Genomic DNA, 112,509 nt, shown 5'->3' on the forward strand with positions numbered 1-112,509 from the left:
GAGTCGGACACGACCTGCTGTGGGCCAACCCCGAGCAGATCATTCCCCGCTACCTCACCTTCGTCGGCAACCACGACCAGATCCACGCCTGACCCATACCCACCCGGACTACGCGGTCCTCGCCACTCGCGTCACCTGGCAGCGCGAGAACACCGCCACTCATCGCTGCGATTCACATCTTGCCGAGCTGTCTGCCGGTGTTCATCAAACGGATGATGCCGTCGAGCGGGGACGTCGAATCGCGCGTCTGCAACGGGTCGAGGCCACGTTCGACCCTCTACCGTTCGATGCTGCCGCAGCGCGTCAGTACGGTCTGATTGCGGCGGGCGTCATCGCCATGGGGCGCGAGCCACGGCGTCGGGAAGCCGACCTGATGATCGCGGCGGTGGCAGCCGCCAACCGGCTGCCACTGTTCACAACGAACCCGGATGACTTCCAGGGGACCGATGCCGTGCTCACCGTGGTACCAGTACCCCGTCCAGAGACGTAGCTCACCCCCGATCACGGGCACTGCGCACTCAGGCGAGTTGTTCGATCTTCGCGGCCACTTCCGCTCCGGTCAGCGGCTCTCGCGCGATGACGGCGATGGTGTCGTCGCCGGCGATGGTGCCGACGATGTACGGGAGGGCGGCGCGGTCGAGGGCGCTGGCCAGGTAGTGGGCCGCGCCGGGTGGGGTGCGCAGCACGGCGATGTTGCCGCTGGCGTCGGTGGAGACCAGTAGGTCGCCGAGCAGTTTGGACAGGCGGTCGGTGCCGCCGGTGACACCGCGGACGGGGCTGCCGTCCTCGGGGACCACGTAGACGCCGGCGCCGCCGTCGGCGGCGCGCAGTTTCACCGCGCCCAGTTCGTCCAGGTCGCGCGACAGCGTCGCCTGCGTGGTCTCGATGCCCTCGGCCGCCAGGAGCGCCGCCAGTTCGGTCTGGCTGCGGACGGCGTGCGCGGACAGTAGTTCGACGATGCGCGACTGCCGCCCGGCGCGGGTGCGCGCGATGGCGGGGCCGCTTCTGACCTCGGTCACGCCCCTCCCCCGAATCGTCGCTCCAGCAGCCAGACCAGCAACGCCTTCTGCGCGTGCAGGCGGTTCTCCGCCTCGTCCCACACCACGCTGTGCGGCCCGTCGAGCACCTCGTCGGTGACCTCTTCGCCGCGGTGCGCGGGCAGGCAGTGCAGCACCACCGCGTCCGGCTTGGCGTGGGCGAGCAGTTCGGCGTTGAGCTGGAACGGGCGGAACGGGCCCACCCGGTCCAGACCGTCGTTCTCCTGCCCCATGGACGTCCAGGTGTCGGTGACCAGCGCGTCGGCGCCCCACGCGGCGGCGACCGGGTCGCCGGTCACCGTGACGGTGGCGCCGGTCTCGGCGGCGCGTTTGCGCGCGGCCTCCACCACCCACGGCTGCGGCTCGAAACCGGCGGGCGCGGCGATGGTCACGTTCAGACCCGCCGTGACGCCGCCGAGCAGCAGCGAGTGCGCCATGTTGTTGGCGCCGTCGCCGAAGTAGGCCAGTTCGCGGCCGGTCAGCTCGCCCTTGTGCTCGGCGAGGGTTTGCAGGTCGGCCAGCACCTGGCAGGGGTGGAACTCGTCGGACAGCGCGTTGACCACCGGCACCGTCGCGGTGGCGGCCATCTCGTCGAGCCGGGACTGCTCGAAGGTGCGCCACACGATCGCGTCCACGTACCGCGACAGCACCCGCCCGGTGTCGCCGAGGGTCTCCTCCCGGCCCAATTGGGTGTCGCGACCGTCTACGACCACCGCGTGCCCGCCGAGCTGGGCGATGCCCATCTCGAAGGAGAACCGGGTGCGGGTGGAGTTCTTCTCGAAGATCACGCCGACGCCGCGCGGGCCCTCCAGCGGGCGCCGCGCGAACGGCGACTTCTTCAATTCGGCCGCGAGGGCGAGGATCTCGGCCTGCTCGGCCGGGCTGACGTCGTCGTCACGCAGGAAATGCCGTACCGAAGTCATTGTGCCGCAGCCCCTTTCGCGTCCGCGAGCGCCGCGTCGAGGATGCCGGGCAGATCGGCGACGAAATTGTCGGCTTGGGTCTCGGTGAGCACCAGCGGCGGCGCCAGCCGGATCACGTCGGGCTTGGCCGGGTTGACCAGATAGCCCGCCTCCCGCGCCCGCGTCTCGACCTGGGCGGACACGTCGTCGGTGAGCACGATGCCCAGCAGCAGGCCCGCACCGCGCACCCGATCGATCAGCGGGTGCTCGAGCAGTTCGATACCGTCGCTGAGCCGCTTGCCGACCGACTCGACGTGCGAGAGCAGATCGGTCTCGTCGATAGTGCGCAGCACCGCGAGCGCCGCCGCGGCGCACACCGGATTGCCGCCGAAGGTGGTGCCGTGCATGCCGGGGGTGAGCAGATCGGCCGCCCGGCCGGTGGCGAGCACCGCGCCGATCGGCAACCCGCCGCCGAGACCCTTGGCCAGGGTGATCACGTCCGGCACGATGCCGACGGCCTGGTGGGCGTAGAACTTCCCGGTGCGGCCGATGCCGGTCTGCACTTCGTCCAGCACCAGCAGCGCACCCTTGCGCGCGGTGATCTCCCGCGCCTTGGCCAGGTAGTCGAACGGCGGCACCACCACACCGCTCTCGCCCATCATCGGTTCGAGGAAGACCGCCGCGGTGTCCTCGTCCACCGCGGCATCCAGCGCCGCGGCGTCACCGTAGGGCACGTGCACGACGCCGGGCGGCATCGGCTCGAACGGGGTCCGCTTGGACGGCTGCCCGGTGAGGGCGAGCGCGCCCATGGTGCGGCCGTGGAACGCCTCCTCGCAGGCGACGATCTTGGGCCGCCCGGTGAGGCGGGCGATCTTGAACGCCGCCTCGACGGCCTCGGTGCCTGAGTTGCAGAAGAACGCTCGGCCCTCGCCGTCGCCGAAATGCGCGAGCAACCGCTCGGCCAGCTCGATGACCGGCTCGCTGGCATACAGATTCGACACGTGCCCGAGCGTGCCGAGCTGCTGGGTGACCGCCTCCAGGATCGCCGGATGGGCGTGGCCGAGGCTGTTGACCGCGATGCCGCCGAGGAAATCGACGTAGCGCTTGCCGTCCGCGTCGTAGACCACGGCCCCCGCGCCGCGGACCAGCGCGACCTTCGGCGTTCCGTAGTTGTTCATCAGCGCGGCGGACCACCGCTGCTGCAGTTCAGCTGTGCTCATTGTTTCGTTCCGTTCGATGCGCCGGACCCGTTCGAGACGACCGGGGCGGCCGTCACCATCGTTCCGATTCCTTCTCCGGTGAACAGTTCCAGCAGGACGGCGTGCGGGACCCGGCCGTCGATGACATGCGCGGTGGGCACCCCGGCCGTCACGGCGCGCAAGCAGGCTTCCATCTTGGGCACCATGCCCGCATCGAGACGCGGGAGCAACTCGGCCAGTGCCGTCGTATCGATGCTCGAGGTGAGCGACGACCGGTCCGGCCAGTTCGTGTACAGGCCCTCGACGTCGGTGAGCATCACCAGTTTCTCGGCGCCGATGCCCTCGGCGAGCGCGGCGGCTGCGGTGTCGGCGTTGATGTTGTGCACCACGCCCTCGGCGTCGGGCGCGATGGTCGACACCACGGGGATGCGGCCCGCGCCGATCAGGTCCAGCACGGCGTCCGGATTCACCTCGGTGACGTCGCCGACCAAGCCGATGTCGGTGGGTTCGCCGTCCACCTCCACGGTGCGGCGGGTGGCGGTGAACAGCCCGGCGTCCTCGCCGGAGATGCCGACCGCGTACGGGCCGTGCGAGTTGATCAGGCCGACGAGCTCGCGGCCGACCTGGCCGAACAGCACCATCCGCACCACGTCCATCACCTCGGGCGTGGTCACCCGGAAGCCGCCGCGGAATTCCCCTTGCAGGCCCAGCTTCTTCAGCATCGCGCTGATCTGCGGGCCGCCGCCGTGCACCACCACCGGGTGCACGCCGACCGTGCGCAGGAACGCCATGTCGGCGGCGAAGGCCTGCTTGAGGTCGTCATCGATCATGGCGTTACCGCCGTACTTCACGACGACGATCTTGTCCCGGAACTTCTGCAACCACGGCAGGGCGCCGGCCAGGACGTGCGCCTTGTCCAGCGCCGAAAGCGCGTGCAGCACCTCGCTGGTCATGAGCTGTAGGCCGAGTTCTCTTCGACGTAACCGTGCGAGAGGTCGGTGGTGCGGATGGTCGCTCGCGCGGAGCCGACGTTCAGGTCGATCAGCACCTCGATGTCGGCGCCGGACAGATCGACCTCGCGCGCGCCGGGCGCGCCGACGCCATCGATGCACACCGGTTTGCCGTTGAACGACACCGAGATCCGGTTCGGGTCCAGCGTCACCGGCGCCATGCCGACCGCCGCGAGCACCCGGCCCCAGTTCGGATCGGAGCCGAACAGCGCCGTCTTGACCAGGCTGTCGCGGGCGACGGTGCGCGCCGCGGCGACGGCCTCGTCCTCGGTGGCCGCGCCGGCGACGGTGACCAGCACCCGCTTGGTGACGCCCTCGGCGTCGGCCATCAGCTGCGCGGCCAGATCGTCGCAGACCGCGAGCACGGCGGCGTCCAGTTCCTCCTGGCTCGGGCTGACCTCGCTGGCGCCGTTGGCCAGCAGCAGCACGGTGTCGTTGGTGGAGCAAGAGCCGTCCACGTCGAGCCGGTCGAAGGTGCGCGCGGTGGCGTTGCGCAGCGCGTGGTCGAGCTGATCGGCGGTCACCGCCGCGTCGGTGGTGAGCACCACCAGCATGGTCGCCAGCGACGGGGCCAGCATGCCCGCGCCCTTCGCCATGCCGCCGACGTTCCACTTGTCGCGGTGGTGGAACGCCGCCTCCTTGGGCACGGTGTCGGTGGTCATGATGGCCCACGCGGCGTCCGAGCCGCCGGACAGGCCGCCGCCCATCTCGTGCACGATCTCGGTGACGGCGGGGATCAGCTTGTCCATCGGAAGCCGGTCGCCGATCAGGCCGGTGGAGCAGACCGCGATCTCCCCCGCCCCCGTCTCGGTGCCCCAATTGCTCAGCGCGGCGGCGAGTTCTTCGGCGGTCTTGTGCGTGTCCTGGAATCCGCCCGGACCGGTGCAGGCGTTGGCGCCGCCGGAGTTGAGGATCACCGCGCGCAGCCGCTTGCCGGTCAGCACCTGCTGCGACCACAGCACCGGAGCCGCCTTCACCTTGTTCCGGGTGAACACGCCCGCGGCCGGGTATTCCGGCCCCTCGTTGAACACCAGCGCCAGGTCGGGCTTGCCGCTGGCCTTGATGCCCGCGGCGATGCCGGCCGCGCGGAACCCGAGCGGCGCGGTCACGCCCTGGGTGCGGACCAGCTTGCCGCTGGCGATGTCGGTCGATGTCACGGTGCCACTCCTACGGTGGAAAGTCCTGCGGTCTCCTCTAGACCGAGGGCCAGGTTCATCGATTGCACCGCGGCGCCCGCGGTGCCCTTGGTCAAGTTGTCGATCGCGCCGATCACCACGAGCAGGCCCGCGTCGGCGTCGACGGCCACCTGCAGGGTGACCGCGTTGGAGCCGAGCACCGTACCGGTCTGCGGCAGCGCGCCTTCCGGCAGCAGATGCACGAAAGGCTCGTCGGCGTAGGCCTTTTCGTAGACCGCGCGCGCCTGGGCCGCGTCGACGCTGGTGGGGGCGGTGCAGGTGGCGAGGATGCCGCGCGGCATGGGCGCGAGGACCGGCGTGAACGACACCGTGACGTCCGTGCCGCCTGCCGCCGTGAGGTTCTGCGCGATCTCCGGCGTGTGCCGGTGCGCGCCCGCGATGCCGTAGGCCCGCGCCGAACCCATCACCTCCGAGCCCAGCAGACCGATGTCCGGCTTGCGGCCAGCACCCGAGGTGCCGCTCACCGCGACCACGTGCACGGTGGGCTCCACGATGCCCGCGGCCACGGCGGGAGCCAGTGCGAGGCTGGCGACGGTGGGATAGCAGCCCGGAACCGCGATCCGCGTCGCCGCGCGCAGCTTCTCCCGGCCGCCGGGCAGCTCCGGCAAACCATAGGGCCAGCTGCCCGCGTGCGGGCTGCCGTAGTATTTCTCCCAGGCCTGAGGGTCGGTGAGCCGGAAGTCGGCGCCGCAGTCGATGATCACGGTGGACTCGGGCAACTCGGCGGCGATGGCCGCGGACTGACCGTGGGGCAGCCCGAGGAAGACCACGTCGTGCCCGGCCAGTTCGGCGGCCGTGGTCGGCGCGAGCACCCGATCGGCCAGCGGCAGCAGATGCGGCTGCAACTCCCCCAGCGTGGTGCCCGCGTTGGAGCCCGCGGTCAGCGCCCCGATGACGAGGCGCCCGGTTCGGTAGGCCGGATGCCCCAGCAGCAGACGCAACACTTCGCCGCCCGCGTACCCGCTGGCACCGGCTACCGCGACCCGCACGACGGGCCCGCCCGAGGAATCAACCATGTGATGATTATGCATGACTATGCAAGCTCATTCACAGCCTGGTCGCCGGGCGCGGTCACGACCAGCAGATACCCGCCGCGTCGTCACCCGAAACGGCGGACTCGCTGTATCGGTCGCGCATGCTGCGCGGCGAGGGCCCGCCGCAGGTCAGCGCAGCAGGTCGGCGTCGATGCCGAGAGCGTCGGACAGCCCGGCCTCCCCCGAAGCCGTCACCCGGACGGCGCGTCCGCTGCCGACGCGCTCCAGCCACGCCAGCTCGATCATGCGGCGGCAGAGCTGCGCGCCCGCCGCGCCGCCCAGATGGACACGGCGTTCGGTCCAGTCCAGACACGGCCGGACGATCGCCCGCCGTGTGGCCCGCAGCGCCACCGGGTCGATGCCCATCGATTCGGTGAGCCAGGCAGAACCGGACTCGGTCAGCGCGAAGCCGTCCTCGGCGCGCAACAGGCCGCGCGCGGTCATGGCATCGGTGACCGCCACACCCAACCGGCCCGCGAGATGGTCGTAGCAGGTGCGGCCACGGGCCAGCGCGGCGGCGACGGTCGCGGTGCGCAGCCCGGTGACCGGGGCAACCTGCGGGCCGAGGTGGGCGACCATGGCCTCGAGCAGGTCCGCGACCTGCGGCCCGGCCAGCCGCACATAGCGGTGCCTGCCCTGCCGGTGCTCGACCACCAGCCCGCCGTCGCGCAGTCGGTCCAGGTGCTCGGTCGCGGTGGACGGCGCGACACCGGTGTGGCGCGCGAGCTCGCCCGCGGTCCAGGCGCGTCCGTCCACCAGCGCCAGGCAGATCCCGGCGCGGGTGCGGTCGGCGAGCAAAGCGGCCAGAGCCGCCAGTTCGGCTCCTCGGTCGGACATGACCTCATCATGGTCCGCCGACGTTTCGGCGGGCGCCGAAACGTCCCGTGGCTACGGTCGCGGCCATGACTTCGTCTTCGTCGCCGGCCAAATGCCGGATCTTCCGCGACCTGCATCACCGCGACCTTCCCCTCGTGCTGCCGAACGCCTGGGATTTCGCCTCGGCGGCACTGCTCGCCAACGAGGGTTTCCCGGCGATCGGCACCACCAGCCTGGGCGTGGCCGCCGCTGCCGGGCTCGCCGACGGGGCGGGAGCCACGAAGGCGGAGACGTTCGCCGCGGCCCGTCGCCTGGCGCGGCTGCCCATCCCGGTCACCGTCGACATCGAGGGCGGGTTCGACGAGCGGTCCGAGGCGGTCGCCGATCTCGCCGCGCAACTCGCCGCCTGCGGGATCGCGGGCGTCAATCTCGAGGACAGCCGTGCCGGTTCCGCGCTGGCCGACCCGCAGCGCCAAGCCGCGCTGATCGGCGCGATCAAGGACCGCACCCCGGAGCTGTTCGTCAACGCCCGCGTCGACACTTACTGGCTCGGTCTCGAGCACGGCTCCACGCACGAGCGCGTGCGACGGTACGCCGCGGCCGGGGCCGACGGCGTCTTCGTGCCCGGCCTGACGGACCCGGCGCGCATCGAGCGGGTCGTGGCGGCCACCGAGTTGCCGGTCAACGTCCTCTACTCGGCCGGCGGCCCCGGCGTCGCGGCACTGGCCGACCTGGGTGTGCGCCGGATCAGCACCGGGTCGCTGCTCTACCGTGCGGCGCTGTCGGCCGCCGTGGACGTCGCCCGGGCCGTGCGGAACGACGCGCCCGTCGCGCCGGGCATCATCGGCTATTCCGACGTCCAACGTCTTCTGCCCGCGCCTATCCGCTCCTGACCACCCCGGAAATCACCGGAGGAATTTCCCGTGCCGCTGTCGATTCACCGCCGGCCCGTTCGTGTAGGTGGTGAGACCGGCGCCGCGCCGGTCGCGGAAGGAGCGGAGATGAGCAGGATCATCGCGGTGGAGCACCTGACCTTGGACGGCGTCATGCAGGCGCCGGGCCGGGCGGACGAGGACACCAGGGACGGATTCCCCCACGGCGGCTGGGCGCACCGGCACGCCGACCCGGAGCAGGCGCAGGTCATGGGCAGGCACATGGCGGCCAATCGGGGCGCGCTGCTGCTCGGCAGGCGCACCTATGAGGATTTCGCGGGATACTGGCCGCGGCAGACCGGCGATCCGATGGCCGAAGCGCTGGACAAGACCGAGAAGATCGTCGCATCCCGTACCGGCAGCGGGCCGCTGGCCTGGCAGAACTCGACCTGGCTCGGCGGCGACGCGGCGACGGCGGTGCCGGAATTGCGGCGACGACAGCCGGACCGGAACCTGGTGGTGCTCGGCAGCGGCGAGCTGGTGCGCTCGCTGCTGCGCCACGATCTGATCGACGAGTACCTCTTGCTGATCCACCCACTGGTGCTCGGCACCGGCCGCCGCCTGTTCGACGGGGTGGAGCCGGTCGGCCTGCGGTCGGTCGAGACCGTGGTGACCGGTACCGGTGTGGTCATCACCACCTACCGGCGCGATGGAGAAAGGACGACGCGGTGAAGCACTACCTGCTCAGCATCTACCAGCCCGACGAAGGCGTACCGGACGACCTCGACGAGATCATGCGGGATCTCGCGGCGCTGAACGACGAGATGCGCGCGGCCGGAGCCTGGGTGTTCGCCGCGGGCCTGCACGCGCCGAGCACCGCCACCGTGCTGCGCGCCGAAGGCGACGACCTGCTGATCACCGACGGCCCGTACGTCGAGGGCAAGGAGCACATCGGCGGGTTCACCGTCATCCGCGCCGCCGACCTGGACGAGGCGCTGGAGTGGGGCCGCAGGCTCGCCGCGGTGGTCACCCTGCCGATCGAGGTCCGTCCGATCCAAGACGCGTAGATGAGCGAGCCGGTGACCGGACGCGCGATCGAAGCGGTGTTCGCCGAGCACTACGGCCGTGCGGTCGCGAGCCTGGTCCGCGTCTTCGGCGACATCGGCGTCGTTGAGGACGCGGTGCAGGACGCGTTCACCGCCGCCGTCCAGCGCTGGCCCGCCGACGGTCTGCCGCCGAGCCCGCCCGGCTGGATCATCACCACCGCGCGCAACCGGGCGATCGACCGCCTGCGCCGTGAGGCCTCTCGCGCGGACCGGCACGCGCAAGCGGCGCTCCTGCACGCCCAGGACGAACCGGAGCAGCCCGTGAGCGCCGTGCGCGACGACCGTCTCCGGTTGATCTTCACCTGCTGCCACCCGGCGCTCGCACAGCAGGCGCAGGTGGCACTGACCCTCCGATTGCTCGGCGGGCTCGGCACCGCCGAAATCGCCCGCGTCTTCTTGGTCCCGGAAAAGACCATGGCGCAGCGCTTGACGCGCGCCAAAGGCAAGATCCGCGACGGCCGCATTCCCTACCGGGTGCCCGCCGACGCCGAGCTGCCCGCCCGGCTGCGCGCGGTGCTGGCCGTGGTGTACCTGATCTTCACCGAGGGGCACACGGCCTCGTCCGGCGCGCGGCTGATCCGGGCCGGCTTGTGTGCCGAGGCGATCCGGCTCGGTCGCTTACTGGCGGAACTGATGCCGGACGAACCCGAGGTGACCGGCTTGCTCGCGCTCATGTTGCTGAGCGAGTCGCGCCGGGCCGCCCGCACGGGTGCCGACGGCTCTTTCGTCCCGCTCGCGGAACAGGATCGCGGCCGGTGGGACCGCGGCCTCATCGCCGAAGGGCACGCGCTCGTCCGGCAGTGCCTGCGCCGCGACCGGCCGGGGCCGTATCAGGTGCAGGCGGCGATCAACGCGGTGCACGCCGACGCGCCCACCGCAGCGGCCACCGACTGGACCCAGATCCTGCGGCTCTACGACCAACTCGCCGCGCTGACGCCGAGTCCGGTCGTCGCACTCAACCGCGCGGTGGCGGTCGCCGAAGTGCACGGCCCGGCGACGGCGTTGGCGCTGGTGGACGCCCTGCCGCTGGCTGGCTACCACTTGTTCCACGCCATTCGCGCCGACCTGCTGGCCCGGTTGGGGCGCACCGAGGAAGCCGTCGCAGCCTACGACGCCGCCATCGCGCGCACCGAGAACGCCGCCGAACGGGATTTCCTGACCCGGCGCCGCGCCGGACTCGGCGAACGGAAGCCGTGCCGCGGCGAGTGACGACACGGCAGCGAGGAGATCGTCGCCGTGCCGCCGGAGGGGCCGGGTCAGTGCTTGCGGACCACGCGCTCGCCCTCGCCCGGCTTCCAGATGGTGATGTCGAGGTGGTCGCCCGCGACCTCCACCGTGGACGCTCCGGTCAGATCGGCGACGTAGAAGTGGTCGAACTCCCGGCCCCTGATGTCGAAGCCGGTCTCGTCGAACAGGTGCTGGGCGAAGCGGACGTGCACGTCACGGTCGGGAAGGTCGACGACGGCGCCGAAGAGTTTGGCGTCGCCGTCGGACACGTTCGTGTCCACCGTGGCGGTGTGCAGGCAGAAACGCGGATCGCGGGCCAGATCGCGGAACTTGGTCGTGCCCGGCATCCCCGCGATCACCAGCGACCCCTCGAAGACGCGCGGCTCGATCGGACTGATCCGCGGCGATCCGTCGGAACGGATGGTGCCGAGCATGCAGAGATTGCCCGCCGCGCGGTGCCTGCGCACGAAGATCTCGGCGATGTGCGGCGCTTCGTCGGTGAATCGGCTCCAAGTGGTCATGGCGAGGACGGTACGGCCCGAACCTGACATCTTCTGTCCACGTTTCCGGCTAGTGTCGCCTGCGTGCGGGCGAGTCGATTGGTGCAACTGCTGTTGCTGTTGCAGACCAGGGGCGGGCTCACCGCGCCCGAACTGGCCAGGGAACTGGAGGTGTCGGTGCGCACCGTCTATCGCGATGTCGAGGCCCTCTCGGCGGCTGGTGTCCCGGTCTACACCGAGCCGGGCCGGGCCGGCGGTGTGCGCTTGGTGGACGGCTTCCGCACCCGCCTGACCGGCCTCACCACCGACGAGGCCGACGCGGTGCTGCTGACCGGTCTGCCCGGCGCCGCCGCCGATCTCGGGCTGGGCACCGTGCTGGCCACCGCGCAGTTGAAGGTGCTCGCCGCGCTGCCGCCGGAACTGCGCGGGCGGGCGACGCGCATCGCCGAGCGGGTGCTCGTCGACGTACCGGGCTGGTTCCACCAGCCGGACGAGACGCCGATGCTCGCGACCATCGCCGACGCGCTCTGGCACGACCGCAGGCTACTGGTGCGCTACCGCCGCACCGACAAGGTGGTCGAGCGCGTACTCGACCCACTCGGTCTGGTGCTCAAGGCGGGCACCTGGTACCTGGTCGCGCGCAGCGGGAGCACACCGCGCTCCTACCGGGTCGGCCGGATCGTCGCCGCCGAACCGACCGGCGAAACCTTCACCCGCCCAGTGGGATTCGATCTAAGAGCGCATTGGTCCGAAGCCGCCGACGACTTCGCGCGCTCGATGCTGCGGGTGCGGGCGCGCTGCCGGATCGCCGCCACCCACCTGCGATTGCTGCGGCTGACGAACGATCCGGCGGCGGTCGCCGAGGCACTGGCCTCGGCCGGACCGCCCGATGCCGAGGGGTGGGTCGAGGTGGTCGTTCCGTCGGAGTCCTACGACGTGCTCGCCCACGGCCTGCTGCCGCTCGGCGAGCACGTCGAGGTGCTGGAACCACCCGAGCTGCGCGCGCGGCTCGCGGCGACCGCCGCCGCCATGCACGCGCGCTACTCCCGGAAGTAGATCACCGTAGGAGGCGGGGCGCCCGTCAGCGCAGTGTGCGGAAGAACTCGCGCACGTCCGCGATCAGCAGGTCCGGCGCCTCCATCGCCGCGAAATGCCCACCGCGGTCGAACTCGGTCCACCGGACGATGTCGTGCGCGTCTTCGGCGAGTTTGCGGACGGACATGTCGCCGGGGAAGATCGCCGCCGCGGTCGGCACATCGGACTTCCGCATCGGCGCGCCCCATACCGCGGATTCGCTGTAGAGCCGCAGCGAGGAGGCGAAGGTTCCGGTGAACCAGTACAGGCTGACGTTGGTCAGCAGCGCGTCCCGGCCCACCGCGTCGTCGGGCAACTCGATCGCCGGGTTGGTGTACTGCCGGAACAGGTCGGCGATCCAAGCCAGCAGCCCGGCGGGTGAGTCCTGGATGCCGATCGCCAGCGTCTGCGGGCGGTTCGCCTGCACGGTTGCGTAGTCGTAGCGGGCATAGCTGTCCGGACCGGTCATCGTGTCCAGCTTCGCCTGATCCGCCGCGGACCATTCCGCCTGAGCCAGGTCTTCGTCCGTGGCGCCGGAGTTTTCGGCGTCGCCGTCCCAGGATGGAATCGTGATCGGGCCGTTCACGTGCAGGCCCACCAAGTGCTCGCGGTCGATATGGCCGAGGTGAGCGGCGACGAAATACCCCGCGTCGCCGCCCTGGACGCCGTATCGGTCGTAGCCCAGACGCGCCATGAGTGCCGCGACCACCTCCGCGAACCGCTCGGTCGAGCCCGCGCCAGGCTCGGGCGAGACCCCGGAGAACGCGAAACCCGGCAGCGAGGGAACAACCAGGTGGAACGCGTCGGCCGGATCGCCGCCGTGCGCGCGGGGATCGCTCAGCGGTCCGAGCACCTTCGAGAACTCGGTGAACGACGCGGGCCAGCCGTGACCGAGCACCAGCGGCAGCGCATCCGGTTCCGGCGAGCGGACGTGCAGGAAATGCACCTGTTGTCCAGCGATGCCGGTGACGAACTGCGGCAGCTCGTTCAGCTCCGCTTCCACGGCGTGCCAGTCGAATTCGCTACGCCAGTATTCGGCCAGCGGTCGCAAGTAGGACACGCGCATGCCCTTGCTCCATCCGGCGCCGGGCAGGTCGCTCGGCCACATGGTATCGGCGAGGCGCCTGTGCAGATCATCGATCCGCTCCTGCGGGATGTCGATGCGGAAAGGACGAATGTCGTGTTCGGTTGTCATAGCGGCCACCGTAGGAAGCGCTTAGGACGGGATCGTTCCTAACTTCCGGGCATGCTGGCGGACATGCTGGAAACGTCGGCCCGCCTGCTTCAACTGCTGACTCTGCTGCAAACCCGTCCGGACCGGACGGGTGCCGAACTCGCCGAACGGCTCGGCGTCACCGGGCGCACGGTGCGCCGGGACATCGATCGGCTGCGTGAACTCGGTTATCCGATCCATGCCGTCCGCGGCGCCGCGGGGTACCGACTCGGCGCGGGAGCAGCGCTGCCGCCGCTGTTGCTCGACGACGACGAAGCGGTGGCGGTGGCGGTCGGGCTTCGTGGCGGCACCGTGACCGGGTTGGAGGAGGCGTCGCTGCGCGCGCTCACCAAATTGGAGCAGGTGCTGCCGCCGCGCCTGCGGCACCGGGTCCGCACCCTGCGCGGCGCGACCCTGCGAGTCGACGGGCCCGCCTCGGAGATCCAGCCGGACACGCTCATGGCCATCGCCGAAACGTGCCAGCGCCACGAACGGCTCCGGTTCGACTATCGCGTCCACAGCGGCGCCCTCGGCCCGCGCACCGTCGAGCCGCACACCCTCGTGCACTTCAGCAGGCATTGGTACCTGGTCGCCTGGGATGTCGACCGCGCCGACTGGCGCACGTTCCGGGTGGACCGGATGACCCCGCGGATTCCGACCGGGCCGCGCTTCACGCCCCGGGAGCCGCCGGAAGGCGATGTCCTGGCATATCTTTCGATGCGGCTGTCGGCCCACTCGTGGCCGTATCAGGCGACGGTGCTGCTGCACCGATCGGCCGACGACGCCGCCGGACGCGTCTGGCCCGGTGCGGGCGTCGTGGAAGCCGTCGACGAGCACAGCTGCCGCCTGCACGTCGGCAGCGAGACGCCCGAACAACTGGTCTGGATGATCACCTCGGTCGATCTCGACTTCACCGTGCTCGCCGGCCCACCGGAACTCCTCGACGCGCTCCGCGCCCAGGCCGCCCGCTGCGAGCGCGCGGTACGCGACTTCGCACCGTAGCGAGCTAGCAGCGCCAATCCAGGACCGGCGCGAACGACCTGAGTTGCACCGAGTCGGGGGTCGCCCGCAGCACCGCGTCCCGTACCGCGACCAAGGGCGGGAACGACAGCTGCGCCACCGTGCCGATCCGGCGCGAGCGGGACGCGATCATCCGGGTGCGCGGCCTGCGTTCGCGGTCGTATGCGCTCAGGTCACCGCCACCGCTGGTCGCCACCTCGGCCAGCACGACGGCGTCCTCCAGCGCCTGGCAGGCGCCCTGCCCGAGGTTGGGCATCATCGCGTGCGCCGCGTCGCCGACCAGCGCGATCCGGCCGGTCACGAAGGTTTTCAGCGCGGGCAGATCGTAGAGGTCGTGCCGCAGCACCTCGGTGTCCTCGGCCGCGGCGAGCAGGGCGGGGATCGGCTCGTGCCATCCCCCGAACCGCGCGCGCAGTTCGGCAGCCCCGCCCGCCGCACCCGCGGGCACGTTCGCGGTGGCGTAGCAGTAGACCCGTCCGTCCGCGAGCGGCGCGTAGCCGAAACGCTCACCGCGGCCCCAACTTTCACCCATATCGGTGACCGGATCATGGGGCGTGACGACCACACGCCAGGCGGTGTAACCGCCGTAGCGGGGCCGTATCTCACCGCACACGGCGCGACGCACCGCGCTCCGAATGCCGTCGGCGCCGACGACCACGTCCCCGCTGGATGTCCCGGCCGAGTGCACCACCGTGCCGCCGGCCTGCGCTTCGGTCACGGTCACACCGGTGCGCACTGCCTCCGCCGGGATGGCGGACCGCAGGATGTCCACCAGGTCGGCGCGGTGCAGCATGATCGGGCTGCCGTAGGTGGCGCGGAGCTTCTCGGCGTCGATCCCGGCCAGCCGGCGTCCCGCGCGGTCGCGAATGGCCGCAGCGCCCTCCTCGACGGCCCGAGCGCGCACCCGGTCGCCGAGGCCGAGCGCGTCGAGAGCGCGAAGAGCGTTGGGCCACAGGGACAATCCCGCGCCGACCGCGGCGATCTCGGCGGCCCGCTCCAGCACTTCGACGCGCCAGCCCTGCCGCAGGAAAGCCACCGCGGTCGCCAGACCACCGATGCCACCGCCCACGATGACCGCCTCGGACATCGCTTCCCCTTTCTCCGGACCGCTCGGCGAGCAGCTCACCCGAACGCTACTACCGATGTAGTGTCGTGGCGCCGTACTGTAACCCATATCACTACTGCTGTAGTATCACTGGATGTCCAGCAAGCGCGAACTCGTCTTGGACGCCGCGATCGACCTGCTCGGCTCCCGCGGCATCCGCGCCGTGACCCACCGCGCGGTCGACGAGGTCGCGGGCATGCCCGCCGGATCGGCGTCCAATTACTTCCGCACCCGTGCGGCGCTGCTGGCCGGCATCGCCGAGCGCCTCGAGGCACGCGACTACGCGGATTGGGAGGCGCTCACCCGGCAACCGGGCCCCGGCACCGTCGAAGAACTCATCGACGGCACGGCCGCTTACGTCGTCCACGCGGTGCGGACCGACCGCACGCGGACACTGGCGCGCTACGCGCTGTTCCTGGAAGCACAGACCTCGCCCGCATTGCACGAGACGGTGCGACGCGGCCACCGCAGGCTGGGCGAATGGGCCGCGAGCCTGCTGGCGAGCGTCGGCGGGGATCGGGCGACGACACAGATCTTGGTAGGCCAGCTCGAGGGCATCATTTTGCACCAATTGGTCGATCCGACACCGGATTTCGATCCGCGCCCCGTGCTGGACCGGTTGGTGCGCGCACTCATCGCTTCGAACGACTAGCGCCGTGGTCGCGCGTGCGATCAGCGTCACCCGATCCGTGGCGATGGGCGCGGCGCCGCTCGTCAGAAGAACGTGTGCAGCAGATCCACCACTCGCGGCGTGGGAGCGTCGGCGTCATCGATCACCGGGATGAGCCGCCATTTGTCGAAGGCGGTGCACGGATGGGACAGACCGAGCCGCACGACCGCGCCGATGGGCAACTCGGTGGCCGAGCCGCCCGGCAGGCGGAGGAAGGCGTGCTGGTCGTTGAGCGCCGAGACCGTCGCGTCCGCGTCGAGCACACCGCCTCCAGATCCAGCGATGCGTTGCGGAATCGGCATCCCTTCGTCGAAAGGGAGATCGCGTTTGCCCGCGTCCAGCAGAGCGAGGCCGGGTTCCGGGCGCGAGAGGGTACGGGCCCAGCCGTGCATCGCCGAACGCAGCGGCCGCGCAGACCCTGGACCCGCCAGCGGTGACGTGCTCGCGTAGAAGCCGTCGTCGTGGATGACATACGCGCCCGAGCGCAGCACGACCGTCGTCGCCACGCCCCGGCCGCCCTGCTCGTCGGACAGCGGGGCGAGGTATTCGAGCGCGAGTTCCGGGTAGGCGCTGCCGCCCGCGGTGACGACGGCCGGACCGCGATATCGCCCGGCCGCGGCGAGTTCCCGGTGCAGCCGGGCGAGTTCGCCGAGGTAGTCGCGCACCGCGCGGATGCCGGTCGCGGTGCGGTCGTGCGCGAGGGCACCCTCGTAGCCGCCCACACCGGCGAGCGTCAGCCGCGACGCCCCCTCGATCGCGCGCGCCACCGCATGCGCCTGTTCCACCGTGCGCGCGCCGGTTCTGCCGTGCGGGCCACCGAGTTCCACGAGCACCCGGATCCGCGGCGCCTCCGGTGCGCCGCGCAGATGCGCGTCCATCAGCGCGACCGTTTCGACGCTGTCGGCCCAGCAGTAGAACTCGAAAGACGAATCGCGCGCCGATTCCGCCGCGACCCACCGCAATCCGACCGGATCGACCAGCGCGTTGGCCAGCAGCACCCGCGCGACACCGAAGGACCGCGCCACTTGCGTCTGCCAGACGGTGGCCAGAGTGATGCCCCATGACCCTGCGGCCAGCTGATCCGCCCACACCTGCGGCGCCATCGTGGTCTTGCCGTGCGGCGCCAGCCGCACGCCTGCCGCGCGCACCCACTCGGCCATCACCGCGATGTTCTCGGCCAGGGCAGCGCGGTCGACGGTGAGCACCGGCGTCTCCAACTGGTCGAGCACCGGCGCGGCGGCGCGGATCTCCCGCACGGTCCGGCCCCAGAACGCGGGTGGCATGCCCTTGTGCTCGGGACCGATCCTGCGGTCCGCCAGCGCCGCCACGGCTGCTTCGTCGATCGACACGACGTTCTTCCTACCCGACCGCGCCCCTCGGGCGGCTAACCCGAGTTGCGCAGGGCGGTGGCCAGGCCGTTCATGGTGAGCAGGATGCCGCGTTTGACCAGTTCGGAATCGTCCCCGGCGCGCAGCCTGCGCAGCAGTTCCACCTGCATCTGGTTCAGCGGCTCCAGGTAGGGGAAGCGGTTGTGGATGGACTCGGCCAGCGACGGGTTGTCGGCCAGCAGGTGGTCGTTGCCGGTGATCGCGGCGTGCATGCGGACGGTTCTGGCGTGTTCGTCGCGGATCATGCCGAAGATGTGCTCCCGCAGGGCCACATCCTCCACGAGTTCGGCGTAGCGGGCGGCGATGTCCAGATCGCTCTTGGCCATCACCTGCGCCAGGTTGGACAGCACCGTGCGGAAGAACGGCCAGCGGCGGTACAGATCGGCCAAGGTCGCCAGCCGCTCCGGGTCGCCGCCGATCCACTCCTCCAGCGCGGCGCCGGTGCCGTACCAGCCCGGCAGCATCACCCGCGACTGGCTCCACGACATCACCCAGGGGATGGCGCGCAGGTCCGCGACCGAATTCGTCGGCTTGCGAGAGGCGGGTCTGCTGCCGATGTTCAGATCACCCACTTCGGCGACCGGCGTCGACTGCCGGAAGTATTCGACGAATCCGGGGGTCTCGTGCACCAGCCGCGCGTACGCGGCGCGGGCGCGGGCGGCCAGGTCGTCCATGATGCCGTAGGACGGCTCGGCGTCGGCGCCCAGGCCCTCCACGTCCAGCAGCGTCGACTCCAAGGTGCCCGCGATCAGCGACTCCAGATTGCGGTGCGCCGCACCGGGTTCGGCGTACTTCGCGGCGATCACCTCGCCCTGCTCGGTGAGCCGCAGCGAGCCGCGCACCGCCCCGGCGGGCTGGGCGAGGATCGCGTCGTAGCTGCGGCCGCCGCCGCGACCGACGGTGCCGCCGCGGCCGTGGAACAGCCGCAACCGGCTGCCGGTCTTGCGGGCGACCTCGACCAGATCCAACTCGGCCCGGTACAGCGCCCAGTTCGCCGCCAGATATCCGCCGTCCTTGTTGGAGTCGGAGTAGCCGAGCATCACTTCTTGGCGCATTCCCCGCGCGGCCACCAGATCGCGATAGACCGGCACCTCCAGCGCCGCCGACAGTGTGGCCGCGCCAGCGCCGAGGTCCTCGATGGTCTCGAACAGCGGGACGATGCCCACCGGGCAGCTCGGCGGCCCGTCCGGCTCCCCCGGGTCTAGCAGTCCGCCTTCCTTCAGCAACAGGGCGGCCTCGAGCAGATCGCTGACCGACGTGCACATGCTGATGATGTAGTTCGGCACGGCCTCCGGGCCGAGGGTGTCCACCACCTCGCGGGCGGCGCTGACGATGCCGAGTTCCTTGTCGGCCAGTTCGCTCAACCGGGCGTGCGGGCCGAGCAGCGGGCGGCGGGTGCGCAGTTCGGCGGCGAGCAGTTCCACCCGATCCGGCTCCGGCAGGCTCGCGTAGTCGGCATGCACCCCCGCCCAGGCCAGCAGTTCGGCGACGACCTGTTCGTGCACCTCGGAGTTCTGGCGCAGATCCAGGCTCTGCAAATGGAAGCCGAACGTCTCCACGGCGTGCCGCAGCGCGGCGAGCCGGTCGTCGGCGAGCAGGCCGTCGCCGCTGCGCCGCAGCGAGGCATCGATCGCGTCGAGGTCGTCCAGCACGGCCTGCGGAGCCGGGTAGGGCCGCGCCCCTTCGTCCAGTCCGTTCGGCGGCGCCTCCCCGAGCGCGGCCAGCGCGGTGGCGGTCAGCCTGGCCCGGATGTGGTGCAGCGCACGGCGATACGGCTCGTCGGCGTGCGTGGCCGGATCGGGGTAACCGCTCTCGGCGAGCGCGGCGACCTCGGGCGTCACGGCCACCAGCCGGGCCGACAACGACAGTGTCTTCTCCAGTTCCACCAGGTCGCGCAGGTAGCGCTCGAACGCGACACCCGCGGCGCGGTAGGCGGCCTGCCGCACCACCTCGGCCGTGACGAACGGGTTGCCGTCGCGGTCGCCGCCGATCCAGGAGCCGGGACGCAGCATCGGGCGCGGCAGCAGCTCGACTCCCGGCCAGCGGGAGCGCAGCGCGGCGCGCACCTCGGCGTTGATCGCCGGGATCACGTCGAACAGGGTCAGGTCGTAGTAGCGCAGACCCACCGAGATCTCGTCCTGGATACGCAGGCGGGCCAGGCGGATGAGCGCGGTACGCCACAGGCTCAGCACCTGGCGGCGGATGCGCCGCTCCAGATCGGCCCGCTCGCGCTCGTTCTCGGCGTAGCGCTGGCGCAGGCGCATCAACTCGGTGATCCGGGCCTGCGCGTCGAAGACGGTGCGGCGGCGCGTCTCGGTCGGGTGCGCGGTGATCACCGGCGACACCAGCGCGTCCGACAGCAGGTCCGCGACGCGGGTTCCGTCCAGCGCCGCGGCGTCCAGCTTGCGGTAGGTGGCCGCCAGCGACGAGTCCTGCGGCGGTTCGCCCGCCGTCTCGTGCGCGACGCGGCGGCGGTCGCGCTGGATGTCCTCGGCCAGATTGGCCAGCAGCACGAAGTAGCTGAAGGCGCGGATGAGCGGAAGGGCCACCGCGATGTCCACGCCGTCCAGCATCTGCGCGACGGCGCTGCGCCCGACCTCCTCGCGACGCACCCGGAACGCCTCGATGCGCACCCGTTCGATGAGGTCGAAGACCTCCGGCCCCTCGTGGTCGCGAATGGTGTCACCGAGCACGCCACCGAGAAACCGGATGTCGTCGCGCAGCGGCCGGATGGCGTCCTGCTGGGTCTCGCTCATCGTTTCACCCATGATCAGACAGTATTGCCCTCCGGCCCGCCGGGGAATGCGACGCGGCCCACACCGGCCGCGCCCGGCTCAGCCGGGCAGTTCGGAGAAGCGCAGGTGGTTGCCCCACGGGTCGCGGAATCCGCAGTCACGGACGCCGTACGGCTGCGTGATCGGCTCCTGCGTCACCTCGACGCCTGCGTCGCGCAGCCGGGCGAACGTGGCGTCGACGGCATCGGTGGTGAAGATCAACGTGCCCTGCGCGCCGCTGGCCAGCCGCGCCCGCGCGGCGGCACCGGCCGCCTCGTCCGGCACCATCTCGGGGGTCTCCAGGATGAACTCGATGCCGGGCTGCTTCGCCGGGCCGACGGTCAGCCAGCGGCCCCCGGCGAACGGCAGGTCCGCACGCACTTCGAGGCCGATGACGTCACGGTAGAACTCCAGGGCCTTGTCCTGGTCGGCGACCAGCACGCCGATGTGGGTGAGGGCGAGGTCCGCGCCGTTGCTCATGATGATGCTCCTTTTCTTCGTCAGGGCCGGGCGACAGTACAGACGAGGCGCGCGCGGCGAATTCATCGGCGCTCGGCGCACTGCCGCCATCCGTCGCGCGGGTCGGCGACGAACGCCGCATCCGGCGAGGTGACGCGCGCGCGCCTTCCGGCGGGTGCGCGCCAGGGCACGGCACCGGCCGACGACTCAGCCCGCGTCCAGGGCCGTGAGGTGATCCGCTCGGTGCGACAGCACCTGTTCGAGCAGCGAGACCAGTACCTCCTTGACCGAATCACGTTGCCTGGCATCGCATTCCAGCACCGGGATCCAGTCGTCGAGTTCGAGCGCCTCGCGCACCTCGGCGAGGTCGAAGCGGGTGCCGCCGTCGAAGCGGTTGACCGCGACGACGAAAGGCGTGCCGCGCCCTTCGAAGTAGTCCAGCACCGGGTAGCAGTCGTCGACGCGGCCGGTGTCCACCACGATCACCGCGCCGAGCGCACCGTCGACCAAGTCGTCCCACAGGAAGACGAAACGGTCCTGGCCCGGCGTGCCGAACAGGTACAGCTGCAGCGAGCTGTCCAGGGTGATGCGCCCGAAATCCAGGGCGACGGTGGTCTGCGTCTTGTCGACCCGATGTCCCGCGTCGTCCACGCCGACGGCCATCTCGGTCATCGCCGCCTCGGTCACCAGCGGCTCGATTTCGGAGATGGCTCCGATGAACGTCGTCTTCCCTACCCCGAAACCGCCGCTGACCACGATTTTCACCGAGGACGGCATGGTCGGGGTTCGCATGTCAGAGTGCCCGGACAAGGTCCCTGATCCTCTCGATGGCGGCGGCGGTGAGCTGGTCGGCGGAGCGCACGGAGACGTACCCGGTGGCGGCGAGATCGCTGACCACGACCTTGGCGACGCCGATCGGGACGCCGAGCGCGACGCCGATCTCGGCGATGGAATGCGGCCGCTGGCACAGCCGCACGAGAGTGCGCTGCTCGAAGCGCAGCGGCGCGGACAGCGCGGCCGGATCGGCCCACACCATCGTCTCGATGCGCAGTCCGTCCAGCAGCGGTGTGGTGCGCCCGGCGGTGACCACGAAGGGGCGCACGAAACGGTCTGCTCCGAAAGCGGGCTCGTGTCTCATCGCCGCAGCGACCCGCGCAGTTCGGCGATGAGCGCGGGGTCGAGCAGCGCGCCCGCGCGCTCGGCGAGCACCGCCATCTCGTAGCCGACCAGGCCGACGTCGCAACCGCTGTCGGCGATCACGCCCAGACAGCTGCCGTCCCCCATGGCGGAGACCAGCAGGAACCCGCGTTTCATCTCGATCATGATCAGCTTCAGGCCGTCGAAGGAGTAACTGCGCGAGGCGCTGCGGGCCAGCCCGGCCAGCCCGGACACCATCGCGGCGAGCCGGTCGGCGGAGGCGCGGTCCAAGCCGTCGGACATGGCGATGAGCAGGCCGTCGGAGGACACCGCGACCGCCTCGCGCACACCGTCGGTCGCGCGAACGAAGTTGGCCAGCATCCAATTGAACGTGTGCGGGTCGGCGCTCGATATGGGGGTGGTCACCGGATCTCCTCTGTCATGGTCGCGGGCTGGAATTCGGACGCCGCGGCGGCGGCGTGGATGCGGTCGTTCCGCGCGGGAGCGGCGTGTCGTGCGGGCGCGCCGCGCTGATGTCCCGCCCGGAAGGCGGACAGCATGCCGCGGATCTCCTCGGGCGAGCGCTCGACCACGGGCGCCTGCTCCGGCCGGGGCTCCGCGTCGGGCCGCACGCGAGCCGACGCTGCCCGGGCCTTCTTGTTTCGTTTCACCAAGCCGTTCTTGGTGTGCCGCGCCGCGGGTTGGTCCGGCGCCGGATCGGATCGTCCTCCCGCGCGGCGGGATTCGACGAGTCCTGCGCTCGCCGCCGGCCCGGATCGCGACACGACGAGCTGGGTGTAGGGCGCCGATCCGGCGATCGGCCCATCAGCCCCGGCGATCGGCCCGTCAGCCGCGGTGGTCCGCCCGTCAGCCCCGGTGGTCCGCCCATCAGCCCCGGTGGTCCGCCCATCAGCCCCGGTGGTCCGCCCGTCAGCCGCGGTGGTCCGCCCATCAGCCCCGGCGATCGGCCCGTCAGCCGCGGTGGTCCGCCCATCAGCCCCGGCGGTCCGCCCGTCAGCCGCGGCGGTCCACCCATCAGCCCCGGCGATCGACCCATCAGCCGCGGTGGCCGCAGTGGCCGACGCGGTGGCCGCGGTGGCCGTACCGGGCCGCGGCGCACTTGAACCCATCGCAGCGGAATCGCGCTCCGTGGCGGTTCGGGAGGCGGATTCGGTGGCCCGCCCGCAGGGGGCTTGTCCGATGGACTCGTCGCGGAGTTGCGGCTCGGTGTCGAGCATGCCGGGCGGCAGGGTCAGGCGCGCGACGATGCCGCTGACCGGGGAGACGCTGAGTTCCACGCCGATGCCGAGCCGCTCGGCGAGCCTGCCGACCACGTAGTGGCCGAGATGACGGGTGGGCGCGACGACGAAGTCCTGCTCGCCGCGCAACCGCGCGTTGGCCTGGGCCAAGTGCTCGGCGGGCATGCCGACGCCGTGGTCGACCACCGCGAGCAGGTACCCGTTCGGCCCGGCGCGGCCGTAGATCTCCACCTCGACATCCGGTGGCGAGAACGCGAGCCCGTTCTCGATCAACTCCGCGAGCATGTGGGCCAGCTCGCTGGCCGCCGCGCCGGTGATGAGCACCTCGTCCATCCGCCGCAGCGCCACCCTGCGGTAGTCGTCGACCTCGGACAGCCCCGCGCGGATCACGTCGCTCAGCGGGATCGGTTCGGCCCAGCGGCGCGGGCCCGCCTCGCCGACCAGCACGAGCAGGCTCTCGGCGTTGCGGCGCATCCTGGTGGCCAGATGGTCGAGCTCGAACAGGTTCGACAGCGCCTTGGGATCGAGCTCCTCGCGCTCGAATTCGCTGATCAGGCCGAGCTGGCGGCGGACGAGATTCTGATTGCGGCGAGCCAGGCTGACCATCGACTCGGTGGTGTTGCGGCGCACCAGCGCCTGCTCCGACGCGAGGTCGAAGGCGGTGGACTGCACCCGATCCAGCGCGCGGGCCACGGCCGCGATCTCGACGCTCGCACCGTGCGGCGTTCGCACCGGGGCGGGTGGGTCCGGCGGCCGGGTGTCGTCGCCGGTGCGCCAGGCCGAGATCACCTCGGGCAGCCGCCGACCGGACACGTCGTCGGCATCCGCGGCCAGCGTGGCCAGCGGCCGGACGATCGCGCGCACCGCGGCGACGACGAGAGCCACCTCCACCGCGATCGCCGCCAGCGCGGCCAGCACGAACGCGCCGAGGGTCACGGCGGCGGCGCGGAGCAACACTTCCGCGCGCTGCCGCACGTCGGCGCCGACCGACTGCTGCACCGTGCGCTGCTCGTCGATGACCGCGGTCATCCGTGCCCACCAGGCGATCGGATCGACCGGGCGCGCCAGCGGCCCGGCGCTGGAGGCGATCGCGATGTTCTCCGCCTCAGCGGCCGCGACCGCGTCGGCGCCGTCCAGCACGGCGTCCAGGCGCGCCTGCTGTGCCCCGGTCGCGTCGCGGGCGAACGCGGACAGACCGGCCAGCTTGGCCGCGCGGATGTCGAGGAACTGCACGTACTCGCCAGGACCGAAGGCGTCGGCGGCGAAGACGCCGTTCAGGAAGCCGCGCTCGCGCGCCGTCTGCTCCTTCGCCTCACCCAGCGCGTACAGCGCTTGCAGCCCGTGCCGGACCACCGGGTCTGCGGCCTGGTCGAGACCGAGGAACAGGTGGTTCAGCGCGTCGATGGCGTCGGTGTAGTACTGGAACGCCGCCTGCCGGGACGTGCGGCGCTCGTCGATCCTGGACCTCGTCGCGTCCAGGTCGGTGAGCGGCCGTGTGGCGGCTCGCACCCGCTCCGCGCCGGGCGGTCCGTCCGCCACCGCCTGCCGCAGGGCCTGCATGGCGCGGTCGACCGCGCCGCGCTGATCGTCCACCGGCTGCCGCAGGCGTTGGTCGCCGCCGAGCAGACCATTGGTCAGGCCGCGCTCGCGCTGTGTCTCGTGCACCAGATCCTGCACCGTCAGCGCCAGCGCCACCCCCGCCACCGTGTTCTCGCTCTTCCGGTAGGCGTCCAGCTCGCTCGCCACCATCCCGCCCAGCAACGCGAGTACCAGAACGAGCGACACCATGAGGATGCGGGCCAGCTGCCCGCGGATGGTTCGCGGACGCACTATCGCGCTGCCGGACACTTGGCGTTCACCGTCGAGGGTGCGGAGCGCGACAGCCGGTGTGCCGCCGGAATTCTCCGGTCGTCCAGGTGACCGCTCCACCCTTGCTCCTCCGATCAGCCGCCACGCCTGCGCCGCAGCGAGCACGCGGAAATCAAGGGGAAACTGTCACAGGCCCCACCCTTCGTCAACGCGAGAATCGGGCAAAACGGACACTGTGCGGACTTCTAAACACACTGGCAACGAGGGGTTACGAGCATGACAAAACCGGCATCCGCAGCACGCGAGCGGAAGCCCAGTTCCGTTGCCTCATACCCGCCTTCGCCCGCCGCGAAACCTCCCGGGCCGGCTCTGATACAGTCCGGCGCGACACACCCGAAGGGCAAGAGGGCTGGATGGCGCACCGAATTACGTTGGTTCCCTTGACGATCGCACTCGCGTTGGGATTGGCCGCCTGCGGCGACGAGTCCGGCGGTTCGCCCGCGGCGACCACGACGCAAGCCGCGAGCACAGCCACGCAGCTCTTCGATCCCTGCACCGGCATCCCCGACGCCGCGCTGACGAGCGCCGGACTCGACCCGGCCAGCAAACAGGTCGGCGTCGGCGGTGTGAAGCAGCCCGGCTGGGAGATCTGCGGATGGAAGGGCGCCGACTTCACCCTCGGCGTGTTCTCCAACGGCATGTCCGTGGCCGAGTTCGAGCGGAAGCCGGGCAATGTCGACTTCCAGGACGTCACCATCGCCGGACGGCCGGGACGCCAGTTCCGCGTCGACGACGCCGCCAAAGACCAGATGTGCGACGTGCTGTTCCCCGCCCGGCAGGGCCTGCTGCAACTGACCTTGGTCAACAAGACCGCGGACCAGAACCCCTGCGATCGCCTCGCCACCATCGGCCAGGCGATCGTCCCGGCCCTGCCGAAGTAGCGGTCAGCTACCAGCCAGGATGCCCAGCACCTCGTCGGAGGTGTAGAAGGGTGCGAGGCGCTCGCGGATCAGCCCGGCGAGAACGCCGTCGCGCTTCGCGCCCTCGATGACCGCCGGTCCGTACCGCAGGATCTCCTTGACGATGTCGTCGCCGGTCAGGCCGAGTTCGGGCAGCATGGCCGCCACGGTGTAATCGCCGTACTTGGTGAAGAACACCTCCACGCACTCGTCGAGCAGCAGACCGAAGTACTCCTTCTCCCTGGTGGTGACGGCGATCTCGTAGCACAGCAGCACCAGCTCGTTGAGGTCCTTCTGGCTGAGGTAGTCGCGCAGGCCGCTGACCGGTTCGTCGGCGTGCAGATCCCAGAACTCCATCGCGGCGGCGTGCACCGGAGCGTCGCGCAGCATCTCGCGGATGGCGTTGTTGGTGCGCTTGAGCGCGAACAGCGCGCCCTTGCCCGCAAGGTCGCCGACGAACGTGCCGTCGGCGGCCTTCTTCGCTCGATTGGCCGCGGACTGGCCCAGCGACATCAGCGAGGACACACCGGGGATCTTCTCCGCGCGCTCCCGGTTGGCCTGCATGAAATCGTTGATCAGCTTGTCCACGAACTTCGAGGCGACGGTGGCCACCAGCGGGCTCTCGGTGAGCCGGTCCAGGATGCGCTCCTGGGCCTGGTGCATGCCGAAGATCTTCTCCAGCAGCGCCTCCACCGGCTCGCGCTCGACCACCTCGCCGAGCGTGTAGTCGTTGTTGGCGGCGATGTGGTCGTAGATCGAGTCGGCGAACACCCCGACCATGTCGGCGAAAACCGGACTGTCGCCGATCAACTCGACTACGGTGCGGACGGTCTGCTTGGCCTGCCCGAGCTCCACGACGTCGCGGAGGACGAGCGTGTCGGCGACACCGAGCACCGCCTCGGTGTCGCGCGCGACCACCTCCGCGAAACGCTCGCCGGTCACCTCGGCGAGCAAGAACGCCACCTGGGCGTCCAGTAACCGTTCGGCGATCTCACGCGGCTCGCTCATCGAATTCCACCCATCGTCCGGCGCGCCCGGCGCGGATCACGACTGGTGCGGGTCGGGGTCGTTGCCGTGCAACGACTTCCGGATCCGGTCCAGGCGCTCACGCGCGGCCTGCTCACGTGCCTGCCATTGTTCGTCAACGCTGCGGCCCGCCGGAGTCTGCCGGTCGAGTTCGCCCATCCCCTGCGCGGCCCCGTAGCGATGCTCGACCTTATCGCGAACTGACTCGAAAGTAGGAACACCGGAGGCCGAATATCCGCCGCCGCCGGCGGACTCCGGCATACCCGGCGGCGGTACCGGTACCGCCGGTACCGTGGAACTGCCGCCCACCTGGCCCGACGCATCCGGCGTCGGCGGTGCGAGCACGGGCTCGCCGGGTGGGGTGGTAGGAGTCACATCGCCGCCCCCTGCCGCATCGCCGGTTTCCAGCAGGCCGACCAGCGCCGCGTGGACCGCCGCGAACCCGGAACGCCCCGCGGTGGCGGCCAGCAGCACACCGGCCAGCTCCGCGTCGGACAGTCCGGCCAGCCGGCTCGCGATATCGCTGTTGTCGCTCATACCGCCAGGCTACGCACGCTCGACCGCCAACGGCCGTTCACGACCGCACGCGCGCGCCCGCCCACTCGCGCACCAGGTCGTACCAGGCCGAGCCGCCGACGACGATCAGATCGTTGTGCCCGGCACCAGGGAAGACGACCAGCCGTTTCGGCTCGCGCGCCGCGGCGTAGAGCCGCCGCGCGTGCCGCAGCGGCAGCAATTCGTCCTGATCGCCGTGCATGATCAGCACCGGGGAGCGCAGCGCGCGAATGCGGCGTTCGTTCGGATAGGCGTTCGGCACCAGCGGCGCGGGCAGGAACGGATACACCGAGCGCGCCGCGTCCCGCAGGCCGCTGAACGTGGACATCAGCATCACTCCGGCAGGCGGATGGTGCTGCGCCAGTTCGAGCACGACACCGCCGCCGAGGGACTTGCCCAGGTACAGCACGCGATTCGGATCGACACCGGGTTGCGCCAGCAACGCGCTGCGCGCCGCCCGCGCGTCCAGGTAGGTACCGTGCTCGGTCGGTTTCCCGGTGCTGCGCCCGTATCCGCGGTAGTCGAAGGCCAGCACGTCGAAACCGGCCTCGGTGAGCAGCGCGAAGATCGGCACCCGGTCGCCGAGATTGCCCGCGTTGCCGTGCGCGAACAGGATGTGCCCGACCGGATCGCGGGCAGGCATCCACCACGCGTGCACCGTCTCACCGTCCGAGGTGGGCAGCGACAGGTCGGTGTACTCCATGCCGAGTACCGCCGGAGTCTGCAGCACTGTCCGCTCCGGCAGATAGGTCAGCGCGTTGAGGATCGGACGGGCCGGGTGTCGCACGTCAGCCCCGCAGCACCGCGCCTACCGCGTCAGCCGCCGCCGCGACCGCCGCGTCGCGCGCGGCACTGGCCTCGTCCTCGGTGAGCGTCCGGTCGGTGGCCCGGAAACGCAGGGCGTAGGTGAGCGACTTGCGCCCCTCACCCGCCTGAGCGCCCTCGTACACGTCGAACAGCGCGATGTCCTCCAGCAGTTCGCCACCGCCGGTGCGCAGCGCGGACTCGACGGAGGCCGCCGGGATCGCCTTCTCGACGCTCACCGAGACGTCTTGGAGCACCGCGGGGAACGGCGACACGATCGGGACCGGCCGGGATTCTCGCAGCGGCAGCGCGTCCAAGTCGAGTTCGACGGCACAGGTGCGCGGCGGCAGACCGGAGCGTTCCAGCACGGCGGGATGCAGCTCACCCGCGTGGCCGACGACCGTTCCGTCCACCACCAGCTCGGCGCAGCGACCGGGATGCCAGGGCAGATGAGCCGCCGGACGGCGCTCGATGGTCACGCCGGCCGCGTCACCGACGGCGTCGGCGAGGGCGAACGTGTCGGCGGCTTCGGCCGGACGACCCGGCCCCCACGGCCCGCGCGGCTCGCGGCGGCCGGTCAGGACGGCGGCCACGTGCACCGGCTGCTCGGGCAGCGATTCCAGCAGCTCGGCGATCTCCTCGTCGGTGGGACGCCGGTCCACCGGCAGCGGATCGACCGGCCTGGTGTTCGCCCCCGGCAGCACGACTTGCGCGATGCCGTAGATCGCCAGGTCACGCGCGCCGCGCGAGATGTTGCGGACGGCCACCTCCAGCAGGCCGGGCAGCAGGGTGGTGGCCAGCTCGGCACGTTCCACGTCGAGCGGGTTCAGCACCTTCGTGGTGGCGCGGCGCGGGTCGTCGGCGTCCAGACCCCAGGTGTCGAACACTCCGGCGGGCAGGAACACCGGCGGCGGGACCTCCACGGCCCCGGCGAACGCCAGCGCGCGGCTGACGGCGCGGCGACGGCGCTGGGTCGGCGTGAGCCCGCGCCCGGCCGGTGCGGTGGGCAGCACGGACGGGATCTGCTCGAGACCCTCCAGCCGCAGCACCTCCTCCACCAGGTCGGCGGGCTGGGCCAGGTCGGGACGCCAGCTCGGCGGGGTCACCACCAGCTGACCGTGCCCGGCTTCGCTGACGCCCACCTCGACCGTGCAGCCGATCTGGGCCAGGCGGCGCGCCGATGTCCCGGTCGGGTAGGTGACGCCCGCGACGCGGTCGGCCAGATCGATGTCCATCCGGATGGGCTCGGGAGCCGGGACCGGGACGCGGATGTCGGTCAACACGGGTTCGATCGTGCCGCCGGCGATCTCGGCGAGCAGCGTGGCCGCCCGATCGAGCGCGGCCACGTTGATCTCCGGATCGACGACCCGCTCGTACCGCTTACCCGCCTCCGACACCAGCTTGTGCCTGCGCGCGGTGCGGTAGATCAGCAACGGGTTCCAGGTGGCCGCCTCGAGCAGGATGTCGGTGCTCTCCGCGCCGACCTCGGTGCTCGCGCCGCCCATCACCCCGGCCAGCGAGATGACGCCGGAATCGTCGGCGATCACCACGTCCTCGGCGTCGAGCGTGCGCTCCACGTCGTCCAGGGTGCGCAGCGTCTCGCCTCGGTGCGCGGAGCGGACCACCAGACCACCGGAGACCTTGCTCGCGTCGAAGGCGTGCAGCGGCTGCCCCAGCTCCAGCATCACGTAGTTGGTGACGTCCACCGCGGGCGAGATCGGGCGCACGCCCGACAGCAACAGCCTGCGCTGCAACCACCAGGGACTCACCGCGTTCGGGTCTACGCCGGTGACCCGCCGTGCCGCGAAACGGGTGCACCGGGAGTCCGGCTCGACCCGGATCGACCAGGCTTGCTGCTCGTGGTCGGGCAGGGTGCGCACCGCCGGATCGGCGTACTCGAGATCGAAGCCGCAGGCCAGCTCGCGCGCCAGGCCGCGAACCGAGAAGCAGTAGCCGCGATCGGGCGTGATGTTCAGCTCGACGACCGTGTCGTCCAGACCGAGCAGCGCGTTGGCGTCCGCGCCCGGCTCCGCGGTGCCCGGTTCCAGCACCAGGATGCCGGAATGGTCCTTGCCGATGCCCAGTTCGGCGACCGAGCAGATCATCCCGTTGGAGACGTGGCCGTAGGTCTTGCGCGAGGTGATCCGGAATCCGCCGGGCAGCACGCCGCCGGGCAACACCACCACCACCAGGTCACCGACCCGGAAATTCCGCGCGCCGCAGATGATCTCCTGCAACTCGGGCTTGCCGATGTCCACCTTGCAGAAGCGGATCGGCTTCTTGAACTCGGTCAGTTCGGTGATCTCGGCGACGCGGCCGACCACCAGCGGCGCGCCGCCCTCCTCCGTGCCCGTGATCCGCTCCAGCTTGTCGAGCTCTTCGACTTCCAGCCCGACCCGGACGAATCCCGCGTCGAGCTCCTCCGGCGTCACCGACCACTCCGGGTTGGTGCGCTGGATGATGTCGGTCAGCCAGGACTGCGCTACTCGCACTTGACGTTTCGCTCTCTCGATCGAAGGGTGGGGTCAGGACCGGATGCCGAAGGGCAGCGTGAAACGCACGTCGCCCTCGACGATGTCGCGCATGTCCGGGATGCCGTTGCGGAACTGCAGCGTGCGCTCCAGGCCCATGCCGAACGCGAACCCGCTGTACACCTCGGGATCGATCCCGCTGGCGATCAGCACCTTCGGGTTCACCATGCCGCAGCCGCCCCATTCGACCCAGCCCGCACCGCCCTTCTTGTCCGGGAACCACACGTCGACCTCGGCGGAGGGCTCGGTGAACGGAAAGTAGTTGGGACGCATGCGCGTACGGGTCTGCGGCCCGAACAGCGCGCGGGCGAACGCGTCCAGCGTGCCGCGCAGATGCGCCATGGTCAGGCCCTTGTCCACCGCCAGACCCTCGACCTGGGAGAACACCGGGGTGTGCGTGGCGTCCAGTTCGTCGGTGCGGAAGGTGCGTCCGGGGCAGACCACATAGATCGGCAGCTCGCGTTCCAGCATCGAGCGCACCTGCACCGGCGAGGTGTGCGTGCGCAGCACCTGGCGCGAGCCCTCCGGCGCGATGTGGAAGGTGTCCTGCATGGTGCGGGCCGGATGGTCGGGCAGGAAGTTGAGCGCGTCGAAGTTGAAGTGCTCGGTCTCCACCTCGGGACCTTCGGCGACCTCCCAGCCCATGGCGACGAACACGTCGGCGATCTGCTCGGAGATGACGGTGATCGGATGCCGCGCGCCGACGGCCGCCCTGCGCGCGGGCAGCGTCACGTCGATGGTCTCGGCGACCAGCACGGCGGCGTCGCGCTCGGCCAGCAACGCGGCGCGGCGGGACTCGAACGCCTCCGACACCCTGGACCTGGCGACGTTGACCCGTTTGCCCGCGTCGGCCTTCTCCGATTTGGGCAGGCTGCCCAGCGCGCGTTGCGCCAGCGCCAGCGGCGCCTTGCCGCCGAGGTGCTCGGTTTTCGCGACCGCGAGCGCATCCAGGTCGGCGGCAGCGGCGAACGCCTTCTCGGCGGCCGCCGCTGCCGCGGCCAGTGCCTCCTCGGTCAGCGCTGCGTTCTGCTCGCCTGCGTCGATGTCGTCGGCCACGATGCTCCGTCTCTCCCCTGGGGATCAATTCGCGGGCGCCGCTGCTCGCCTGCCCGCATTGCTGCTGGTCGCAATCGTATTCGATGGGCATTGACGGATTCACGCGGATTACCCACCGCGCCGCGCGAGCCGTGTGGTAGCTCGGCTGTCACACACCCGGACGTGCCAGGCCCCGGCGGGGAACGATGTCCCGCACCGTCACCCGTCCCGAACGGCACAGACCGCCACCACCTCGCAGGCGGCGGGTCGAGAGCGAGCAGTTCCGGCGGCTGCCCCGGAACGCCCGGCCAGGGCGGTAGCCTGCGGCCGGGCGTCGCGCGACAGTTCGGCGGTCAGCGCGCGGCGGTGACGTGGGCTGGCAGCAACCGCGACACCAGTGCGCCGACCGCGACGATCGCGGCGCCGACCCACACCGCGGGCACCAGTCCGTCGACATAGCTCTGCGGGTCCAGGTAGGAGCCCCGCGCCGCGAACACCGACGCCAGCACCGCGACGCCCATGGCGACACCGATTTCCCGCAGGGTGTTGTTGGTTCCCGAGGCGATCGCGCGGTCCTGCTCCGCGGCCGCGGCCATCACCACGGTGGCGCTCGGCGCGAAGGTCAGGCCCATGCCGATGCCGCCGAGCACGAACGGACCCACGAACGACAGATAACTCGCGTCGACGGAGGTGACCGCGGCCATCCAGGCCAGCGCGACGGCGAGCGCCATCTGCCCGGTGGTGAGCAAGGCACGGGCGCCGACCTTGTCGACGATCAGACCCGCCAGCGGAGCGACGACCATCGGCGCCATCGTCCACGGCATGGTCCGGATACCGGATTGCAGCGGACCGTAGCCCTGCACGATCTGGAAGTACTGGGCGAGCAGGAAGATCGAGCCGAAGACGCCCATCGAGAAGGTGAAGCCGGTCACGTTGCTCACCCGGAACGCGCGGGAGCGGAACAAACGCAGCGGCAGCATCGGCTCCGGCGCGCGCAGCTCCCAGACGATCAGGCAGCCGAGCAGCACCGCGCCGCCGACCAGCGCGGACAGCACGCCAGGAGACGTCCAGCCGTCCTCGGCGCCGTGGATCACGCCCCACACCACGGCGAGCACGCCGCCCGCCGACAGCAGCAGCCCCAGCAGGTCGACCCGCCTGCTGCCGCCCCACGACTCCGTCAGCACCCTCAGCGCGAACGGCAGCACGACCAGGCCGATCGGCACGTTGACCCAGAAGATCCACTGCCAGCTCAGTCCCTCGACGACGGCGCCGCCGATGAGCGGGCCCAGCGCGACGCCGAGGCCGGCGATCCCGCCCCAGATGCCGATGGCGGCGCTGCGCATCTTCTCCGGCACCGCGGCCGACAACAGCGTCAGCGACAGCGGCATGACGCCGGCGGCCCCGAAGCCCTGTACCGCCCGCGCCGCGATGAGCATGCCCGGTCCGGTCGCCAGCGCGCAGACCGCGGAAGCCAGCGTGAACACCGCGATGCCGAGCAGGAAGATCCGCCGCCTGCCGAGCCGGTCACCGAGGGCGGAGGCGGTGAGCAGCAAAGAGGCGAACGACAGCGTGTAGGCGTTGACGAACCATTGCAGGTCGGCCAGCGAAGCGCCCAGCTCGGTGCGGATCACCGGCAGCGCGTTGGTCACGACCAGGTTGTCCAGCGTGACCATGAACATCGGGATACCGACCGCCGCGAGCACGGCGGCGAGCCTGCCCGCGCCGAGGGATTCCGGCACGGCGGCAGGCGCGGTGGAGGGGAGTGTCTCGGTCATTTCCAGCCTTAGTTGTAATCGACTGATAACTAATATTCCGAACAGTATGCATCGACTGATAACATGTCAAGGCAAGCGTGGACCAGCGAAAACGGAGCACCATGGCGACAACGAACAGGATGACGGCCGCCGAGCGGGGCGAGCAGGTGCTGGGCGCGGCGGTCTCCGCGTTCGCCGAAGCCGGTTACGCCGCCACCCGCACCGACGAGATCGCCCGCCGATCGGGCGTGTCACAGCCCTACGTGATCCGGCTTTTCGGCACCAAGCAGAACCTGTTCCGCGCCGCGTTGCATCGCGTGTGCGACCGGATCGAGGAGATCTTCCGTGCCGCGCGCGCCGAGGCGGCTCCCGACGCGCCGCCGGAGGAAGCCCTCGCCGCCCTCGCCAACGGCTATTCGGTGTTCCTCGCCGAACGCGAACTGCTCCAACTGCTGCTGCACGGCTTCGCGGCCAGCGCGGACCCGGAGATCGGCGACCAGGTCAGGTCTCGTTTCGGCGATATCTACCGCCTCATCCGCGACCTGACCGGAGCGCCGGAAACCGAGACGCGCCGCTTCCTCGCCACCGGAATGCTGCTCACCGTGATGAGCGCGATGCGAGTGGCGGGCCCGGACGCGGTGCCCGCGACATGGGCAACGGAAATCCTCGCGGACCTCGCCACCGAGGGCGATTGACGACCCCCGGCTACTCCGCGGCGCGACACGGCCCGATAGCGAGACCGTGATACCTGGCCGCCCGCGCCCGGCCTCGACGAACCGCACAACAGAAGCCGAGCCCCAAAACCGACGCGCCCAGCCCACCACAACCACCGGTTTCGAGCGAAGCGAGACCGAGCCTGTGCCGTTCGCGCCGCGCCGAAGGCGCGGCAAATCAATACAGCACCCGCGAGTTGGCGTAGAGGCAGATCGCGGCGGCCGTCGCGAGATTCAGGCTCTCGGCGCGGCCGCGGATGGGGATGCGGATGCGGTGGTCGGCGCGGCGCGCGACGGCCGGGTCCAGGCCGTGCGCCTCGTTGCCGAACAGCCAGGCCACCGGTCGGGTGAACAGTTCGTCGGCGTCGTCGAGGTCGACTTCGCCGTTCGCCGCGGTCGCCAGGATCGTGATGCCCGCCGCGGCGATCGAATCCAGCGTCTCGGCGACATCGCGGTGCCGGGCGATCGGCACGTGGAAGATGCTGCCCGCGCTGGCTCGCACGCACTTGCCGTTGTGCGGGTCGACCGTGTCGCCCGCCAGCACCACACCGTCGGCCCCGACGGCGTCGGCGACCCGGATGACCGTGCCCGCGTTCCCCGGCTCGGCCATCTCCACCGGAACGGCGAGCATTCGGGGTCCGGCGTCGAGAATCCGGGTCAGTGGCACGTCGAGCAGATCGCAGACCGCCACCAAGCCCGGCGCCGTGACCGTCTCGGCGAGATGCTGCGCCGCCCGATCACTGACCAGCGTGGTGCGCACCCCCGCCGCGGCGGCCCCCGCGATCAGCGCGTGATCGCGTTCGGCGGCCGCCTGCGAATAGAACAGCTCGTGGACGCGCGCGGTCTCCAAGGCCGCGGCGACGGCGTTGGCCCCTTCGGCGAGGAATCGTCCCGCCTTCCGGCGCTGCGCTCCGCGCTGGAGCTTGACAGCGGAAACGACCCGCGGATTGCGCTCACTGAGCGCTTCCACGGGTCGTTCCGGAAGTCTTTCGGTCGTCAACGAACGCGACTCAGGCGGCCGGCGCGTTGACATCCTGCGGCAGGGCGGCCTTGGCGACCGCGACGAGACCGGCGAACGCCTCGGCGTCCGATACCGCGAGCTCGGCGAGGATCTTGCGGTCCACCTCCACACCGGCGGCCTTCAGGCCCTGGATGAAGCGGTTGTAAGTGATGTCGTTGATCCGCGCGGCGGCGTTGATGCGCGCGATCCACAGCTTGCGGAAGTCACCCTTGCGCGCCCGGCGGTCCCGGTAGGCGTAGGTGAGCGAGTGCAGCTGCTGTTCCTTGGCCTTGCGGTACAGCCGCGAGCGCTGGCCGCGGTAGCCCTTGGAGGCCTCGAGGATGGAACGGCGCTTCTTCTGAGCGTTGACGGCCCTTTTGACGCGTGCCACTGGTCAGTCCTGTTCGATCTGGGGGCGCGGGGCGGCGCCCGGAAATGGGTCGGGGGGTGGCGACGGAGATGCTCCGGTCGCGGGTGCGTGCCGGTCTGCGCGAAGGCGCGATCAGAGACCGAGCAGCTTCTTCACGCGACGGACGTCGGCGGCGGCGACGACCTCCACGCCGTCCAGACGACGAGTGCGGCGGGAGGGCTTGTGCTCGAACAGGTGGCGACGGTTCGCCTGCTGGCGCAGCAGCTTGCCTTTACCGGACACCTTGAATCGCTTCGAGGCGCCGCTGTGCGTCTTCATCTTCGGCATGGATTCCTCATATCTGTCGTCCCGGCGGTCGGGGCGGACCGCCGGTGTTCTGATCGGTGTTACTGCGGGCCGGCCGTCTCGGCCTGCTCCGCGACGGGCTGACCGGCCGGGGCGGCGCTGGGGGCCGGGCGCGGGGCCGACTCCTGCTGCGCCTTCACCCGGGTCTTCGCGCCCTTGTGGGGGGCGAGGACCATGGTCATGTTGCGACCGTCCTGCTTGGCCGAGGTTTCCACGAAACCGAGGTCGGCGACGTCGGACGCCAGCCGCTGCAGCAGCCGGAAACCGAGTTCGGGGCGGGACTGCTCGCGTCCCCGGAACATGATCGTCACCTTGACCTTGGACCCGGCCTCGAGGAAGCGCACGACGTTGCGCTTCTTGGTCTCGTAGTCGTGGTCGTCGATCTTCGGGCGGAGCTTCTGCTCCTTGATCACCGTCTGCTGCTGGTTCTTCCGAGACTCGCGCGCCTTCTGCGCCGTCTCGTACTTGAACTTGCCGTAGTCCATGATCTTGCAGACCGGCGGACGGGCATCCGGTGCCACCTCGACCAGATCGAGGTCGGCTTCGAGGGCGACGCGTAGTGCATCTTCAACACGCACGATCCCAACCTGCTCACCTCCAGGTCCGATGAGCCGGACCTCGGGAACACGGATGCGATCGTTGATGCGGGTCTCAGTGCTGATGGGGCCTCCTAGGTCAAGCGGTGTCGTCAGACGACCGCGCGCAATAACTGCAACCCCTGTTCAACACGAAGGCCCCGGTGCGGTATTCCGCGACGGGGCCCGATGTCGACCGGTCTCCGACCACGAGCGAACTCGCGTCGACTCTCGCGCGAAAGGTTCTCGATGAGAACCCCGGCACGAGAAACCCGCCCTCACGGGCGGGCGACCGGACCGTTGGGCCGTACGATGACTCGTCGGCAACGGTGGGAGTCGGGCTCCACTTATCAGCCCCGGGGCAAGCCCGGGGCGGTCGTCAGCGGAGAGTCTAACATTCCGTTCGGCTATCGCCGAATCGGGTCGAAAATCCCTTGCCCGGTCATCTTCGGCGTGCCACGCTCCCCCGGTGCTCACACCACGCCGCGACCTGCTGCGATGGCAGTTCGACCTGACCTGGTCACTCGCCGGGATCCACCTCGACACGCTCACACCGGAGGATTTCCTCTGGGAACCCGCCCAGCCCACCTGGACGGTACGCCCAGACGCCGACGGCGTATGGCGGCCGGACTGGGCCGACGTTGAGCCCCACCCGATCCCTGTACCGACGATCGGGTGGCTGACCTGGCACATCGGCTGGTGGTGGGGCACGGCCATCGACCACGTCGAGGGTGTCACCCCGCCCGCACGAGAGGACGTGCACTGGCCCGGTGACGGCTCCGCGGCCGTCGCCTGCCTGCGGGAGCTGCACATCGAATGGGAGCGGGTCCTCGACGGGCTCGACGAGGCCGATCTGGATCGGCCCTCCGCCTATCCGTGGCCCGCCGACGCTGGGTTGACCATCGCCCATCTGGCGGGCTGGGTGAACACGGAGCTGACGAAGAACATCGCGGAGATCGGCCACCTCCGGATGCTCCGGGCGGCGTCGCTAGCCTGAAGGCATGACTGACGAGCTCGACGCCTCCGTACGCGAACTGGCCGACATCCCCGCGGTCGAGGTGATCAGCCGCGCCGCCGTGATGCTGATGAGTTCGGCGGCGGAGAAACTCGGGCTCGCCGACGAGGACCCCGACACCAGCCCGCGCCGCGATCTGGACGAGGCGCGCCGGGTGATCACCGCACTGGCCGGACTCGTGACCGCCTCGGTGGAGTACCTGGGTCCGCACGCCGGACCGATCCGCGAGGGCTTGCAGTCGCTGCAACGCGCCTTCCGTGAGTCCTCCGCGCATCCCGACGAGCCGGGCAAGGGACCGGGCGAGAAGTACACCGGTCCGGTCTACTGATTCGCCGCCGCACGCGGTCGGCCGTGGCACGCGGAACAGCGCGCCGCGCCGGACTGCTGAGCGGCTCGCTCGGGCAGCTCGCGGCGACCCACGCGACCAGCGCTTCAGAAAATTCCGAAGCGCGTCCGGAATTGTGAGCGAAACACCTTCGGAGACAGCGAAGTTTAGGAAATTTCCCAACGGGTAGGGCACAGTGAGCCCATGGCTACTCGGATTCTTCTCGCTCCCGGATTCTGGCTCGGTGCGTGGGCGTGGGACGAGGTCGCACCCGATCTGCGGCGGCGCGGCAACGAGGTGGTGGCGCTCACGCTGCCCGGTCTCGACGAAACCGATCCGGACCGGTTGTCGGCCACTCTGGAGACGCAGGCGCAAGCCGTCATCGACGCCGTGCCGCCGGGCGAGACGGTGGTGCTCGTCGCGCACTCCGGCGGCGCGGCGCCCGCCTATCTGGCCATCGACCGCGCGCCCGAGCTGTTCCGCCGGGCGATCTACGTCGACAGCGCGCCGCTGCCCAACGGCTTCGTCATCAACTCGGCCCTCGACGTGGCCGCGCGCGAGTGGACCCTGCCGCAATGGCCGGAACTGGAGGCAGCGGGCAACAGCTTGGCGGGCCTGGACGAGGCGGCCTTGGCACGATTCCGGGAGCGGGCCGTGCCGGAGCCCGCGTCCGTCGCGGCGGCCCCGCTGCGGTTGAGCGATTCGGACGCGCGCCTTTCGGTCCCGGCCACCGTGATCTGCAGCAGCATGACCGCCGATCTGGTCAAGAAGCTGCGCGACAACGGTGAAGCCCCCATCTTCGCCGAACTGGCCCGCATCGACGCGGAGTACGTCGACCTGCCGACCGGGCACTGGCCGATGTGGTCCAAGCCGAAGGAACTGGCCGAACTGATCCACACCATCGCCAACCGCTGAGCACGAAGCGGCGCGGTCCTGGGACCACGCCGCTTCGGACGAAAAGATCAGCCGACCGCCGCGGCCTTCTTCGCCGGCCGCTTTGCGGCCTTGGCCGCGGCTTTCTTCGCCGGAGCCTTCTTCGCGGGACTCTGCGGCGCGGGCGGCTGGTCGAGCACTTCTTTGAGGAACTGGCCGGTGTAGCTGTGCGCGACGGCCGCGACCTCCTCCGGCGTGCCCTCCGCCACCACGGTACCGCCGCCGGAGCCGCCCTCGGGCCCCATGTCGATCACCCAGTCGGAGGTCTTGATGACGTCCAGGTTGTGCTCGATGACGATCACGGTGTTGCCCTTGTCCACCAAGCCGTTGATGACGTTGAGCAGCTTGCGAATGTCCTCGAAGTGCAGACCGGTGGTCGGTTCGTCGAGGATGTAGACCGTGCGGCCGGTGGACCGCTTCTGCAGCTCGGCGGCGAGCTTCACCCGCTGGGCCTCGCCACCGGACAGGGTGGGAGCGCTCTGACCGAGGCGCACGTAACCGAGCCCGACGTCCACCAGGGTCTTGAGGTAGCGGTGGATCGAGGTGACCGGTTCGAAGAACTCGGCCGCCTCCTCGATGGACATGTCCAGCACCTCGGCGATGGTCTTGCCCTTGTAGTGCACCTCGAGGGTTTCGCGGTTGTAGCGGGCGCCGTGGCACACCTCGCAGGGCACGTAGACGTCCGGCAGGAAGTTCATCTCGATCTTCAGCGTGCCGTCGCCGGAGCAGGCCTCACAGCGACCGCCCTTGACGTTGAACGAGAACCGGCCCGGCTGGTACCCGCGCACCTTCGCCTCGGTGGTGGCCGCGAACAGCGTGCGGATCTTGTCGAACACGCCGGTGTAGGTGGCCGGGTTCGACCGCGGCGTGCGGCCGATCGGCGATTGGTCCACCTGCACCAATTTGTCCAGATGGTCGAGCCCGTTGACCCGGGTGTGCCTGCCCGGCACCTGCCGCGCGCCGTTGAGCCGGTTCGCCAGCACCGTCGCCAGGATGTCGTTGACCAGGGTCGACTTGCCGGACCCGGAGACGCCGGTCACCGAGGTGAGCACCCCGAGCGGGAAGGCGACGTCGATGCCCTTGAGGTTGTGCTCGCTGGCTCCGACGACGGTGAGCTGCCGTTTCTTGGTGACCGGGCGGCGCACCAGCGGCACCTCGATGCGCTCGCGGCCCGACAGATACGCCCCGGTGAGCGAGTTCGGATCGGTGAGCAATTCTTCGTAGGGCCCGCTGTGCACCACCGTGCCGCCGTGCTCGCCGGCGAACGGGCCGATGTCGACCACCCAGTCCGAGGCGCGGATGGTGTCCTCGTCGTGCTCGACCACGATGAGCGTGTTGCCCAGGTTGCGCAGCCGGGTGAGGGTTTCGATGAGCCTGCGATTGTCCCGCTGGTGCAGGCCGATGGACGGCTCGTCGAGCACGTACAGCACGCCGACCAGGCCGGATCCGATCTGGGTTGCGAGCCGGATGCGCTGCGCCTCACCGCCGGAGAGGGTGGCGGCCGCGCGCGACAGCGTGAGGTACTCCAGGCCGACGTCGAGCAGGAAGCCCAGCCGCGCCTGCACCTCCTTCAGCACCTGCCCGGCGATCGCCGCCTCGCGCTCGCCCAGGGTGAGCGAGTTCAGGAACGCCGAGCACTCGCCGATGGACAGGTCGCTGACGTCGGCGATGGACTTCTTGTCGCCATTCGCGGCGATGGTGACGGCGAGGATCTCCGGGCGCAGCCGGGCGCCGTTGCACACCGGGCACGGAATGTCGCGCATGTACCCGTCGTAGTGCTCTTTCATCTGCTCGGACTCGGTGTTCTCCATGCGCCGCTGCAGGAACGGCATCACGCCCTCGAAGTCCGCGTAGTACGAGCGCTTACGGCCGTAGCGGTTGGTGTAGGAGACGTGCACCTGGTCGGCGCTGCCCTCCAGCACGGCCTTGCGCGCCTTGAGCGGCAGATCCTGCCACGGGGTGTCCATGGAGAAGCCGATGGCATCGGCGAGGCCGGACAGCAGCCTGGTGAAGTACTCGGCGGTCTGGCCGCGCGACCACGGCGCGATGGCGCCGTCGTTCAGGCTCAGCGCCGGGTCGGGCACCACCAGCTCCGGGTCGACCTCCTTGCGGATGCCGAGGCCGGTGCAGTCGGGGCAGGCGCCGTAGGGCGAGTTGAACGAGAACGAGCGCGGTTCCAGATCCTCGATGTCGAGCGGGTGGCCGTTCGGGCAGGCCAGGCGCTCGGAGAAGCGGCGCTCCCGGTCGTGCGCGTGCTCGTCGCGATCGACGAAGTCGAGCACAACGATGCCGTCGGCCAGCCGCAGCGCGGTCTCGATCGAATCGGTCAGGCGCTGCTTGGAACTCGGCTTGACCGCCAGCCGGTCGACGACGACCTCGACGTCGTGCTTCTCCTGCTTCTTCAGCTTCGGCGGATCGGTGAGCGGATACACCACGCCGTCCACCCGCACGCGGGAGTAGCCCTGGGTGTTGAGCTGGTCGAAAAGGTCGACGAACTCGCCCTTGCGGGTGCGCACCACCGGCGCGAGCACCTGGAAGCGGATGCCCTCCTCCATGGCCAGCACCTGATCGACGATCTGCTGCGGCGTCTGCTTGGCGATGAGTTCGCCGCAGACCGGGCAGTGCGGCGTGCCCGCTCGCGCGTAGAGCAGCCGCAGATAGTCGTAGACCTCGGTGATGGTGCCGACGGTCGAGCGCGGATTGCGGTTGGTCGATTTCTGGTCGATGGACACCGCGGGCGACAAGCCCTCGATGAAGTCGACGTCGGGCTTGTCCATCTGACCGAGGAACTGCCGCGCGTACGCCGACAGCGACTCGACGTAGCGCCGCTGCCCCTCCGCGAAGATCGTGTCGAAGGCCAGGCTGGACTTGCCGGAGCCGGACAGGCCGGTGAACACGATGAGGCTGTCGCGGGGCAGGTCGAGATCGACCCCCTTCAGGTTGTGCTCCCGAGCTCCGCGCACAGTGAGGCGTTCCGCCACAGGCCGTCCCTTCTCCTTCGTGTTCGACGTCCAGACATACCCCCGGCCGCCATGCTAGGCATGGGCACCGACAAGTTTCGCGGACCGCCCGTCACCTGGACGAATGACGGGAACCCCGGCGGCAGGACGTTACGGATGAGCCGGGAAACAGGCCAGGACGCCTCCGTAGCATCGCCCTCCCGGCACCACTGGTCAACAGCACGACGTCAACCGGCATTCCCCTGATCTCCGCCGTCACAGCACAGCACACCGGAACGCCACCGCCGGCCGGGCGACCGCTCGGCGCAAGTGGGCCACGCGCGCACCGGCCCGCGTCTACACTGAGCCCGCTGTGCGCCACCCACCGGCCTCCCCCACTCTCCTATGACGCCCCTCGCCTCGCACCTCCCGGCAACGGTGCTCGACACCCTGCGCGCCCTGCTGCGGACCGCCACCCACCTGGTCGCCGCCCGCTACGGCGCGCTCGGCGTCCGCGGACACGACGACCGGCTGGTCGAATTCCTCTTCCAGGGCGTCGACGACGCGATGCCCGCCCACATCGGGCGCTCCCCCGAAGGACACGGCGTCCTCGGGTTGCTGCTCGCGCACCCGCACCCGATCCGGCTGGACGATCTGTCGGAACATCCGGCGGCCGTCGGCTTTCCCGCCGGCCATCCGCCGATGGGCAGTTTCCTCGGCGTCCCGGTGCGGGTCGGCGAGGAGATCTTCGGCAATCTCTACCTCACCGAGAAGACGGGAGGACAGCCGTTCACCGAGGACGACGAGGCCATCGTGCTCGCCATGGCCGCCGCGGCAGGCATCGCCATCGAGAACGCCAGGCTGTACGAAGCCGCGCGGACCAGGCAGGCGTGGATCGAGGCGACGCGCGACATCGCGACGGAGTTCCTCGCGGGCACGGCGCCGGACCTGGTGCTCGCGCAGGTGGTGGCCCGCGCCCGCGCGCTGACCGGTTCGCAGCAGGCGCTGCTGGCCGTGGTGCCGTCGGCGACCCCGCCCGATGAGGCCACCGAACTCGTCGTGGCGCATTGGTTCGGTCCTGGACCGGGGCCGCGGCGGGTGCGTATCGCCGGTACCGCCACCGGCACGGCGTTCACCCGGCACGCTCCGGTGCCGGTGCCCGACGCCGGAGCGGTCGATCTCGGCGCCGCGGTCGGCGCGGCGGGGCCCGCGCTCGTGCTTCCGCTGCGGACCGCGGATCTGGCCCTCGGCGTGCTGATCCTGGTGCGGCCGCCCGCGTCTGCCCCGTACCCCGGCGAACTGGTGGAACTGACCGCCGCGTTCACCGATCAGGCGGCGCTGGCCATGCAACTGGCCGAGACCCAGCGCAGGATGCGCGAACTCGACGTGCTCGCCGACCGCGACCGCATCGCGCGCGACCTGCACGACCATGTCGTGCAGCGGCTGTTCGCGGTGGGGCTCGGGTTGCGGGCCACCGCGGCGCGCACCACAGATCCCGAAGTGCGGCAACGGCTTTCGGCGGAGATGGACGGTCTGCATGAGGTCGTGCACGAGATCCGCACGTCGATCTTCGACCTGCACGGCGGCGACCCGCTGCGCAGACGGCTCGAGGACGCGATCCGCCAGCAGACCGCCGACGGCGCGTTCCGGACCAGCGTGCGGTTCTCCGGACCGCTGTCGGTGGTCGGCGCGGCGCTGGCCGACCACGCCGAAGCCGTGGTGCGCGAATCGGTCAGCAACGCGGTGCGTCATTCCGGCGGGAACCGGCTCGCCGTCGAGATCACCGTCGGCGACGAGCTGACCGTGCTCGTCGAGGACAACGGCGCGGGGCTGCCCGCGCAGGTGACACCGAGCGGCCTGGCCAACCTCGCGCAGCGCGCGAGCATGTCCGACGGCCGCTGCACGGTGGAGCGGGCCGCGAGCGGCGGCACCAGGGTGCACTGGTCGGCACCGCTGGCCTGACGGTCAGGCGGGCACCACGATCGCCAGGTCGCCGTCGTGGCGCCGGTACAGCAGCGCACCGCGCCCGCTGCCGGGATCGGTACAGAACAGGAACGGCAATCCCCTGCGGCACAGGATGTGCGCGGCATCACCCGGGGCCAGGCAGGCCGCGGAATCCGCGTCGATCACGATCGGCGGATTGCCGCGCGCCCGTTCCGGCGACCGGATCGGCGGACAGGTCGCCCGCTGGCGGATGAGCCGCACGCCCGTCTCCGCCCAGTGCACCACCGCGTCCTCACCGGTCTCGGCGTCGGTGAACAGGTGAGCGTCGTAATCCATGGCGTCCAGCACCGCGACCGCCTCGGCGGGCGTGCACGCGGACAGGACGCACCGCTTGCGGCGAACGATCGGACGCGGCTCGCCGGCGCGCGCGAGCGGAGGGCGGGCCGGATCGGGCCAGCTCCGAGTCTCGCCCGCGGCCAGGCGGGCCAATCGGCGGTCGAGCCGCTCGGCGGCGAAGGTCACCGCGAACCCGCGCGGCCCGGTGACCTGCACGCGGGTGACCGACTCCAGGTGGTGGACGTCGACCTGCACCACCATCGGCGCCTCCGGATCGGGCGGCGCGCCGAGCCGCACCCGGGCGGGCGCGTCCAGATGATGCCTGCGCAGGACCCGGGTGACGGCGCGCACCGCCCGCGTGACGTCCATGGCGGACACTTCCCCTCGCGTCGTGACCGCCACCTCCGGTCCCGCGGCCGTCGTCCACTCGTCCGACGCGAATCGCAGCCCCGATGAAACCATCTGCATTGCCCCGCCTTCCAGATCGATTCGTCCCCTCCCATGCCAGCACCGGGGCGCTGCCGCGAACAGGGCCGAAAGTCCCCATCGCGCGAAAAACACTGGAAACACGCCGGATTCGGACGCGGCCGGGACCGAACGCGAAGGCATCGCGGCCACGATCACGCGGCGGCGAGCACCACCGCGGAATTGTTGCCGCCCATGCCGAGGGACAGCTTCACGGTGATGCCGCCCTCGAACGGCGCGGGGCCGTCCAGCAACCGCGGATGCGCGGGCGCGACGATCGGGGCCGCGGGCACGATGCCACGCTCGTAGCCCAGCGCGGCGGCCGCGATCTCGACGGCGGCCGCCGCGCCCTGGCAGTGGCCCGCCAGCGGCTTCAGCGCGTAGATGTGCGGGCGGTCGTCGAACACGTGCTCGAGCAGATGGTGTTCGGCCACGTCGCACTGGCGGGTTCCGGTGCCGTGCGCGTTGAAATAGCGCACGTCCGCGGCGGTGACCTGCGCGGCGGCGAGCGCGCGGCGAGCGCAATCGATGATCTGCTCGTGCGTCGGGTCGACCGACACCACGTGATAGGCGTCGTTGGACATGGCGCCGCCGAGCACCGCGGCATAGGGCCGATCCGCCGAACGGGTCAGCACGAACGCCACCGAGGCCTCGCCCATGCTGAACCCGCGGCTGCCCTCCTGGAAGGGCCTGCAGGCGTCCAGCGGTTCGGCGTCGGCGACCGCGGCGCCGAGCCGCACGAAACTGTCCAGCATGTCCGGCGTCGCGGACAGGTCGGTCGCCACGAAGAGCACGTCGTCGGCCATGCCCGCGTCCAGCCAGAGTTTCGCCGTGACGAGCGCGACATTGGCGGAGCTGCAGGCGGCGGAGATGTTCATCGCCGGGCCGTGGAAGCCGAATTCCTGCATCAGCATCGAGACCGGCGTGGACGGCAACAACCGCAGGTAGTCCCTCGACCGGCGGCGACCCCCGTCGACGAGATAGAAGTCGCGCCAGTCCGCCACGTCGCCGAGCACGATGGCGTGCAGCAGGCCGACGGTGCGGCCGGGTCGCCAGCCCCGCTCGCGGGCGTCGGCGACCGCTTCTCGCGCCGCCTCGTGCACGGCCCGGCCGTACCGGCTCGCGCTCAACTCGGCGTCCCCGCCGTCGGGAACCAGCGCGACCCACGCGTCCTCGTCGCGGCCGGGACCGTAGCCGGGTTGCAGCGCCGCCGCCGACTTGCCGCTGAGCAAGCCGTCCCACAGTCGTTCACGTCCCCATCCGTAGCCGGTGATCGCGCCGATCCCGGCGATGGTCATGTGATCTGGGGACCGCCGCGGATCGGCGCGGAACCGCGTGGCGGTGTTCGGGTCGGGCCCCGGCATGTATCGCTCTCCTTCACCGGCTCACCGGCCGGGCGGGACCGTCTGCCCCGCCTCGACGCAGAAACCGGTTTCTGCCATGATCGCCGGATCCGGCCCGAGAACGTGCCAGTACTGTGATCGAAGCAATAGCGTGGAGGATGTGATCTTGTCCACGTCGATACCAGAATAATCCCGTGTTCCAATGGCCATAATGGGGTCGATGATCGGGGGTTCGAGTGGGTGACGACAAGCTGGCCGCCGCGGTCGACGCCGCCGAACAGCTGGCCGCGCGCTACCGCTCTCTGGTCGAGCACACTCCGGACGGGATCTGCGTGCACGAGCGCGGCCGGGTGGTCTACGTCAACCCGGCCACCGTCCGGATGCTCGCCGCGGAGGACGCCGAGGAGATCATCGGCCGTCCGCTGACCGACTTCGTCCATCCCGCCTCCGTGCCCGCGATGCTCGACCGCATCAGCACCCTCACCACCGCAGGCGCGGCCTCGGTGCCGACCGAGATGACCTTGATGCGGGTGGACGGCGGCACCGTCCCGGTGGAGACGGTGTCGGTGCTGACCGCCTGGCACGACCACCTCGCCTATCAGGTGGTCATCCACGACCTCACCGCCCAGCGCCACGCCGAGGCCGCGCAGCGCAGGGCCGAGCACTACTTCACCACGGTGGTGTCCCAACTGGAGGAGGGCGTCGTGGTGATCGATCCGGAGGGCCGGATCGAGTCGATGAACCCGGCGGCCAAGCGCATCTTCGGCACCGAGGGACCCGACGGCATGGTCATCGGGCGCACGATCCAGTCGCTGCCGCTGGTGCTGCTGGACGCGAACGCCCAGCCGCTGCCGCCGAGCCGCCATCCGGTGGCGCGCACGCTGGCCACGGGCGAGACCATCACCGGCTATGTCTTCGGCGTCGACCGGGTGGACGGCCAGCGGCGCTGGCTGTCGGGCAGCAGCCGCCTGCTGAATCCGGGCGACCCGCGCTCGTCGGCGGTGTCCTCGTTCGCCGACATCACCGAATTCCGCGCCAGCAGAAGACAATTGGAATATCAGGCCACGCACGACTCGCTCACCGGCCTGGCCAATCGCTCGCTGATCCTGTCCCAGCTGGCCGCCGCGCTGGCCAGCACCGAGGAACTGCTGCCGGTGTCCACCGTGCTGTTCATCGACCTGGACGGGTTCAAGGCGATCAACGACACGCTCGGGCACGCCATCGGCGACACCGTGCTGCAGATCGTCGCCCAGCGCTTGCAGCGCGCGTTGCGCGGCGACGACATCGTCGGCAGGCTCGGCGGCGACGAGTTCCTGGTCCTGCTGTCCGGCCGCACCCGCCGCGTCGACATCGAGGCGCTGATGAACCGACTACGCTCCACCATGGCCGAGCCGATCATCGCGCGCGGGCACCGGATCGAGGTGAACGCCTCGATCGGCGTCACCGAACTCGAGGTGGGCGATCGGCGCAGCCCGGAAGCGGTGCTGCACGACGCAGACCTGGCGATGTACCGGGCGAAGCCGCCGGGGCGGCGGGAAGGCACCGTCACCAAGGGCCGCAGGCCCAACAGCACCCACGCGTCCTGAGCCCGCCGTGATCATCGAGCACGTACTGCTGCCGGTTCGCCCCGAACTCGCCGCCGATTTCGAAGCCGCCTTCGCCGCGGCGCGGCCGCTCATCGCGGGCATGCCCGGCTTCCGATCGCTGTCGCTGGCGCGCGGTGTCGAGTCGCCTGGCCGCTATCTGCTGCGCGTGGAATGGGAGAAGCTCGACGATCACGTCGTCGGATTCCGCGGCTCGCCGGAATATCAGCGCTGGAAGGACCTGCTGCACCACTTCTACGACCCGTTCCCGGTGGTCGAGCACTTCGCACCGGTGCAGCTCACCCCGCCCGCCGACCGAGTCCCCACCCCGGAGCCGGGGGCCTCACCTGCGGTTACGGCGAGCCCGTCGCAACCCCAGTAGACTCGACAACTCTGCTTTCCATGCGTGCACCCGCCCGGTCCCGGCGGCGTGCTCGCGCCTGTTCGCGGTGACAAGGAGTTCAGTTTGCCCGACCTCACTCAGGACCGTGCCGCAGGCGGCGGCGCCCCCGAGCGGACCCGCGAAACCGAGCAGGAGCAGGCCTACCTGTCGGTACTGTACGAGCGGCTCGACGAGATGCGCGACTACGCGCGCAACCGGCTGCGCACCGTGCTGCTGGAAACCGGCGGCACCCCGCAGGCCCGCAGCGAACGCGAGTCGTTCACCCAGCTCTACTCCGAGGACCTGGCGAAGTACGACGCCGCGGAGCACGGACTGTGTTTCGGACGCATCGACCTCGACGGGGAGCAGGACGAGTACCGCTACATCGGCAGGCTCGGCATCCTCGACGAGAAGGACGACTACGAGAGCCTGCTGCTGGACTGGCGGGCCCCGCTGGCGCGGCCGTTCTACCTGGCCACCACCGCCGCGCCGGACGGGGTGACCCGGCGCAGGCACATCCGCTCGCGCAACCGCAAGGTCACCGCGATCAACGACGAGTATCTCGATCTCGACGCCGCGCGCCGGGCGGGCGTCACCGACGCCGACGGCGGTGTCGGCAGCGAGAGCGCGCTGCTGTCCGCGCTCAACGCCGCGCGCACCGGCCACATGAACGACATCGTCGAGACCATCCAGCACGAGCAGGACGCGATCATCCGCTCCGAGCACAAGAGCGTGCTCGTGGTGCAGGGCGGGCCAGGCACCGGCAAGACCGCCGTGGCGCTGCACCGCGCGGCGTATCTGCTCTACACCTACCGGCAGCAGCTGGCCAAGAGCGGCGTGCTGATCATCGGTCCGAACGCCACCTTCCTCGACTACATCGGGCAGGTGCTGCCGTCACTCGGCGAGACCGGCGTGCTGCTGTCCACCATCGGCGATCTCTATCCCGGTGTGCGGGCCTCCCGCGAGGACTCGCTGCGCGCGGGTGAGATCAAGGGGGCGCTGACCATCCTCGAGGTGCTCAAGCAGGCAGTGCGCGACCGTCAGGAGGTGCCCGCCGAACCGATCCGGTTGAGCTTCGACGGGTATCCGGTGACGTTGGATCGCAAGATCGCCACCAAGGCCCGCGGCCGCGCGCGCTCCTCGCGCCGCCCGCACAATCTGGCCCGCCCGATCTTCGCCGCCTCGGTGATCGATGCGCTGACCGATCAGCTCGCCGCGACCATGGGCGCCGACCTCTCCGGCGGGCCGAGTCTGCTCAGTTCGGCCGATTTGACCGAGATCCGCGACGAGATGCGCGCCGACCCGCAGATCCAGGCCGCGATCGCGAAACTGTGGCCGATCCTGTCCCCGCAGGAGGTCTTGGCCGACCTGCTCGCCGACCCGAAACGGCTGGACCGGGCCGCGAGTTCGCTCGACCCGGCCGACCGCGCCGAACTGCTCCGGCCGGACGACGGCCGGTTCAGTCCGGCGGACGCGCCACTGCTGGACGAGCTGGCCGAACTGCTCGGCGTTGACGACACCGAGGAACGCGAACGCGCCCGGCGCCGCTGGCGCGCCCAGATCGCCGAGGCGCAGGACGCCCTCGACATCCTCACCGGCTCCGCGCCCCAGGATCTGGAGGACGACCTCGATCCCGAGATCCTGATGGCCTACGACCTGATCGACGCCAGCCAGCTGGCCGAACGCCAGGACTTCCGCGCCCGCCAGACCACCGCGGAGCGCGCCGCGGGCGATCGCACCTGGACCTACGGCCACGTGATCGTGGACGAGGCGCAGGAACTGTCGGAGATGGCCTGGCGGATGGTGATGCGGCGCATCCCGAACCGATGGGTCACCGTGGTCGGCGACGTGGCGCAGACCGGCGACCCGGCGGGCACGTCGTCGTGGCAGCGGATGCTGGAGCCCTATGTCGCCGCCCGGTGGAAGCTGACCGAGCTCACCGTCAACTACCGCACCCCCGCGGAGATCATGGACATCGCCGCCGACGTCCTCGCCGCCATCGATCCGGCGGCGACCGCGCCGCGCTCGGTCCGCGAGACCGGCGTCGCGCCGCGCGCGCACCGGGTCGAGCCCGGCGCCGTGCACGCGGAGGTCGCCCGGCTGGTCGCCGCCGAGACCGGACCGGGCACCACAGCGGTGATCGCGCCGCAGGCGCTGGTGGCCCAGCTGGCCGACCTCGCCGGGGAATCGGTGCGGGTGCTGACCGTGCACGAGGTGAAGGGCTTGGAGTTCGACGCGGTGTACCTGGTGGAACCGCAGGGCATCCTCGACGAATCGCCACGCGGACTCAACGATCTGTACGTCGCGCTGACCCGCGCCACCCAGCGGCTCGGCGTCGTGCACAGCGCGGATCTGCCGGGCGTGCTCTCCCGGCTGCGCTGAGAAGCGGAGGCATCGAACGACGAAGGCTCCGTGCGACAGCGCGATTCGCGATGCGGCACGGAGCCTTTCGGCCGAGGCGGGGTCAGCGCACGGTGTGCACGATCAGCACGTCGGAGCGCGACTTGCGCGCCACATCGGAGGGCACCGAGCCGAGCAGACGTCCGGCCAGGGTGTTCAGGCCCCGGTTACCGACGACCAGCAGGTCGGCGTCGACCTCCTTGACCAGCGACAGCAGCGATTCCACCGGCTCGCCCACGATGGCGCGCTCGACGATGTCGGCCGCGCCTGCCGCGATCGCCTTGTCCCTGGCGATGCGCAGGATCTCGTTGGTCGGCGCGGAACCGCGTACCTGGTAGGCCTCCTCCTTGAGTACGTCGGCCGCGGCGGCGACGTCGCGGTCGTCGGTCGGGTAGTACGCGCAGGCCACGACCAGGGTCGCGCCGGACACACCGGCAAGGGCCCCTGCCTTCTCGACGGCGACATACGACGAGTCCGAGCCATCGGTACCGACGACAATGGTCCGGTAGGCGGTCATGCTCTCCTCCAACTATGCGGTAGGTCGGGTGCCGCGGGCGGGTCGGTCCGGGTTCGGCCGGGCGTCGGCGCGGCGACTGCGCTCGACCATAGCGGCAATCGGTGTGGAAATTTCAGAAATCGCAAGACATCACACTCGGGGCCTGCGACCATTCCCGCGGCGGATTCGCCGAGGAATGCCGGAAAGGGCCGGACCAACCAGGGCATACGCAATTCCGGAGAACTAAACCTGTGATGTGCCACAACGGCATTCAACCGCTTTGCCGCCCTGGGATATTCATCACAGCGCCAGGTCCGTCACACGCGGATCGCCCTGCCCGGGGCGGGAATCGCACGGCGGGAACGCCACGATCGGGCCCGGCCCACCGTCCGGCCGAGGCCACTGCCGATCGTTTGCCCAGAATATGCCGAGAATCCCTCCGACGATGTCGCCGGCTTCTTCTTCCCGCGGTGAAAAGGGCCGCGCAATATCAGCTCGCGAGGTGCGGACTAGAGGTCGAAAAGCGGCCCGGTGATGGTCAATCCGAGTTCGTCGACGTGCGCGAAGAACGCGAACAGCATCAGCGAGGCGCCCGCAAGGGCGACGTCCTTGTTGAAATGGATCATCTCGCCCTGCCTGGTCTGCGGGTCGGACTCCTGCCAGAACCGGTGCATCACGAGCGCGGTCGGCAACAGCGCGACGACCAGCAGCAGCGAACCGAGGTCGGCCCAGATGCCCAGCAGCACGCTCAGGCCGCCCAAAAGAAACAGCACACCCGATCCGAACACGGCGGCCTTCGCCATCGGGACGCCTTTGCTCTGCGCATACCCCGCCATCGCCGCGGTCTGGGTGAAATGCCCCAGCGCGGAAGTCAGGAACAGCAGCGCGAACAACACCCGTCCGATCAACACCACGACGTCCATGTCCAGCTCCTTGTCGGCTGTCCGGCAACTACGCCCGCGTCGGGATGACCTTGGCGGTGACCTCGTTCCGGAGACGTAGCGAATTCTTGGCGTATTCCAGGGGTGCCATACCCACTTCCGCGGTGAACTCACGGGAGAAGTGGGCTTGGTCGAAATAGCCCAGTTCCGCGGCCAGCGCGGCGAGATCCTCGGTGCGGCCTTTCGCGAGCAGATCGGCGCCGTCCTGCAACCGATAACGCCGCAGCACCCATTTCGGCCCGGCTCCGACGTAGCGGCGGAACATGCGCTGCAGCGTGCGGGCGGGCACGTCGAACCGCTCGGCGATCTGGTCGACCCTGGTGAGTTCCTGGTCGGCGGCCATCGCGTCGATGACGCGCAGCACCAGCCGATAGGTCGGGTCCTCGACCGCGGGACGATCCGCGAGGTACTCCTCGACGACGCGGCGCCGCTCCTCGACGGTCGGCGCGTCCAGCACCCGTTCGGTCAAGCTTTCCGCGCCGGGCAGCACCTCGGCGACGGGTACGGCGCGATCGCGGAACGAGCCGACATCCAGGCCGGTGAACGCGCCGAACCCGCCCGCGCGGAAGCGGATGCCGAACGTCTCGCCGAGGCCGCTGAGTTCGCGGATGAATTTCGTGGTGGTCACGCCGTTGACGAAGCCGCCGGTGCGCGTCTCGGATCGCTCGAAGGTGACGTTCACACTCGGATAGGACAGGACCTCCGCCCGGTACGGCGGCCTGCCGCGCAGATCCCAGCCCACCGCCCAGTACCACTCGACGTAGCGGTCGACCGCGGGGCCCGGCGGTAAGCGGACTAGCCAGCGATGCCGCGCCTGCTCGTCCGGGTGCAGGATGCCCTTCGTGTCCGCGGGCGCGGGCGGATTGCGGGCCTGCGGCGGCTCGGCGGATGGTTCGGCGCTACTGGGCACGGTGTCGCTTTCTTACAAGACCCAGCGGCATGAACCGGCGAAAGTGGTGGCCATGACGAACACAGTGAATCCCATCGCCGACGGCTACCACTCGATCACCTGTTTCCTCGCGGTCGGCGACGGCAACAAAGCCATCGATTTCTACACCGCCGTTTTCGAGGCCGAGGTGATCACTCGCAACGACCTGCCCGACGGCCAGCCCGCGCACGCCGAACTGAAGATCGGCGACTCCACCCTGCAGTTGGGGATGCCCATCCCGGACAACGGCGTGCTGGCGCCGAACGGCGAGTGGGTGCACACCTCGATCGTGCACTACTGCCCCGACGTCGACGCGGTGGTGCGGCGCGCGGTCGAGCACGGCGCCCGCAAGGTCGAACAGCCGCAGACTTTCGTGACCGGCGACCGGTTCGGCGTGGTCATCGATCCCTTCGGTCACCGCTGGGCGGTGCTCACCAAGGTGGAGGACGTCTCGCGCGAAGAGGCCGAGCGCCGGGTGAACGAATGGCTGGCCACCCAAGCCTGACGGCCCGGCTGCCTCCGCGGCCGTTCGAGCAACGGCCCGCGGAGGCGGTGGCGCCGCGCGCCGGGTCAACTCAACCCGGCGGCGTCCATGCCGCGCAGTTCCTTCTTCAGATCCGCGATCTCGTCGCGCAACCGACCGGCGAGCTCGAACTGCAATTCCCGCGCCGCGTTCATCATCTGCGCGGTGAGTTCTTTGACCAGATCGGCGAGTTCGGCGCGCGGCATCGACTTGACGTCGCGGCCCTCGTACACACCCGCGCTCACCGCCCGTCCCGGCTCGCCTTGCGCGCGCCTGCCGCGGCTGGCGTTGCGACCGGAGCCGCCGACCTCCACCTCGGTCTCGTCGGCCTCGCGGTACACCTGATCGAGGATGTCGGCGATCTTCTTGCGCAGCGGCTTGGGATCGATGCCCATTTCCTCGTTGTAGGCGATCTGCTTCGCGCGGCGGCGCTCGGTCTCGTCGATGGCGAACTGCATCGAGTCGGTGATCTTGTCCGCGTACATGTGCACTTCGCCGGAGACGTTGCGCGCCGCGCGGCCGATCGTCTGGATCAGCGCGGTGGTGCTGCGGAGGAAGCCTTCCTTGTCCGCGTCCAGGATCGCCACCAGCGAGACTTCGGGCAGGTCGAGACCCTCACGCAGCAGGTTGATGCCCACCAGAACGTCGTATTCGCCGAGCCGCAGCTGCCGCAGCAGCTCGACGCGGCGCAATGTGTCGATCTCTGAGTGCAGGTAGCGCACCCGGACGCCGAGCCCGAGCAGGTAGTCGGTGAGGTCCTCGGCCATCTTCTTCGTCAGCGTGGTGACCAGCACCCGCTCGTCGCGCTCGGTGCGCTGCCTGATCTCGTGGATCAGATCGTCGATCTGCCCCTTCGTCGGCTTCACCACGACCTTCGGGTCGACCAAGCCGGTCGGCCGGATGACCTGCTCGACCACCTCGCCGCCGGTCTGCCCGAGTTCGTACGGACCCGGGGTGGCCGACAGGTACACCGTCTGCCCGATCCGGTCGGCGAATTCCTCCCAGGTCAGCGGCCGGTTGTCCACCGCGGACGGCAACCGGAAGCCGTATTCCACCAGGTTGCGCTTGCGCGACATGTCGCCCTCGTACATGCCGCCGATCTGCGGCACGGTGTTGTGCGACTCGTCGATGACGAGCAGGAAGTCCTCCGGGAAGTAGTCCAGCAGCGTCGCGGGCGCCGAACCGGGCGGGCGGCCGTCGATGTGGCGCGAGTAGTTCTCGATGCCGGAGCAGAACCCGACCTGACGGATCATCTCCAGGTCGTACTGGGTGCGCATGCGCAGCCGTTGCGCCTCGAGCAACTTGCCCTGGCGCTCCAGCTCGGCGAGCCGCTCCTCCAGCTCGGCCTCGATGTCGCGCACCGCGCGCTCCAGCCGCTCCGGACCCGCCACGTAGTGAGTGGCGGGGAAGATGCGCAGCATGTCCACTTGGCGGACCACGTCGCCGGTGAGCGGGTGCAGGTAGTACAGCGCCTCGATCTCGTCGCCGAAGAACTCGATGCGGACGGCGAGTTCCTCGTAGGACGGGATGATCTCCACGGTGTCGCCGCGCACCCGGAACGAACCGCGGGTGAACGCCATGTCGTTGCGGGTGTATTGCACGTCGACCAGCAGCCGCAGCAGCGCGTCCCGATCTATCTCGGTGCCGACCTGCAGCTGCACCGACCGATCGAGGTACGACTGCGGCGTGCCGAGGCCGTAGATGCACGACACCGACGCGACCACCACCACGTCGCGCCGGGACAGCAGGCTCGAGGTCGCCGAATGGCGCAACCGCTCGACGTCGTCGTTGATCGAGCTGTCCTTCTCGATATAGGTGTCGGTCTGCGCGATGTACGCCTCGGGTTGGTAGTAGTCGTAGTAGGAGACGAAGTACTCGACGGCGTTGTTCGGCAGCATCTCGCGCAGTTCGTTGGCCAGCTGGGCGGCGAGCGTCTTGTTCGGCGCCATCACCAGCGTCGGCCGCTGCAACCGCTCGATCAGCCAGGCCGTGGTGGCCGACTTGCCCGTACCGGTGGCGCCGAGCAGCACCACGTCGCGCTCCCCCGCTTTGATCCTGCGCTCCAGCTCGGCGATCGCGGCGGGCTGGTCGCCCGCGGGCTTGTGCTCGCTGACCACCTCGAACCGACCGCCGACGCGCTCGATCTCGCCGACCGGGCGGAACTCCGAGTGCGCGAGCGGCTGCTCGGCGGCCCGGTCCTCGAAGCCCTCCGCCGGAATCTCGGTTGCGAATGCCATGCTCACCAGCGTAGGCCCACCCACCGACAGGTTCGGCGGGGACGACGGGCCCGTACGAGCAGGCCGATGCCACCCACATCAGCTATGTGAAACCGATCACAGCACGGACGGTCCGCTACCGATCGGTCATCGAGCGCCAGCAGTTCACGCCGACGCGAAACCGCCCGGAGATGACGAGCAACCAGTACGTCTTCGAGAAGGCATGGGATAGGCGACGCCGCTCGGTGGGTACACCGAATGCGAGCCTTCGCAATCACTTTCGACCCAAACGGCCCGAGCCGGCTCCGATCGCTCTCGGCGGCAGGGAGTTCGGCGGCCCGCCCACGCGCAACCGGGTCCTCACAGTCGCGTCACGCCCGCTCGGCGCGAACGGTTACATGTCCGAAATGTCCGTTGCGGCAACAGGTTTCGTGTCGGCGAACAGCTTATCGCGAACCGCGCGAGCGCCCGGACCCAGGTGTACCCTGATCTGGTTGTTCGGACGTGAAGGACAAGAGCCATGAGCGGTCTGATTCCATTACTCGTCGCCGTGCCTGCCGTGACCGGCCTCGCCGGGTACGTCGCCAGGGACATCCGCGCGGCGGTTCCCTCCGTCGCGGGCGCCGCCACGGCCGCCCCACCCGGGCCGATCGCCGCGCTCGGTAGACCGGCGCCGCACCGGCCGAGAGTGGAGTTCTTCAATCTGGCCGAACTCAGCAACACCGACGCCAAGGGCTTCGTCCGCCCGGTCGAACGCTTCCACGTCGAGCCGTGGGGCCTCTACATGGCACGCCGGGTCGGCGGACCGGATTCGCACTACCTCGAATCCTGGTTGCTGCCCGGACTCTCGTTGCGCGCGACGCTGGCGAGGACCAACCCGGCACACCACAGGGAACCGGTCTACCGGCTCGACGTCGGCGAGTTCACCCGGGTCGGCCAGAAGCGCTGGAAGGCGGTGGACCAGTATCTGTCCATCGCCGTGCGCCGCGGCGGCACCGCCGAACTCCTCGGCGTCGACGAGCTGCTCGCGGCACATGCCGCGGGACTGGTCGACACGGCGCAGGCGCACCGCGCGTTCGAACGGGCCACGGCCGTGCTGGACGGGCTGGCCGCCCACGATCACCGCGTGGAGAGCTGGCTCGCCGCCAACGGCATCATCCTCACCTGGATGTAGCCCGCGGATTACTGCCTCCGGCTCGACGCGTCGGCGACGGCGGTAGATTCTTGATGCATGACGCAGGCACCCATCGTCGACGTGCACCGGCCCAAAGTCGAGTACTTCAACCTCGCGGATCTGACGAACACCGATCCGAAGGGTTTCGTGCGCCCGGTCGAGAAGTACCACGTCGAGCCGTGGGGTCTGTACATGGCGCGCACCTCGGATCACCCGCAGTTCCACTACATCGAGTCCTGGTTGCTGCCGAAGCTGCACCTGCGCGCGACCATCTTCCACTACCTGCCCGCGCATCGGCGCGACCAGGACTACTACCTCGACATCGGTGATTTCACACCGGTCGCACCGAAGAAGTGGAAGTCCGTCGATCACTACCTCGACATCGTGGTGCGCTCCGCACGCGAGACCCAGCTGCTCGACGTCGACGAGCTGATCGCCGCGCATGCCGCGGGCCTGATCGGTCTCGCCGACGCCGAGGCGGCCGTGCAGCACGCGACGGCCGCCATCGACGGCATCGCCGCCAACGGCCACACCTTCGAGGGCTGGCTCGAGACGATGGACATCGCCTTGACGTGGCTGTAGTCCGCATCGGCGCGCACCGGGCCGGGTCGGCGCGGAGGACGGCCGGCTAGCCGGCCGAGGATTCCCGCCAGGCGAGCGCCCGTGGATACGCGGCATCGAACCAGGGTTCCTTGACGCCGAGATAGGCCACGGTCGCCTCCGCGCCCGTCAGCCCCGCCGCCTTGGCCTCACCCTCGCGCTTGACGGCGAGGTACTCCGCGCGGGCTCCGGCGTCGGCGCGCAGCCAGTCGCGCAGCAGCAGCGCGTACTGCTGGCCGGGGGAGCCATCGACGCGCACGTGCACGTTGGCCAACCGCCCGGGGTCGGCGCTCTGGTGGAAGCGCTTGCTCCACAGCGCGGTGTTCACGCCGGCCGGGTCCTGCGGCGTCGGCTTGGGGTTGTCCTGGGTGGCCTCCGGCCGCGCCGGGAACCCGGCGGCGGCGATGGCATCGCGCAAGCCGTCGGCGGCGGCGAGGTCGGCGACCGTGATCTGCAGATCGATCACATCCTTGGCGGGCAGCCCCGGCACGGAGGTGGAACCGACGTGGTCGATCCGCGCGGCGGCGGCGCCGCAGGCCACCCACAGCCGGGCGATCAGCCGCTGCGCCTGCGCGGACCACTCGGGATCCGCGGGCACCAGCCGGATGTCACCGCGGCGGGCGGGGGTGCCCGCACGCAGGTTGCGCTCGAACGGCACCAGACGCTCTGTCCACAGCCTGCGCACCTCCGCTTCCACCGCACCCGGCGCTCCACTGTTGTCCAGCAACACATCGGCGACGGCTCGGCGCTGGTCGTCGGTCGCCTGCGCCGAGATACGCGCCCGCGCATCCGCTTCCGCGACGCCGCGAAATTCCACCAAACGGCGAATGCGCGTTTCGGCGTCCACATCGACGATCAGCACGAGATTCATCAACGGCGCCAGGCCGTTTTCCACCAGAAGCGGAATATCCTGCACCACAATCGCGTCCGCGGGCGCCGCGGCGATCAATTCCGCGGTGCGTTTTCCGACGAGCGGGTGGGTGATCGAATTGAGCTTCGCGCGCGCCGCGTCGTCGCCGAAGGCCTTGGCCGCGAGGGCGGGCCGGTCGAGGCTGCCGTCCGCGGCGAGGATGTCGGCGCCGAACGCCTCCACCAGCGCGGCCAGCCCTTCGGTGCCCGGCTCGACCACCTCCCTGGCGATGAGGTCGGAATCGATGACCACCGCGCCCAGGTCGGCCAGGGCCCGAGCCACCGTCGACTTCCCCGCTCCCATGCCTCCGGTGAGGCCGATTCGTAACATTCGCCCAGTCTCGCATCCGCGCCGCCCGCGGGCCCGCGCCGCCCCGAGCGCGTCGCAGGCCGACCCGACCGGCCGCCGCGGCCGGCGCCGGGCAATCCGGCCGATTACCCGATGCGCTCGCGTATTCCACCGCCCGGGAAGCCATTTGCCCGTTCCGTGACAGCGCCGAGACCGATTCGCAACAATTTCGGATGTTTACGGTTCGTCGGCGGCAACTTTCCGACACGCCGAGGCAATTACTCGGGCAAAATACTCTGCCGAGCAGTTTCGTTCCGCTAATCTTCGCCGTGGCGATCCAGGCCGACACCAGCGAAGCAAAGGAACACCATTGGGCACCAGAATCAACCAGACGGGTCGCCACCGCCTGGGCATGGCGGGGCGAGTGCACTGCATTCAGATCCCTGCTGTCGCGGCGGCGCTCGCGGAGCACCGTCGCTCTTGGTTCACCGCGTTCATCAGTCCAGCGCGGCACAGTTTCGCTGCCATGCGGAACCGTCCGGCCGCACCCGCGGTCCGGTGGGTACCTGCTACCGCAAGCTGAACCCGAGCTCGACGTGGCCCAGCCTCTAGCCAAGGCTGGGCCACTGTTTTGCGTACCCACCGGGGGACGCGGTGCTCGGCACGGCAATCCGCCGAGCCGAATGTAAGTACAGTTGCAAGATCGTTCGCAGCGCGCCAGTGGGATCGGTTTCGCCGGAACTCGGCGTCGGCCGTACGCGAAACAGCGCCACTTCCGAGAACGCGAACTCGAAGCGGTCCGCATCACCCGGCGACTCCGGGAATATTCACCAGAGCACTCCGTCTGATCGCCGGCGACTCCCGCCTCGTCCACGGCAGACAATCCGCGCCGGGTTTCCATTTCCTGACCGCCAACGAAACAAGAGAAACACAGCAGCGATACCGCTTGCGATACCGCCGCATTCCCGCACGACTCCCGCCAAAAGAGCCATGCAGCTTCCAGAACCGATTCCCACCATTGCGGCCGAAGGAACATCGCGATTCATCGTCGGCCGACGCCTTTGGATTCTCGGCCATGGCGCACTTCCGGCTAACCGTCCGATCGAGCCTGCCTCGCAGGCCTCGGTCGCCGCTCAGGCCGATGCCACTCGTCGCAGCAGCCCGTACAGTTGCCTGCGCTCCGGCTCGTCCAGCACGGCCAGCGCGGGAACGCTGCCGAAGACCTCTCGATCCAGGGCTTCCCGAAGCTCTTCCCACGAGCGGTCAGGGTCAGCAGACGCGCGCGGCCATCGGTGAGGTGAACTTCCCCGCGCACCAAGCCCAACGCCTCCAAGCGGTCGACCATACCGGCGGTATTCGCGGTCTCGTCGCCGACCACCGGCCTCACGCAGAACGGCCTGATGGCCACCGGACTGGTGACGACGACCCAACAGCTCGGCGGCGCGTTCGGGCTCGGCGTGCTCGGCACCGTCGCCATCAGCCGGAGCACCGCGCTGCTCGAGTCAGGGAGTTCCGCCGAATCCGCACTGCGCCAGGGATTCCGGCGAGCTGAGCGGCACGGAGCGGCTTCGGCGAGCCACTTATGGATGCCCCGACCAGCCGAGCCCAGCAACGCCGTAATACCGAGAACCGGATCCTGGCGGCAGCGGGCCGGTTGTTCGCGGAGATCGGCTACGACCGAACCACCATCCGGGCCGTCGCGACGGAGGCGGACACCGACCCCAGCTTGGTGATGCGGTACTTCGGCTCGAAAGAGAACCTGTTCGCGCGCGTGGCGGTCTTCGCCGACGACCACCCGATCACCGGGACGCCTGAGCAGGTGACCGAACTCCTGCTCGACGCGCTCGCCATCAAGCTGGCGGACCGGCCGGTCAACACGCTGGCGGCGATCCGCTCGATGCTCACCCACCCCGATGCCGCCGACGAGGTACGCGCCGCCATGACGGCGCGGCAACGGGAAGCGGCCGGGCAACTCCCCGACGACGAGGCGGACCTGCGCGCCGGACTGCTCGGCGCCCTCACCATCGGCGTGGTGATCGGCCGCCATCTGCTCGAACTCGAAGGTCTGCGCGACGCGCCGCCGCAGCGCATCACCGCCTTGCTCCGCAACGCCTTCCACGACATCGCACACGGCCCCGCCGAGCCGGGCTCTGCCGCGAGCACACCACCGGCACGCGAGAGCGGCGATGACTGAGCTCCGACGCCGCTTCGGGGACGCGCCGAACCCCGGGCTAGAAACCGAGCGGACGAACCAAGTCGCGCATCGCGGCGCGGAACCGCACCCTCACCGGAGTCCTCGACGTTCCCGCGGACTACCCGCGGGTGGTACGTGCCCTACGCGACGCGTTGAACACCGACCGGCCGTCCAACCGCGATTGGACCTACCTGAGCCCTTCTCGGGGCGGATCAACCCCGGCGAGCGCACCGGCCGCTTCCGGATCGGCGGCGATCAGCTCCCGGCCGGCGGCGGGGACATCTCCGCCGAGGACGCGGCGGTCGCCCTCATCGATGAGGCCGAATTGCCCCGTTTCGTGCAGCACCGCTTCACCGTGGGCTACTAGACAACCGGTCGCGCCGAACAAGGTCAGTGCGCGGCCGAAGGAGCAGGCACGGCGCGATTTCTGTCGTACCCCTCCGGCACAATAGAGGATGTCGGACGTCGATCCGGTTGCGACGCAATGTAAACCCGCAACCCGAGAGATAGGGGTCACCATGCCCGACGCCCTCGCTTCGACATCCGACCGTCTCGCCGTGGATCACGAAGAACTCGTGGCCTTTGCGGCCGAGGTCGAGCGGCACCGTTCTCTGCTGCGTCCCGCCGCGGAGGACTACCGCGCCCGCGTGGCCCAGCGGATCGAGCATTTGGATCCGTCGGACCAAGAGCCGTTCCTGCGGCAGGCGGAGCAATCCGTCATGTCGCTGCTGATCGACCCGATCCGGGACAGCACACTGGATCTGGACGCCTATCGGGCGATCCGGGACGGCGCCCCCGTGCGGTTCGACGCCGAACGTCGCGCCTACGTCCTGCCTCGACCGGAGAGGGAACCGCTGGTGATCCGCCCCGGTATGGCGGAACATCGGCTGGGCGTCGTCGCCCGGCTGGCCTCGCTCGGGTTGCGGCTCGAGCAGATCCAGGTCGTCGCGCTCACCACGGCTCAGATGGTGGCGCCACACGAAGCGACCCGGCCGCCCGCTCCCGCGCCACGCGTACAACGCGGCACGACGAAAGCGTCGCGGCACGGGAACGCCTGAAGGGGGCTCACCGAAAACGACTGTGCCCCAACCGGGAATCGGTTGGGGCACAGTCGTTCAGCTGGTGCCGATCAGGCGTTGCCGGACAGCTTCTCGCGCAGAGCCGCCAGCTGGGCGTCGCTGGCCAGCGAACCGCCGGCGGGCTCGGCCTGGCCGGCGGAGGACTGCGAACCGCTCTCCGATGAGTAGTTCGACGCGCCGCCGCCGTTCGCGGCCTCGGCCGCGGCGTCGGCCGCCATCTTCTCCATCTGCGCGGTGTGCATCTTGTGGCGACGCTCCGCCTCGGCGTAGCGGCCTTCCCACTCCTCGCGCTGCTTGTCGAAGCCCTCGAGCCACTCGTTGGTGTCGGGGTCGAAGCCCTCGGGGAAGATGTAGTTGCCCTGCTCGTCGTAGCTGTCGGCCATGCCGTACTTCGACGGGTCGAACTCGGCGTGGTAGTCCTCGTTGGCCTGCTTGAGGCTCAGCGAGATCCGGCGACGCTCCAGGTCGATGTCGATGACCTTGACCATCGCGTCGTCGCCGACGGTCACGACCTGGTCCGGGACCTCCACGTGGCGCTCGGCCAGCTCGGAGATGTGCACCAGGCCCTCGATGCCCTCCTCGACGCGGACGAACGCGCCGAACGGAACGAGCTTGGTGACCTTGCCCGGCACGATCTGGCCGATCGCGTGGGTGCGGGCGAACTGACGCCACGGGTCTTCCTGGGTCGCCTTCAGCGACAGCGAGACGCGCTCGCGGTCCAGATCGACGTCGAGCACCTCGACGGTGACCTCGTTGCCGACCTCGACGACCTCGGACGGGTGGTCGATGTGCTTCCAGGACAGCTCGGAGACGTGCACCAGACCGTCGACGCCGCCGAGGTCGACGAAGGCGCCGAAGTTGACGATCGAGGAGACCACACCCTTGCGGACCTGGCCCTTCTGCAGCTGGTGCAGGAACTCGCTGCGCACCTCGGACTGGGTCTGCTCCAGCCAGGCGCGGCGGGAGAGCACGACGTTGTTGCGGTTCTTGTCCAGCTCGATGATCTTGGCCTCGATCTCCTTGCCGACGTACGGCTGGAGATCGCGGACGCGCCGCATCTCGACCAGCGACGCGGGCAGGAAGCCGCGCAGGCCGATGTCGAGGATCAGGCCGCCCTTGACGACCTCGATGACGGTGCCCTTGACGGCCTCGTCCTTCTCCTTGAGCTCCTCGATGGTGCCCCACGCACGCTCGTACTGCGCCCGCTTCTTCGACAGGATCAGGCGGCCTTCCTTGTCCTCCTTGGTGAGAACAAGGGCCTCGACCTCATCGCCCACGGAAACGACCTCGTTGGGGTCGACGTCGTGCTTGATGGAGAGTTCACGAGAGGGGATGACGCCTTCGGTCTTGTAACCGATGTCGAGCAGGACCTCGTCGCGATCGACCTTGACGATGGTTCCTTCGACGATGTCGCCGTCGTTGAAGTACTTGATCGTGGCGTCGATGGCGGCGAGGAAATCCTCGGCGGAGCCGATGTCGTTGACGGCTACCTGCGGCGAGGTGACGGTGGTGGGCATATGTCGGTTTGCTCCGGACGGATTGTGGTCGGTTGCGGACATTGGAACTTTCGGTACGCTGCGATCTCACCGCGAGGTGTGAAGACGGACACTAGGAACGTACCGCACGCGACGCGCGTGAAACTCAGCACGGGTTGAACTCCGGTACGGCTGTACGGAAGACACTCGCGCGTTCAGCGTACGCGACCTCGGTCCGGGCGGGCAAACCGGTCGGGTCGCCACGCCGATAGTCTGATCGGCGTGTCGGAAGATCGCCATGCGCAAGCAAACGCACAGCTCGGAACGGCGGGCACGGTGCGGACCCGGATCGGCTCGGCGGCCAGCAGACTGGCCAGCAGGCGGTGGTGGGACGCCGACGCCGCGCAATACCACGAGACGCACGCGGAGTTCCTCGGCGTCGACTCCCCCGGCGGCGAGTTCGTGTGGTGCCCGGAGGGCCTGCACGAGGGCGACATGCGATTCCTCGGCGACGTCACCGGCAAGGCGGTGCTGGAGATCGGCTGCGGCTCGGCTCCGTGCTCGCGCTGGCTGGCCGGGCAGGGCGCGCGGCCTGTCGGGCTCGACCTGTCGCGCGGGATGCTCGAGCGCGGCCTCGCGGTCATGGCGCGCGGTGGCCCGCGGGTTCCGCTGGTGCAAGCGGACGCCGAGGCTCTCCCGTTCGCGGACGCGTCGTTCGATCTGGCCTGCTCGGCGTTCGGCGCGGTGCCGTTCGTCGCGGACTCGGCGCTGGTGATGCGCGAGGTGGCGCGGGTGCTGCGGCCCGGCGGCCGCTGGGTGTTCTCGGTGAACCACCCGATGCGCTGGATCTTCCCGGACGATCCCGGTCCCGCAGGCCTGACCGCCACCATCCCGTACTTCGACCGCACCCCATATGTCGAGGTCGACGGCGACGACGTGCCCACCTACGTCGAGCATCACCGGACCATCGGCGACCGGGTCAGGGAGATCGTCGCGGCGGGACTGGCGCTGGAGGACATCGTCGAACCGGAGTGGCCGGAATGGCTCGACCGCGAATGGGGACAGTGGAGCCCGCTGCGCGGCGAACTGTTTCCCGGTACGGCCATCTTCGTCACGAGGAAGCCCGGACCGTGAGGCGGCGGTCGTCGACCAGCTCCAGGAGGGAGACCTCGTGGCTGACCAGCAGCATCTGCGTCCGCGGCAGGTCGATGAGCTTGTGCAGTTCGTCCCGGAAGGCTTCGGCCTCCGCCATGGTGTCGAAGTCCAGCTCGACGAGCACTCGATTGGGGTTGTGCGTGAACCGTGCCACCCGGCAGTTGCGGGCCCCCGCATCCGCGAAGAACTGCTCGAGACCGTCGAAGGCGGGCTTCCACGTGTCGTAGTCGCGCACGGTGTCGTCGATATGCACGATCGTGGTCATCATTTCCCCTTTCGGTTCCGATGGCCGGAGATTTGCTGACACCTTGCAAGTCTTCGCGCCATCGGGCCGGGGCACCATCTCTGATCGGTATCGAGGTCGTGTCACTGCGACTTCGGTTTACGCCCGGCCTGCTCGAGCGCCAGCCGCAGCGCGTACTCGATCTGGGCGTTGATACTGCGCAGGTCGTCGGCCGCCCACTTCGCGATGGCGTCGTGGACGGCCGGATCCAGGCGTAGCAGCAGTTTCTTGCGCTCGGCCACGGGCAGCCCCCGCCTCAGGAGTAAAGCGAACCGGCGTTGACGACGGGCTGGGTGGGGCGGTCGCCACACAGCACGACGAGCAGGTTCGACACCATCGCCGCCTTGCGCTCCTCGTCCAGTTCCACCATGCCCTCCTGGGCCAGCCGCTCCAGCGCCAGACCGACCATGCCGACCGCGCCCTCCACGATTCTGGTCCGCGCGGCGACCACCTGCGCGGCCTGCTGGCGCACCAGCATCGCCTGGGCGATCTCCGGCGCGTAGGCGAGATGGGTGATCCGCGCCTCCAGCACCTCGATGCCGGCCATCTCGGTGCGCTCGCGCAGTTCGACGGTCAGCTCCTCGGCCACCTCGGCGCCGTCGCGCAGGCTGGTGCGGTCGGCCTCGTGCGCGTCGTACGGGTGCGTCGTGGCCAGGTGCCGGACGGCGGCCTCGGACTGGGTCTCCACGTACTCCTCGTAGTCGTCGACGGCGAAGGCGGCCTTGAAGCTGTCCACCACCCGGTAGACGACCACCGCGGCGATCTCCACCGGGTTGCCGTCGGCGTCGTTGACCTTGAGCTTCTGGGTCTCGAAGTTCCGCACGCGCAGCGAGATGCTCTTGCGATCGGTCAGCGGGAGCACCGAGTAGAAGCCCGGCTCGCTCACCGAGCCGACGTAGCGGCCGAAGAACTGCACCACTTTGGCCTCGTTCGGGTTCACCACGGTCAAGCCGGTGGCCAGCAACAGCAGGACGACGACCACCACCGTGGCCGCCACCGCCCCGGCGACGGCGATGCCGTTGCCGTTCCTGGCGCCGACGGCGAAACCGAGCGCCGCGCCGCCGCCGAACAGGACCGTGAGCACGAACCAGCCCAACAGCACCAGAAAGCCGTCGAGGTGGAACGCGGAGCGAAACTGCATGACATCCTCCCAATATCAGAGTGATATCACGACGATAGCATGCTGCCGCCGCGCCGAACAGGCGCGGCGGCGGCGCGATCACCCGGCGTCCGGCCGGATGTTGCGGTTGAAACGGAACAGATTGCGCGGATCGTGCTGGGCCTTGAGCGCGGCCAGCCGGGCGTAGGTCTGCGGCGCGTACCCAGCCCGGGTCTGCTCTTCGTCCGCCTCGGCGCCCGCGCCGTAGAGGAAGTTCAAGCTGTGCCCGAGTGTCCACGGCGTCAGCGCGGCACGGATCGCCGCGCGGGCGGCGGCGTCCTCGGGGCCGGTGATGATCCGCACGACGTACGCGGCCTCGCGATGGTCGACGGCGATGCGGGCGTCGCTCGGGCGGGCCAGCGCGCCGCCGAGATGCCGGACATCGACGACCGCTCCCGCGCCGGAATCCGGGCTGGCGACGGCGAGCAGGGCCGCGGCCGTCTCGCCGGTGAACTCGCCGAGCAGCGCGTTGGTGGCGGCGTAGGCATGTGGATGGTCGGGATCGCTGTGAATGGTGTGCGACTCGGTGTACGGCATCTCGCGCAGGTCGTCCTTCAGCCGCTCCCCGACCGCCCGCAGCGGCGCGACCAGCCGTTGCCCTTCCTCCGCAGGTCCGTGGTAGGCGATCCGGATCGAGGCGGCGTACCGTCCGCGCAGCGGCGCGGGCACCTGCGGGATGTCGGGGAAGGCGAGCATCGTGACCGTCGAGGTGAGTTCCTCCGGCACGGTCGCGGTCCACTGCCGCCATGCGTCCAGAGCCCGCTCCACCAGCGGCGTATCGAACATCAGTTGTCCGCCGTAGACCGTGGTGACCGGGACGAGGCCGACCTCCATGCCCGTGACGACGCCGAAATTGCCCCCGCTGCCGAGCACGGCGCCGAACAGCTCGTCCTCCGGCGTCAGCGTGCGCACCCGGCCGTCCGCGGTGACCAGCTCGATCGATCGCACGTGCTCGGCCGCGTACCCGAACCTGCGCGCGAGCAGCCCCACGCCGCCGCCGAGCAGGTAGCCCACCACGCCCACCGACGGCGACGACCCGTTCAACGGAGCCAGCCCGTGTTCGGCCGCCGCTTCGACCAGCGCGCCCGCTCGCACTCCCGCGCCGACGTGCGCGGACCGGCGGACCGGGTCGATCCGGATGCCGGTCATGCGCCGGGTGCTGATCAGCACGCCGCCGTCCGCGGCGACGGACAGTCCGTGGCCGGTGGCCTGCACGGCGATCGGCAGCTCGTGGCGGGCGGCGTATTCCACGGCCGCGCGCACGTCCTCGGCGTGCGCGGCGCCGACGATCAGGGCGGGCCGATGGGTGTAGGCGGTCTGGAACCCGGCGACCTCCGCGTCGTAGCCCTCGTCGCCCGGACGGAACACCGGGCCGGTGAAGATATCGCTGTTGTCTTCGATCTGTGCGGTGTTGTTTCCCATGACTTCGACCCTGCCCGGCCAGGAGAAAGAAGTAAAACAGATAGTTCTTCTGATCCCTATAATGATCAATTATGGAGCTGCGCCACCTACGCTATTTCGTCACCGTCGCCCAGGAAGCGAGCTTCACCCGCGCGGCGGCTCGGCTGCACTTGGCCCAACCGGGGCTCAGCGCCCAGATCCGCCAACTGGAGCGCGAACTCGGTCATCCGCTGCTGGACCGGGGTGGACGCACGGTCACGCTGACCGAGGTCGGCGCCGCCGTCCTACCGCACGCGCAGGCGGCGCTCGCCGCCGCCGAGCGGGTCGGTCACACGGTGGACGAGTTCACCGGCTTGCTGCGCGGGCAGGTCAGGGTGGGCTTGATCTCTGGGGCCGCGGTCGAGGAATTCGACGTCGCGGCCGTGCTCGCGGACTTTCATCACGACCACCCGCAGGTCGCCATCAGCCTCACCGAGGACACCTCCGAGCGGATGCTCGACGCCCTCGGCCGAGGCGAACTGGACATGGCCCTGATCGGGATGACCGGCGCGGAACTCGACCCGGCCATCGGCATCGAAGTGGTGCTGGAGACCGCGCTGGTGGCCGCGGTCGCGGCGGCGGACCCCGGCTACGGCGCGGAGCTGCCGCTCACCGCGCTGCGGGATCGCCCGCTGATCTGCCTCACACCGGGCACCGGTATCCGCGGCGTGTTCGAGCGCGCCTGCGCGGCGGCGGGGTTCGAGCCCGCCGTCGCCTACGAGGCGGCGGCGCCTGCGCTGCTGCTGCGCCTGGCCGCCCGAGGTCTCGGCATCGCCGTCGTGCCCGAACTCACCGCCGCGGAGGCCGCGTCCTTCGGGGTGCGCACCGTCCGCATCATCGAGCCGGAACCGCGCGGGCGCCTCGCGCTGGCGTGGCGCACCGACCATCCCGCGAGCCCCGCGGCCAAAGTGCTGCTCGGGCAGCTGCGCATCGCCTTGCGCGCCGACACGTGAACCCGGCCGCGCGTCTCCGCTGGACCCGATGGCGGCACACCGCCCGACCGCCGAGGTTCCTACCGGCGTTCGGCGGGCGGGTGTCAGAGCAATCGCGAGAGGAATGCCTTGGTGCGCTCGTGCTGCGGATCGGCCAGCACGCGCCGGGGCGGCCCCGCCTCGACGACCACGCCGCCGTCCATGAAGACCAGCTGATCGGCGACCTCGCGGGCGAAGCCCATCTCGTGGGTCACCACCACCATCGTCATGCCCGACTCGGCCAGTTCCCGCATGACGGTCAGCACCTCGCCGACCAGCTCCGGGTCCAGCGCGGAGGTCGGCTCGTCGAACAGCATGAGCTTGGGATCCATCGCCAGGGCGCGGGCGATCGCCACGCGCTGCTGCTGACCGCCGGACAGCTGCGCCGGGTAGGCGTTCGCCTTGTCCGCCAGCCCGACCCGGTCCAGCAGCTCCTTCGCCCTGGCCACCGCCTCCGCTTTGCGCACCTTCTTGACCTGGGTGGGCGCCTCGATGACGTTGTCCAGCGCGGTCCGGTGCGGGAACAGATTGAAATGCTGGAACACCATGCCGATCTCGCGGCGCTGCTTGGCCGCCTCGCGCGGGTGCATCTCGTAGAGCTTGCCGTTCTTCTCCCGGTAGCCGACGATCTCGCCGTCGACGTAGAGCCGGCCCGCGTTCACCTGTTCCAAGTGGTTGATACAGCGCAGGAAGGTGGACTTGCCCGAGCCGGACGGCCCGATCAGGCACAGCACTTCGCCGCGGCCCACCTCGAGGGAGACGCCCTTGAGCACCTGCAGGGCGCCGAAGTTCTTGCAGACCCGGTCCGCGACCACCATGGGAAGGGCCGTGGTCTTCGCGACGTCCACGCTCATTTCGCCTTCTCCCCCTGCTGCGCGTCGGCGAGTTCCTGTAGCTGCTTGGTGGTCAGCGTGCGGGAGACGCCGCGCGAGTAGTAGCGCTCCAAGTAGTACTGCCCGACCATGAGCACGCTCGTGATCGCCAGATACCAGGTGGCGGCGACCAGCAACAGTGGAATGGGCTGGAAGTTCACGCCGTAGATGTCGCGCGCCCGGCCGAACAGATCGGTGCTCAGCGGGATGCCGGTGACCAGCGAGGTGGTCTTCAGCATGCCGATGAGCTCGTTGCCGGTCGGCGGGATGATCACGCGCATGGCCTGCGGCAGCACCGTGCGGCGCATGGTCTGGCTCCAGGACATGCCGAGCGCGAACGACGCCTCCCGCTGCCCTTCCCCGACGGAGTTGATCCCGGCCCGCACGATCTCGGCCATGTAGGCCGCCTCGTTGAGTCCCAGGCCGAGCACGGCGAAGGCGAACGCGGCCTGCAACTGCTGCACGTCGAGGTGGAAGAACTGCGGCCCGAACGGAACGCCCAGCTGGATCCGGCTGTACAGCGACGGGACCAGTCCCCAGAACACCAGCTGCACGAACACCGGGGTGCCGCGGAAGATCCACAGATACACCCACGCCGAGCTGCGCAGCACCGGGTTCGGCGACAGCCGCATCACGGCGAGCGTCGTTCCGAGCACGACCGCGATCGCCATCGCGCACACGGTCAGCTCCAGCGTCACGACGGCGCCCGCGGTGATCCTGGTATCGAACAGGTATTTCCCGTAGGTGTCCCAGCGATAGGCCGGGTTCGTCGCGGCGCCGTAGACGAACAGCGCCACCAGGACGAGGATGACCGCCGCCGCTATCCAGCGCCCCGGCCTGCGCAGCGGAACCGCTTTGATCGGCTCCGGCTCCCGCGTCGAGTCCGCTCCGCCGGGCCCGGGATCGCCGGGCGCAGGCCGAGTGTCTTTGTCCGTCATCGATCAGCTCACGGCACCGTTGACGACGGACTTGGCGATCGCGCCTTCCTGCACGCCCCAGTTCTTCGTGATCTCGAGGTACTTGCCCGTGTCGATCAGGTGCTGGACCGCCTTCTGCAGCACGGCGGCCAGCGGCGCGCCCTTGGGCACGGCCCAGCCATAGGGTGCGGAGTCGAACACCGGGCCCGCGTTCTCGATCTTGCCGTCGCTCTGCTTGATCGCGTACGCCGTCACCGGTGAGTCGGCCGACATGGCGTCGACCTGGCCGAGCACGAGCGCGTTGGTCGCGGCGCTCTGCTCGTCGAACGACTTGATGTCGATGGCGGGTTTGCCCGCGGCGACGCACTTGGCGCTCTTGGCGGGCACCTCGTCGGTGTGCTCGACGGTGGTGGCCTGCACGGCGACCTTCTTGCCGCACGCGTTCTCCGGGTCGACCGGCTTGCCCTTCTGCTGGGCCCACTGGATGCCCGCGTTGAAGTAGGTGGTGAAGTCGACCTGCTGCTCGCGTTCCTTGGAGTCGGTGATCGACGACATGCCCACGTCGTAGGTGCCCGCCTGGATCGAAGGAATGATCTTCTCGAAGGCCGACTCGACGTACTCGGCCTTGACGCCGAGCACCGAGGCGACCGCGTCCATCAGGTCCACGTCGAAGCCGACGATCCGGCCACCGGCGTCCTTGTACTCGTTCGGCTGATAGGGGATGTTCACTCCGACGACCAGCTTGCCGGACTGTTCGATCTTGTCGGGGAGTTGCGCCGCGATCTCGTCGACCTTCTCCACCTGCACCTTCGCCACCGAGGGGCCGGTGTCCTCGGTGTTCGTGGTACATCCGGTCAGCACCAGCGCGCCCGCGGCGAGCGCGCCCGCGGCGGCTCGCAGGGCGCGCCTGCCGAGAAACGAACGATCAGACACAGCAGCCCTCCACATTTCGGATCCACGCAACCCGGGCGTCATCACCCGTTTGGCAATCTAAGCGACCGGGCCGCTCCGCGCTGGACAGTAATGCAACAGCAACAAGATCTGCTCGCGCGACCCCGTGCCGGTGCACCGGCGCGAGACCCTACCCGCCGGGTGCGTCGGCGCGGTGCCGCTGCTTCCCGCACGCGCTGTTCGGGGCGTCGGCCGCGGCTCACGGGCACAGTGGTCACATACCATGCAGGACACCGCTGCGACACCGGCTCCGTGCGCGAGGCCCCCGCGCAGCCGGCGAATTCACCGGAAATCTTGACGACGTCTCCGCCAGCGTCGATGATTATTTGCCGGTCTTTTCGGGCCGGACGAGTTTCTCCGGCTCGACGGCTGCAGCGAACGACCTGTCCGGACACTCGAAAATTGATGTGCTCTCGAATATTCGAGCGGCACGGCGCCGGTGAAACGTTTTCTTTCTCGAGCGCTTCGCACCGACGCCCGCCCCGAGCACCGATGCGGGTCGGCCTACCGAGCGAATCGGCGTACGACAGGCAGAGCCCGGCACGCGCACAGAGGAAGGTTTGTTTTCCGGCCACCGGGCCGCCCGACGGCCCGATCCAGAACATGGTGAGCCGTGGATTCGCATACGCCGCGGGCTCACCCGAGGAGGTTCATCATGGATTCGTTCTGGGACTACGTGTGGTACACGATCCTTGTATTCGCTTTCGTCGCATACCTGATCGTGCTGTTCCAGATCCTGGTCGATCTGTTTCGCGACCACTCCGTTTCTGGCGTCGCCAAAGCCCTGTGGGTGATCGCCTTGGTGGTGTTCCCCTATCTCGCGGCCTTGGTCTACCTCATCGTCCGGGGCCGGGGTATGGCGCTGCGCGCCCAGCGGGCCCAAGCCGAGGCCAAAGAGGCCACCGACCAATACATCCGGGAGGTCGCGGGCAAGTCTCCCGCGGAGAGCATCGCCGACGCCAAAGCCCTCCTCGACTCGGGCGCGATCACCGTGGCCGAGTTCGAGCAGCTCAAGGCCCATGCACTGGCGGGAAAGCCCGGCCACGCCGCGCAACCGGGCGCCGCGCAGGCGCCGCAGCAGACCGGGGTACCCCCCGCCCGGCCGGTGGCGCGGTGAGCGGCGCTCCGAGTTGAGCGAGTTCCTTCGACGCGGTGATCCGGTCCATGCCCGCACCGCCGTCACTCGGTGGCGCGGGCCCGGCCGGTGGCGCGGCGGGCTGGGCCGCATACCGGGGGAGATTCGATAACGGGACAGTCAACCAACCCTATCGCGGCGATATCGATATCGGTCACCGGAAGCCTCTTTTCCGTTGCGAAACGACGAAATCCGTTCGAATCGGGCCGCCGCGCCGATCGATATCCGCCGGAATACGAAGCGGTATCACGAATCCGGGAACTGACAACTACGAATTCGCCTGCCATCCCGGTGCTAATCTCAGTCATACGCCGCCGACCGTCACCCGGTCGTGCAATATCCGGCCCGGCCCCCCGGGGCACGAAGCCCGTTCCGGCACGACGTGTATGCGCACCGCTCATGCCGATAGGAATCAGTCGCGAAGGGAAGCGCAAATGTCGCAGCACACGCCGGTGAATCGAGAAGACCATCGCGTCCGGCAAGGCATCGCCGCAGGCACATCGATCGCGGCCGCGATCATACTGACCACCATCGGGTTCCTTCAGTTGTTCCAAGGGATATCGGCGGTGGCCGAGGACGAGCTTTTCGTCCAAGGCCAGCAGTACACCTTCAAGTTCGACTTCACCGCGTGGGGCTGGATTCACATCGCGCTCGGCGTGGTGATGATCGTCGTCGGCATCGCGTTGATGACCGGCGCGACCTGGGCGCGGGTGTCGGCGATCGTCATCGCGGCGCTGTCGATCATCGCCAACTTCCTGTGGCTGCCCTACTACCCGGGCTGGTCCATCCTGATCATCGCGCTCGACACCGTGGTGATCTGGGCCGTCGCGACATGGAACCCGGACACGACGTTCTCCGGGCCGAACGCGGCCACCGGCCCCGAAGCGCCGCCCTCCGGCTCGGCGACGGTCTGAGCAGCGCCCGGGCGCGTCCCGCCTGCCCCGACTCCGTTCCCGGAGTGCGGAACCCATGGATTCCCACGCGAGTGACCACCGCGGTGCCGACGCCGCCGCGGACCGCGCTGCGGGGGGTCGCCGTGCCAGGCTTGGTGAGCGCGCTGGGCGCCTACCTCACCGGCGGGTGGGCTTCGCCCACCGCGGCGCACCGTGGATCCGGGCGCGGCATGAACGCGGTACGGCAGCTGCGGCGATCCCGCCCGCCGAACCCGGTGCGGACCCGGGCTTCCCGAGCGCGCGCCGCACGCTGATGATTCGTCCCGCTGGGGTCGGGCGGCGACCGGCCGAGCCCGAGGCGGACAACGGGACCTCGGTCGGGGGCGGTGCGTGATGCCGGGAGCCCAGGTCGGCGCGGCGCGGCCGCTGAGCGCTCGGCAGTGGTGGGCCAGGGCGGCATTCGCCGCCGCGATCGCCGCGGTCGTGCTGCCGCTCGCGGTGGCCGGGCTGCGCGGCTTGCTCGCTCTGTTGATCGCCGGGGCCGGCGGCGTCGCGCTCACCGTCGCCGGGGTCTACTGGTCGTTGATCAACCGGGGCGCGTTGCGGGCCGTTTCGGCGGCCCTGGCGATCTTGTCGCCGATCGTGGTGGTGCTTCTGTTCATGCGGGAACGTCAACTGTGGGTGATGCTGATCTGCGGCGCGCTGCTCGCAGTGGCCCAGGTGTGCGCGCGCCGGGCATTGCGCGACGACCGTGCGCAGTGGCCGGTGCCCGAGTTCCCCGCCGCCCCGGCACAACACCCGTTCCTCGTGATGAACCCCCGCTCCGGCGGGGGCAAAGTCCTGCTGTTCGATCTGCCGCGCAAGGCCCGCGAACTCGGCGCCGAAGTGGCCCTGCTGGCCGGCCCGGATCCGATCGATGTCGCCGCGCTGGCCCGGCGAGCGGTCCAGCGCGGCGCCGATCTGCTCGGCGTGGCCGGCGGCGACGGAACACAGGCTTCGGTCGCGGCGGTCGCGGCGGAATACCGGCTACCTTTCCTGGTGATCGGCGCTGGAACACGGAACCACTTCGCGCGGGATCTGGGACTGGATACGAAGAATCCGGCCACCGGCCTGGCGGCGCTGCGCGACGGTGTGGAGATCCGGGTCGACCTCGGCACGATCAACGGGCGCACGTTCGTCAACAATGCTTCCTTCGGCGTCTACGCGGAGGTGGTGCGCAGCCCGCAGTACCGCGACGACAAGACCGGGACCGTGTTGCGGATGCTGCCCGACTTGCTCGGGCACGGCTGCGGCTCCGGGCTGCGAGCGCGCGTCGGCAACGTGGCCGTGGACGGGCCGCAGGCGGTCCTGGTGAGCAACGGCCCGTATGCCACCGGCGATCTCGCCGGCCTCGGCCGCCGCGCCCGGTTGGACGCGGGCCTGCTCGGCGTCGTGACGGTCACGGTGGCGAGCACGCGACAAGCGGTGGGTCTGCTGCGCCGTGCGCACGATCGCGGTCTGGTGCGGCTCACCGCCACCGAGGTGGTCGTCGACGCGGACGCGGCCGAGATCCCGGTCGGCGTGGACGGTGAATCCCTGCGCCTCGAAACGCCCGTGCGCTGCGCGATCTCGCCCGGCGCCCTGCGCGTGCGGGTCCCGCGGACGCGGCCGGGGACGCGGGTCGCGCCTCCGACGCTGAACTGGGCGCGGTTGCGAGAACTGGCCGGGCGCTCCACCTGAACGACGAACCGGCTGCGAACTGGTCCAGCAGGACCGCGCGAGATCGGCGTCGACCTGGAGTGAACGTTCTCCGGCTACCTGCGATGCACCCTGGCGCACACCTGCTCGGTGAATTCGCTGGTGGATGCCAGTCCGCCGAGGTCGGCGGTGGCGATGCCGGCCTCGAAGGCCGCGGCGACGGCCCGTTCGATTCGCTCGCCCGCCCGCGCCAAGGTCACCTCGGCGTGCCGGGCCGCCAGCCAGCGCAGCAGCATCGCCGCCGACAGTTGCAGTGCCGCCGGGTTCGCCCGGTTGTGCCCGGCCAGCGCGGGCGCCGCGCCGTGCACCGCCTGGGCCATGGCCGTGGTGTCCGAACAGTTCAGCGACGCGGCCAGCCCGAGCGATCCGCTCAGCTCCCCCGCCAGATCGGACAGGATGTCCCCGAACAGGTTCTCGGTGACCAGGACGTCGTAGTCGGATGCGGCGCGGACCAGGTGCGCGGCCGCCGCGTCGACGTGTTCGTCGTCCACCTCGATTCCCGGGTATTCCTGGGCGACCTCACGGCAGACGTCGCGGAACAGACCCATGGTCAGCGGCAGCACGTTGGCCTTGTGCACGATCGTCACCCGTTTGCGTCGCCTGGCGGCCAGCCGGAACGCCTGATGCGCGATCCGTTCGCAGGCGGCCCGGGTCACCAGCCCGACCGACATCGCGATGTCCTGCGTCGGCCGGAACTCCCCCGACCCGGCGACCATGTTGCGGTCGGCGTAGAACCCTTCGCTGTTCTCCCGGACGATCACCAGGTCGATGTCGGGCGCCGCGGCGCGCACGCCGGCGAAAGCCCGCGCCGGACGGATGTTGGCGTAGAGGCCGAAATGCTTGCGGATGGCCCCACCCGGCGCGACGCGATGTTCGGGCGGGTAGGAGGCGTTGTCGTGCGGGCCGAGAATCCATGCGTCCACGGCGGCCAACCGCTCCAGCGTCCGCTCCGGCAGTGGCGTGCCGAACTCGGCGATGGCCTGATGCCCCATGACCAGCGGCACCCACTCGACCGGGGCGGCTCCGGCCGCGGACAGCGCCTCGTCGACGACCTGCCTGGCCGCTCGCACCACCTCGGGGCCGATGCCGTCGCCGTCGATCAGGCCCAGCCGCAGCGCCCGGTCCAGCCGGGGTCGATTCGCGTCGTTCACCGGAACATCCTCCCGCCGGCGCGCCCTGCCGCCGGAACCGGCCCGCGGACACGCCGGTTGCGGCTACCTTCGGGGGACCATGGTGCAGTCGGTCGAACTACTGCTCGACGAGGCCGCCGACGCGGAGATCCGCCGCCAGTGGCAGCTGCTGGCGGAAGCGGGCGTGCCGAGTCTCGCCGCGCGCGGCGACGCGTCGAATCGTCCGCACATCACCGCCGGGGTGGCCAGGCAGATCTGGCCGCGCATCGAGCAGGCGCTGGACGAGCTGGCCGTCGCGCCGATCCCCGTCCGGCTCGGCGGGCTGGTGGTCTTCGGCGCCCGCCGCCCCATTCTGGTCCGGCTGGTGGTCCCGTCCGAGGCGCTGCTCGCCCTGCACCGCCGGATCTTCCACACGATCTCCCCGTGCCCCGGCGTTCCGGCCAACCTGCATCCGGACGCGTGGACTCCGCACATCACCCTCGCCAGGCGGGTGCCCCCGCTCCAGCTCGGCGAGGCCGTCCACGCCGTCGCCCGGGACCGGGATTTCTCCGCGACGGTGGTGGGTATCCGTCGATGGGACGGGGATCAGCGGCGCGAGTGGCCGGTCGGCCGGGTCCGCCGTGGAAGATAACCGGAGCAGCCCGCGTTATAGCGAGCACACCGAAACGAGAGGACGTCATGGCCACCCAGACGCTGACCCAGCACAATTTCGATGAGGTAGTCACCGGGAACGACGTGGTACTCGTCGATTTCTGGGCCGATTGGTGCGGTCCGTGCAAGAGCTTCGCACCGACTTTCGAGGCCTCCTCCGACAAGCACCCCGACGTGGTGCACGGAAAGGTCGACACCGAATCCGAGCAGGGCCTCGCGGCGGCCGCCAACATCCGCTCCATCCCGACCATCATGGCTTTCCGGGAGGGCGTGCTGGTGTTCGCGCAGCCCGGCGCGCTGCCGCCCGCGGCGCTCGAGGATCTGGTGACCCAGGTCAAGGCACTGGACATGGACGAGGTGCGCAAGCAACTCGCCGAGCAGCAGCAGGCTGGACAGTGATCCGCGCGGCGCGGTGAACCACCGCGCCGCAAGGGAATTCATTCGGGCCCGGATACGGACACGCGGAAGCGGCAGTCCGTGTCCGGGCCCGCTGCGCGTCCGGGGCCGGGCGCACCCTCAGGGCGGCATGCCCCGAGGGTGCGATGCCCTGAGTCAGGACGCGCCGAGCAGGTTGACGCCCGCGATCATGGCGCGGACGGTCGACTCGGCGCCGTCGTCCGCGATCGCCGCGCCCCAGCCGCGCCTGCCGTTGCATTCGCACTGCACGAAGGTGGCGGTGCCGTCGGCGGTGCGCCGCTGGTGGAACTGCAGGATCTCGACGGGGTAGCCCTCGTCGTAGAGGGCAGAGGTCATCGCCGCGACAGGGTTGCCGGTGGCGACGACGCTCCGCAGATGCCCGGCGAACTCCAGCGTGGCGGTGAACTCCGCGGTCCGCGTGCCGGCGGGCGACCACTCGCCGAGCCGGATCGGTCCGCCGTGCGCGCAGTAGCGGCTGTGGAATTCCGCCGAGGTCAGCCCGGCGGCTTCGGCGCGTAGGCCCTTGGGGGCGGCGGCGTGGAACATGTCTGTATCAAGAGTCAGGATGGTCATTGAAAGTAGGTCTTCCCGAAGAATGTCGTGGCTCAGTTGACAGAGGGGACCAGCACTAACAAGTGGTTTTTGCCCGCAGCGAGGGGGCCGGCCCGAATCAGACCCCGCTACGGCGGGCTACTACGAGGACTCGGGGAAGCGACGCCACCATCGCGGTGAGCGGAAGTAGCTCGGCACGAACCTCGGGCACGGAGGCGGTAGCCTGCGCGGCCACGGAGGGCCCGATGAGCGACACCGAAAGCAGAGCGCTGTCGCGGTCTGCGACGTGGAGCGCTGCGCTGCGGCGGTCGGCGGGATTCGGCACGGGATCGAGGATAGGGACATCGCGACGCAATAGCAACCACATACGATGCCCGATTTGTCTACTGGCGAGTACCATCGTCGCAGTTCAGGACGGCGCAGCCCGGCGGAGGCTAGCGTCGGTGACATGGGTCTCCTCGTGGCGCCGACCATCCCGGGTCTGGCCGTCCTGCTCATCCTGCTGGCCTTCGCCGAAGTCGCCTGGAACAAGCTCACCGGCGGCCGCGCGCTGCCCTGGACCCGCGAGCTGTCGGGGATCCCGGTCGCCGCGGCGGGGTTCGAAGAGGTCACGGCGGTTTTCCAGGGCGGCGAACACCACGAGTTCGAACAGCGGATGACGACGCTGATGCACCGGGAGGACTCCTCCGCGGGCGCGCCGCCGCGCGACGAGGTGGACCTCGGCGCGGCGTCGGCGCGGCGGATCGCGCGGCGACCGTCGTGAAACGCAGTGAGATCCGGGCGATCGCACCCGGATCTCACTGCGGCAGTGTGGTTTTCGCCCCTACGCGGGCAGCACCTCGTTCAGCTTGCCGGTGGCGACGTCGAAGACGAAGCCGCGGATCGAGTCCTTGTGCGGCACGAACGGGCTGGCGACGATGCGCGCGATCGATTGGCGCACATCGGTTTCCAGATCCGAGAAGGCCTCCGCCGCCCACTCGGGCTTGATGCCGGTCTCCTCCTGGATGCTCGCCTTGAAGTCGTCGTCGGTGAAGGTGAGCATGCCGCAGTCGGTGTGGTGGATCAGGATGATCTCCCTGGTGCCGAGCAGCCGCTGGCTGATGGCCAGCGAGCGGATCTCGTCGGCGGTGACGACACCGCCCGCGTTGCGGATGACGTGCGCCTCGCCCTCGGCGAGGCCGAGCGCGCCGTAGACATTGAGCCGCGCGTCCATGCACGCGACCACGGCCACGCCCTTCGCGGGCGGCAGCGGCAGCGGGCCCTGGAAGGTGCTCGCGTATGCCGCGTTGTTCTGCAGGTACTCATCGGTGACAGTCATGGGCCATCCCCTGCGCTCGGTATGCGTGAATCCCTATATATGACCAGCCCAACGGTAGGTGGCCGCGCGGCATGAGACATGGGTCCCGTTCACCGTGATTCGTTTACTTGCGCGCGGTGGCCCGATGATAGCTCGGCGGATGCCGGATGCCGGGCCCGCGCGGCGGAGCCCGGCATGTCGGCGCGGCGCGCTCGCGCCGGTCAGTGCGCGGCGGAGTCCCAGCTGCGGCCGACGCCGACCGAGACTTCCAGCGGCACCGACAGCGCGATCGCCGCGGACATCTGCTCGCGCGCGAGCGCCTCCAGCGTCTCCCGCTCCCCGTCGGCGACCTCGAACAGCAGTTCGTCGTGGATCTGCAACAGCATCCTGGAGCGCAGGCCCGCCTCTCGCATCGCCCGGTGCACGTTGATCATCGCCACCTTGATGATGTCGGCCGCGGTGCCCTGGATGGGCGCGTTGAGCGCCATCCGTTCGGCGGCCTCCCGGCGCTGCCGGTTGCTGGAGTCCAGATCGGGCAGGTAGCGGCGGCGGCCGAACAGCGTCTCGGTGTAGCCGACCTTGCGCGCCTGCTCCACCACCTCGTAGAGGTAGTCGCGGATGCGGCCGAAGCGGGCGAAGTAGACCTCCATCTGCTCCTTCGCCTCGGTGGTGCTGATCTTCAGCTGCGCGGACAAGCCGTAGGAACTCAACCCGTAGGCCAGGCCGTAGGACATCGCCTTGATCCGGCGGCGCAATTCCGGGGAGACCTCGGAGATCGGGATGTCGAACGCCTTCGACGCCACGAAGCTGTGCAGGTCCTCTCCCGAGTTGAACGCCTCGATCAGTCCCTCGTCCCCGGACAGGTGGGCCATGATCCGCATCTCGATCTGGCTGTAGTCGGCGGTCATCAGCGACTCGTAGCCGGAGCCGACCACGAAGGTGTCACGGATCTGCCTGCCGGTGTCGGTGCGGATCGGAATGTTCTGCAGGTTCGGTTCGGTCGAGGACAACCGGCCGGTGGCCGCGATCGTCTGGTTGAACGTGGTGTGGATGCGACCGTCCTCGGCGACGCATTTGAGCAGGCCGTCGACGGTGACCTTCAGGCGGGTGGCGTCGCGGTGCGCGAGCAGATGTTCCAGGAACGCGTGCTGGGTCTTCTCGTAGAGCGATTCCAGGGCGTCCGCGTCGGTGGTGTAGCCGGTCTTGGTGCGTTTGGTCTTCGGCATGTCCAGCTCGTCGAACAGCACAACCTGCAACTGCTTGGGCGAGCCGAGGTTGATCTGCTTGCCGATCACCTCGTAGGCCGCCTCGGCCGCCTCGGCGACCCGGTCGGCGAACTGCCGCTGCAACGTCGCGAGCTGGTCGGTGTCCACCGCGATGCCCGCCGCCTCCAAGGTGGACAGCACACCCAGCAGCGGCAGTTCCATGTCCGCCAGCAGCGGGGTGGACTCGATCTGGGCCAGTTCCCCGTCGAGCGCGTCGGCCAGGTCGGCGACGGCACGCGCGCGCAGCATCTGCGCCCGCGCCAGCTCCGCGTCGGCGGCGTCCTCGTCGTCCAGCAGCGACAGCTGCGCGGTGTCGCCGGTCTCGGCGCGCAGCTCCCGGTGCAGGTAGCGCAGCGACAGGTCGTCGAGGTTGAACGTGCGCTGGCCGGGACGCACCAGATACGCCGCCAGCGCGGTGTCGCTGGTGAGCCCGCCGAGCGTCCACCCGCGCCCGCGCAGGGCATGCAGGGCGGACTTGGCCTCGTGCAGCGCCTTCGGCACGGCCGGGTCGGCCAGCCAGGCGCCCAGCGCCGCCTCGTCCTCGGGGGTGAGCACCGTGACGTCGATGTAGCCGCTCTCGCCGTCACCCGCGGCGATGGCGAGCGCGCGCACGTCGCCACCGGCGGGCGAGCCGGTGCCGACGATCGAGACACCATGGCGCACACCGGCTTTCGCGTGCTCGGCGAGCCAGTCGGCGACCGCGCCGATCTCCAGTGCGCCGCCGCTGATCTCGAAACCGGCTTCGGCCTCCGGCTCCGGCGGAGCCAGCGTCTCGAACAGCCGGTCGCGCAGCACCCGGAACTCGAGATCGTCGAACAGCTGATGGATCTTCTCGCGATCCCACGGTCCCTGCGCCAGCTGGTCGGGGGTGTAGGGCAGCGGCACCTCCCGCATCAGCTCGGTGAGCTGCCGGTTGAGCACCACGCTGCTCAGGTTGGCCCGCAGCGCGTCGCCGACCTTGCCCTTCACCTGGTCGACCTTCTCGACCAGGGTGTTCAGGTCGCCGTACTCGCGGATCCACTTCGCCGCGGTCTTCTCCCCCACGCCGGGGATGCCGGGCAGGTTGTCGCTCGGGTCGCCGCGCAGCGCCGCGTAGTCGGGGTACTGGCCGGGCGTGAGGCCGTACTTGGCCATCACCTCGTCGGGGGTGAACCGGGTGAGGTCCGAGACGCCCTTGCGCGGGTACAGCACGGTGACGTTCTCGTTCACCAGCTGGATGGAGTCCCGGTCGCCGGTGACGATGAGGACGCGGAAACCAGCGGCAGTCGCCTGCGTGGTGAGCGTGGCGATGATGTCGTCGGCCTCGAAGCCCTCGATCGCCATCACCGGGATGCCCAGCGCGCCCAGCACGTCCTTGGTGAGCTCGACCTGGCCGCGGAACTCGTCCGGCGTGGTATTGCGGTTGGCCTTGTACTCCGGATACGCCTCGGCGCGGAAGGTCTGGCGCGACACGTCGAACGCCGCCGCCACGTGCGTCGGCTTCTCATCGCGCAGCAGGTTGATCAGCATCGCGGTGAAGCCGTAGACCGCGTTGGTGGTCTGCCCGGTGACCGTCTTGAAATTCTCCGCCGGTAGCGCGAAGAACGCGCGATAGGCGATCGAATGCCCGTCCAGCAACAGCAGCGTCGGCCGGTCTCCCGAGCCGGGATCGCCGGAGCCGGACGCGGGGGCAGGACGCGGAGCGGTCGTGGGTGAACTCACGCCCCAGAGTCTAGGGACCGGCACCGACATGGCGATACGCCGACACCCGGCAGCCGCGGCCGCCGGGACCGGATCGCGGTTCGCGGGCGCGACCGGCGATCGCGCCCCGCGCCGTCACAGCGTGCCTGCCAGTTCGCGCAGCACCGGCAGGCTCACCGAGCCGGAGCCGAGCACCACGTCGTGGAAGGCCTTGATGTCGAAGCCTGCGCCGAGCCGCTCGGTGGCCGCCACCCGCTGGCGCAGGATCTCCAGCTGCCCGATCTTGTAGCCGACCGCCTGCCCCGGCATGGCGATGTAGCGGTCCACCTCCACGGTGATCTCGGCCAGCCCGACCGGCGCGTTGGCCACCATGAAATCGATGGCCTGTTGCCTGCTCCAGCCTTTCGCGTGCAGGCCGGTGTCGACCACCAACCGGCAGGAACGCCAGGAATCGCCCGCCAGCATGCCCAGGCGGCCGAGATCGTCCTCGTACAAACCCATCTCGTCGGCCAGCCGCTCGGTGTAGAGCGCCCAGCCCTCGACGAACGCGGTGTTGGCGAAGGACTGGCGCTGGAAGCGCGGCAGGTGGTCGAGTTCGTTGGCGATGGTGAGCTGCAGATGGTGACCGGGAATCGCCTCGTGGTAGGCCACCGACGCGGTCTCGAAGCGTCCACGACCGGTGGGATGGTGCTGATTGACGAAGTACGTGCCCGGCCGCGAGCCGTCGGCGGCGGGCGGGAAGTAGTACGCCGCAGGCGAATCCGCGGCCAGGAACTCGGGCACCGGGACGATGTCGCAGGACTCCTTCGGCAGCCGGCCGAACCAGTTCCCCATTTCGGCGGTGGCCAGGGCGAGCGCGCGGCGGGCGTCGAACATGATCTGCTCGGCGTCGTCGTAGCGCAGGGCGGGATCGTCGCGCAGCCGGGCGAAGATCTCGCCGAGATCGCCGGTGCCGAACAGCCGCGCGCCCACCGTCGCGTACTCCTCGCGCAGCTTCGCCAGCTCGGTGCGGCCGAGTTCGTGGATCTCGTCGGCGCCGAGATCGGGCAGCGTGGTGTGGTGGCGCAGCAACCGCCGGTAGATGTCCTCGCCGTCGCCGCCGAGCCAGCACAGGCCCGGCTGGTCGTCGGGACGAGCGGCGGGCAGCAGTTCGTCGTACAGCGCGTCGCGGTAGACCTGGAATGCGGGCCGGATGACATCCCGCGTCACCTCGGCCAGTTCCGAACGCCACGCGGCCTCGCCGTCCCAGCCCTCCGGACCGGCGAAGGTGACGAACGGGTCGGCGGCCACGTCGGAATCCAGGTAGCCGTCCAGCTGGTTGAGCGAGCGCTCGATGGCGATCCGCGCGGGCGTGCGGCCCGCGGCCAGCCCCGCCCGGAACCGCTCGACGGCCTGGCCGAGCATGTTTCCGAACTGGCGGTAGCGGCGCACCAGCGCCAGCGCGTGCTCCGGCCGCGGCGCATTCGTCTGCGGCGCCACCATCAGCACGCCGGCGTGCACGCCGTTCATCTGATCGGAGGCCAGCTCCATCGGCCGCCATTCCATGTGCTCGACCGCGCCGCTCAATTCGGTGCGCAGCAGGCTACGGGTGATGCGGTCGGCCTGGCCGAGCCGTTCGGCGTCGAGCGCGTCGACCGCCCGCAGCAGCTCGCGCCAGGTCGACAGCAGCCGCTGTTCGGCCTCGACGGACAGATCCTCGATCCGATCGTCGAAGCGGCGGTCGCCGAGCAGGGTCGCCTCGCTCGGCGCCGCCTCGAGCACGCTGTCCCAGTACCGCTCGGCCAAGCTCATCAGCTCGTCGTGACCATCCATGGTCACGATCATGCCTCGAGCCGGGCCGCGCGGCACCGGACTCGGCTGCGCGCCGGGTGGGGAGGTCAACCCACGCCGAGATACGCCGATTTCACCGCGGGATCGGTGAGCAATTCCGCGCCGCGCCCGGTTTTGGTGACCTCGCCGGTTTCCATGATGTAGGCGCGGTCGCTGCGGGCCAGCGCCTGCTGCGCGTTCTGCTCCACCAGCAGCACCGTGGTGCCCTGCTGATTGATCTCGCCGATGATCCGGAAGATCTGCTGGATCACCATGGGCGCCAACCCCATCGACGGCTCGTCGAGCAACAGCAGCCGCGGCCGCGCCATCAGCGCGCGGGCGATGGCAAGCATCTGCTGCTCACCGCCGGAGAGCGTGCCGCCGACCTGCTTGCGCCGCTCGAGCAACCGGGGAAACAGCTCGAACACCCACTCCAAGGTCCGCTCGTACTCCGCCTTCTGCTTGAAACCTCGTCCATAGCAACCCATGTCGAGGTTCTCCTGCACCGTCATGCCGGGGAAGACACCCCGCCCCTCCGGCGCTTGGATCAACCCGTGCAGCACCCGTTCGTGCGCCTTCATCCGGGTGATGTCGCGGCCCTCGAACAGGATCCGGCCCCGGGTCAGCGGCAGCAGGCCGGACATCGCACGCATCGTGGTCGTCTTCCCCGCGCCGTTGGCGCCGAGCAGGGTGACCAGCTCGCCCTCCGCGACCGTCAGCGAGATCCCGTGCAGCGCTTGGATTCTGCCGTAGTTGACGACCATGTCCTCGACTTCCAGCAGCGGCGCGCCCGCGGCGGGCTCGCGCGTCGCCTCCGTCCCCGGCGCTGTCACCACCGCAGCTTCGGCCGACACATCCGGCTCGGGGCCGGACGCCGCGTCATCCCCGGGCACGTCGTGTTCGCTTGCGTCGGTGCGGGTTTCGACCGCATCGAGATCCGGCACGCCGAGGTACGCGGCGATCACGGCGGGGTTGTCGCGGATGTCGGCGGGCAGTCCGTCGGCGATCTTGCGGCCGAACTCCAGCACCACGATCCGGTCGGTCACGCCCATGACCAGCCGCATGTCGTGCTCGATCAGCAGCACGGTGAACCCGTCGTCGCGGATCTTGCGGATCAGGTCCATGAGCGCGGACTTCTCGCTCGGATTGAACCCGGCCGCAGGCTCGTCCAGGCACAGCAGCTTCGGCTCGGTGGCCAGCGCCCGGGCGATCTCCAGGCGGCGCTGATCGCCGTAGGAGAGGTTGCGCGCCTTCTCCACCGCGCGCGGGGCGATCCCGACGAACTCCAGCAGCGCCATGCCGCGCTCGATCGCGTCGCGTTCCTCGCGCCGATGCCGCGGCGTACGGAACACCGCGCCCGGCACCGAGGTCTTGTGCCGCGCGTCGGTGCCGACCACGACGTTCTCCAGCGCGGTCATCTCACCGAACAGGCGCACGTTCTGGAACGTGCGGGCGATGCCGAGGCGGGTGATCGCGTTGCGCTTGGTCTTGGTCAGCGGTTTGCCGTCGAAGTACACCAGTCCGGCGGCGGGCTGGTAGACGCCGGTGATCGCGTTGAAGCAGGTGGTCTTGCCCGCGCCGTTGGGTCCGATGAGACCGAGGATCTCGCCGCGGCGGATCTCGAAGCTCACCTGATCCAGAGCGGTGAGACCGCCGAATTTCACCGTGAGGCCCTCGGTGCGCAGCAGCGGCTCACCCACCGCGGTCTCGATATCGCGGTGCGGGGCGACCACTTCCGCGACGGTCGCCGCGTCGGCGAGCTCCGGGATCACCTGGGTGACGTCGACCGTGCCCGCCGACTCGGCCTCCGGTTCGGCCGCGTAGCCCGCGGCCATGTCCTCGTTGTCGAACAGCGCGTCACCCGCGCTCGGCCCGGTCATCGGCCCGCTCCGATCGGTTCGGCCGCGGCCGGTCTGCGCACGGCCTGGTACACCTGCCTGCCATAGGTGAGCAGCTTCTGCCGCACCGGGAACAGACCCTGCGGACGCAGAATCATCATCACCACCAACGCGATACCGAAGTACAGATATTTGAGGTCGCCCAGCGACTGCGCGCCGCCCTTGCGGAACAGCAGCACGCTGCCGAGCAACAGCAGCGCCAGTACGCCGGTCACCACCATCGCGGTGACGACTCCGCGCCGCGGCCACACTCCCAGCCGACCGGACCACAACCGCCACGCGACGATCAACGCGACGAACACCGCGACATCGATCGTCAGCAGGACGTAGCCGGTCGACTCGTCGCTCACCAGGTTCACCGATTGCAACCGCGCGGGCAGATAGGCGATGACGAACGCGCCGAAGATCACCCCGAGCTTGTTGCCCTGCCCGCCGATGACCACCGCGCACAGGAACAGCATCGAGTTGATGATGTTGAAGCCGGTGGGATTGATGAACTGCACCTGCCCGGCGTAGATCGCGCCGGACATGCCGCCCACCGCGGCGCCGATCATGAACGCCCACAACTTGAACTTGAAGGTCGGTACGCCCATGATCTCGGCCGCGTCCTCGTCCTCGCGGATGGCGACCCAGGCGCGGCCGACGCGGCTGCGTTCCAGGTTCCCGACCACCAGCAGCACGATCACCACCAGCGCCATGCCGAACCAGTACCAATAGGTGCCGTAGCTGGCGCGGTCGAGCAGGTTGGCGCTGTCCGGGTCGCCAGGGTTTCCGCCGGAGAACACGCCCTCCGGCCTGCTCGCGGACTCGCCGACGTGCGGGTAGGCGACACCCGACAGGCCGAGGCTGCCGTTGGTGAGCTCGGTCAGGTTCTCCGCGAGCAGCCGGACGATCTCACCGAAGCCGAGCGTCACGATCGCCAGGTAGTCGCCGCGCAGCCGCAGCGTCGGCGAACCGAGGATCAGGCCGGACACCGCGGTCACCGCGACCGCGATCGGCAGGCACGCCAGCCAGGCCCACTTCGGATCGAGCCAGCCGCCGTCGGTCTGGTTCCACGGGCTGTTCGGGCTGGTGAGCAGGCCGACGGTGTAGGCGCCGACGGCGTAGAAACCGACGTAGCCGAGATCGAGCAGGCCCGCCTGCCCGACCACCACGTTGAGGCCGATGGCCAGCAGCGCGTACATCGCCACTTGCGCCATCACCAGGCCGAAGTTGTAGGAAGGAGTGTTCAGCAGCGGCGGCGGGAACAGCGGAAGCAGCGCGAGCAGCAGCAGGATCGGGACGCCGACGCCCCATTGCGCGGGCCTGCTCAGGCCGTCCCACCAGGTGCGGATCGCGTCGCCGACGCCGCGGCGCGCGGTGTCCGGCGTGGCCGCCGTCTTGGTCGTGTCGGTCATGCGCGCGCCCTTCCGAGACTCTCGCCGAGGATGCCGGTCGGGCGAACCATCAGCACCAGGACGAGCACCACGAACGCGACCACGTCGCGCCACTCGGTGCCGAACAGGATTTGGCCGTACTGCTCCACCACGCCGAGCACCAGTCCGCCCAGCAGCGCGCCGCGCAGATTGCCGATGCCGCCGAGCACTGCGGCGCTGAACGCCTTGATACCGAGAATGAATCCGCCGGAGTAGATGATCCCGTTCGGGATCTTCAGCGTGTACAGCATCGCCGCCGCGCCCGCGAGCACACCGCCGATGAGGAAGGTCAGCATGATGACCCGCTCCCGCGAGACGCCCATCAGCGTCGCGGTGTCGGGATCCTGCGCCACGGCGCGGATACCGCGCCCGAACTTGGTCCGGTTGATCAGCACTTCGGTGGCGATCGCCAGCGCCACGGCGGCGATCACGATGAGCAGCATGATGTTGGTGACCTCGGCGCCGCCGAAGCCGAACTGCACGGTGGGCTCGACGAGCCGGATGGCCTGCTGCGCGTTGGTGCCGCCGAGATCGGGACGGATCTTCGGCAGCACGAAGTGCACCAGTTCCTGGAGGACGAACGACATGCCGATCGCGGTGATCAGGAAGGCCAGCGGTTTCGCGCCGCGCTGGCGCAGCGGGCGATAGGCCACCCGCTCCAATCCGACTGCCGCGCCGCCGGACACGAGCATGCCCACGACCATCGCCAGACCCAGATACACGACGGTGAGCACCACCCCCTGGCTGTACACATCGGGGCTCGCGGTGAATCCGAAGATCATCAATCCGATCAACTGGCCGAACAACCCGAGCATGAAGATTTCCGAATGGGCGAAATTGATCAGCCGCAATACGCCGTACACCAGGGTGTAGCCGACGGCGACCAAGGCATAGATGGCGCCGTAGGTCACGCCGTCGACGGTCAGCCGCCAAAAATTATCGATCAGCGCCTCGTAGTTGAAGTCGATCGAGCCGGCCACGAGTTGTATCCCGGCGGCCGATGCCGTTTGTTTCATTTATTTCCGCCCTCATCCATTCGCCCACCGAACAACGGCACGTACGGGGATTCCGGCGAACCCCCGTACGTGCCGTGCGCCCGGGATCCGGGACTACTTGACCTCGTACACCCAGATCAGCGCATTCGACAGCTCACCGTTCGGGTTCCACTTGTACTGACGCGCGAGGCCGGCACCGTCGTACGTCCGCACATGATCGAGCAGGTCCGGACGGGTCACTTTCCCGCCGTCGATGCCCTTGGCCAGAATCGTGGTGAGGTCGTAGGCCTCCACCGAGTACACGCCCGGCGCCTGACCGTTGAGCGCCTCGTAATCCTTGGCGAACTTCTCCGGAGCGGGACCACACGGGCACGACAGCTTCGCACCCTTGGCCGCGCTGCCAGCCTGGGCGACGAACTGCGGGTCGTTGGTGCCGTCGGCGGAGACGAAGACCGCCTTCACGCCACCGGACTTCAACTGCTGCGCCAGCGGCGCCGCCTCGGAGTAGTAGCCGGAGTAGAAGATGGCGTCCGGATTCGCCGCCGCCACCTTGGTGACCGTCGCCGAGAAGTCCTTGTCGCCCTTCTTGATGCTGGCCGCGCACGCCGGGTCGGCCGCGGCGCCGAGGCCGTCGGTGATGGACTTCGCCAGGCCGGTGCCGTAGTCGGTGTTGTCCTGGATGACGCAGACCTTCTTGTATCCGGCACTGTTGACGAGGTACTTCGCCACCGACGGGCCCTGCACGTCGTCGTTGGCCAAGCCGCGGAAGAAGGTGGTCCAGCCGTTCTGGGTCAGCGTCGCGTTGGTGGCCGACGAGGTCACCGAGACCAGGCCCGCGTCGCTGAGGATCTTTCCGGTCGCCTTCGTCTCGCCGGAGAAGGCGGGACCGACCAGGCCGATGATCGAACGATCGTTGACGATCTGCGGGATCACCTGGGTGGCCTTCTGCGGGTCACCCTCGGTGTCGAACTGCTTCAGCTCGATCTTGCAGCCGGGGTTGGCTTTGTTGTGCTTGTCCAGGGCCAGCTTGACGCCGTTGACGATGTTGATGCCGAGCGCGGCGTCGGGGCCGGTCAGCGCACCCGCCATCGCGACGGCCGTGCCGGGCGCGCAGGTCGCCTTGCCGTCGCCGGCGGGATCGGCCGCCGTGGCCGCGTCGGCCTTCGGCACTTCCTTGCCCTGCTGGTCGACCTGCAGAAGCGGCTGGATGGACAGGCCGCCCGCCCCGTTGGTACCCGAGGAATCCGAACCGCTGCTGGTGGATTTGTCGCTACAACCGGTCAGCACCAGCGCGGCGGCGGCGCCGACGGCCACAACAGCTCGCGTCGAGCGCCTGCGCCATGTCGAACTAAGCACTTTGCACCTCATCTATGTTCTGTGCTCCCCCGGGGTCGCCGAGGAGGCCGACTCACATCAGCCCGGTCAGAACATAGCGTCGGTACGTTAGTTCCGCATCACATTCGGATCATGCGCGCGACATCGTTCCGAATTCTTGTTCACGACTACGTTTCGTTCGCGTAAATTCTTTCGCGACGCGCGGTCACTTCGGCGTCAGGTTCTCCAGCACCACCTCGGCGACCGCCTTCATCGTCGTGCGCCGGTCCATCGCGGTGCGCTGAATCCACTTGAACGCCTGCGGCTCCGAAAGGCCCTGCGTCTGCATCAGCACGCCCTTGGCGCGCTCGACCAGCTTGCGGGTCTCCAGCCGCTCGGCGAGATTGGCGACCTCGCTCTCCAGCGCGGTGATCTCGTGGAAGCGGCTGGCGGCCAATTCGATGGCAGGCACCAGATCCGATTTCGTGAACGGCTTCACCAGATAGGCCATCGCACCCGCGTCACGCGCCCGCTCCACCAGGTCACGCTGGCTGAACGCGGTCAGGATGACCACGGGGGCAACGCGTTTCGACGCGATCTCCGCCGCGGCGTCGATCCCGTCGCGGCGCGGCATCTTCACGTCCATGATGACCAGATCGGGCCGGTGCTCCACGGCGAGGTCGACCGCCTGCTGGCCGTCACCCGCCTCGCCGACCACCTGATAGCCCTCTTCGGTCAGCATCTCGACCAGATCCATGCGAATGAGCGCCTCGTCCTCGGCGACGACGACCCGCTTCGCCCCGGCGTCCTTCTTGGTGCCGGCGCCCCCAGCTGCTGTGCTCATAGGTAGACCCCTCTGGTTCCGATGCCCTGTACCCGACCCAACCAAAGGAAAGCCGCGCTCGCACGGGGACGAGCACGGGCCATCCCTCGGGCTGTCGAGTGATGTAAAGAGTACCTTTCACTTCGGCATAGAACGCATATACCCTGCGCAAACCGCCCCCTCGCGCCGCACGGACCAACCCATTTCCGTCTGCGCCACCCGACCGGCTATAGTTGCCATCCGGTGCGCCGGGTTGGCGGAACTGGCAGACGCGACGGTCTCAAAAACCGTTGTCCGAAAGGACGTGTGGGTTCGAGTCCCACACTCGGCACTCGCTTTTGGGTGTCCCCTGCTCGCGGAGAGCGCTCGCGGGGGGCGCTCGTCGTTTTTCTGGGGGTGCAACCCCCAGGCCCCGCTCGGCGGGGCTTCGCCCCCCGAACCCCCCGGAGTGCGTGGTTGCGTCGCGTGGGATGGGGCGTTTTGGGGTGGGTTGCGATTGAGGCTTCGGCGGTGCGTTCCGATCGGGGCTTCGGCGGTGCGTAGTGGTTGGGGCTTCGGCGGTGCGTCGCGATCGGGGGCTTCGGCGTGCGTCGCGATCGGGGCTTCGGCGGTGCGTCGCGATCGGGGCTTCGAGTGCGTTGCGACAGTGAGTCCAGGTGTCGACGCCTCCGTTCTGCGTTTGCCGGAATCGTGCGAGCTGGCCCGCGAGCGGCATCGACGCCAGTGGTCAGAGGCGCCCGGGTCATCGCGGGCGACTGTTCCGGATCGCCATGTTCGGTCGGTGAGATCCCCCGAGCCAGTCCGACCCACGACGCGGCGAACCGTGCACCGGAGCGCTCGCGTGATCCATGTGCCGCCGGGGGATGGATCCCGCGACGGGACTTGCGCGGTTCGCGCCCGTGGTCGCCTCCAGCGGTCACGAGGCGAGGTCGCGTCCGGGGTAGGCAGGCCGTGATCGAACCCGTGGTGAGCGAAAGCGTTTACTACGGTGGCGAATCCGAGAACCTGCGTGCCCTTCCAATCACGAAGCAATCACAGTGTGTCGTTTGAATGCGGGACCGCCGGGGTACAAACCTGGAGACAATTGAACCGCACCGCTCTTCGGAGTGACGTACGTCGCAGGCCAGAGGGTCGAAGCGGCGCGCTTCGTGTACGGCGCGCTACGAACAGATGAATATGTTGTTCCCACATGTGGGACGAACGACTCAGACCCTTCTGGTAGCCTCCGCGCCGTTTATCGTTAGCGGTATGCACGTCCTGTTCGTCTGCAACGGCAACGTTTGCCGTTCGGTGATCGCCGAGCGGCTCACGCGCGCCCTCGCGGTCGAACACGATCTTCCCTATCTCACCGCCGAAAGTGCGGGAACCCGTGCGCTGGTGGGATTTCCCGTCGAGCCGCTGGCCGCGCAGACCATCACCGGGCTGGGCGCCGACGCGAGCAATTTCCGGGCACGCCGCCTGAAGCCGGAGATGATCGACAAGGCCGACCTGGTTCTCACGATGACCGAGCAGATCCGCGAGCAGGTGGCGGACTTGGCCTTCGGCGCCGGAGCGCGCACCTTCACGCTGCTGGAGGCACACCGCATCGCGCACGTCACCGGCGCGCGCACGGTCGCCGAATTGCACCGTGCTCGCAACGACCTGTCCCTGGTGGGCCGGGAGAACATCGCCGATCCGGTCGGGCTGTCCGCCCAGGCGTTCTGCGAGGTGGGCGACCGCATCGCCGAGGCGCTGGTGCCGCTGCTGCTGGCGCTCGCCCCGCACGAACAGCCGCGCTGGCCGCACGACGAGCGCCGCGGACTGGTCATCCGCCCCGGCGGCGCACCGGCGCCGCTGGCGACATTCCTCGCCGCCCAGCGCACCCGGTGACCGCGGGCGGAAATCGCACCCGTCAGCGCGCTGGGCGCCATCGCGTATCGAACCTGTTATCAACGGGCTGTGTTCATTTCCGCGCCGGACGCATTAAACTCCCGCCGGACAACACTCTCCGCCGTTGCTGGTTCGACACAGGACAGGAATCAGACATGCCGAAACGCATTTCGGATGTTTCGCTCCATGTTTATGTGACACCGGAAACTCTCGAACGCGTCGTCGACGCCGTGCGCGAGGTGGTGGACGACCATCTCACCGACCGGGACGTGTTCGCCTGGCGCTTCACCCTGCCCGTCGACGCCGACGATCCGGCCCACACGGCTCTGGAGAGCCGCTGCCGCGCCGATCGTCCCGGCGAGAGCTCGGACCATCGCAGCACCTACGAGATCGCGCTCAGTTTGGTCGGCGCACCCGACCAGTTGACCGACGACCACATGGCCGCGCTGGAACGCCAGCTGCTGCACGGCATCTCGGGGCTGGCGCGAACCGAGCCGGGAGCCGATATCCCGGTCTCGATTCACGCTTCGCACTGCACCGACGTCGATCTCGACATCGATCGCGATCTCGAACTGCTGTGATTCGAACCGCTGCGGGGCTCAGCGCCGCGCGGGGAAGTGGCGGATGAGTCCCTCTTGCACCGTGGTGGCCAGCAGATCACCGCTGCGGGAGTAGAAGCGGCCGGTCGCCAGGCCACGGGAGCCCGCGGCCACCGGCGACTCGGTGCAGTACAGCGCCCACTCGTCGAAACGGAACGGGCGGTGGAACCAGATCGAGTGGTTGACCGTGGCCGCGACGATGCGGTCCAGGCCCCACGACAGCCCGTGGGTGGTGATGATCGAGTCCAGCACCGTGGTGTCGGACGAGTAGCCCAGCGTCGCCACATGGATCAGCGGATCGTCGGGCAGCCTGCCGTCCGCGCGCATCCACACCCGGTTGTGGTTGAGCCGCTCCCCCGTGCCCTTCAAGATCCATGCCGGATCGTTGGTGTAGCGCATATCGATCGGATGCGGCGCCTTGACGAACATCTCCAGCTTGTCCTCCAAGCCTTCGAAGCTCTCCTCCACCCGCGGCAGCGTCTCCGGGTCCGGCACCTCCGGCTGCGCGTGCGCGTGCTCCAGACCGGTGCCCCAGTCCTGGAAGGCGGCGAGCATGACGAACAGCTCCTGGCCGTCCTGGCTGGCGGTGACCGTGCGGTTGGCGAAGGCGCGACCGTCGCGATGCCGGTCCACCCGGTACTCGATCGGCTTCTTCACATCGCCGCCGCGCACGAAATGCGCGTTCACCGCGTGCACCGGACGGTCGCCGACCGTCCGGCCCGCCGCGATGATGGCCTGCGAGACGAGCTGACCGCCGAAGGTGCGGCTCCACACCTTCTCCGGGTGCTGGCCGACGAAGACGTCCTCGTCCATCTGCTCGAGATCGAGCAGGCCGAGCAGCACGTCCAGGTCGGAACGCTGCGCATCGGACTCCGCGACGGCGACGGGGCTGCTCAGGGAAGCACTCACTAATGGTCCTCCTCACCGATTCGGTGAACGTGGATCAGGTTGGTGGAACCGACGGTACCGGGCGGCGACCCGGCCACGATGACCACCAGGTCACCTTTCTGGTATCGGCCCATCGACAGAAGTGCTACATCCACCTGGTGGATCATCGCGTCGGTGCTGCTCACGGTCGGCACGATGAAGGTCTCGGTGCCCCAGGTCAGCGCCAGCTGGCTGCGGACCTCAGGCAGCGGCGTGAACGCCAGCAGCGGCAGCGGGGTGTGCAGGCGCGCCAGGCGGCGCACCGTGTCGCCCGACTGGGTGAACGCGACCAGCGCCTTGGCGTTGAGCCGCTCGCCGATGTCGCGGGCGGCGTAGGAGATCACACCGCGCTTGGTGCGCGGCACGTGGGTCAGCGGCGGCACCCGGGTCGACTCGGTCTCCACCGCGTGCACGATGCGCGCCATCGTGCGCACCGTCTCGATCGGGTACTTGCCCACCGAGGTCTCACCCGACAGCATCACCGCGTCGGCGCCGTCGAGCACCGCGTTGGCCACGTCGGAAGCCTCGGCGCGGGTGGGGCGGGAGTTGTCGATCATCGATTCCAGCATCTGCGTGGCGACGATGACCGGCTTGGCGTTCTCGCGGGCCATCTGGATGGCGCGCTTCTGCACGATCGGCACCTGCTCGAGCGGCAGCTCCACACCGAGGTCGCCGCGCGCGACCATCACCGCGTCGAAGGCCAGGACGACGGCCTCGAGGTTGTCGATCGCCTCCGGCTTCTCCAGCTTGCCGATCACCGGCACCCGGCGGCCGACCCGGTCCATCACGTCGTGCACCAGCTCGACGTCGGACGGGGACCGCACGAACGACAGCGCGATGAAGTCCACGCCGAGCTTCAGCGCGAATTCCAGGTCCTCGATGTCCTTCTCCGACAGCGCGGGGACCGACACGTCCATGCCGGGCAGCGACACGCCCTTGTTGTTGGAGACCGGTCCGCCCTCGGTGACCCGGCAGACCACGTCGTTGCCGTCCACACGGGTGACGATGAGGCCGACCTTGCCGTCGTCGACCAGCAGGCGATCGCCGGGCTTGGCGTCCTGGGCCAGTTCCTTGTAGGTGGTGGACACGCGGTCGTGGGTGCCGTCGATGTCGTCGACGGTGATGCGGACCTCTTCGCCCGTCGCCCAGACGGTCCTGCCCTCCAGGAAACGGCCGAGGCGGATCTTGGGACCCTGCAGGTCGGCGAGAATGCCGACGGCCCGGCCGAGGTGGTCGGAGGCCTGACGCACCTTCTTGTAGTTCTCGGCATGGTCGGCGTGCTCGCCATGGCTGAAGTTCAGCCGAGCCACGTCCATGCCGCTCTCGACGAGTTCGCGGATACGGTCCTCGGTGGCAGTGGCCGGTCCGAGCGTGCACACAATCTTCGTCCGTCGCATCACGGGTAGAGCCTAGTCCCGCTCGGCGGACAGGTCCCGCCGTGGCCACGGTGAATCCTTGGTGAAAAAAATGAACGACAGCTCCATCGCAGGTACAAATGAGTATTCAGCGGGCGACATGACGGGCCAACCTCGTTTCCAGCCGGGTCTGCCCGAACCCGAGGATCAGGCAGATCACCCAGTAATACAGCGCCGCGACCCCGTAGAGCGCGAAGAAGTCGAAGGTGGGGGCGGCGGCGAGCTGGGCGACGCGCAGCAGCTCGGTCACCAGGATGGTCGAGGCCAGCGAGGTGTCCTTCACCAAGGAGATCAGCGTGTTCGACAGCGGCGGCACGGCGATGCGCGCGGCCTGCGGCAGGATGATCAGCCGCAGCATCATCGGGTACGACATGCCGAGCGCCTGCGCCGCCTCCCACTGGCCCGTCGCGACGCTCAGGATCGCGGCGCGCACCACTTCGGCCGCGTATCCGCCGACGTTGAGGCTGAACGCGATCACCGCGGCGGGAAAGGGGTCGATCACGATGCCGAACTGCGGCAGCGCGTAGAACACGATGAACAGCTGCACCAGCAGCGGCGTGCCGCGAATGATCGAGATGTAGAAACGGGCCGCCGCCGACAACGGCCACGCAGGCGACATCCTGGCCAGCGCGACGAACAGCGCGAGCGCCAGGCCGATGGCGAAGCTCATGGCGGTGAGCGGAAGGGTTTTGGTGACGGTGGCCTGCAGCATCGGCGACAGGTTGTGCCAGACGAGATCCCGGGTGGCGGCGTCCATGAACGGTGCCGGCTACCGACTGACGTCGGTGCCGAAGTACTTGTCCGAGATCTTCGCCAGGGTGCCGTCGGCGCGCAGCTGGTCGAGCGCCTTGTCCACGTCGGTGATCAGCGCGTCGCCCTTGCGCGCCGCGAACGCCTGCTTGCTCACCGATCCGGTCCTGGCGGCGATCTTCACACTCGTGTCGCCGGTCTTCTCGGTGTATTCGGCGACGGCGAGATTGTCGTTGACGGTGGCGTCCACGCGGCCGTTCTTCAGCAGCTGGACGGCCTGCACGAAGCCCTCGACGGCCTCGACCTTCGCGCCCGCGTCGGTGGCGACCTTGCTCCAGTTGCTGGTGGCCGACTGCGCGCAGGTCTTCCCGGCGAGATCGGCCAGGCCGGTGACGGCGTTGTTGTCGGCGCGAGTGACGATCACGCCCGCCGACGTGGTGTAGGGCGTCGACAGCGCGTACTTGGCCGTGCGCTCGTCGTTCACGGTCACCTGGTTGGCCACCAGGTCGAAGCGCTTGGACTCCAGGCCCGCGAAGATGGCGTCCCACGGCGTCTGCACGAACTCGACCTTCTTGCCGAGTTTGTCGCCGACCGCCTGGATCACCTCGACGTCGTATCCGGTGAGCTTGCCGTCGGAGCCCTGGAAGCTGAACGGGGCGTAGGTGCCCTCGGTGCCGACCTTCAGCACGTTGGGGTCGCTGCCACCGCACGCGGTCGATCCGGTGGCGGCGACGATGGCGAGCATGGCGGCGGCGAACAGCTTGCGACGCACGGAATCCCTCTCTTCGGTGCGTGGAGCTCCACACACGGCACGCGAGTCCGGTCATGCTACGCCAGGATTTTCGCCGGCGACAGTGTCGCGATCACCGTGCGCGCAATGGTTGCTGTCGATGCCTGCGGCCCGCGACGACTCGGAGGCGGGCACGCCGCGCCCGCCTCCGACGATCCGCCGCGGTCAGTCGCGCAGCGGGCGGCCGTCGCTGTCGGGCACCTTGCCGGTGAGCATCAGGACGCCGTCGACGATGCCCCAGATCCACCCGACGGTGAAGCAGGTGATGGCGCTGACCACCAACTGGGCGACGCCGAGGCCGGTGTAGCCGAGGTAGAAGCGGCCGACGCCGAAGCTGCCTAGGAAAATCTGCAGCAGGCCGGCGACGAGCTTCTGCTTGTCCGACAGCGGAACACCGAACGGGTCGCGGCCCCAGGGCGCCTCCGGGTCGTTCGGGTTGTAGCCCTGCGGACCGGCCGGGTACGGCGCGGGAAAGTAACCGCCCGGCTGCTGGCCGTAGGTTCCCGCCGGCTGACCGTACTGGGGCTGCTGGACGTAGGGGTCCGACGGCGGACTGTAGGACGGCTGGCTCTGCGCTTCCAGCGGCTTGGTCAGGTCCGGCCCGGTGCCGGGCGGGCCGTACTGCGGGCCCCCGGCGCCCTGGTTCTGCTGGTAAGGGTCGGTCACCGATGTCCTCCTCATTAGTGCGGGCACCCTCTTGTCGGCCCCCGGCCTCACTGGATCGCCGAACCGTGGCTCGCGACGATCACGAGTCATTGTCACCGGGAACGACCTGGTTGTCCTCCCCGGAGCAGGCCGGCGCTTCCAGTGGTTATCGCGGCGGGTCGCCCGAACGTTGCCTAGCGGATGCCACGTGCCGGGTCAACCCTTGTCGGAGGCGGCTTTGTCCGAATCCGTGCTCTGCGAACCGCTCTCGGAACCCTCGCTTCGCCGGGCCGGCTCGGTCGCGTCCGGCTCGGCAACGGACGTGCCGGTCCCGGAGGCGTCGGCAACGGACCCGGCGTTCTCGGCTTCGCCCGTGCCCGAGGGCTTCTCGGTTCGCGCCGCTCCTGCCGCGCGCAACGCCCGCAGCTGCCACGGCCACGGTCGCGGGCTCCCACCCGGCTGCAACTGCTGCGGCGTCTCCCGCCCCTTGGTGGCGAACACGAAGTAGGCGATCGCGGCCAGGAACACCAGGGCGGAGGTGAACGAGTTGATCCGGATGCCCGCGATCTTCGTCGCCTCGTCGGCGCGCATCAGTTCCACGAAGAACCGTCCGAAGCAGTACCCGGCGACGTACAGCGCGAACAGGCGGCCGTGGCCGATCCGGAAACGCTTGTCCACGTAGACCAGCAGCACGACGACGAGCAGGTTCCACAGCAGCTCGTACAAGAAGGTGGGGTGCACGATCTTCTCGACCACGCCGGTGGAGGCGCCGTTCATCATGTCGAGCTGTCCGCCGTCGCCCACCCGCCGGTAGATCTCCAGGCCCCACGGCAGGTCGGTCTCGCGCCCGTAGAGTTCTTGGTTGAAGTAGTTGCCGATCCTGCCGATGGCCTGCGCCAGCAGGATCGGCGGTGCGACCGCGTCACCCAGGGCGGGCAGCGGGATCTTGTAGACCCGGCAGCCGATCCAGGCGCCGATGCCGCCGAGCAGCACCGCGCCCCAGATACCGAGGCCGCCCTGGTAGATCTTCAGCGCGTCGATCGGGTGCCCGTCGGCGCCGAAGTATTTCTGCCAGTCGGTGGCCACGTGGTAGAGCCTGCCGCCGACCAGACCGAACGGCACGGCGAACATCGCGACGTCCAGGATCGCGCCGGGCTGGCCGCCGCGTGCGCGCCAGCGCCGTTCGCCCCACCAGATCGCGACGATGATGCCGAGGATGATGCACAGGGCGTACGCCCGCAGCGGGAACGGACCGAGTTGCCAGACGCCGCGCGCGGGGCTGGGGAGGTAGGCCAGCACGGCGCCGCTGACGCCGCCGTCGGCCAGGACACTGTCTGCGAGGACTCGTAACGTCACGGGGCCACCGTAGCGGAGATGCTCGACCGCCCCGCCACCAGCGCACCGCGCTCGTCGTGTGAGGGCTCGCCCGGGCCGCGCGGAACACGCCCGGGGTGCCGACCGACGGCCGCCCTTGCACCGCTCTTTTCGGCGTTCCGCCTATCGTGCGGCGTGGGAACCCGTCGGCTGATCCCGGTCCAATGGCGACCCGGCCGCGACCTCGGAGCAACGTGCGGCGGAATCGCTGGTCCAAGCGGTGCGCGGTACCGCCGGGTCGGCTAGGACGCCACGGTCGCCGAACGCACGCCCTCGGCCAGTTCCGCGGTGAGCGCACGCACCGCGTCCAGTCCCTGGCCCGCCGCGGTGACCAGCGCCGAGCCGACGATGACCCCGTCGGCGTAGGACGCGATCTCGGCGGCCTGCTCACCCGAGCGGACACCGAGGCCGACGCCGATCGGGATGTCGGAGTGGGCCCGGATCCTCGCGCACAAGGCGGGCGCGGCCGAAGACACCACGTCCCGCGCGCCGGTCACGCCCATGGTGGAGGCGGCGTAGACGAAACCTCGGCTGGCCTCGAGCGTTTTCACCAGGCGTTCCTCGGTGGACGACGGCGCGACCAGGAAGATGCGGTCCAAGTTGTGCGTGGAGGAGGCGACGAACCAGTCGTCGGCCTCGTCCGGGATCAGGTTGGGGGTGATGATGCCCGCGCCGCCCGCGGCGGCCAGATCCCGCGCGAAGCGATCCACGCCGTACTTGAGCACCGGATTCCAGTAGCTCATCACGACTGCCTGGCCTCCGGCGCCGGTGATCGCCTCGACCACCGAGAACACGTCGCGCACCCGCACACCGCCGCGCAGCGCTTGCTCGGCGGCGGCCTGGATGGTCGGTCCGTCCATCACGGGATCGGAGTAGGCGACGCCGACCTCGATGATGTCGCACCCCGCTGCGACCATCGCGCGCACGGTCTCGATGGAACCGGCCAGGTCGGGATAGCCCGCGGGCAGGTAGCCGATCAGTGCCGCGCGGCCATCGGCGCGGCAGGCGGCGAAGGTGTTCGCCAAGCGGGACTGCTGACTCACCGGCCCTGCTCCTTCGGCTCGTCGAACAGCCCGAACCACCGCGCTGCCGTATCCATGTCCTTGTCGCCCCGGCCCGAGAGGTTCACCAGGATGATCGCGCCCTCGCCGAGTTCCTTGCCCAGTCGCAGGGCGCCCGCCACGGCGTGCGCCGACTCGATCGCCGGGATGATGCCTTCTTTGCGGCTGAGCAGCAGCAGGGCGTCCATCGCCTCGGTGTCGGTGATCGGCCGGTACTCGGCGCGGCCGATGTCCTTGAGGTAGGCGTGCTCGGGGCCGACGCCGGGGTAGTCCAAGCCCGCCGAGATCGAATGCGACTCGATGGTCTGGCCGTCCTCGTCCTGCAGCAGGTACGAGTACGCGCCCTGGAACGCTCCCGGCGTCCCGCCGGTGAAGGTGGCCGCGTGCCTGCCGGTGTCGACGCCGTCACCGGCCGCCTCGTATCCGATCAACCGGACGTCGGTGTCGTCGAGGAACGCGTGGAAGATGCCGATGGCGTTGGATCCGCCGCCGACACAGGCGACGACCGCGTCGGGCAACCGCCCGGTGGCGGCCTGCACCTGGGCGCGTGCCTCCATGCCGATGATGCGCTGGAAATCGCGCACCAGCATCGGGAACGGATGCGGGCCCGCGGCGGTGCCGAAGCAGTAGTAGGTGTCGTCGGCGTTGGTCACCCAGTCGCGCAGCGCCTCGTTGATGGCGTCCTTGAGCGTCTGCGAACCGGAGGTCACCGAGATCACCTCGGCGCCGAGCAGGCGCATCCGCGCCACGTTGAGCGCCTGGCGCGCGGTGTCGACCGCGCCCATGTAGACGACGCAGTCCAGGCCCAGCAGCGCGCAGGCGGTCGCCGTGGCGACGCCGTGCTGGCCAGCGCCGGTCTCCGCGATGACCCTGGTCTTGCCCATCCGCTTGGCCAGCAGCGCTTGGCCGAGCACATTGTTGATCTTGTGCGAGCCCGTGTGGTTCAGGTCCTCGCGCTTGAGCAGGATGCGGGCCCCGCCCGCGTGCTCGGACAGCCGCTTGCACTCGAACACCGGCGACGGGCGGCCGGTGTAGTCGCGTTGCAGCCGGTCGAGTTCGTTGAGGAAGGAGTCGTCGAGCCTCGATTTCTCGTACTCGGCGGTGACCTCCTCGATGACCGCCATCAACGCCTCCGGCACGTGCCTGCCGCCGTAGACGCCGAAGTGCCCGCCCACGTCGGGCTCGTGTCCACTGCGCTGGGCGACTCCGTCGCTGGCCTGGGGTACCGCCACGCCGGTCACCGGCCCCGCCGCGCCGGCTTCGGGCAGGACGGGTGGGTGCCCGCGGTCACCAGTTCGGAGACCGCCGCGCGGGGGTCGCCACTGGTCACCAGACCCTCGCCGACGAGGACGGCGTCCGCGCCCGCGCCCGCGTAGGCCAGCAGGTCGGCCGTGCCGCGGATGCCGGACTCGGCGATCCGGATCACCTCGGTGGGCAATCCGGGCGCGATCCGGGCGAAGACGTCGCGGTCGACCTCGAGCGTCTTCAGGTTGCGCGCGTTCACGCCGATCACCGACGCGCCCGCCTCCAGCGCGCGGTCGGCCTCCTCCTCGGTGTGCACCTCGACCAGCGCGGTCATGCCAAGCGACTCGGTGCGGTCGATCAGGGACGACAGCACGTCCTGCTCCAGCGCCGCGACGATCAGCAGGATGACGTCCGCCCCGTGCGCGCGCGCCTCGTGGATCTGGTACGGGCCGACGACGAAATCCTTGCGCAGGATCGGGATGCTCACCGTGGCGCGGACCGCGTCCAGGTCGTCCAGCGACCCGTTGAAGCGGCGGCCCTCGGTGAGCACGCTGATGATCCGCGCGCCACCGTCCTCGTAGGCCTTGGCCAGACTCGCCGGGTCCGGGATGTCCGCCAGCTCGCCCTTGGACGGACTTGCTCGCTTGACCTCGGCGATGACGCCGATGCCGTCCTCGAGCAGCGCCGCGCGGGCGTCCAGCGGCGCGGGCGCCGCCGCGGCGGCCGCCTTGACCGCCTGGAAGTCCAGCAGGGCTTCCCGAGCGGCCACATCCGCGCGGACCCCGTCGAGAATCGAGTCGAGTACCGTCATCTGGCTCGAATCCTTTCTGGGGAGACGGACTTGCTACCTGAGAATCCCCCCAGGCGCTGTCTCACCGATGCTGTCAAAGAATAAATGGACCTACCGGGCGCGTATCCGCCGGGGCCGTGGTTGGACCATGCGGAAGGGCTCGGCGCAAGGTGGCACCCGCCACACTCGCCGCGCGCGGATAGCTCAGCGATCACGGCGGCCTGCCTCACCTTGGCCGGAATCCTCCGGAGGCGTCTGCCCGGCCGGGGGTTCGTCGGTCGGGTCGGTACCGGCGTCCAGCGCGTCCCACAGCACGCGCTCGGACAGCTGTGGCGCCGACCGGTCGTCCGTGGACTGCGCGCGCCGCTGCGTGACCTCCGCGGTGGCCGCGGCGCGCCGGAAGACCGGGTTGTCGTACTTGCCCGACAGCCGCGCCGTCTCGGCGGGCATGCGGGCCAGCAGCGCGCCCGCGCCGAACGCGGCGATCGCGCCGAGCAGCGCGAGCACGGCGGGGAACGCCGCCGTGGTCGCCGTCTCGACCTGCGCGCGCGCCGGGAGTTCGGCGAGCTTCGCGGCCCGCTCGGCGATCTGGCCGGACTCGGTCAGCAGCGCGAACGCGGGCACCGCCGCCACCGCGGCGACCAACGCGATCAGCACGCCGACCACACGGCGCAACCAGCCCTTGGTGGCCAGCACGGCCGCGATCGAGGCGAGCAGGACCAGTGCGAGCGGCGTCAGCGCGCCGAACCACACACCGCCGTTCAGATGATCGGTGCGGGGCTGGGTGAGACCGTCCGACGAGGTGACCGTCACCCACGTCATCCGCGACGACCCCCACAGCGCGGCCGCGGCGACGGCGAGCAGCGCCACGGGGAGAACGGGATGGTTGCGGCGCGCAGCGCCTTCCGTTCCGGCCGACGGGGAAGCGTCCGCCGCCGGAGCGGCTTCCGGCCGCGCCGGCGCGCCGGTGTCCGGTTCCCGCGCCCGGCCCGGTTCGTCGTCAGGGGCAGCCGTCATAGCGGTCCGCCGTCCGCCGTACCCGGTTCGGCGCCGTAGGCCCGCACCGTCCCGGCCGCCGCGATCGCCTTGAGCACCGCCATCGCCTTGTTGCGCGATTCCACGTCCTCGTACTCCGGATCCGAGTCCGCGACGATGCCCGCGCCCGCCTGCACGTAGGCGGTGCCGTCCTTCAGCAACGCGGTGCGGATGGCGATAGCGGTATCCGCGTCACCGGCGAAGTCCAGGTACCCGACGACGCCGCCGTAGATGCCGCGCCGGGTGGGTTCGAGTTCCTCGATCAGCTCCATCGCGCGCACCTTGGGGGCGCCGGACAACGTGCCCGCGGGGAAGCACGCCCGCACCGCGTCCAGCGCGATCCGGCCGGGCGCCAACCGGCCCGACACGGTCGACACCAGGTGCATGACGTGGCTGTAGCGCTCGATGTGCCGGTACTCGGTGACCCGCACGGTGCCCGGCTCGCACACCCGGCCCAGGTCGTTGCGGCCCAGGTCGACGAGCATGAGGTGCTCGGCGTTCTCCTTCTCGTCGGCGAGCAGGCCCTTCTCCAGCAGCAGGTCCTCCTCCTCGGTGGCGCCGCGCCAGCGGGTGCCCGCGATCGGATGGGTCGTCGCCACGCCGTCTTTCACGGTGACCAGCGATTCGGGGCTGGAGCCGACGATGGAGAACGCGGTCTCGCCCGTGCCGTCCGGGACGTGCAGCAGGTACATGTACGGGCTCGGATTCGACGCGCGCAGCATCCGGTACAGATCGATCGGCGCGCCGTCGTAGTCCATCTCGAAACGCTGGGACAGCACCACCTGGAACGCCTCGCCCGCCTCGATCTCCTTGACCAGGCGGCGCACGCCCGCGCCGAACTCCTCGGTGGTGCGCCTGCGCCGGTATCGCGGCTCGGGCCGGTCGAACACCGACACGGTGGAGTCGGCGGGCGCGCCGAGCGCGGCGGTCATCCGGTCCAGCCGGGCCACCGCGTCGTCGTATGCCTCGTCGACGCGCTCGGCGGTGCCGTTCCAGTTCACCGCGTTGGCGATCAGCGTGATCGCGCCTTCGTGATGGTCGAACGCGGCCAGGTCGGTGGCGAGCAGCAACACCATCTCCGGCAGTCGCAGGTCGTCCAGCGCCAGGCTGGGCAGCCGCTCCATCCGGCGCACCGCGTCGTAGCCGAGGTATCCGACCATGCCTCCGGTCAGCGGCGGCAGGCCGGGCAGGCGCTCGGTGCGCAGCAGCTCCAGCGTCTCGCGCAGCGCGACCAGCGGATCGCCGCCGGAGGGCGCGTCGGCCGGGACACTGCCCAGCCAGGCCGCCTCGCCGTCGACGACGGTCAGCGCCGACGGGCTGCCCGCGCCGATGAACGACCAGCGCGACCAGGACCGGCCGTTCTCGGCGGACTCGAACAGGAAGGTGCCCGCCCGGTCGCCCGCGAGCTTGCGGTAGGCCGACAGCGGAGTCTCGGAGTCCGCCAAGACCTTTCGGGTCACCGGGACCACCCGGTGCTCCGCGGCCAGCTGATGGAACTGTTCGCGGGTCGTGGTCGTGGGAGTGGACGCGCCTGGCATGCACTCATCATCCCAGGCCGGACCGGCCGGCCGGTGAGCGGTGCCGCCCACGCGACGACCCGGCGCGGCAAACCGGACAAATCAGGTCGACCGTCCGGTTCCCACGCGGTCGCCGGAGGTGTGGCGCGGCTCACTACACTCGCGGCGTTCCACGTCGCATGCGGTATCCATCTCGAGAGGAGACAACTGATGTACCCCTCGCAATCGGTAGCGCCCGAGGGTCCTCGGCACGTCCCGAACCACCCCGTCGCTCGCCTGCAAGCCGCGCGCACCGCTGGCCCGGGTCAGCCGACCCACCGGCAAGGCGCCCCAGGCAACGCGCTCGCGTCCTTCGTCACCTACGTCAAAGCACTGGAGTCTCTCGACAAGAACCGCTTCCCCGACGAATACGCCGTCCACAGCGATCGCATCAAGGAGCTGCGGCCGTTCCTGCGCGCACACGGCATCCTCGATGTGATGGCGATCAAGAACCCTGAGGTGGCGGCGCTCATCGGCGCGTAGCCGTCCCCTCGGCTCGTGCCCGAATCACCGGCGCCGCGATCGGATCGCAAGCGGCGCATGCCGGGCACGAGCATCAGGTCCGCCCCCGCGCGAGATACCCGTTCGCACCGACCGCGCGGTAGTGTTCCCGGGTATGCAGCAAGGACAGCTCGCCCCTGACTTCGAGCTTCCCGATCAATCCGGCGCTCCCCGCTCGCTCGACGCTCTGCTCGCGGACGGCCCGCTGGTCCTCTTCTTCTATCCCGCGGCCAATACGCCCGTCTGCACGGCTGAGGCCTGTCACTTCCGTGACCTGGCCGCCGAATTCGCCGCGCTCGGCGCCACCTGTGTCGGCATCAGCACCGACAACGTGGACACCCAAGCCGGATTCGCCGCGAAGCAGCGCCTCGGCTACCCGTTGCTCTCCGACGCCGACGGCGCCGTCGCCGCGAAGTTCGGCGTCAAGCGCGGACTGCTGGGCAAACTCGCGCCGGTGAAGCGGCAAACCTTTGTCATCGACACAGACCGCACCATTCGCAAGGTCATCACCGGTGAGCTGCGCGCCGCCGTGCATGCCGACGAAGCACTGAACTACCTGCGCAGCCGCTAGTCGCGCGCCGCGCCGCGTTCGCAGCCACGGTCGGGCAATGCCGCGGCCTAGGCTGGATCCATGACTTCCACCGAGGGTCAGCCGGTCGAGCGCAAATCCACGGCATCCGCCTGGCGCACCCGGATCATCGGCGGTGCGGCGCTAGTGGCCGTCCTCGTCGTCCTGTACTTCATCCTGTCGGCGTTCATCCCGCGCTGGTGGGCGCAGCGGGTCGGATCGATGGTGCACGGAAGTTTCGCCAAGGGCATCGGTTGGGGCCTGTGCTACGGCGGATTGTTCACCATCCTCACGCTTTTCCTGCTGCTTTTCGCCGTGCTGGTGTGGCGGCGCAAAGGGGGTAGGTTCGCGGCGGGCGCGGCCGTGGTCGTCGCGATCCTGTTCGCGCTGCCCAGCCTGATGACGCTGACCATCGTGCTGGGCAACAGCAGCGCCGCGCACGCGGGTGAGCGGATCCTGGATGTCGACGCGCCCGCGTTCCGTGGCGCGATGCTCACCGGCGCGGTCATCGCGACGCTGCTGTTCCTGCTCGCCGTCGCGCTGTTGCTGCTGCGCAGGTGGCGGCGCACGCACCCGGGCACGCCGGAAACCGAGGACACGACGTCGCGGCCCGTGTGAGTGAACTCACCTCACGCAGCATCTTTATGACGGTCGAGCGAAGTCGTGGCAAACTCGATGTCGCGGGTGACTGTGCACGCGAATCCACGTCACTCGGCTTGAAAGAAGGCACACAGTGACGAAGTGGCTCGACCCGGTCGAACAACGCGCGTGGCGTGCGATCGTGGCGCTGATGACGCGGCTGCCAGGAGCTCTCGACACCCAGCTGCAGCGCGAGTCCGGCGTGACGCATTTCGAGTACTGGGTGTTGACACTGTTGTCGGAGGAACCGGGCCACCGACTGCAGATGAGTGAGCTTGCCCACAAGGCAAATGCATCGTTATCGCGGTTGTCGCATGTGGTGTCCAAGCTGGAGCGCATGGGCTGGGCGCAGCGTTCGGTGACGGCGGGGCGGCGCGGCGTGCACGCCGTTCTCACCGACGACGGGTACCGCAAGGTCGTCGAAGCCGCCCCCGGATATCTGGAAGCCGTGCGGCACTTGGTCTTCGACGGCTTGGACGAGGCGCAGAAGGCGCAGGTCGCCGAACTCGGCGAACTGCTGGCCGCGCGGCTGGCCGACGCGCTCGACCGGCTCGGCGAACTCACGCCCGCGAACCGCGACGATTCCCAGCGCCGGAACGGGGACTCCTGAGCGGGTTCAGGAGCGCGCGGCCAGCAGGACGTCCGAGTCGAAGCAGGTGTGCGTGCCGGTGTGGCAGGCCGCGCCTTCCTGGTCGACGATCAGCAGGATCGTGTCGCCGTCACAGTCGAGCCGCACTTCGTGCACGTACTGGGTGTGGCCGGAGGTCTCCCCCTTGACCCAGTACTGCCGCCGCGACCGCGAATAGTACGTGGCCTTACGAGTTTCCAGGGTGCGCGCCAGCGCCTCGTCGTCCATCCACGCGACCATCAGCACGTCGCCGGTGGCGCGTTCCTGCGCGACGGCCGACACCAACCCGGCGTCGTTGCGCTTGAGACGGGCGGCGATGGCGGGGTCGAGACTCATGGCACCGTTATAACAGGAGCGTCCGCGAGCAGGCGCGACCGGAGTGCCGCGATCAGCCCACGCGGGAGCGCTGGAGTTCGCCGAGCACCTCCCAGGTGCGTCGCTGGTCCTCCGGCGTGGTCAGATCGGTCTGCGCGAACACCACCTCCGTCGCGCCCGCCGCGAAGTACTCCGCGACGCGGGCCGCGATCAATTCCTCGTCGCCGATCGCCACCAGGTCGGCCGCCCGCGACGCGCCGGACAACTCGATCACCCGCGCGTAGGACGGGATGTCGTCGTAGAACGCCGTCTGGGCCGCGGCGGCCGCACGGGCGGCGTCGACGTCGGCGGTGACCACGCCGGGGACCAGGACGGTGATTCGCGGCGCGGGGCGACCGGCCCGCTCGGCCGCCGCGGTGATGGGTGCGACAATGTGCTCCCCCAGCGCCTTCGGGCCGACCAGGTAGGGCAGGGTGCCGTCGGCCAGCTCACCGGTGACGCGCAGGGCCTGCGGGCCCATGGCGGCCACCAGGATCGGCGCGGGCGGACGCGCCCCGGCCACCGCGGCGGGCAGCGGCGCCGCGGCGGTGAGCGTCTCGCCGTGGAAATCCACCGTGCCGGTGTGCAGGACGGTGCGCAACGCGGTGAGGAACTCGCGCAGTCGGGTGATCGGCCGGTCGAAGGATCCACCGAACACCGGTTCGGCGAGGAATCTCGCGCCGAGGCCGAGCCCGAGGGTGAACCGGCCTCCGGTGGCCGCCTGCGCTGTCTGCGCCTGACTGGCGATCAGCAGCGGATGACGGGCGGTGATCGGCACCGCGGAGGTGCCGACCGTCAGTCCGGGCACGGCACGGCCGACGATCCCCGCCAGCGCGATGGCGTCGTAGCTGAGCCGCTGGCCCAGCCACACCGACGAGACTCCCGCGGCGGCCGCCGCCGCACCCAGCGCCACCGCCGTGTCCACGGCGTTGCCGGTGGCATCGATGGCCGACGGCGAGAGCACGATTCCGATGGTCATGCCCGATGCAACCGCACCGGGACCACCCGCCTTCCTGCGCGGCGGATTTCCGCCAATCGCTACCGGATGACGATCTTCTCCGCCCGCATCGAGTCCTTGACCTGGCCGATGGTGAGATCACCGAAGTGGAACACACTGGCCGCGAGCACCGCGTCGGCGCCCGCGTGCACCGCGGGGGCGAAGTGCTCGACCGCGCCGGCACCGCCGCTGGCGATCACCGGCACGGTGACCGCCGCCCGCACGGCGCGGATCATCGGCAGGTCGAAACCGGCTTTGGTGCCGTCGGCGTCCATCGAGTTGAGCAGGATCTCCCCGACACCGAGTTCGGCGCCGCGCACGGCCCATTCGACGGCGTCGATGCCGGTGCCGCGTTTGCCGCCGTGCGTGGTCACCTCCCACCCGGACGGGGTCGGCGGCTGCCCGTCCGGCACGGTGCGCGCGTCCACCGACAGCACGATGCACTGGGAGCCGAAGCGCTCGGACATCTCGCGCAGCACTTCCGGCCGCGCGATCGCGGCGGTGTTCACCGAGACCTTGTCCGCGCCCGCGCGCAGCAGGCGGTCCACGTCCTCGACCGTGCGCACCCCGCCGCCGACGGTGAGCGGGATGAAGATCTGCTCGGCGGTGCGGGTCACCACGTCGATCATGGTGCCGCGGTCGCCGGTGGAGGCGGTCACGTCGAGGAAGGTCAGCTCGTCGGCGCCCTGCGCGTCGTAGAGCGCGGCCAGTTCGACGGGATCGCCCGCGTCGCGCAGGTTTTCGAAGTTGACGCCCTTGACCACGCGTCCCGCGTCGACGTCCAGACACGGAATCACCCGTACGGCCAACGTCATTGCCTCACCCTTTCTCCGCGGCCGCCGGGTCGGCGACCGTGCAGATCATGTCGAGCAGTTCTTCGTGCACGCCGGGCGCGGCCGCCAGCACGGAGCCGGAGGCGATGGTCCACGGCCTGCCCACCAGGTCGGTGACCACTCCGCCCGCCGCGCGCACCAGGGCGACGCCCGCCGCGTTGTCCCAGGGATGGTGCCCGAACACGATCGCGCCGCCGAGCACGCCAGAGGCGGTGAACGCCAGATCGATGCCGGTCGAGCCGTGCATGCGCACCCGGGAGGACAGCCTGCTCAGCGGGCCGAGCAGGTCGAAGCGGAACTGGCCGGGGATGCGGCCGTGCGAGTCGACGTTGAACGCGCCGAAGCCGATCATCGCCTCGGCCAGTCTGCCGCGCGGCAGCGGCGGCAGCGCTCGGCCGTTCAGCAGCACGGGGCCTCCGGTCATGGCGGCGTAGCGGCGGCCGAGCAGCGGTAACCAGGTCAGCCCGAGCACCGGCTCCCCGTCGCGGACCAGCGCAAGCAACATGCCGGAGAGCGGATGCCCGGACGAGTAGTTGAAGGTCCCGTCGATCGGGTCGAGCACCCATGCGGTGCCCGAGGTGAGCTGCGGCCCGCCGAATTCCTCACCGTGCACCTCGATGCCGGTGCGCCTGCGCAGTTCGGCGGAGACGGTGCGCTCCAGTTCCAGGTCCAGCTCGGTGGCGAAGTCGTTGCGGCCTTTGCTGACCGCGCTCGGCGCGCCGATGCCCTCGATGAACCGAGGGCGCACCGAGTCGAGGACCTCGCTCGCCTCCGCGAGCAGTCTCGACAGATCCTGGGTCATCTCACCGCGGCCAGCGCCTCGGGCAGGGTGAACCGGCCCGCGTAGAGCGCCTTGCCGACGATCGAGCCCTCGACGCCTTCCGGCACCAGTTCGGCGATCGCGACCAGGTCCGCGATGGTGGAGACGCCGCCGGAGGCGATGACCGGGGCGTCGGTGGCCGCGCAGACCTCGCGCAGCAGGTCGAGGTTCGGGCCGGTGAGCGTGCCGTCCTTGGTCACGTCGGTCACCACGTAGCGCGAGCAGCCGTCGCGCTCCAGGCGCTCGAGCACCTCCCACAGGTCGCCGCCGTCGCTGACCCAGCCGCGGCCGCGCAGCCGGTGCTCGCCGTCGACGATGCGCACGTCGAGGCCGATGGCGATGCGCTCGCCGTGCCGGGCGATGGCCTTGGCGCACCAGACCGGGTCCTCCAGCGCGGCGGTGCCGAGGTTCACCCGGGCGCAGCCCGTGGCGAGGGCCGCCTCCAGGCTTTCGTCGTCGCGGATGCCGCCGGACAGTTCCACCTTGACGTCGAGTTCACCGACGACGCCCGCGAGCAGTTCCCGGTTCGAGCCGCGTCCGAAGGCCGCGTCCAAGTCGACCAGGTGCACCCATTCCGCGCCCGCTTCCTGCCAGGCCAGCGCCGCCTCCCGAGGCGAGCCGTAGCTGGTTTCGCTTCCGGCTTCTCCTTGTACGAGGCGCACGGCCTCTCCGTTGGCGACATCGACGGCGGGTAGCAGCACAAGACTCACGAGAGCAGCCTAGTGGTTACCCGGCGGCGTCCGGGCGCAGGGCCTGGGCGGATGGGACCTCGATCACGGATCCGGACCGGTCGGCGCGCGCCGGTCGGCGCCCGCGATCGGTCCCCGTCTCGCAACGTACGGATCAGATCGGGGCGCAGGCACGGAGCACGTGCTGCGCGAGAACCACTCCCCCCAGACTTGTTGGGGCCACCCACGACCTGATACGTTGGCAGAGCCAACGTTGGATCAGCCAACATTTTTCGAAAGGTGCCTCCCATGCGCGGACTCCGGCTCGCCCTGCCCCTGCTGACCCTCCCGCTGGCCGCACTCACCGCGGCCTGCGCCTCCGCCACCGCGACGCCGACGGCGCAACTGCGGGAACTGATGGACCGTCAGGAGATCACCGCCTTGGTCGACCGACTCGGCCGTGCCCTGGACGAGGGACGCTTCGACGACCTGCGGGCGATCTACACCCCCGGCGCGACCGCGAAGACGCCCGGCGGCACGGCCGAGGGACGCGACGCGCTGATCGCCCAGGCGAGCTGCAACCACGGCGAACACCTGCGCATCCAGCACGTCGTCGGCAACGTGCTGATCGACCTGCACGGCGACACGGCGGAGGTCAGGGCCAACCTGATCGCCACGTTCGCGCTCGCCACCTCCGACGGCACGCCTCCGCCGCCGGTCTACACCCTGGGCGAGGTCTACCGCTTCGACGCGGTCCGTACCGGCGAAGGCTGGCGCCTGTCCCGGGTGCAGACCACTCCCGTCTGGTCCACCGGCAAGCGCCCGTGATCACCGCGCGGCGAGCACGCGTGCGCGGTAGCAGGCCAGGGCGGCGAGCACCGCGCACCCCGTCGTCAGCGGAACAGTGACGCTTCTCATGTCGACCTCCTCGCGTCGACGGTAGATTCCGGGCCGCAGCCGGCGGATCCGGAACGAGCCCCCAATAGACGAGTCAGGGTCTACCCGGAAGCCGCCGGCCTCGAATGCCGGCCGGGGTTCGAGAACATCCCATGCGCGGCGATCCGCCCGCCCGCCCGGACCACGAAAACGTCACGACGGCGCGGAGGGGCGATTCGCCACGAGTTCGCCGCGAGCCGTGCCGCGCGGGCGGTATCGTCTCCGCTCGGTGATCATCCCGTTCGCCGCTTTCATTTCGCACCGAGGAAGTGCATGTCACGATCCAAACTCGCTGCCGCCCTGTCCCTTTCGGCAGCCGCCTGCTCCGCGGCCTTCGTCGCCGCACCCGCCGCCACCGCCGCGCCGCCCGAGGAGGCGCGCCTGGCCGGATGCGAATTCGGCTCCGCCGCGGCGACTTACGACTACGCGCGGTTCGGCGACCACGCCCGGCGGATGCTCGACCTCAGCACCGGGGAATTCCGGTCCGAGTTCGAGAGCTTCCGCGCCAACATCCAGTCGAGCGCGGAGGCCGCGCACATCCGCGCCGAGGCCAACTCGGCCGATTGCCGCATCGTCTCCGGTGACGACAACCGCGCCGAGGTGGACGTCGACGTGGTGCGGACGGTGACCAGCGACGAGACCGACGGTCTCCCGCAGACCGGCCGCATGTCGATGACCGTGACGGTGGAGCACGTCGACGGGCGCTGGCTGGTCAGCAAGGTCAGGAAGCACTGACCGGACGGGCGGTCCCGTGCGCTCGGCGCGCGCGGGACCGGCCCTACAGGGCGTTCACCCAGTTGCGCAGCAGCTGGGCGCCCGCGTCGCCGGACTTCTCCGGGTGGAACTGGGTCGCCGACAGAGCGCCGTTCTCCACCGCCGCCAGGAACGGCACACCGTGCTCGGCCCAGGTCAGCTTGGGCGCGGCGAAGTGCTCGGCGGGCGGCAGATCCCAGCTCTGCGCGGCATAGGAGTGCACGAAGTAGAACCGGGTCTCGGCGTCCAAGCCCGCGAACAGCACGCTGTCGGACGGGGCGGAGACGGTGTTCCACCCCATGTGCGGCAGCACCGGCGCGGACAGCCGTTCGACCGTGCCGGGCCATTCGGCGCACCCGTCGGCCTCCTCGCCGAACTCGACGCCGCGCTCGAACAGGATCTGCATGCCCACGCAGATGCCGAGCACCGGCCGCCCGCCGGCCAGCCGCTGACCGATCAGGCGCTCGCCGCGCACCTCGCGCAGTCCCGCCATGCACGCCGCGAACGCTCCGACGCCGGGCACGACCAGACCGTCGGCGGCCAGCACCGTCTCCGGGTCGGCGGTCACCTCGACCCGCGCGCCCGCCCTGGCCAGGGCGCGTTCGGCGGAGTGCAGATTCCCCGACCCGTAGTCGAGCAGGGCGACGGATTTGGCGGTCACAGCGTTCCCTTCGTCGACGGGATCCCGCTCACCCGGGGATCGAGCTCCACGGCGGTGCGCAGCGCGCGCGCCACCGCCTTGAATTCGGCCTCGGTGACATGGTGCTGGTCGCGGCCGTAGAGCACCCGCACGTGCAGCGCGATGCGCGCGTTCAGCGCGATCGACTCGAAGACGTGGCGGTTGAGCACAGTCGAGTACGGCGCGCCCGGCCCGGAACCGGGGATCACGGTGTGCACCAGATGATCCGGCTCTCCGGTGTGCACGCAGTAGGGGCGGCCGGACACGTCGACCGCGGCGTGCGCCAGCGTCTCGTCCATCGGGATGTAGGCGTCACCGAACCTGCGGATGCCCGCCTTGTCGCCCAGCGCCTTGC

At 69.8% G+C, this 112,509-nt stretch carries 110 protein-coding genes, 1 tRNA gene and 2 pseudogenes (1 of these 113 only partly in view); 41 read left to right on the plus strand and 72 right to left on the minus strand.

Annotated elements, in window-relative coordinates; all coding sequences use genetic code 11:
• The first annotated feature begins 19 nt into the window (after positions 1–19).
• On the plus strand, positions 20–490 hold the full coding sequence (locus ACWDMM_RS20875; protein WP_449938963.1) for a PIN domain-containing protein: 471 nt from the start codon (positions 20–22) through the stop codon (positions 488–490).
• A gap of 28 nt (positions 491–518) precedes the next feature.
• Here ACWDMM_RS20875 and ACWDMM_RS20880 read toward each other — a convergent pair whose 3' ends face one another.
• The 7 genes from ACWDMM_RS20880 to ACWDMM_RS20910 all read right to left on the minus strand — a co-directional run bounded on the left by ACWDMM_RS20880 (position 519) and on the right by ACWDMM_RS20910 (position 7,215).
• Positions 519–1,019, minus strand: coding sequence for an arginine repressor (locus tag ACWDMM_RS20880; protein ID WP_067808221.1), 501 nt, complete (start codon positions 1,017–1,019; stop codon positions 519–521).
• Positions 1,016–1,960: an ornithine carbamoyltransferase gene (argF, locus tag ACWDMM_RS20885; RefSeq protein WP_357209207.1), complete on the minus strand. Its 945-nt coding sequence runs from the start codon at positions 1,958–1,960 to the stop codon at positions 1,016–1,018. Before argF ends, ACWDMM_RS20880 begins: the two co-directional genes overlap by 4 nt.
• Positions 1,957–3,159, minus strand: coding sequence for an acetylornithine transaminase (locus ACWDMM_RS20890; protein ID WP_195082801.1), 1,203 nt, complete (start codon positions 3,157–3,159; stop codon positions 1,957–1,959). Before ACWDMM_RS20890 ends, argF begins: the two co-directional genes overlap by 4 nt.
• The gene (argB, locus tag ACWDMM_RS20895; protein WP_195082800.1) at positions 3,156–4,091 is read right to left on the minus strand and encodes an acetylglutamate kinase; all 936 of its coding nucleotides are present in this window, start codon (positions 4,089–4,091) and stop codon (positions 3,156–3,158) included. Before argB ends, ACWDMM_RS20890 begins: the two co-directional genes overlap by 4 nt.
• Entirely contained in the window at positions 4,088–5,305 is a 1,218-nt protein-coding gene (argJ, locus tag ACWDMM_RS20900) for a bifunctional glutamate N-acetyltransferase/amino-acid acetyltransferase ArgJ (RefSeq protein ID WP_195082799.1), read from the minus strand. The genes argB and argJ overlap by 4 nt, the downstream gene beginning before the upstream one ends.
• Positions 5,302–6,360, minus strand: a complete 1,059-nt coding sequence (argC, locus tag ACWDMM_RS20905; protein ID WP_195082798.1) for an N-acetyl-gamma-glutamyl-phosphate reductase — start codon at positions 6,358–6,360, stop codon at positions 5,302–5,304. Before argC ends, argJ begins: the two co-directional genes overlap by 4 nt.
• Positions 6,361–6,507: 147 nt before the next feature.
• Positions 6,508–7,215 carry an ArsR/SmtB family transcription factor gene (locus ACWDMM_RS20910; RefSeq protein WP_195082797.1) on the minus strand — a complete coding sequence of 236 codons (708 nt, stop codon included), beginning with the start codon at positions 7,213–7,215 and terminating at the stop codon, positions 6,508–6,510.
• Positions 7,216–7,280: 65 nt separating this feature from the next.
• Between ACWDMM_RS20910 and ACWDMM_RS20915 the strand changes: the two genes are divergently transcribed.
• The 4 genes from ACWDMM_RS20915 (at position 7,281) to ACWDMM_RS20930 (ending at position 10,381) form a co-directional block, all read left to right on the plus strand.
• The gene (locus ACWDMM_RS20915) at positions 7,281–8,087 is read left to right on the plus strand and encodes an isocitrate lyase/PEP mutase family protein (protein ID WP_195082796.1); all 807 of its coding nucleotides are present in this window, start codon (positions 7,281–7,283) and stop codon (positions 8,085–8,087) included.
• Between the two features lie 108 nt (positions 8,088–8,195).
• Complete coding sequence (locus ACWDMM_RS20920) at positions 8,196–8,798, plus strand: dihydrofolate reductase family protein (protein WP_195082795.1); 603 nt, start codon at positions 8,196–8,198, stop codon at positions 8,796–8,798.
• Positions 8,795–9,133 carry a YciI family protein gene (locus ACWDMM_RS20925; RefSeq protein ID WP_195082794.1) on the plus strand — a complete coding sequence of 113 codons (339 nt, stop codon included), beginning with the start codon at positions 8,795–8,797 and terminating at the stop codon, positions 9,131–9,133. The genes ACWDMM_RS20920 and ACWDMM_RS20925 overlap by 4 nt, the downstream gene beginning before the upstream one ends.
• Complete coding sequence (locus ACWDMM_RS20930; protein ID WP_449938973.1) at positions 9,134–10,381, plus strand: RNA polymerase sigma factor; 1,248 nt, start codon at positions 9,134–9,136, stop codon at positions 10,379–10,381.
• Positions 10,382–10,428: 47 nt separating this feature from the next.
• Here the strand turns inward: ACWDMM_RS20930 and ACWDMM_RS20935 are convergent, their stop codons facing one another.
• On the minus strand, positions 10,429–10,920 hold the full coding sequence (locus ACWDMM_RS20935; RefSeq protein WP_195082792.1) for a pyridoxamine 5'-phosphate oxidase family protein: 492 nt from the start codon (positions 10,918–10,920) through the stop codon (positions 10,429–10,431).
• A gap of 63 nt (positions 10,921–10,983) precedes the next feature.
• On the opposite strand from ACWDMM_RS20935, the gene ACWDMM_RS20940 reads away from it, so the two are divergent.
• Entirely contained in the window at positions 10,984–11,955 is a 972-nt protein-coding gene (locus tag ACWDMM_RS20940) for a helix-turn-helix transcriptional regulator (protein WP_357209213.1), read from the plus strand.
• 25 nt (positions 11,956–11,980) lie between these two features.
• On the opposite strand, the gene ACWDMM_RS20945 is transcribed toward ACWDMM_RS20940, so the two are convergent.
• Positions 11,981–13,168: an epoxide hydrolase family protein gene (locus ACWDMM_RS20945; protein ID WP_195082790.1), complete on the minus strand. Its 1,188-nt coding sequence runs from the start codon at positions 13,166–13,168 to the stop codon at positions 11,981–11,983.
• A 63-nt stretch (positions 13,169–13,231) separates the two neighbouring features.
• Between ACWDMM_RS20945 and ACWDMM_RS20950 the strand changes: the two genes are divergently transcribed.
• Positions 13,232–14,188: a helix-turn-helix transcriptional regulator gene (locus ACWDMM_RS20950; protein ID WP_449939093.1), complete on the plus strand. Its 957-nt coding sequence runs from the start codon at positions 13,232–13,234 to the stop codon at positions 14,186–14,188.
• A gap of 4 nt (positions 14,189–14,192) precedes the next feature.
• Here ACWDMM_RS20950 and ACWDMM_RS20955 read toward each other — a convergent pair whose 3' ends face one another.
• Positions 14,193–15,293 carry an FAD-dependent monooxygenase gene (locus ACWDMM_RS20955; protein ID WP_449938978.1) on the minus strand — a complete coding sequence of 367 codons (1,101 nt, stop codon included), beginning with the start codon at positions 15,291–15,293 and terminating at the stop codon, positions 14,193–14,195.
• A 112-nt stretch (positions 15,294–15,405) separates the two neighbouring features.
• Here ACWDMM_RS20955 and ACWDMM_RS20960 point away from each other — a divergent pair, with 112 nt between their 5' ends.
• Complete coding sequence (locus tag ACWDMM_RS20960; protein WP_195082788.1) at positions 15,406–15,963, plus strand: TetR/AcrR family transcriptional regulator; 558 nt, start codon at positions 15,406–15,408, stop codon at positions 15,961–15,963.
• Between the two features lie 62 nt (positions 15,964–16,025).
• Here the strand turns inward: ACWDMM_RS20960 and ACWDMM_RS20965 are convergent, their stop codons facing one another.
• From ACWDMM_RS20965 to ACWDMM_RS20995, 7 genes are all read right to left on the minus strand, one after another.
• Positions 16,026–17,324, minus strand: a complete 1,299-nt coding sequence (locus ACWDMM_RS20965) for an amino acid deaminase (RefSeq protein WP_449939096.1) — start codon at positions 17,322–17,324, stop codon at positions 16,026–16,028.
• Between the two features lie 41 nt (positions 17,325–17,365).
• Positions 17,366–20,125 (minus strand): phosphoenolpyruvate carboxylase, encoded by a 2,760-nt coding sequence (ppc, locus tag ACWDMM_RS20970; protein WP_449939099.1) that lies wholly within the window; start codon positions 20,123–20,125, stop codon positions 17,366–17,368.
• 78 nt (positions 20,126–20,203) lie between these two features.
• Entirely contained in the window at positions 20,204–20,623 is a 420-nt protein-coding gene (locus tag ACWDMM_RS20975; protein WP_357111317.1) for a VOC family protein, read from the minus strand.
• Positions 20,624–20,809: 186 nt separating this feature from the next.
• Positions 20,810–21,379 (minus strand): GTP-binding protein, encoded by a 570-nt coding sequence (locus ACWDMM_RS20980; protein ID WP_195082850.1) that lies wholly within the window; start codon positions 21,377–21,379, stop codon positions 20,810–20,812.
• 16 nt (positions 21,380–21,395) lie between these two features.
• Entirely contained in the window at positions 21,396–21,740 is a 345-nt protein-coding gene (locus ACWDMM_RS20985) for a DUF742 domain-containing protein (RefSeq protein WP_195082786.1), read from the minus strand.
• The gene (locus ACWDMM_RS20990) at positions 21,737–22,165 is read right to left on the minus strand and encodes a roadblock/LC7 domain-containing protein (protein ID WP_449938981.1); all 429 of its coding nucleotides are present in this window, start codon (positions 22,163–22,165) and stop codon (positions 21,737–21,739) included. Before ACWDMM_RS20990 ends, ACWDMM_RS20985 begins: the two co-directional genes overlap by 4 nt.
• Positions 22,162–24,927: a nitrate- and nitrite sensing domain-containing protein gene (locus tag ACWDMM_RS20995; RefSeq protein ID WP_449938983.1), complete on the minus strand. Its 2,766-nt coding sequence runs from the start codon at positions 24,925–24,927 to the stop codon at positions 22,162–22,164. The genes ACWDMM_RS20990 and ACWDMM_RS20995 overlap by 4 nt, the downstream gene beginning before the upstream one ends.
• A gap of 320 nt (positions 24,928–25,247) precedes the next feature.
• Between ACWDMM_RS20995 and ACWDMM_RS21000 the strand changes: the two genes are divergently transcribed.
• Positions 25,248–25,748, plus strand: a complete 501-nt coding sequence (locus ACWDMM_RS21000) for a DUF3558 domain-containing protein (protein ID WP_195082785.1) — start codon at positions 25,248–25,250, stop codon at positions 25,746–25,748.
• Positions 25,749–25,751: 3 nt separating this feature from the next.
• Here ACWDMM_RS21000 and ACWDMM_RS21005 read toward each other — a convergent pair whose 3' ends face one another.
• From ACWDMM_RS21005 to ACWDMM_RS21030, 6 genes are all read right to left on the minus strand, one after another.
• On the minus strand, positions 25,752–26,774 hold the full coding sequence (locus ACWDMM_RS21005) for a hypothetical protein (protein WP_449938985.1): 1,023 nt from the start codon (positions 26,772–26,774) through the stop codon (positions 25,752–25,754).
• A gap of 36 nt (positions 26,775–26,810) precedes the next feature.
• Positions 26,811–27,329, minus strand: a complete 519-nt coding sequence (locus ACWDMM_RS21010; protein WP_357111324.1) for a PspA/IM30 family protein — start codon at positions 27,327–27,329, stop codon at positions 26,811–26,813.
• Positions 27,330–27,366: 37 nt separating this feature from the next.
• Positions 27,367–28,134 (minus strand): alpha/beta hydrolase, encoded by a 768-nt coding sequence (locus ACWDMM_RS21015; protein WP_195082782.1) that lies wholly within the window; start codon positions 28,132–28,134, stop codon positions 27,367–27,369.
• 1 nt (position 28,135) lies between these two features.
• The gene (gene pheT, locus ACWDMM_RS21020; protein ID WP_357111327.1) at positions 28,136–30,643 is read right to left on the minus strand and encodes a phenylalanine--tRNA ligase subunit beta; all 2,508 of its coding nucleotides are present in this window, start codon (positions 30,641–30,643) and stop codon (positions 28,136–28,138) included.
• Positions 30,644–30,676: 33 nt separating this feature from the next.
• Positions 30,677–31,738 carry a phenylalanine--tRNA ligase subunit alpha gene (gene pheS / locus ACWDMM_RS21025; protein WP_067808284.1) on the minus strand — a complete coding sequence of 354 codons (1,062 nt, stop codon included), beginning with the start codon at positions 31,736–31,738 and terminating at the stop codon, positions 30,677–30,679.
• A gap of 332 nt (positions 31,739–32,070) precedes the next feature.
• Positions 32,071–33,492, minus strand: coding sequence for an MFS transporter (locus ACWDMM_RS21030; protein WP_357111330.1), 1,422 nt, complete (start codon positions 33,490–33,492; stop codon positions 32,071–32,073).
• Positions 33,493–33,593: 101 nt separating this feature from the next.
• Here ACWDMM_RS21030 and ACWDMM_RS21035 point away from each other — a divergent pair, with 101 nt between their 5' ends.
• Positions 33,594–34,166 carry a TetR/AcrR family transcriptional regulator gene (locus ACWDMM_RS21035; RefSeq protein ID WP_449938989.1) on the plus strand — a complete coding sequence of 191 codons (573 nt, stop codon included), beginning with the start codon at positions 33,594–33,596 and terminating at the stop codon, positions 34,164–34,166.
• A 196-nt stretch (positions 34,167–34,362) separates the two neighbouring features.
• Here the strand turns inward: ACWDMM_RS21035 and ACWDMM_RS21040 are convergent, their stop codons facing one another.
• The 4 genes from ACWDMM_RS21040 to infC all read right to left on the minus strand — a co-directional run bounded on the left by ACWDMM_RS21040 (position 34,363) and on the right by infC (position 36,606).
• A complete protein-coding gene (locus ACWDMM_RS21040) occupies positions 34,363–35,154 on the minus strand; it encodes a TrmH family RNA methyltransferase (RefSeq protein ID WP_449938991.1) in 792 nt (263 codons plus the stop codon).
• 40 nt (positions 35,155–35,194) lie between these two features.
• On the minus strand, positions 35,195–35,575 hold the full coding sequence (gene rplT / locus ACWDMM_RS21045; protein ID WP_039797323.1) for a 50S ribosomal protein L20: 381 nt from the start codon (positions 35,573–35,575) through the stop codon (positions 35,195–35,197).
• Between the two features lie 111 nt (positions 35,576–35,686).
• On the minus strand, positions 35,687–35,881 hold the full coding sequence (rpmI, locus tag ACWDMM_RS21050) for a 50S ribosomal protein L35 (RefSeq protein ID WP_063022449.1): 195 nt from the start codon (positions 35,879–35,881) through the stop codon (positions 35,687–35,689).
• A gap of 59 nt (positions 35,882–35,940) precedes the next feature.
• Complete coding sequence (gene infC, locus ACWDMM_RS21055; RefSeq protein ID WP_397071319.1) at positions 35,941–36,606, minus strand: translation initiation factor IF-3; 666 nt, start codon at positions 36,604–36,606, stop codon at positions 35,941–35,943.
• Positions 36,607–36,943: 337 nt separating this feature from the next.
• Here infC and ACWDMM_RS21060 point away from each other — a divergent pair, with 337 nt between their 5' ends.
• The 3 genes from ACWDMM_RS21060 (at position 36,944) to ACWDMM_RS21070 (ending at position 38,729) form a co-directional block, all read left to right on the plus strand.
• Complete coding sequence (locus tag ACWDMM_RS21060) at positions 36,944–37,471, plus strand: DinB family protein (protein WP_357109570.1); 528 nt, start codon at positions 36,944–36,946, stop codon at positions 37,469–37,471.
• 4 nt (positions 37,472–37,475) lie between these two features.
• Complete coding sequence (locus ACWDMM_RS21065; RefSeq protein WP_039797319.1) at positions 37,476–37,817, plus strand: DUF1844 domain-containing protein; 342 nt, start codon at positions 37,476–37,478, stop codon at positions 37,815–37,817.
• A gap of 201 nt (positions 37,818–38,018) precedes the next feature.
• The gene (locus ACWDMM_RS21070) at positions 38,019–38,729 is read left to right on the plus strand and encodes an alpha/beta fold hydrolase (protein WP_195082777.1); all 711 of its coding nucleotides are present in this window, start codon (positions 38,019–38,021) and stop codon (positions 38,727–38,729) included.
• 47 nt (positions 38,730–38,776) lie between these two features.
• Here the strand turns inward: ACWDMM_RS21070 and uvrA are convergent, their stop codons facing one another.
• A complete protein-coding gene (gene uvrA, locus ACWDMM_RS21075) occupies positions 38,777–41,728 on the minus strand; it encodes an excinuclease ABC subunit UvrA (protein ID WP_195082776.1) in 2,952 nt (983 codons plus the stop codon).
• Between the two features lie 363 nt (positions 41,729–42,091).
• Between uvrA and ACWDMM_RS21080 the strand changes: the two genes are divergently transcribed.
• Positions 42,092–43,648 carry a sensor histidine kinase gene (locus tag ACWDMM_RS21080; protein ID WP_195082775.1) on the plus strand — a complete coding sequence of 519 codons (1,557 nt, stop codon included), beginning with the start codon at positions 42,092–42,094 and terminating at the stop codon, positions 43,646–43,648.
• A gap of 3 nt (positions 43,649–43,651) precedes the next feature.
• Here ACWDMM_RS21080 and ACWDMM_RS21085 read toward each other — a convergent pair whose 3' ends face one another.
• Entirely contained in the window at positions 43,652–44,434 is a 783-nt protein-coding gene (locus tag ACWDMM_RS21085; RefSeq protein ID WP_323124485.1) for a sigma 54 modulation/S30EA ribosomal C-terminal domain-containing protein, read from the minus strand.
• A gap of 152 nt (positions 44,435–44,586) precedes the next feature.
• A complete protein-coding gene (locus ACWDMM_RS21090; RefSeq protein ID WP_195082844.1) occupies positions 44,587–45,729 on the minus strand; it encodes a beta-ketoacyl synthase N-terminal-like domain-containing protein in 1,143 nt (380 codons plus the stop codon).
• 281 nt (positions 45,730–46,010) lie between these two features.
• On the opposite strand from ACWDMM_RS21090, the gene ACWDMM_RS21095 reads away from it, so the two are divergent.
• The 3 genes and pseudogenes from ACWDMM_RS21095 (at position 46,011) to ACWDMM_RS21105 (ending at position 50,121) form a co-directional block, all read left to right on the plus strand.
• Positions 46,011–47,360, plus strand: a complete 1,350-nt coding sequence (locus tag ACWDMM_RS21095) for a diguanylate cyclase domain-containing protein (protein WP_195082774.1) — start codon at positions 46,011–46,013, stop codon at positions 47,358–47,360.
• 7 nt (positions 47,361–47,367) lie between these two features.
• Positions 47,368–47,652, plus strand: a pseudogene (locus tag ACWDMM_RS21100) (antibiotic biosynthesis monooxygenase family protein); the annotation flags it as partial.
• A 171-nt stretch (positions 47,653–47,823) separates the two neighbouring features.
• A complete protein-coding gene (locus ACWDMM_RS21105) occupies positions 47,824–50,121 on the plus strand; it encodes a HelD family protein (protein ID WP_195082772.1) in 2,298 nt (765 codons plus the stop codon).
• A gap of 82 nt (positions 50,122–50,203) precedes the next feature.
• Here the strand turns inward: ACWDMM_RS21105 and ACWDMM_RS21110 are convergent, their stop codons facing one another.
• From ACWDMM_RS21110 to ACWDMM_RS21120, 3 genes are all read right to left on the minus strand, one after another.
• Entirely contained in the window at positions 50,204–50,656 is a 453-nt protein-coding gene (locus ACWDMM_RS21110; RefSeq protein ID WP_067808321.1) for a universal stress protein, read from the minus strand.
• 488 nt (positions 50,657–51,144) lie between these two features.
• On the minus strand, positions 51,145–51,558 hold the full coding sequence (locus tag ACWDMM_RS21115) for a DoxX family protein (protein ID WP_195082771.1): 414 nt from the start codon (positions 51,556–51,558) through the stop codon (positions 51,145–51,147).
• A 28-nt stretch (positions 51,559–51,586) separates the two neighbouring features.
• On the minus strand, positions 51,587–52,486 hold the full coding sequence (locus ACWDMM_RS21120; protein ID WP_195082770.1) for a DUF6597 domain-containing transcriptional factor: 900 nt from the start codon (positions 52,484–52,486) through the stop codon (positions 51,587–51,589).
• Between the two features lie 52 nt (positions 52,487–52,538).
• Between ACWDMM_RS21120 and ACWDMM_RS21125 the strand changes: the two genes are divergently transcribed.
• A complete protein-coding gene (locus ACWDMM_RS21125) occupies positions 52,539–53,009 on the plus strand; it encodes a VOC family protein (protein WP_195082769.1) in 471 nt (156 codons plus the stop codon).
• A 65-nt stretch (positions 53,010–53,074) separates the two neighbouring features.
• Here the strand turns inward: ACWDMM_RS21125 and uvrB are convergent, their stop codons facing one another.
• The gene (gene uvrB, locus ACWDMM_RS21130) at positions 53,075–55,264 is read right to left on the minus strand and encodes an excinuclease ABC subunit UvrB (RefSeq protein ID WP_323124486.1); all 2,190 of its coding nucleotides are present in this window, start codon (positions 55,262–55,264) and stop codon (positions 53,075–53,077) included.
• Between the two features lie 499 nt (positions 55,265–55,763).
• Here uvrB and ACWDMM_RS21135 point away from each other — a divergent pair, with 499 nt between their 5' ends.
• Both ACWDMM_RS21135 and ACWDMM_RS21140 read left to right on the plus strand, forming a co-directional pair.
• Positions 55,764–56,417 carry a DUF402 domain-containing protein gene (locus tag ACWDMM_RS21135; protein ID WP_323124487.1) on the plus strand — a complete coding sequence of 218 codons (654 nt, stop codon included), beginning with the start codon at positions 55,764–55,766 and terminating at the stop codon, positions 56,415–56,417.
• Between the two features lie 57 nt (positions 56,418–56,474).
• Positions 56,475–56,999, plus strand: coding sequence for a DUF402 domain-containing protein (locus ACWDMM_RS21140; protein WP_355157238.1), 525 nt, complete (start codon positions 56,475–56,477; stop codon positions 56,997–56,999).
• A 46-nt stretch (positions 57,000–57,045) separates the two neighbouring features.
• Here the strand turns inward: ACWDMM_RS21140 and coaE are convergent, their stop codons facing one another.
• Positions 57,046–58,257, minus strand: coding sequence for a dephospho-CoA kinase (gene coaE / locus ACWDMM_RS21145; RefSeq protein WP_195082768.1), 1,212 nt, complete (start codon positions 58,255–58,257; stop codon positions 57,046–57,048).
• Between the two features lie 1,540 nt (positions 58,258–59,797).
• On the opposite strand from coaE, the gene ACWDMM_RS21150 reads away from it, so the two are divergent.
• The 3 genes from ACWDMM_RS21150 to ACWDMM_RS21160 all read left to right on the plus strand — a co-directional run bounded on the left by ACWDMM_RS21150 (position 59,798) and on the right by ACWDMM_RS21160 (position 61,467).
• Positions 59,798–60,409, plus strand: a complete 612-nt coding sequence (locus ACWDMM_RS21150; protein WP_195082767.1) for a TetR/AcrR family transcriptional regulator — start codon at positions 59,798–59,800, stop codon at positions 60,407–60,409.
• Positions 60,410–60,590: 181 nt separating this feature from the next.
• Positions 60,591–60,776: an NAD(P)-dependent oxidoreductase gene (locus ACWDMM_RS21155; RefSeq protein WP_323124488.1), complete on the plus strand. Its 186-nt coding sequence runs from the start codon at positions 60,591–60,593 to the stop codon at positions 60,774–60,776.
• Between the two features lie 190 nt (positions 60,777–60,966).
• The gene (locus ACWDMM_RS21160) at positions 60,967–61,467 is read left to right on the plus strand and encodes a hypothetical protein (protein ID WP_195082766.1); all 501 of its coding nucleotides are present in this window, start codon (positions 60,967–60,969) and stop codon (positions 61,465–61,467) included.
• A gap of 71 nt (positions 61,468–61,538) precedes the next feature.
• On the opposite strand, the gene rpsA is transcribed toward ACWDMM_RS21160, so the two are convergent.
• Positions 61,539–63,005 (minus strand): 30S ribosomal protein S1, encoded by a 1,467-nt coding sequence (rpsA, locus tag ACWDMM_RS21165; RefSeq protein ID WP_195082765.1) that lies wholly within the window; start codon positions 63,003–63,005, stop codon positions 61,539–61,541.
• A 240-nt stretch (positions 63,006–63,245) separates the two neighbouring features.
• On the opposite strand from rpsA, the gene ACWDMM_RS21170 reads away from it, so the two are divergent.
• Complete coding sequence (locus ACWDMM_RS21170) at positions 63,246–64,097, plus strand: class I SAM-dependent methyltransferase (RefSeq protein WP_195082764.1); 852 nt, start codon at positions 63,246–63,248, stop codon at positions 64,095–64,097.
• Here the strand turns inward: ACWDMM_RS21170 and ACWDMM_RS21175 are convergent.
• The 4 genes from ACWDMM_RS21175 to ACWDMM_RS21190 form a co-directional block, all read right to left on the minus strand.
• Positions 64,075–64,383: a hypothetical protein gene (locus ACWDMM_RS21175; RefSeq protein WP_195082763.1), complete on the minus strand. Its 309-nt coding sequence runs from the start codon at positions 64,381–64,383 to the stop codon at positions 64,075–64,077. The genes ACWDMM_RS21170 and ACWDMM_RS21175 overlap by 23 nt on opposite strands.
• Positions 64,384–64,484: 101 nt before the next feature.
• Positions 64,485–64,643, minus strand: coding sequence for a toxin-antitoxin system HicB family antitoxin (locus ACWDMM_RS21180; protein ID WP_168434213.1), 159 nt, complete (start codon positions 64,641–64,643; stop codon positions 64,485–64,487).
• A 14-nt stretch (positions 64,644–64,657) separates the two neighbouring features.
• Positions 64,658–65,542 (minus strand): SPFH domain-containing protein, encoded by an 885-nt coding sequence (locus tag ACWDMM_RS21185; protein ID WP_195082762.1) that lies wholly within the window; start codon positions 65,540–65,542, stop codon positions 64,658–64,660.
• A gap of 78 nt (positions 65,543–65,620) precedes the next feature.
• Positions 65,621–66,982 (minus strand): FAD-binding oxidoreductase, encoded by a 1,362-nt coding sequence (locus tag ACWDMM_RS21190; RefSeq protein ID WP_449939004.1) that lies wholly within the window; start codon positions 66,980–66,982, stop codon positions 65,621–65,623.
• 71 nt (positions 66,983–67,053) lie between these two features.
• Here ACWDMM_RS21190 and ACWDMM_RS21195 point away from each other — a divergent pair, with 71 nt between their 5' ends.
• A complete protein-coding gene (locus ACWDMM_RS21195) occupies positions 67,054–67,953 on the plus strand; it encodes a LysR family transcriptional regulator (protein ID WP_195082760.1) in 900 nt (299 codons plus the stop codon).
• An 83-nt stretch (positions 67,954–68,036) separates the two neighbouring features.
• On the opposite strand, the gene ACWDMM_RS21200 is transcribed toward ACWDMM_RS21195, so the two are convergent.
• The 3 genes from ACWDMM_RS21200 to ACWDMM_RS21210 are packed head-to-tail and all read right to left on the minus strand — an operon-like array spanning position 68,037 to position 70,708.
• Positions 68,037–68,789, minus strand: coding sequence for an amino acid ABC transporter ATP-binding protein (locus tag ACWDMM_RS21200; RefSeq protein ID WP_195082841.1), 753 nt, complete (start codon positions 68,787–68,789; stop codon positions 68,037–68,039).
• A 32-nt stretch (positions 68,790–68,821) separates the two neighbouring features.
• Positions 68,822–69,781: an amino acid ABC transporter permease gene (locus ACWDMM_RS21205; protein WP_195082759.1), complete on the minus strand. Its 960-nt coding sequence runs from the start codon at positions 69,779–69,781 to the stop codon at positions 68,822–68,824.
• 3 nt (positions 69,782–69,784) lie between these two features.
• Positions 69,785–70,708, minus strand: a complete 924-nt coding sequence (locus tag ACWDMM_RS21210; RefSeq protein ID WP_195082758.1) for an ABC transporter substrate-binding protein — start codon at positions 70,706–70,708, stop codon at positions 69,785–69,787.
• A gap of 658 nt (positions 70,709–71,366) precedes the next feature.
• Here ACWDMM_RS21210 and ACWDMM_RS21215 point away from each other — a divergent pair.
• The 4 genes from ACWDMM_RS21215 (at position 71,367) to ACWDMM_RS21230 (ending at position 74,458) form a co-directional block, all read left to right on the plus strand.
• Positions 71,367–71,828: a PLDc N-terminal domain-containing protein gene (locus tag ACWDMM_RS21215; RefSeq protein WP_449939007.1), complete on the plus strand. Its 462-nt coding sequence runs from the start codon at positions 71,367–71,369 to the stop codon at positions 71,826–71,828.
• A gap of 452 nt (positions 71,829–72,280) precedes the next feature.
• Positions 72,281–72,760, plus strand: a complete 480-nt coding sequence (locus ACWDMM_RS21220) for a DUF7144 family membrane protein (RefSeq protein WP_195082756.1) — start codon at positions 72,281–72,283, stop codon at positions 72,758–72,760.
• 71 nt (positions 72,761–72,831) lie between these two features.
• A complete protein-coding gene (locus ACWDMM_RS21225) occupies positions 72,832–73,053 on the plus strand; it encodes a hypothetical protein (RefSeq protein ID WP_195082755.1) in 222 nt (73 codons plus the stop codon).
• A gap of 79 nt (positions 73,054–73,132) precedes the next feature.
• A complete protein-coding gene (locus tag ACWDMM_RS21230; RefSeq protein ID WP_195082754.1) occupies positions 73,133–74,458 on the plus strand; it encodes a diacylglycerol/lipid kinase family protein in 1,326 nt (441 codons plus the stop codon).
• A 74-nt stretch (positions 74,459–74,532) separates the two neighbouring features.
• On the opposite strand, the gene ACWDMM_RS21235 is transcribed toward ACWDMM_RS21230, so the two are convergent.
• On the minus strand, positions 74,533–75,627 hold the full coding sequence (locus tag ACWDMM_RS21235; protein WP_195082753.1) for an isocitrate/isopropylmalate dehydrogenase family protein: 1,095 nt from the start codon (positions 75,625–75,627) through the stop codon (positions 74,533–74,535).
• Positions 75,628–75,706: 79 nt separating this feature from the next.
• Between ACWDMM_RS21235 and ACWDMM_RS21240 the strand changes: the two genes are divergently transcribed.
• Positions 75,707–76,237: a 2'-5' RNA ligase family protein gene (locus ACWDMM_RS21240; protein ID WP_449939011.1), complete on the plus strand. Its 531-nt coding sequence runs from the start codon at positions 75,707–75,709 to the stop codon at positions 76,235–76,237.
• A gap of 47 nt (positions 76,238–76,284) precedes the next feature.
• Positions 76,285–76,656: a thioredoxin gene (trxA, locus tag ACWDMM_RS21245; RefSeq protein ID WP_067808360.1), complete on the plus strand. Its 372-nt coding sequence runs from the start codon at positions 76,285–76,287 to the stop codon at positions 76,654–76,656.
• Positions 76,657–76,809: 153 nt separating this feature from the next.
• On the opposite strand, the gene ACWDMM_RS21250 is transcribed toward trxA, so the two are convergent.
• Entirely contained in the window at positions 76,810–77,247 is a 438-nt protein-coding gene (locus ACWDMM_RS21250) for a 2-isopropylmalate synthase (RefSeq protein ID WP_195082751.1), read from the minus strand.
• Between the two features lie 427 nt (positions 77,248–77,674).
• On the opposite strand from ACWDMM_RS21250, the gene ACWDMM_RS21255 reads away from it, so the two are divergent.
• Complete coding sequence (locus ACWDMM_RS21255) at positions 77,675–77,989, plus strand: DUF6191 domain-containing protein (RefSeq protein WP_449939014.1); 315 nt, start codon at positions 77,675–77,677, stop codon at positions 77,987–77,989.
• A gap of 60 nt (positions 77,990–78,049) precedes the next feature.
• Here the strand turns inward: ACWDMM_RS21255 and ACWDMM_RS21260 are convergent, their stop codons facing one another.
• The 9 genes and pseudogenes from ACWDMM_RS21260 to ACWDMM_RS21300 form a co-directional block, all read right to left on the minus strand.
• A complete protein-coding gene (locus ACWDMM_RS21260) occupies positions 78,050–78,544 on the minus strand; it encodes a beta-class carbonic anhydrase (RefSeq protein WP_195082749.1) in 495 nt (164 codons plus the stop codon).
• Positions 78,545–78,744: 200 nt separating this feature from the next.
• Complete coding sequence (gene polA / locus ACWDMM_RS21265) at positions 78,745–81,489, minus strand: DNA polymerase I (RefSeq protein WP_449939016.1); 2,745 nt, start codon at positions 81,487–81,489, stop codon at positions 78,745–78,747.
• Between the two features lie 114 nt (positions 81,490–81,603).
• On the minus strand, positions 81,604–83,292 hold the full coding sequence (locus tag ACWDMM_RS21270) for a DUF885 domain-containing protein (RefSeq protein ID WP_449939018.1): 1,689 nt from the start codon (positions 83,290–83,292) through the stop codon (positions 81,604–81,606).
• Between the two features lie 53 nt (positions 83,293–83,345).
• Positions 83,346–84,041, minus strand: coding sequence for an ABC transporter ATP-binding protein (locus ACWDMM_RS21275; protein WP_323124502.1), 696 nt, complete (start codon positions 84,039–84,041; stop codon positions 83,346–83,348).
• A gap of 171 nt (positions 84,042–84,212) precedes the next feature.
• Positions 84,213–85,157, minus strand: a pseudogene (locus tag ACWDMM_RS21280) (ABC transporter ATP-binding protein); the annotation flags it as partial.
• The gene (locus ACWDMM_RS21285; RefSeq protein WP_449939020.1) at positions 85,154–86,572 is read right to left on the minus strand and encodes a branched-chain amino acid ABC transporter permease; all 1,419 of its coding nucleotides are present in this window, start codon (positions 86,570–86,572) and stop codon (positions 85,154–85,156) included. The pseudogene ACWDMM_RS21280 and the gene ACWDMM_RS21285, both read right to left, overlap by 4 nt.
• Entirely contained in the window at positions 86,569–87,606 is a 1,038-nt protein-coding gene (locus tag ACWDMM_RS21290; RefSeq protein ID WP_449939023.1) for a branched-chain amino acid ABC transporter permease, read from the minus strand. The genes ACWDMM_RS21285 and ACWDMM_RS21290 overlap by 4 nt, the downstream gene beginning before the upstream one ends.
• Positions 87,607–87,699: 93 nt before the next feature.
• Positions 87,700–88,941: a branched-chain amino acid ABC transporter substrate-binding protein gene (locus tag ACWDMM_RS21295; RefSeq protein ID WP_449939025.1), complete on the minus strand. Its 1,242-nt coding sequence runs from the start codon at positions 88,939–88,941 to the stop codon at positions 87,700–87,702.
• Positions 88,942–89,125: 184 nt separating this feature from the next.
• Positions 89,126–89,743, minus strand: coding sequence for an ANTAR domain-containing response regulator (locus ACWDMM_RS21300; RefSeq protein WP_039797267.1), 618 nt, complete (start codon positions 89,741–89,743; stop codon positions 89,126–89,128).
• A 226-nt stretch (positions 89,744–89,969) separates the two neighbouring features.
• Between ACWDMM_RS21300 and ACWDMM_RS21305 the strand changes: the two genes are divergently transcribed.
• The 3 genes from ACWDMM_RS21305 (at position 89,970) to ACWDMM_RS21315 (ending at position 92,172) form a co-directional block, all read left to right on the plus strand.
• A tRNA-Leu gene (locus ACWDMM_RS21305) sits at positions 89,970–90,053 on the plus strand.
• 917 nt (positions 90,054–90,970) lie between these two features.
• On the plus strand, positions 90,971–91,591 hold the full coding sequence (locus ACWDMM_RS21310) for an arsenate reductase/protein-tyrosine-phosphatase family protein (RefSeq protein ID WP_195082728.1): 621 nt from the start codon (positions 90,971–90,973) through the stop codon (positions 91,589–91,591).
• Between the two features lie 194 nt (positions 91,592–91,785).
• A complete protein-coding gene (locus ACWDMM_RS21315; protein ID WP_323124493.1) occupies positions 91,786–92,172 on the plus strand; it encodes a hypothetical protein in 387 nt (128 codons plus the stop codon).
• Positions 92,173–92,190: 18 nt separating this feature from the next.
• Here the strand turns inward: ACWDMM_RS21315 and ACWDMM_RS21320 are convergent, their stop codons facing one another.
• The 11 genes from ACWDMM_RS21320 to ACWDMM_RS21370 all read right to left on the minus strand — a co-directional run bounded on the left by ACWDMM_RS21320 (position 92,191) and on the right by ACWDMM_RS21370 (position 103,760).
• Entirely contained in the window at positions 92,191–93,003 is an 813-nt protein-coding gene (locus tag ACWDMM_RS21320; RefSeq protein ID WP_245676355.1) for an acyl-CoA thioesterase, read from the minus strand.
• 95 nt (positions 93,004–93,098) lie between these two features.
• Positions 93,099–94,517: a pyruvate kinase gene (pyk, locus tag ACWDMM_RS21325; protein WP_195082725.1), complete on the minus strand. Its 1,419-nt coding sequence runs from the start codon at positions 94,515–94,517 to the stop codon at positions 93,099–93,101.
• Positions 94,518–94,620: 103 nt separating this feature from the next.
• Positions 94,621–95,289, minus strand: coding sequence for an amino acid ABC transporter permease (locus ACWDMM_RS21330; protein ID WP_357109515.1), 669 nt, complete (start codon positions 95,287–95,289; stop codon positions 94,621–94,623).
• Between the two features lie 12 nt (positions 95,290–95,301).
• Positions 95,302–96,054, minus strand: coding sequence for an amino acid ABC transporter substrate-binding protein (locus ACWDMM_RS21335; RefSeq protein WP_449939029.1), 753 nt, complete (start codon positions 96,052–96,054; stop codon positions 95,302–95,304).
• A gap of 183 nt (positions 96,055–96,237) precedes the next feature.
• Positions 96,238–96,738: a TM2 domain-containing protein gene (locus ACWDMM_RS21340; RefSeq protein ID WP_357109512.1), complete on the minus strand. Its 501-nt coding sequence runs from the start codon at positions 96,736–96,738 to the stop codon at positions 96,238–96,240.
• 195 nt (positions 96,739–96,933) lie between these two features.
• Positions 96,934–98,073 carry a prolipoprotein diacylglyceryl transferase gene (gene lgt / locus ACWDMM_RS21345; RefSeq protein WP_323124495.1) on the minus strand — a complete coding sequence of 380 codons (1,140 nt, stop codon included), beginning with the start codon at positions 98,071–98,073 and terminating at the stop codon, positions 96,934–96,936.
• A 260-nt stretch (positions 98,074–98,333) separates the two neighbouring features.
• Positions 98,334–99,134: a tryptophan synthase subunit alpha gene (gene trpA / locus ACWDMM_RS21350; RefSeq protein ID WP_195082721.1), complete on the minus strand. Its 801-nt coding sequence runs from the start codon at positions 99,132–99,134 to the stop codon at positions 98,334–98,336.
• Positions 99,131–100,393, minus strand: a complete 1,263-nt coding sequence (gene trpB, locus ACWDMM_RS21355) for a tryptophan synthase subunit beta (protein ID WP_195082720.1) — start codon at positions 100,391–100,393, stop codon at positions 99,131–99,133. Before trpB ends, trpA begins: the two co-directional genes overlap by 4 nt.
• Entirely contained in the window at positions 100,390–101,208 is an 819-nt protein-coding gene (gene trpC / locus ACWDMM_RS21360) for an indole-3-glycerol phosphate synthase TrpC (protein ID WP_039797261.1), read from the minus strand. The genes trpB and trpC overlap by 4 nt, the downstream gene beginning before the upstream one ends.
• A 183-nt stretch (positions 101,209–101,391) precedes the next feature.
• Positions 101,392–102,204: a TIGR02234 family membrane protein gene (locus tag ACWDMM_RS21365; RefSeq protein ID WP_449939032.1), complete on the minus strand. Its 813-nt coding sequence runs from the start codon at positions 102,202–102,204 to the stop codon at positions 101,392–101,394.
• Positions 102,201–103,760, minus strand: coding sequence for an anthranilate synthase component I (locus tag ACWDMM_RS21370; protein WP_195082718.1), 1,560 nt, complete (start codon positions 103,758–103,760; stop codon positions 102,201–102,203). Before ACWDMM_RS21370 ends, ACWDMM_RS21365 begins: the two co-directional genes overlap by 4 nt.
• A gap of 189 nt (positions 103,761–103,949) precedes the next feature.
• Here ACWDMM_RS21370 and ACWDMM_RS21375 point away from each other — a divergent pair, with 189 nt between their 5' ends.
• From ACWDMM_RS21375 to ACWDMM_RS21390, 4 genes are all read left to right on the plus strand, one after another.
• On the plus strand, positions 103,950–104,261 hold the full coding sequence (locus tag ACWDMM_RS21375) for a hypothetical protein (RefSeq protein WP_195082717.1): 312 nt from the start codon (positions 103,950–103,952) through the stop codon (positions 104,259–104,261).
• A 133-nt stretch (positions 104,262–104,394) separates the two neighbouring features.
• The gene (locus ACWDMM_RS21380; protein ID WP_195082716.1) at positions 104,395–104,850 is read left to right on the plus strand and encodes a peroxiredoxin; all 456 of its coding nucleotides are present in this window, start codon (positions 104,395–104,397) and stop codon (positions 104,848–104,850) included.
• Positions 104,851–104,910: 60 nt separating this feature from the next.
• Positions 104,911–105,465, plus strand: a complete 555-nt coding sequence (locus ACWDMM_RS21385; RefSeq protein ID WP_357109504.1) for a permease — start codon at positions 104,911–104,913, stop codon at positions 105,463–105,465.
• Between the two features lie 172 nt (positions 105,466–105,637).
• Positions 105,638–106,096, plus strand: a complete 459-nt coding sequence (locus tag ACWDMM_RS21390; protein ID WP_195082837.1) for a MarR family winged helix-turn-helix transcriptional regulator — start codon at positions 105,638–105,640, stop codon at positions 106,094–106,096.
• Positions 106,097–106,102: 6 nt separating this feature from the next.
• Here ACWDMM_RS21390 and hisI read toward each other — a convergent pair whose 3' ends face one another.
• The 5 genes from hisI to priA are packed head-to-tail and all read right to left on the minus strand — an operon-like array spanning position 106,103 to position 109,828.
• A complete protein-coding gene (hisI, locus tag ACWDMM_RS21395) occupies positions 106,103–106,450 on the minus strand; it encodes a phosphoribosyl-AMP cyclohydrolase (protein ID WP_195082714.1) in 348 nt (115 codons plus the stop codon).
• Positions 106,451–106,502: 52 nt separating this feature from the next.
• A complete protein-coding gene (locus ACWDMM_RS21400; protein ID WP_195082713.1) occupies positions 106,503–107,447 on the minus strand; it encodes a TIGR03564 family F420-dependent LLM class oxidoreductase in 945 nt (314 codons plus the stop codon).
• A gap of 59 nt (positions 107,448–107,506) precedes the next feature.
• Positions 107,507–108,280, minus strand: a complete 774-nt coding sequence (gene hisF / locus ACWDMM_RS21405) for an imidazole glycerol phosphate synthase subunit HisF (RefSeq protein ID WP_067809507.1) — start codon at positions 108,278–108,280, stop codon at positions 107,507–107,509.
• Positions 108,281–108,284: 4 nt separating this feature from the next.
• The gene (locus ACWDMM_RS21410; protein WP_195082712.1) at positions 108,285–109,100 is read right to left on the minus strand and encodes an inositol monophosphatase family protein; all 816 of its coding nucleotides are present in this window, start codon (positions 109,098–109,100) and stop codon (positions 108,285–108,287) included.
• Positions 109,097–109,828: a bifunctional 1-(5-phosphoribosyl)-5-((5-phosphoribosylamino)methylideneamino)imidazole-4-carboxamide isomerase/phosphoribosylanthranilate isomerase PriA gene (gene priA / locus ACWDMM_RS21415; RefSeq protein WP_039797252.1), complete on the minus strand. Its 732-nt coding sequence runs from the start codon at positions 109,826–109,828 to the stop codon at positions 109,097–109,099. Before priA ends, ACWDMM_RS21410 begins: the two co-directional genes overlap by 4 nt.
• Positions 109,829–110,095: 267 nt before the next feature.
• Between priA and ACWDMM_RS21420 the strand changes: the two genes are divergently transcribed.
• Together ACWDMM_RS21420 and ACWDMM_RS21425 are read left to right on the plus strand one after the other, a co-directional pair.
• Positions 110,096–110,614 (plus strand): nuclear transport factor 2 family protein, encoded by a 519-nt coding sequence (locus ACWDMM_RS21420; protein WP_357208575.1) that lies wholly within the window; start codon positions 110,096–110,098, stop codon positions 110,612–110,614.
• 381 nt (positions 110,615–110,995) lie between these two features.
• Complete coding sequence (locus ACWDMM_RS21425) at positions 110,996–111,457, plus strand: hypothetical protein (RefSeq protein WP_195082710.1); 462 nt, start codon at positions 110,996–110,998, stop codon at positions 111,455–111,457.
• A 43-nt stretch (positions 111,458–111,500) separates the two neighbouring features.
• On the opposite strand, the gene hisH is transcribed toward ACWDMM_RS21425, so the two are convergent.
• Together hisH and hisB are read right to left on the minus strand one after the other, a co-directional pair.
• A complete protein-coding gene (gene hisH, locus ACWDMM_RS21430; RefSeq protein WP_357208578.1) occupies positions 111,501–112,136 on the minus strand; it encodes an imidazole glycerol phosphate synthase subunit HisH in 636 nt (211 codons plus the stop codon).
• Positions 112,133–112,509: the 3' portion of an imidazoleglycerol-phosphate dehydratase HisB gene (gene hisB / locus ACWDMM_RS21435; RefSeq protein ID WP_195082708.1), read on the minus strand. It continues 238 nt past the right edge of the window; the window shows 377 of its 615 coding nt (coding positions 239–615); the start codon falls outside the window, past its right edge; it ends in the stop codon at positions 112,133–112,135. The genes hisH and hisB overlap by 4 nt, the downstream gene beginning before the upstream one ends.

It is taken from the genome of Nocardia sp. NPDC003726 (assembly GCF_053586955.1).

Bases quoted from the DNA above. Each gene is read 5' to 3' on its own strand.
- ACWDMM_RS21190 (WP_449939004.1), bottom strand. From the start codon at position 66,982: ATGGGAAACAACACCGCACAGATCGAAGACAACAGCGATATCTTCACC.
- ACWDMM_RS21080 (WP_195082775.1), top strand. From the start codon at position 42,092: ATGACGCCCCTCGCCTCGCACCTCCCGGCAACGGTGCTCGACACCCTG.
- ACWDMM_RS21260 (WP_195082749.1), bottom strand. From the start codon at position 78,544: ATGACTGTCACCGATGAGTACCTGCAGAACAACGCGGCATACGCGAGC.
- ACWDMM_RS20945 (WP_195082790.1), bottom strand. From the start codon at position 13,168: ATGACAACCGAACACGACATTCGTCCTTTCCGCATCGACATCCCGCAG.
- ACWDMM_RS20960 (WP_195082788.1), top strand. From the start codon at position 15,406: ATGTCCAGCAAGCGCGAACTCGTCTTGGACGCCGCGATCGACCTGCTC.
- ACWDMM_RS21410 (WP_195082712.1), bottom strand. From the start codon at position 109,100: ATGACCCAGGATCTGTCGAGACTGCTCGCGGAGGCGAGCGAGGTCCTC.
- ACWDMM_RS21275 (WP_323124502.1), bottom strand. From the start codon at position 84,041: ATGGTCGTCAACTACGGCAGAATCCAAGCGCTGCACGGGATCTCGCTG.
- ACWDMM_RS21125 (WP_195082769.1), top strand. From the start codon at position 52,539: ATGACGAACACAGTGAATCCCATCGCCGACGGCTACCACTCGATCACC.
- ACWDMM_RS21330 (WP_357109515.1), bottom strand. From the start codon at position 95,289: ATGGACGCCGCCACCCGGGATCTCGTCTGGCACAACCTGTCGCCGATG.
- ACWDMM_RS21390 (WP_195082837.1), top strand. From the start codon at position 105,638: ATGACGCGGCTGCCAGGAGCTCTCGACACCCAGCTGCAGCGCGAGTCC.
- trxA (WP_067808360.1), top strand. From the start codon at position 76,285: ATGGCCACCCAGACGCTGACCCAGCACAATTTCGATGAGGTAGTCACC.
- ACWDMM_RS21400 (WP_195082713.1), bottom strand. From the start codon at position 107,447: ATGACCATCGGAATCGTGCTCTCGCCGTCGGCCATCGATGCCACCGGC.
- ACWDMM_RS21270 (WP_449939018.1), bottom strand. From the start codon at position 83,292: ATGATCGTGACCATGGATGGTCACGACGAGCTGATGAGCTTGGCCGAG.
- hisI (WP_195082714.1), bottom strand. From the start codon at position 106,450: ATGAGTCTCGACCCCGCCATCGCCGCCCGTCTCAAGCGCAACGACGCC.
- ACWDMM_RS21310 (WP_195082728.1), top strand. From the start codon at position 90,971: ATGCACGTCCTGTTCGTCTGCAACGGCAACGTTTGCCGTTCGGTGATC.
- ACWDMM_RS21215 (WP_449939007.1), top strand. From the start codon at position 71,367: ATGGATTCGTTCTGGGACTACGTGTGGTACACGATCCTTGTATTCGCT.
- ACWDMM_RS21240 (WP_449939011.1), top strand. From the start codon at position 75,707: ATGGTGCAGTCGGTCGAACTACTGCTCGACGAGGCCGCCGACGCGGAG.
- ACWDMM_RS21115 (WP_195082771.1), bottom strand. From the start codon at position 51,558: ATGGACGTCGTGGTGTTGATCGGACGGGTGTTGTTCGCGCTGCTGTTC.
- hisF (WP_067809507.1), bottom strand. From the start codon at position 108,280: ATGACGTTGGCCGTACGGGTGATTCCGTGTCTGGACGTCGACGCGGGA.
- ACWDMM_RS20985 (WP_195082786.1), bottom strand. From the start codon at position 21,740: ATGAGACACGAGCCCGCTTTCGGAGCAGACCGTTTCGTGCGCCCCTTC.
- ACWDMM_RS21035 (WP_449938989.1), top strand. From the start codon at position 33,594: ATGGCGACAACGAACAGGATGACGGCCGCCGAGCGGGGCGAGCAGGTG.
- argC (WP_195082798.1), bottom strand. From the start codon at position 6,360: ATGGTTGATTCCTCGGGCGGGCCCGTCGTGCGGGTCGCGGTAGCCGGT.
- ppc (WP_449939099.1), bottom strand. From the start codon at position 20,125: ATGAGCGAGACCCAGCAGGACGCCATCCGGCCGCTGCGCGACGACATC.
- ACWDMM_RS21365 (WP_449939032.1), bottom strand. From the start codon at position 102,204: ATGACGGCTGCCCCTGACGACGAACCGGGCCGGGCGCGGGAACCGGAC.
- ACWDMM_RS21285 (WP_449939020.1), bottom strand. From the start codon at position 86,572: ATGACCGACACGACCAAGACGGCGGCCACGCCGGACACCGCGCGCCGC.
- ACWDMM_RS21425 (WP_195082710.1), top strand. From the start codon at position 110,996: ATGTCACGATCCAAACTCGCTGCCGCCCTGTCCCTTTCGGCAGCCGCC.
- ACWDMM_RS21140 (WP_355157238.1), top strand. From the start codon at position 56,475: ATGACGCAGGCACCCATCGTCGACGTGCACCGGCCCAAAGTCGAGTAC.
- ACWDMM_RS21185 (WP_195082762.1), bottom strand. From the start codon at position 65,542: ATGCAGTTTCGCTCCGCGTTCCACCTCGACGGCTTTCTGGTGCTGTTG.
- uvrB (WP_323124486.1), bottom strand. From the start codon at position 55,264: ATGGCATTCGCAACCGAGATTCCGGCGGAGGGCTTCGAGGACCGGGCC.
- ACWDMM_RS21090 (WP_195082844.1), bottom strand. From the start codon at position 45,729: ATGACCATCGCCGGGATCGGCGCGATCACCGGCTACGGATGGGGACGT.
- ACWDMM_RS20890 (WP_195082801.1), bottom strand. From the start codon at position 3,159: ATGAGCACAGCTGAACTGCAGCAGCGGTGGTCCGCCGCGCTGATGAAC.
- ACWDMM_RS20955 (WP_449938978.1), bottom strand. From the start codon at position 15,293: ATGTCCGAGGCGGTCATCGTGGGCGGTGGCATCGGTGGTCTGGCGACC.
- ACWDMM_RS21230 (WP_195082754.1), top strand. From the start codon at position 73,133: ATGCCGGGAGCCCAGGTCGGCGCGGCGCGGCCGCTGAGCGCTCGGCAG.
- ACWDMM_RS21210 (WP_195082758.1), bottom strand. From the start codon at position 70,708: ATGTGGAGGGCTGCTGTGTCTGATCGTTCGTTTCTCGGCAGGCGCGCC.
- ACWDMM_RS21220 (WP_195082756.1), top strand. From the start codon at position 72,281: ATGTCGCAGCACACGCCGGTGAATCGAGAAGACCATCGCGTCCGGCAA.
- ACWDMM_RS21300 (WP_039797267.1), bottom strand. From the start codon at position 89,743: ATGAGCACAGCAGCTGGGGGCGCCGGCACCAAGAAGGACGCCGGGGCG.
- ACWDMM_RS21195 (WP_195082760.1), top strand. From the start codon at position 67,054: ATGGAGCTGCGCCACCTACGCTATTTCGTCACCGTCGCCCAGGAAGCG.
- ACWDMM_RS21370 (WP_195082718.1), bottom strand. From the start codon at position 103,760: ATGCCAGGCGCGTCCACTCCCACGACCACGACCCGCGAACAGTTCCAT.
- ACWDMM_RS21380 (WP_195082716.1), top strand. From the start codon at position 104,395: ATGCAGCAAGGACAGCTCGCCCCTGACTTCGAGCTTCCCGATCAATCC.
- argF (WP_357209207.1), bottom strand. From the start codon at position 1,960: ATGACTTCGGTACGGCATTTCCTGCGTGACGACGACGTCAGCCCGGCC.
- trpC (WP_039797261.1), bottom strand. From the start codon at position 101,208: ATGACGGTACTCGACTCGATTCTCGACGGGGTCCGCGCGGATGTGGCC.
- ACWDMM_RS21320 (WP_245676355.1), bottom strand. From the start codon at position 93,003: ATGGACGAGGACGTCTTCGTCGGCCAGCACCCGGAGAAGGTGTGGAGC.
- ACWDMM_RS20935 (WP_195082792.1), bottom strand. From the start codon at position 10,920: ATGACCACTTGGAGCCGATTCACCGACGAAGCGCCGCACATCGCCGAG.
- ACWDMM_RS21200 (WP_195082841.1), bottom strand. From the start codon at position 68,789: ATGGTGGTCGCGGACCGGGTCTGCAAGAACTTCGGCGCCCTGCAGGTG.
- ACWDMM_RS20950 (WP_449939093.1), top strand. From the start codon at position 13,232: ATGCTGGAAACGTCGGCCCGCCTGCTTCAACTGCTGACTCTGCTGCAA.
- ACWDMM_RS21065 (WP_039797319.1), top strand. From the start codon at position 37,476: ATGACTGACGAGCTCGACGCCTCCGTACGCGAACTGGCCGACATCCCC.
- ACWDMM_RS21385 (WP_357109504.1), top strand. From the start codon at position 104,911: ATGACTTCCACCGAGGGTCAGCCGGTCGAGCGCAAATCCACGGCATCC.
- ACWDMM_RS21250 (WP_195082751.1), bottom strand. From the start codon at position 77,247: ATGACCATCCTGACTCTTGATACAGACATGTTCCACGCCGCCGCCCCC.
- ACWDMM_RS20915 (WP_195082796.1), top strand. From the start codon at position 7,281: ATGACTTCGTCTTCGTCGCCGGCCAAATGCCGGATCTTCCGCGACCTG.
- ACWDMM_RS21205 (WP_195082759.1), bottom strand. From the start codon at position 69,781: ATGACGGACAAAGACACTCGGCCTGCGCCCGGCGATCCCGGGCCCGGC.
- ACWDMM_RS21255 (WP_449939014.1), top strand. From the start codon at position 77,675: ATGGGTCTCCTCGTGGCGCCGACCATCCCGGGTCTGGCCGTCCTGCTC.
- ACWDMM_RS21070 (WP_195082777.1), top strand. From the start codon at position 38,019: ATGGCTACTCGGATTCTTCTCGCTCCCGGATTCTGGCTCGGTGCGTGG.
- ACWDMM_RS21420 (WP_357208575.1), top strand. From the start codon at position 110,096: ATGCGCGGACTCCGGCTCGCCCTGCCCCTGCTGACCCTCCCGCTGGCC.
- argB (WP_195082800.1), bottom strand. From the start codon at position 4,091: ATGACCAGCGAGGTGCTGCACGCGCTTTCGGCGCTGGACAAGGCGCAC.
- rpsA (WP_195082765.1), bottom strand. From the start codon at position 63,005: ATGCCCACCACCGTCACCTCGCCGCAGGTAGCCGTCAACGACATCGGC.
- ACWDMM_RS21375 (WP_195082717.1), top strand. From the start codon at position 103,950: ATGTACCCCTCGCAATCGGTAGCGCCCGAGGGTCCTCGGCACGTCCCG.
- ACWDMM_RS20910 (WP_195082797.1), bottom strand. From the start codon at position 7,215: ATGTCCGACCGAGGAGCCGAACTGGCGGCTCTGGCCGCTTTGCTCGCC.
- ACWDMM_RS21150 (WP_195082767.1), top strand. From the start codon at position 59,798: ATGGATGCCCCGACCAGCCGAGCCCAGCAACGCCGTAATACCGAGAAC.
- ACWDMM_RS21110 (WP_067808321.1), bottom strand. From the start codon at position 50,656: ATGACCGCCTACCGGACCATTGTCGTCGGTACCGATGGCTCGGACTCG.
- ACWDMM_RS21030 (WP_357111330.1), bottom strand. From the start codon at position 33,492: ATGACCGAGACACTCCCCTCCACCGCGCCTGCCGCCGTGCCGGAATCC.
- ACWDMM_RS20975 (WP_357111317.1), bottom strand. From the start codon at position 20,623: ATGAGCAACGGCGCGGACCTCGCCCTCACCCACATCGGCGTGCTGGTC.
- ACWDMM_RS21005 (WP_449938985.1), bottom strand. From the start codon at position 26,774: ATGAGCGAGCCGCGTGAGATCGCCGAACGGTTACTGGACGCCCAGGTG.
- ACWDMM_RS21175 (WP_195082763.1), bottom strand. From the start codon at position 64,383: ATGACCACGATCGTGCATATCGACGACACCGTGCGCGACTACGACACG.
- rpmI (WP_063022449.1), bottom strand. From the start codon at position 35,881: ATGCCGAAGATGAAGACGCACAGCGGCGCCTCGAAGCGATTCAAGGTG.
- ACWDMM_RS21010 (WP_357111324.1), bottom strand. From the start codon at position 27,329: ATGAGCGACAACAGCGATATCGCGAGCCGGCTGGCCGGACTGTCCGAC.
- ACWDMM_RS20930 (WP_449938973.1), top strand. From the start codon at position 9,134: ATGAGCGAGCCGGTGACCGGACGCGCGATCGAAGCGGTGTTCGCCGAG.
- ACWDMM_RS20920 (WP_195082795.1), top strand. From the start codon at position 8,196: ATGAGCAGGATCATCGCGGTGGAGCACCTGACCTTGGACGGCGTCATG.
- ACWDMM_RS21085 (WP_323124485.1), bottom strand. From the start codon at position 44,434: ATGCAGATGGTTTCATCGGGGCTGCGATTCGCGTCGGACGAGTGGACG.
- ACWDMM_RS21290 (WP_449939023.1), bottom strand. From the start codon at position 87,606: ATGAAACAAACGGCATCGGCCGCCGGGATACAACTCGTGGCCGGCTCG.
- coaE (WP_195082768.1), bottom strand. From the start codon at position 58,257: ATGTTACGAATCGGCCTCACCGGAGGCATGGGAGCGGGGAAGTCGACG.
- ACWDMM_RS21135 (WP_323124487.1), top strand. From the start codon at position 55,764: ATGAGCGGTCTGATTCCATTACTCGTCGCCGTGCCTGCCGTGACCGGC.
- ACWDMM_RS20980 (WP_195082850.1), bottom strand. From the start codon at position 21,379: ATGCCGTCCTCGGTGAAAATCGTGGTCAGCGGCGGTTTCGGGGTAGGG.